Raw genomic sequence first — 111,184 nt, forward strand, 5'->3', positions numbered from 1 at the left:
TTCAGCCCGAGAACCCGGGCGGAACGCCTGCGGACCATCAGGGTCTGGCCGTCAATGCCGTGGCTGCGGTAGGAACGGCTGCGCCGCCTGCGGATCGTCTGATCCTAGCGCCGCGCCCGGTGTCTCTGACCGATGAAGACACGCCGGTTGAACCGCTGAAACCCACTCCGGCCGTGCACGTGGTTCAGGAAGAGATTTCCAATCAGGAAGCCGCTGAACTTCGTCAGGGCACGGTAGATGCGCTGGTTTCGGAACTGGCAGGGGAAACGGCTCGGATTGACGAACCGACGGAAGAGGGTGTGCAACTGGCCGCCCTGTCCTTGCCCGAGGAAGAGCCTGCAATCGATCCCGCCGATCTGGCGGCGCAACAGCCCGATCCGGAATTGGCGGCATTGCCGGGGGTCCGTAGGTCCTTGCGACCGGTAACCCGCCCAGCCCGCGCAACGCCCAGCCGCATCACGCCGAATAGCAGCACTGAAGACGCAATCAATGCTGCCGTCAAAGCCGCGGTTGGGGTCGATATTGACCCTGATACGCTGTCCAAGGGCACGCGCATGGCGCAGCTTGGGGCTTATGAAAGCTCGGATGTGGCGCGCGCGGAATGGGATCGACTGAATAGCCGGTTTGGCGATTATATGGATGGAAAACAGCGCGTTATCCAGAAAACCTCACGCGGGGGGCGGACCTTCTACCGCCTGCGCGTGCTGGGGTTTGATGACCTGAGCGACTCGCGTCAGTTCTGTGCCGCGCTCGAGGCACGTGGCGCGGATTGTATTCCGGTGGCCGCTCGGTGAGCTTTGGTGCGGCCATCACCGACGCCGAAGGCCTGCGCCTGACGCCTCAGGAAAAGAAACTGTTCCGCGAGATGAACCCGTTTGGGTTCATTTTGTTTGCCCGCAACATCGATACCGCCGATCAGGTTCGCGCCCTGTGCGATGATTTCCGCGAGGCCGTGGGCCGCAATTGCCCCATCACCATCGATCAAGAGGGCGGCCGGGTGCAGCGCCTGCGCGCGCCTCTGGCCCGCGAATGGCTGCCGCCACTGGATCACGCCGCGCGGGCTGGGGATCAGGCCGAACGGGCGATGTACCTGCGCTATCGTCTGATCGCTGATGAATTGTTCGGACTGGGTATCGACAGCAATTGCGCGCCGATGGTCGATCTGGCGCGTGAGGACACGCACAAGTTTCTGAAAAACCGCTGCTATGGTTCTGATCCCAAACAAGTTTCGCGGCTGGGAAGGGCCGTTGCCAAGGGCCATCTGGATGGTGGTGTTCTACCAGTAATCAAACACATGCCGGGTCACGGCCTGTCCACGCTGGACAGCCACCACGATCTACCGCATGTGGACCTGACGCAGAACGCGCTGGAACAGACCGATTTCGCGCCGTTCCGCGATCTGAACGACTTGCCGATGGGGATGACCGCGCATCTGGTCTATGACCGGATTGACCCGCAGCCAGCGACAATCTCACCGACCATGATCGGACTGATCCGCAACAAGATCGGATTTGACGGGCTGATCATGACCGACGACATCTCGATGAAGGCCCTCAGCGGCGCGCCCGAAGACATCGCCGGTCAGGCGCTGGACGCCGGGTGTGATGTGGTTCTGCACTGCAATGGCACGTTCGACGCCCGCGCCAAGGTGCTGGATGCCGCGGGGGAAATGACCGAAAAAGCCGGGAAGCGCGCAGAAAAGGCGCTGGCGATGCGTCAAAAGCCTGCGGAACTTGACATCCAGGCCGCCGAGGCGGAACTATCTGCCCTAATGGGCAGGCAGGTATATGAACGATAATCTTTTCAGCGAAGACCCGGTCTCGGTCGCCGATCGGCTGGCCGCTGAAGCCCTGATCGTTGACGTCGACGGGTTTGAGGGCCCGCTGGACGTGTTGTTGACCCTGTCGCGAACGCAAAAGGTCGACCTGCGAAAAATCTCGGTTTTGGCACTGGCGCAGCAGTACCTAGCTTTTGTCGAAAAGGCGCGGGCACTGCGGATCGAACTGGCCGCCGACTATCTGGTTATGGCCGCGTGGCTCGCCTTCTTGAAGTCTCGACTACTGTTGCCGCCAGACCCGGATGACGAAGGTCCATCGGGTGAGGAACTGGCGGCGCACCTGGCGTTCCAGCTGGAACGTCTGCAGGCCATGCGCGACTCTGCCGCCCGCCTGATGGCGCGCGACCAGTTGGGCCGCGATTTCTTCAAACGCGGGCAGGGCGAGGATATCACCCGTATCCGGACTGTGACCTACTCCGCCACGCTGCTGGACCTGATGCAGGGCTATGCCCGTATCCGCACGCGCGACGAATTCCGCCCCTTTGTCATGGACCGCGACGCCGTGTTCACGATGGAGCAGGCGTTGGAGCGGATGCGGCCGCTGATCGGCTTCGCGGGCACCTGGACCGATATGGAGACCTATCTGCCCGACGGTTGGGATGCCGACCCGGTACGCCGACGCTCTGCCACGGCAGCGACCTTTGCGGCCTCGCTTGAGCTGGTGAAAGAAGGACATATGGAGATCAAGCAAAGCGAAACCTTTGCCCCGATCCATCTGCGTAAGAGGACTGACACTCGTGACTGACGAACCGCAAGACGAAGGCACCGGCACCCTGTTCGAAGCGCCGCCCTTGGCGGAACAGGAACGCATGGTCGAAGCTGTGTTGTTCGCCAGCGCCGAACCGGTGACGATTGGCGATCTTGAGGCGCGGATGCCCCATGGCAGCGATGCAGCGCAAGCGGTTGAAATACTTCAGAAACGCTATGAAGGCCGTGGCGTTCGCGTGGTCCGCGTGGGCGAGGCATGGGCCATTCGAACCGCCCCCGATCTAGGCTTTCTGATGCAGAAAGAAACGGTGGAAACCCGCAAGCTGAGCCGCGCGGCCATCGAAACGCTGGCTATCGTGGCTTATCACCAGCCCTGCACACGGGCTGAGATCGAGGAAATCCGTGGGGTCTCGGTCTCACGCGGCACCATCGACCAGTTGCTGGAGATGGAGTGGATCAGGCTAGGCCGCCGCCGCATGACGCCGGGTCGCCCGGTGACCTTTGTGGTGACGCCGCAATTCCTCGATCATTTCGGGCTCGAGAACGCACGTGACCTGCCGGGGCTCAAGGAACTGCGCGCAGCCGGGTTGCTTGAGAATAGGCCGCCACCGGGTACGATCCCGCTGGGTGAGGGGCGCGAGGACGTAGAAGACGAAGACCAGACCGAACTGTTCGAGGAAGAGTGATCAGAAGGCCCTTTTGTTGTCACATCAGAACCCTATGTTGGACGGCAGAGAACGGAGTTGAGCAATGAACGCCAATCGGATCATCGACATGATCGTACGTCAGGTCATGCGCCGTCTTGTCAACAAAGGCGTGGACAAGGGCTTTGACATGGCCAGCCGCATGGGGGGGCAATCGGATCAGCAGTCTGGCGGGGCTAACCGTCCGCAAAACAATGGCCCGCGCCCGTCTCAGAACCTGAGACAGGTACAGCAGGTGACCCGCCAAATGCGTCGGTTCATGAAATTCTAGCCAACAGCCTTGAAATGCTTGGACAGTTTCAAACCCTGTCCTTGATAGTTTGACGCAATGCCCGCGCCGTAAAGTTGCGTGGGCATTTCGGCCATCTTTTCATAGACCAACCGCCCGACGACCTGGCCGTGTTCCAGCACAAAGGGTGCTTCGTGACAGCGGACTTCCAGCACACCGCGCGATCCCGCGCCACCGGCTTCGGCGTGGCCGAAGCCAGGATCGAAGAAACCGGCGTAATGCACCCGGAACTCACCGACCATTGCCAGATAGGGAGCCATTTCCGCGGCGTACATCGGGGGGATATGGACCGCCTCGCGGCTGACCAGGATATAGAATGCACCGGGATCCAGGATGATGCGGCCATCGCGGGTGCGCACCTCTTCCCAGTATTCCTGCGGATCGTATTCGCCAATCCGGTCCAGATCGATCACGCCGGTATGCGGCTTGGCGCGGTACCCAACCAGATCGGTTTCGGGAAGTTGTAGATCGACCGAAAAGCCCAGCCCGTCCTGAATCACCGCTGGGCCATCGACCAGCGGCGAGTCGTTGTGCAGCGCCGTCAGTTCCGCGTCGCTGAGCACCGCCTGACCCTGGCGGAATCGAATCTGGTTCAGCCGCATTCCCGGACGCACCAGAACCGAGAAGGAGCGGGGGCAAATCTCAGCGTATAGCGGCCCGGTATAGCCAGCCGGAACCCGGTCGAACTCGGTACCGCCGTCGGTGATGGTGCGGGTCAGCAGGTCCAACCGCCCGGTCGAGCTTTTGGCGTTGGCAACAGCAGTCACTGTCTCGGGCAGGGCCAGCGATTCCATCAGAGGCACCAGATAGACGCAACCCTTTTCCAGAACCGCACCGTCGGATATGTCGATGCGGTGCATCTCGAACTCGGCCAGACGGTCGGCAACGGACCGTCCTTCGCCCGCCAGAAACGATGCGCGCACGCGGTAAGCCACTGTTCCCAGGCGCAAATCAAGGCTGGCTGGTTGAACCTGAGCGGGAATGACCTCGGGGCTGGCGGTGATTTCACCACGCGCAATCATGCCTTCGATCTGTTGGTTTGGGCATACACCTGTCATTTCGATCCCCCCTGATGCCAGAGCGGGATCTGGCCTGTCTGCCATAAACGTCGGTGTGATTTGGTCGGGCTAGCAGGACTCGAACCTGCGACCTTCCGTCCCCCAGACGGACGCGCTACCAGGCTGCGCCATAGCCCGACGTTGAGGTGTTCATAAAGACTTTCCCGGCAGGGGCAAGAGGAAATCATCGCCTTTTTTTCTTATCCCGCCGATCGATTTTCAATGCGGTTCAGAACGGCGCGCAGGTCCTTTGCCACCGGTGCGATCTGTTTCAGCAACTGATCGTCAAAGTCAGTGCGATTCCACGCCTGCGTTGCGATTCCACCCAGCAGGGGGCTTTCATCCAGGTATTCCGGAGCGGCCTGTTCCGGGACTGAAGGTTTGGCCTGAGGGGCCTCTGCCGCTTGCTGGGGCGTGGGTTCGGGTGCGGAATCGCCCAAGTCCAGATTGATCTGTTCGCTGGCCTGCGCAGGATTTGAGGCGAAGGGTACGACAACACTGTCGTTTTTCGGGGTCTCCGGTTCGGCGACCTCGTCCAGACCCTGCGACAGCGCCGCGACATGGGCCACGCCCTGTTCGCGCAGGATGCGTTGAACACCCTTGATGGTGACACCGTCCTCGTGCAGCAGCTTCTTGATGCCGCCCAGAAGGCGCATGTCATTGGGTCGGTAATACCGACGACCCCCGGCGCGTTTTACCGGTTTAACTTGATTGAAACGGCTTTCCCAGAATCGCAGAACATGAGCCTGAACGCCCAGCCAATCCGCAACTTCACTGATTGTGCGAAACGCGTCGGGGGACTTGCTCATGACCTTGCCGCCCTGATCTTACTTGCGGTTCCCTGCCGCGACGCGATCCTTCATCAGGTGCGACGGGCGGAAAGTCAGAACCCGGCGGGGTTGAATCGGGACCTCTTCACCGGTTTTGGGGTTGCGGCCGATCCGGGCGGTCTTGTCCCGAACGCTGAAGGTTCCGAAAGACGAGATCTTCACCTGTTCGCCGCGCACCAGCGCATCGGACATGTGGTTCAGAACGCTTTCAACCAGCTGTGCACTTTCGTTGCGTGACAGACCAACCTCGCGAAAGACGGCCTCGCTCAGATCCATTCGGGTCAGTGTTTTATCGCCCATACCATTTCCCCTGTTGATACCAAAGAATATGGTGGAGGCAATTTCACTGTCAATATCAATGAATTGCAAGCCTGTGTGTAAGCCGTTTTGCGCCGGTTACCAGCGCAGGACAACCGCACCCCAGGCCAGACCACCGCCGATGGCTTCGGTCACGATCAGATCGCCTTGCTTGATCTGCCCGCGCTGTTTGCCCACGGACAGCGCCAGCGGAATCGACGCGGCAGAAGTGTTGCCGTGGTCCTGTACGGTGACGACCACGTTCTCCATCGGCAGGCCCATTTTCTTGGCTGTGCCCTGAATGATACGGATATTGGCCTGATGCGGCACGATCCAGTCGACATCCGCGCTGCCGAGGCCTGCGGTTCCTAGGGCGGTTTCCGCAGTTTTCGTCAATTTTTCAACGGCATGGCGGAAGACCTGATTGCCCTGCATTCGCAAATGACCGGTCGATTGGGTCGACACGCCGCCATCCACATAAAGCAGGTCCTTGTACCGCCCATCCGAGTTTAGGTCGGTGGCCAGAATACCGCGGTCATCGGATGTGCCTTCACCCTCTTGCAGTTCAAGAACCAGCGCACCGGCACCGTCACCGAACAGAACGCAGGTCGATCTGTCGGTCCAGTCCATGATTCGCGAGAAGGTCTCGGCGCCGATCACCAGAACCCGTTTGGCCTGACCGGACAGGATCAGGGCATTGGCGTTGCTGAGCGCAAAGACGAACCCGGCGCAGACGGCCTGAACGTCAAAGGCAAAGCCCTTGGTCATGCCCAACCGCGCCTGAACCATGGTGGCAGCAGACGGGAAGGTCAGATCGGCAGTCGAGGTCGCCACGATAATCGCGTCGATATCGTCCGCCGTCAGGCCCGCATCAGCGAGCGCGGCCTCGCCCGCATTGGTGGCCAGATCCGAAGTGGTTTCATCCTCGGCAGCAAAATGGCGGCGTTCGATACCCGAGCGGGTCTTAATCCACTCATCCGAAGTATCGAGCGTCTTTTCAAATTCGGAATTCGGAACGACGCGCTCTGGCAAATAATGTCCGACACCTACGACAACTGAACGGCCTGCCATGTTGGGGTACTGCCTTTTTTGTTATTCGCCGGCCTTTGGCGGCGTGTGGACGGCATCTTGTGCAAGCTCGGCTGTTGATGCAACCCGTGCCGCCAATTTTTCAGCGAAACCAGATTGGGCCAGAGTAAAGGCCAGCTTGACTGCCGCTGAGACTCCGGTGGCGTCTGCGCCACCGTGCGATTTGACCACGGTTCCGTTGAGGCCAAGGAAAACTCCGCCATTTACACGGCGCGGGTCGATACGTTTCTTCAGGCGGTTCAGCGAGGTGATTGCCAGAACCGAGGCCAGCCGCGACAGGGGCGAATACTTGAACGCCTGGCGCAGCAGATCGCCAATCAGGCTCGCCGTGCCTTCGCCCGTCTTGATCGCGACGTTGCCAGTAAACCCATCGGTGACAATGACATCTGCCTTGTCGCCGGGAATATCACTGCCTTCTACAAAGCCCACAAAATCGAAATTCGCCTGATCCGCGAAATCAGCGATCATCGCGTGGGCCTCTTTCAACTCGGCGCGACCTTTGTGCTCTTCGGTACCTACATTAAGTAGGCCAATGCGCGGGCGTTCCAAGGCCATCCCGTTGCGGGCGTAAGAAGCGCCCATCAGCGCATATTGCAGCAGATCCTTGGCGTCGGCGCGCACATCCGCGCCCACATCCAGCATCACATTGAACCCCTGCGGGTTGCGCGACGGCCACAGAATCGCGATTGCCGGACGATTCACGCCCGGCAATTTGCGAAGCCGCATCATCGACAACGCCATCAGCGCACCGGTGTTGCCACAGGACACGGCGCCATGCGCCTCACCCTGACGCACCGATTCCAACGTCGACCACATCGAGGTCTGCTTGCCGCTGCGAACAACCTGACTTGGCTTGTCCTCCATCGTGACTACATCCGGGCAATCACGAAAAACGACGCGCCCCTGCAGGACACGCCGTTTGGCGACAAGTTTGCGCAGCGTTTGCTCAGGCCCGTGCAGGACGAATGCGATATCGGGGTTCTTGTCTGCCGATTTGGCAATGCCCGCAACCACAGTTGCGGGCCCCGAGTCTCCGCCCATAGCGTCAACCGAGATGGTAATCCGTCCGGCGTGCGTGGGCTGATCTGTCATGCCTTGCCTGCGCTTTTAAAGGCTTAGGCCGCGTCTTCGTCCAGATCGATTTCGTCGGCCTGTGCGACGACTTCACGATCATCATAGTGACCGCAGGACGCGCACACGTGGTGCGGGCGCTTCAGCTCACCGCAGTTGGGGCATTCGTTCGGGTTTGCAGCAACCAGAGCGTCGTGTGCGCGGCGGTTGTTGCGACGCGACTTGGAAACTTTGTTCTGTTGGACGGCCATGGTCTCAACCTTTGTCTACTGAGGGTCAGCAGATTCGCCGCCGACCGGGTTTCATTCTTCGTTTTTCTCGTGGTTTGACGCGCGTTTAGGGTACAAGCCCTACGTTGTCCAACCCAAATTCCGATGAGCGCGCGAAAATACTGCGATTCTCGACATGTTCAAGCGATTTTTCTGAGCGCCTGCTATGACAGGAAAACAGACCTGTGTCACTCGTCTTTTTTCATCGCATCGCGCAAACCTGCCAACCCGGCAAACGGCTTGACGTCTTCGTCGGTCATCGCCTGTTTTCCAGGTTCAGTAAAGTCGGCCTGACCCATTTCAGCGCCTTCTTTGCGCGGGTATTGGGGCAGGGCCAGCGACAGAGCCTCGACCATGACAAGCGCCGGGTCGATCTCGGCACCCAGCTGTTCGGTCTCGTCATCCTCGGGGATTTCGAACTCGGGCTCTTCGGGATCAACCCAATCGGCAATAAAGACGCGCGTGACGGGAATGTCGATGCGAGTGGTCACCGGTTCCAGTGTCACCACGCAGGGCTGAATCACCGTGGCACCCAGTTTTCCGTTCAACGCCCAATCGCGTTTGCCCTGTGCCCTTACGTCACCCACAAAGCTGACCTTGCGCAGGCCAAGCAGGCCCAGATCGTCCCGGATCGCCTCTATGGCCTTGCTGTCCGGGCGCAAGTCAAAGGGGGTGGCTGCGTTCTGGGGCAGGTCGGCCACCCGCAGAGATGTCTGGTTGCTCATTCGTGACCCTTTCCTGTGTTGAACCGGGGCTGCGGTTTGATGTAAGCGGATAGGGCCCGCACGGGGCCAAGGCAAGAGGGTGTAAATGTTGAAGGTTGTGAACAGGTTGAAACCGGCGTCCAGAACGCTTGTCTTTGCGGCCTGTCTGGCAGCGGCCAGTGCATGTACCCCTGTCTTCAAGAATCACGGATACATCCCACCCCCCGAAGATCTTGCCGAGATCAAAGTGGGCGTCGACACCCGCGACAGTGTGCTCGAAACTGTTGGCGCGCCAAGCTCATCCGGTGTGGTCCGCGACTCCGGGTTCTATTATGTCCGTTCGCGCATTCGCCACTACGGGCCGAAGAAGCCCGAAGTCGTCTCGCGTGAACTGGTGGCGATCAGCTTTGATGATCGGGGCGTCGTTCGGAACATCGAACGGTTCGGGCTTGAGGATGGCATCGTCGTTCCGCTGGACCGCCGCGTGACCGAATCGACGATTCAGGGGCAGGGGTTCATCCGACAGCTGTTGGGTAACATCGGCAACTTCAACCCGGCCAACATCCCGGGAGCATCCCAGCAGTAAAAGCCACATCTTGATCTGGTCACACGACAGTCACACATACTGTGGTACTGACGCAGCAAGATGTAACAGGTTAGCAACCGCGGAGGATGCGACCATGGCACTATTGCTTGGCAAAGGCCGCTATCGCGCCCGGCTGGCGCGATCGCCGCAGGATGTGGCGGCTGCGCAGCAGTTGCGCACGCTGGCTTTTGGCACGGATCAGACTGATCAGGACCATTTTGATCCGGTCTGCGCGCATATCCTGGTCGAAGACATGCGAGAAGGCGGGCAACTGGTCTGCTGCTTTCGCATGCTGACCATGGAGAATGGCACCGAGGTGACTCGCAGTTATTCGGCGCAATTCTATGATCTTTCCGCGCTGCTGGGGTTCGAGGGGCGCATGGTCGAGATGGGGCGATTCTGCATCCATCCCGGCTGGACCGACCCGGACATCCTGCGCGTCGCTTGGGGCGCGATGACGGCTTATGTCGATCAGAACAAGGTCGAGATGATGTTTGGCTGTTCGTCTTTTGCCGGAACCGAGACCGAGGATTACCTCGACGCGTTTGCAATGCTCAAACACCGGCATCTGGCACCGAAACGGTGGCTGCCACGGGTAAAGGCCCCGAATGTGTTCCGGTTCGCAGCGCGTTTGCGTCGCAAACCGGATGCGAAAAAGGCGATGCTGCGGATGCCGCCGTTGTTGCGAACCTATCTGATGATGGGCGGTTGGGTCAGCGATCATGCTGTGGTCGACCGCCATATGAATACGTTGCATGTCTTTACCGGGCTGGAAATTGGCGCGATTCCCCCGGCGCGCAAACGTCTGCTGCGGGCAGTTGCCGGGTAATCGCCGTTGACGCCTTGGCCCTGCCGGTTTAGCTGGCGGGCATGGCGAGAATTCCTTTGTTGCAGATGTCCGGCATTTCCCTGACCTTCGGGGGCGATCCGGTGTTTTCCGAGCTTGATCTGGTGGTTCAACCGGGTGACCGCGTGGCGCTGGTCGGGCGGAACGGGTCCGGTAAATCCACGCTGATGAAAGTGATGGCAGGTCTGGTTGAACCCGATCATGGCGAAATCGTGGTGCCGCCGGGAAAATCCGTTGGCTACATGGAACAAGACCCGACAATGGAAGGGTTCGCCACGTTGGGCGACTATGCCTCCAGCGGGTTGGAGCCGGGTGAGCTTTACAAGGTCGAACGTGCCGGTGAAGGGCTGAAATTTGATCCCTCGCGCGCGGTCGAAACTGCTTCGGGCGGGGAACGGCGACGGGCGGCACTGGCCAAGCTGATGGCCGAGGCACCGGACCTGATGTTGCTGGACGAACCGACCAACCATCTGGATATCGAGGCCATCGCGTGGCTTGAACGCGAATTGGGATCGACCCGCGCGGCATTCGTTCTGATCTCGCACGACCGCGCGTTTTTGCGCGCGCTGACTCGGGCAACGCTGTGGATTGACCGGGGAGCGGTGCGGCGGCAAGAGCAGGGGTTCAAGGCGTTCGAATCCTGGCGCGACAAGGTCTGGGAGGAAGAGGATCAGCAACGCCACAAGCTGAACCGCCTGATCAAGTCCGAGGCGAAATGGGCCGTCGAAGGCATCAGCGCCCGACGCAAACGCAATCAGGGCCGGGTGCGGGCGCTGCAGGCGCTTCGGGCCGAGAAGGCGGCACAGATCAAACGTCAGGGCTCGGCGGCGATGACGCTGGAGGCCGGGCCCAAATCCGGGCGAAAGGTGATTGAGGCCAAGGGCTTGGCCAAGTCTTTTGACCGGCAACAGATCGTTCGGAACTTTGATCTTCTGGTGCAGCGCGGCGACCGCGTGGCCTTTGTCGGCCCCAACGGCGTGGGCAAGACGACGCTGCTGAAGATGCTGCTGGGGCAGGAACAGCCGGATGAGGGCTCGGTGACACTGGGCACCAATCTCGAAATCGCCGTGTTCGATCAGACCCGCGCGCAGCTCGACCCCGAAATGAGCCTGTGGGACAGTCTGACAGGCGACCCCGAGATGCGCGTGTCGGGCAAAGCCGATCAGGTGATGGTCGGTGGGCAACCCAAACATGTGGTCGGTTACCTAAAGGAGTTCCTGTTCGACGAGCGGCAGGCAAGAGCGGCCGTTAAGTCCCTGTCAGGCGGTGAAAAAGCGCGGTTGCTGCTGGCCAAGCTGATGGCTAAATCCTCGAACCTTTTGGTGCTGGACGAACCGACCAACGATCTGGATGTCGAAACACTGGACCTGTTGCAGGAACTTCTGGACGACTATGACGGCACTGTCCTGCTGGTCAGCCACGACCGGGATTTTCTGGACCGCGTCGCCACCACGACCATCGCGATGGAGGGCAATGGCCGCGCCACCGTTTATGCCGGTGGCTGGACTGACTACATCGCGCAACGGGGCGATCTCCTTCCCAAGAAGGAAGAAAAAACAAAACCTTCCAAGCCGAAGGTCAAGCAGGAAAGCCAACCGAAGTCCGGCCTGTCCTTCTCGGAAAAACATCGGCTCGAGAAATTGCCCGCCGAGATCGAACGCCTTGAGGCCGAGATCGGCAAGCTGGAAGAACTCATGTCCGACCCCGAACTCTTCACCCGCGAGCCGGTCAAGTTCCAGAAGGCGACCGAAGCTCTGGTCGAGCGTCAGGAAAAACTGGCCGCCGCCGAAGAAGAATGGCTGACGTTGGAAGAAAAGGCTGAGGGCGCTTAGGGCCGGGGCATCGGTCGGGCAGGGTTGCCCACCACCGTTTCTCCGGCAACGACGTCTTTGGTCACGACACTGCCCGCGCCGATAGTCGCGTTGTCACCGATGGTGATGCCGGGCATCAGGATGGCGCCCCCGCCAACCCAGACGTTCCGGCCTATGGTCACAGGCAGACCGATTTCCAGCCCCTGCGCCCGCTCAGCCGGCTCTTTGGCGTGCTGAGCGCAATAGATCTGAACGTGCGGGCCGAACATCGTGTCATCTCCGATCCGCACCGGCGCGGTGTCCAGAACCACGCATCCGGCATTGAAATAGACCCGCGCGCCGAGATGGATGTTCATGCCATAGGCGCAGTGGAACGGGGCCTCTAGAAAACAATCACTTCCCGCATCGGCGAACAGGTCTCGCAATTCCGGTGCCATTGCACCGCGGTCATCGGGCGGGCAAGTGTTATGCGCGTGAACTGCGCGCCGAGCTTGCGCGCGCAGGGCGTCCAGTTCCGGGTCCAGGCAGCAATACCACTGCCCGGCCTGCATTTTCTCCCGCTCGGTCATGTGCCGGATCTACCGCATCCGGAGAGCGCCGTCGATACGGATGACCTCTCCGTTCAGGTATCCCATTTCGACGATGAACCCGGCCAACCGTCCGTATTCACTCGGGTCGCCCAAGCGGGCAGGGTTGGGAACGTCGGCGGCCAGTTGCTGCTGCACCTCTTCAGGCAGGCCGGCCAGCATTGGGGTCATGAAGATACCCGGCGCGATGGCCATCACCCGTATCCCGGTCGAGGCCAGATCACGCGCCATCGGCAGGGTCATCCCCACCACGCCGCCTTTTGAGGCCGCGTAGGCCGCCTGTCCCTTTTGCCCGTCGAACGCCGCGATTGAGGCGGTATTGATGATCACCCCGCGCGCGCCGTCGGGCTCGGGGTCGTTCTTGGCCATCTCGGCCGCAGCCAAGCGCGAGACGTTGAAGGTGCCGACTAGGTTGATGTCGATGGTGCGTTGGAACGCGTCCAGCGGGTGGGGGCCGTCTTTGCCCACGGTTTTTGCGCCGATGGCGATTCCGGCGCAGTTCACGGCGGCCGTAATCCGGCCCATCTTGTCCAACGCCTGCGCGATTGCGGCTGCCACCGAATCCTCGTCCGTGACATCCGTTTGGGCGAAGTGGCCGCCAATCTCATCCGCAACTATGGGGCCGCGTTCAGTGTCGCGATCCAGTATCGTGACCTGCGCGCCTTGTTCGGCAAAGTAGCGGGCGGTGGCTTCACCTAGACCCGACGCGCCACCGGTGATGATTGCGGATGAAGTAGATAGTTGCATTAAGGCTGCCTCTCATAATTTTGACACGGTTTTGCCACTTTTCATATGGCGGTGCGGATAGATGTTGTATATTGCAGCAGTAAGCACCGTCACAACTAGTGCCGTGTTTGTTTGTAATGAGTGGTGGCGAGCCCATATTAACGCATCTTTAGCGGGTCCTTACCTGCGCTTCATCTGCGGCTCCCACTTTGTAACCGAAGACCCTGACGCACTTGGGTGTTAAGGCGCAAGGAGTTAAGTGATGCGAGTTAAGCGAAAATCCAATGTTTCTGCATTGGTGGCCTCTTCGTTCATAGGAGCTTTGATGGTAACTACCGCGCAAGCGGCGCCAGAGGTCTGTGATGGAAGAACAGCGCGAATTGCAGCCAATAGCGGGGACTTTCGGACCCTTTGCGATTGCACGCATGTGACGCCAAGCTTTCTGAAACAACTGCAGAAACGGTCGGATTTCGAATCAACGCTTGCAGTAACTGGTAAACAATGTCCGGGATTGGCCACATTGTTGACAGATTTCGCCACCGGATCGATTGTCACAGCAGCCGCACGAGACGGCGAAGGAGATCAGGTAGGTACTGGGATTGGTAGCCCTGGTAACGACGGCGGTGACAACGGCGGTGGCGGAGACAACGGCGGCGGTGGAGACAATGGCGGCGGTGGAGACAACGGCGGCGGCGGAGACAATGGCGGCGGCGGAGACAATGGCGGCGGCGGAGACAATGGCGGCGGCGGAGACAACGGCGGCGGCGGAGACAATGGCGGCGGCGGAGACAACGGCGGCAACGGTGGCAATAACGGCGGTCCCGGCAACGGGAACGGAAACGGCGGCAACCCCGGTAACGGCGGCGGCAACAACGGAGGATCTGGACCTGGTTCTGGCAACGGTGGCAGCAACAACGGAAACGGGTCCGGTGGCGGTGGTAACGGCAACGGCGGTAGTAATAGAAACTGAATAGGTGGCAATCGCTCAACCTGTGGAGGTTTGAAGCCGCAATACTGAAAAAGATAACGGCCACCCGATCGGGTGGCCGTCATGTTTGAGGTTCGTGGTGTGGATCAGCCCAGTTGCACCAACGCGTGGCGCTTCTTGCCCGCGCTCAGCTTGATCGGAGACGACAATGCACCTGCGTCGATCATCATCCCGGCATCGGTCAGCGGTGCGTCATCCAGCTTGGCGCCATTCTCGGCGATCAGGCGCTTGGCCTCTTTCCCCGACTTTGCCAGCCCCGATTTCACGATGATCTGCACGATGGACATGCCGTCGCCCAACTCCGCAGGGCTGAGCGTCAGGGTGGGAAGGTCGCCCCCAACGCCGCCTTTTTCGAACACTTCGCGTGCGGTGGCTTCGGCGGTTGCCGCAGCCTGAGCACCGTGGGCCAGGGTGGTCACCTCGTTCGCAAGACGGATCTTGGCTTCGTTGATCTCGGACCCTTGCAGCGCACCCAGACGGTCGCACTCATCCACCGGCATTTCGGTGTAGAGCTTTAGGAACCGCCCGACATCCGCATCAGTGGTGTTGCGCCAGAACTGCCAGAACTCATAGGGCGAGCGCATGTCGGCATTCAGCCAGACCGCACCGTCCTGAGACTTGCCCATCTTCTTGCCGTCGCTGGTGGTTAGCAGGGGCGAGGTCAGGCCATAAATCTCGTGATCCAGCACGCGGCGGGTCAGGTCGATCCCGTTGACGATGTTGCCCCACTGGTCCGATCCGCCCATCTGCAGAACGCAGCCATAGCGGCGGTTCAGCTCAAGGAAGTCATAGGCTTGCAGGATCATGTAGTTGAACTCGAGAAAGCTCAGCGACTGTTCACGATCCAGCCGCGATTTCACGGATTCAAACGACAGCATCCGGTTGACCGAGAAGTGCCGTCCGATATCGCGCAGAAAGTCGAGGTAGTTCAACTCGTCCAGCCACTCGGCATTGTTCAGCATCAGCGCCTTGTTTTCGGCGTCACTGTCATAGTCGATATAGGCCGAGAACACCTTTTTGATGCCCGCGATGTTCTCGTCGATCTGTTCGGGGCCTAGCAAGGGGCGTTCGTCCGCGCGGAACGACGGGTCGCCCACCTTGGTGGTGCCGCCGCCCATCAGGGTAATTGGCTGGTGACCGGTTTTCTGGAACCACCGCAGCATCATGATCTGGATCAGGCTGCCCACATGCAACGACTTGGCCGTAGCATCAAAGCCGATATAGGCCGGCTTGCACCCACTGATCAGCGCTTCGTCAAGGCCCTGATAATCGGTGCAGTCGGCGAGGAAGCCGCGCTCGATCATCGTGGCGATGAAATCCGATTTGGGGTGGTAGGTCATATCGTGCCCTTTGGGTTGAAGTTGCGGGCACTGTATAGGGGGCGCGGTGGGTAAGGAAAAGGCACCTTTTCCAACATAACGCGGGCCTGTGTCAGCTTTTGGTAGGCGGCAAGCGGAAGGCATAGAGCATGGCGATCAGGTTTAACGCCGCCAACGCCAGGATCGGTGTCACCGGATCGTGCAGGTGTGCCACCGCGCCAAGGATTGCGGCAAAGACCATCCCGACCAGACCGGCACTGACATCTCCGAGGGCCACCAGATAGGGCCGTTCCTTTTCCGAGGTCATTTCGATGATGTAGAGGTAACGCCCGTAGATCACTCCGTTCCCGCCCAGCGACAGCAGCAGAATGACCAGCGCATAGATCCAGACGTTCTGCGCATAGCCCATGAAGGTGAAGGCCAGCGCCATGAGGGCCGAAGCGGCTGAAATCAGGCAGCCCAGCCACATCACCGGCTTGACTGATATCCGCCCGCTGAGCCAACCCCAGATGATCGAGCCGAGCACCATCCCCAGACTGGCCGCCATGACGAAGTAACTCAGCGCGTGTTTGGTCCCCACGTGGAAAGTCGCCGCGTGGATCGTGTAGAACGGCATCGCCAGTTCCACCGAGACAAAGATCAGCCGGGCGGTCAGGAACTTGCGATACCACGCATAGGCCATGCCGGTTTTGAACCCGGTCACCAGTTCAGCCAGCGGTTTGGGTTTTTCCGCTGGCGCAGGCGCACGGGCCTGTTCCTCTTCCAGCAGGCGGACACCGGCAAAGCTGATCCCGGCGGCGAACATCGCAATGACCCCGCACCACAGGACAACAATGTGGCGTTGCATCGGCTGGTCCGAGGCCAGAAGGTCTCGGGTGATCCAGACGACAAGGATGGCCAGAATGCCCGAGATCGTGGCCTGCGCGAACACCATTCGGTTGCGTTTCTCATTGGGGACCGAGATGCCGTAGATCTGGCTGGTGCCCAGACTGGTGATGCCCTGACACAGCCCCATGATCAAAGCGGTCGTCAGGAACAGCAGCACGATCATCACATTGGGCAGATCGGTCGCAAACAGGGCGACGATGGCCAGTATAGCGGCAGTCAGGATGTTGGGCACGTAAACCGCCAGTTTCGCGCGGGTTACCCGATTGATGAACGGAGACATAAAGATCTCGGCGATCAGTCGCGATCCGGTCACAAACGGCAGCAGCAATCCCGCAAAAAACGTCGGTGCCCCCAAGGCCAAGTATAGAAACGGCAGCACCAGGTTGGGGTTCACCAACTGCCCGCCGATCGTCGCCAGCGACCCGGACCAGAAGATCAGCTGATAATTGCGCCCTTCGGCGGGTTGCTTGGGTGTCTGTGTGTCCGTCATGGTTGTCCGTTTGGCATGCAGATGACCGCAATGGTTACTCAGCCCGGGCTTTCGTGCAACTGTTCCGACTGTGACGATGTGGTTGCGGGCGCGCACATGGTGTCAAAAATACACGCGGAAGGTGCGTTCTGTCTTGCCTTGGGCTGTGTGAAACGTGCAGGTTTGGCGCGCCGCGTCGCGCAGTCGATGCCAAGAAACATAAGAGGTGAGCGTGAACCGGGCGATCAGGAAAGGCGGGCCGATCAAGGCCTTGGGTGCGATGTCTGGCACGTCGCTGGACGGTGTGGATACAGCCGTGGTCGAAACGGACGGGCACCGGATCATCGGTTTCGGTCCCAGCGGCTATCGCGCTTATACCAACGCCGAGCGCACCGAACTGCGTGCTGCCCTTGGTCACTGGCACGGCCCTGCGGTGGACAAGGCGGCCGAACTGGTGACCTTTGCCCATGCCGAGGCACTGTCGGAGTTCGAAGACATCGACCTGATCGGGTTCCACGGCCAGACCCTTGCACATGAACCAAGTGGACGGGGCACGTTGCAGGTGGGCGACGGCAAGGGGCTGGCGCAGGCATTGGGCGTGCCGGTCGTCTGGGATTTCCGCAGCGATGATGTGGCCATGGGGGGCGAAGGCGCCCCGTTGGCGCCGTTCTTCCACTTTGCCTGCGCCAAATGGATCGGCGCGTCTGAGCCGCTGTGTTTCCTGAACCTCGGTGGCGTCGGGAACCTGACCTATGTGGACCCCAGCTTTGACGGGCCGGAAATCCCCGGCGCGCTGCTCGCCTTTGACACTGGTCCTGCAAACGCACCGGTGGACGATCTAATGCAGGCCCGGCTTGGCCTGCCGATGGACCGCGACGGCGCGGTTGCACGTGGCGGTACCGTTGAAACCGGCGCGTTGGAGCTGTTCCTGGCCGAGCCCTTCTTTGCTCGGATGCCGCCGAAATCGCTGGACCGCAACGACTTTGCTGAGATGATCGGGCTGGTACAGGAGCTGTCCGACGCCGATGCCGTTGCCACCCTGACAGGCATGTGCGCCGCCGGTGTGGTGCAGGGGATGGAGCATTGCCCGAAACCGCCCTCGCGTGTGCTGGTGACCGGAGGCGGGCGCCACAACCCAGTTCTGATGGAGATGCTGCGCGTGTCGCTCGATTGTCCGGTCGAACCGGTCGAAACAGTGGGCCTGGACGGAGATATGCTCGAGGCGCAAGCCTTTGCCTATCTGGCCGTGCGCGTAGCGCGTGGTCTGCCGACTTCGTGTCCTGGCACGACGGGCGTTAAGGCGCTGGTCGGCGGCGGGGTGCTTAGCGCTGTAGGGAGTTCAAGTAGTCTGCGGTGAATTCTGAATAACCATCAGAAGTCGACTTCAAATGCGAACGCGTCCAGTCGTGCAGGGCAGGTAACTGATGAAACGGCACGTTGGGAAAGGCATGGTGCTCGGCATGGTAGGGCATGTTCCAGGCCAGAAACCGAACGAAGCGGTTTGTGAAGGTCGTGCGAGAGTTCTCAAGCATGTTGGCGATTGGCGGGCAAAGCCCATGTTCGGCCAGAAGGTAAAGGCGCAGGAAAGGCTGACCAAGCAGGACAGGAATAATCCATAGCCAGAACAGAAGCGGCGAATACAGCAGGCTAAAACCAGCAAAGGCATACAGAACCAGCAGCAGGCGAGCTTCAACGCGCAATGCGCGGTGTTGGCGGGATGGAAGGTAGGGCGCATCGATCCTGCCCACAGCGTTTGCCACCAGAACTATTGCCATTCCTTTCCAATACGGCCAGCCGCTTAGATAGATAAGCAGCTCAGACCAAACCTCTGGTCGCGGTTTTCCCGCAAGTTCAGGGTCTTTCTCAGGATGATTGGTCCATTTGTGATGCGCCAGATGAAAGTATCGAAACCATGTGAAGGGCAGGGCAATGGGGATCGAGACCAAATGCCCGACAACATCATTCAACCATCCGCTGCGAAAAGGCGTCTTATGAGTGCATTCATGGCTGAGGGTGAAGAGGAAAACCAGCAGCACCCCTTGGGGTAGTACCAACACAGGCCAAAACGGAACCTTGAGTGCGATACACATGGACGTTCCGGCCAGCACAGCGGAGTACACGGCAAGGTGCCGAAGCCCGGCCGTGTTTGATCGGCGTTGCAGGCTTTCTTTTGCCTCAGGCGGGATCGACGATATGAGTTCGCGGTGATCCATTCTTCATTCCCGTGCAATATCAAACCCTGGCTCGGCCAGAACGAACCCGTCGAACTCGAACCCCGGTGAAACGGTGCAACTGACCAGAGTGTAATCTCCGGTGGTTTGCGCCGATTGCCAGTGGTTCTCTGGCACGATGACTTGAGGTGCGCCCTTGGTCAGGTCCGGGGTCAGCAAATGGTCGGTCGCGGGGCCGTTATCCGTGGCGCTGAGTGACAGGGTCAGCGGCGCGCCGGCGTGGTACAGCCAGATCTCGGTCGCGTCGACGCGGTGCCAGTGGCTGCGTTCACCCGCTTGCAGCAGGAAATAGATGCAGGTGCCCGTAGCGCGGCCCTCATTCTCTGCGCGCCATGTCTCGCGGAACCAACCGCCCTCGGGGTGGCGGGTCAGGTTCAGGTGGTGGATGATCTCTTGCGCGGTCATGGGGTCCTCAGTGTTGTTTGGCGCGATTATGCACGCAGGCGCGCGATCCGCTATGGTATTCGTGTGTTTCAGCAATATGTTTGCGGCATGACCCTGACGATCCCGTTTGACAACAGTTACGCCCGGCTTCCCAACAGCTTTTATGCGCGGCAGGCGCCGATACCGGTACGCGCGCCGCGACTGGTGGCGTTTAACGAGGAATTGGCTCAAATCCTGCGCATTTCACCCGGTGACGTGCAGGAGATGGCCGAGGCTTTTGCGGGTAACATGCTGCCCGAAGGGGCCGAGCCGATTGCGCAACTATATTCAGGACACCAGTTCGGCAGCTATAACCCTCAGCTTGGCGACGGGCGTGCGGTTCTGCTGGGCGAGACGGTCGGCACCGATGGTATCCGGCGGGACATACAGCTGAAGGGCTCGGGCCCGACACCGTTCAGCCGCATGGGCGATGGCCGGGCCTGGCTGGGGCCGGTGTTGCGCGAATATGTGGTGTCCGAGGCGATGCACGCGCTGGACATCCCGACCACGCGCGCGCTGGCGGCGGTAGAGACCGGTGAGATTGTCCTGCGCGAGGGCCCGATGCCGGGCGCGGTGCTGACCCGCGTGGCGCAAAGCCATCTGCGCGTGGGGACGTTTCAGGTGTTCGCCGGGCGCGGGCAGACCGACAACCTGCGCAAACTGACCGATTACGCCATTGCCCGCCACTATCCGGATGCCGATGGGCCAATGGGCCTGCTGCGCGCGGTGCGGGATGCGCAGGCGCGTTTGATTGCGCAATGGATGAGCGTGGGGTTCATCCACGGTGTGATGAATACCGACAATTACTCGATTGCCGGGGAAACCATCGACTATGGGCCGTGCGCCTTCATGGACAGCTATCATCCGAATACGGTCTACAGCTCGATCGACCGGATGGGGCGCTATGCCTATTCGAACCAGCCGGACATCGCGGTCTGGAACCTGGCGCAACTGGCAACGGCGGTGATCCAGCAGGTTGATAACCCCGAAGCTGCCGTCGAAGAGGCCACCGAGATCGTGCACGCCATGCCGGGGCTGATCCATCAGGAATGGCTGGGGCGGTTCCGGGCAAAGATTGGTCTGACCTCTGAGGAGGACGGCGACGAAGCCCTGGTTACTGACCTGCTGACGCGGATGGCGCATAACAGTGCCGATTTCACCAATACCTTCCGGGCGCTGGGCGATGACAACGCACGCAATCAGTTCCTGACACCCGAGGCCTTTGACGAATGGGCCGTCGGCTGGCAGGCGCGGCTTGCCAGGGAAGAAGACCCGCACGCAGTGATGGACACCGCCAACCCCGCCTTCATCCCGCGCAACCACCGGGTCGAGCAGATGATACAGGCGGCCGTTCAGGGCGACTATGCCCCGTTCCATCGTCTGACCAAAGTTCTGGCGCGGCCCTACACCGACCAACCCGAGGCGGTTGATCTGACCTATCCCCCGACCGAAAAGGAAGTGGTCCACGCGATGTTTTGCGGAACCTAAAGGCCGCAGTAATCAAAAGATGGGCGTGCGAAGCCTCTAAAGGGGAAAAGAAGCTGATAACATAGCCCCGCGGCTTACCCTCAAAGAAGAATGCTGCATAATGGGTGTTTCAGGGGAAAACCCAGATCTGATTTAAGGAGCACAGAATGCGCTACTCCATATTGCTGGAAGACGCAGAGGGCGTTTCGTATTTTGAAGACAGGGACGTTGACCTGGAACTGAAGACCTTCGCCCCGCCTGCCGCACCATTCTATGCGTCGGACGAGTATGATGCCTCGCGCTTTGTCTTCCTCACGTTGCCCGCCGGGTGGAAGGGAGTGCCGCATCGCTCTCCCAAGCGGCAGCTTGCGACGGTTCTGTCAGGCACGTTTCGCGTTCAGGCCGGGTCGGGGGAAGTCCGCGACTTTATCGCCGGTGATCTGTTCTGGGCGGAAGATGTAACCGGAACAGGCCATGCCTCCTCTGCCGAAGGGGGCGAGCCCGTCAATTTGATGGTTACGCAGTTTTGAGAGTAATCGGATTGCCGCGCACCGCTTTTTGCCAATCACAGGACATCCATGACCCAAACCTCAACCCTGCGCATCGCCAGCTATAACATCCAGAAATGTGTTGGCCTCGATTTCCGGCGGCAACCGCAACGCATCATGCAGGTTATCGACAGCATGAAGGCGGATATCGTGGTGCTGCAAGAGGCCGACAAACGCTTGCCGCCGCGGCCCGCCGCCTTACCGCATTTCATGCTGGATGAGGCAGGTTGGCAGATCGTCGATTTGGGCGGGGCGGGCAGTCTGGGCTGGCACGGCAACGCGGTGATCTGGCGCGGCGACGCGATCCGGGTACGGCAGACCGGTCACCATGACCTGCCGGGACTGGAGCCCCGGGGCGCGGTACGGGTGGAATTTGATACCCATATTGGGCCATTAAGGGTGATGGGAATGCATCTTGGTCTGTTGCCCGTGTCACGGCGCCAGCAGATCACGCATATTCGCCGTTTTGATGGCGATCTGGATCAGATGCCTACCGTCTGGGCCGGGGATTTCAACGAATGGTCGCGACAACCGGTGCTGGATCATCTGGCCCCCGACATGCGCTTTTTGCCGCCCGTTCCCAGTTTTCCGGCTGCGCAGCCATTGGGGGCGCTGGACCGGATCGCGCTGGGCGCGGGGCTTGAGGCTGTGGTGCATGGTGTCCACGACGTGCGACCGGCGCATATCGCCTCGGACCATCTGCCGATCTGGGCCGATCTGCGAGTGGTGCGGGAAACCGCAATTCCGCGGTAGCGCCAGCCGTCCAGACGTATTAAGACAGAAACCCGAACTACTCTGGGGATCACATATGTCCGACACGATCATCGCCCGATGCGAAGCCAAAGGCCTGCGCATGACCGGCCAGCGCCGCACGATCGCGCAGGTTTTGCAACAAAGCGAAGATCATCCGGATGTCGAGGAGCTGTATTCCCGCGCGTCTGAAGTAGATTCGGGGATTTCCATCGCCACCGTCTATCGCACTGTGAAACTGTTCGAAGAGGCCGGGATTCTGGAACGCCTGGAATTCGGTGACGGTCGCGCGCGCTATGAAGATGCCGAGCGTGACCACCACGATCACCTGATCGACATGCAATCGGGTGAGGTGATCGAATTCGTCGACCCCGAGATCGAGGCGCTGCAGGAAAAAATCGCGGCCAAGCTGGGTTATAAGCTGAAAGGGCACCGGCTGGAATTGTACGGCGTGCCGCTGGATCAGGACTGATTCATCACAAAACGCGAAGGTCAGGCCCACGGGAAATCATGTATTCCGGCCTGATAATACTTGCCAGAGCGGGTGTCTTGCGTATTGGGTGACGTAAGGGGCGGCGATTTGGGCCGCTGGAATTTACGGAAATGACCATGAATAACGTAAACGGCATTTTGCTGGTCGTCGGCGCGATGGCGGCCTTTGCACTTGAGGACATGTTCATCAAGCTGCTGTCGGTCACCGTGCCGACCGGTCAGATCATGGTCGTTCTTGGCGTGTTCTGTGGCCTTCTGTTTGCGATTTTGGCTGTGGCCACCCGCAAGCGCATCTTCGATCCTGTTGCGTGGCAACCCTTACCACTGGCCCGTGCCGCGACCGAGATGGTCGGGGCGCTGACCTTCGTGACCGCTCTGTCGCTGGTGGACCTTTCAACCGTGGCCGCCGTTTTTCAGGCGATGCCGCTGGCCGTTACCATGGGAGCGGCGCTGTTTCTGGGCGAAAAGGTCGGCTGGCGTCGTTGGAGCGCTGTCGGGCTGGGTTTCATCGGCGTTTTGATGATTATTCGGCCGGGTTTCGAAGGGTTCCAGCCCGACTCTCTGTTCGTTGTGGCAACCGTAATCGCCATCGCCGCGCGGGACCTGATCACCCGTAAGCTTGATCCGCGCGTTGCGTCTTCGGTTGTGGCCTTGCAGGCCTATTTTGCGGTGGCTGTGTCCGGTGTGGCGCTGATGGTGTTTTCGGCCCAACCCGTTACCCCGTTGCAATCGGCGCAGATCGGTCCATACCTTGGTGCGGTCGGATTTGGTGTTCTTGGCTATTATGGCATCGTCACCGCCATGCGGATCGGCGAGGCTTCGGCCTTGATGCCATTCCGCTATACCCGTCTGATCTTTTCGATCATTGCGGGGATGCTGATGTTCGGAGAACGTCCTGATTTCCTGACCTTCGCCGGGGCGACGTTGATCATGGGGTCGGGCATGTACACCTTTATCCGAGAGCGCAAGCTGGCCCGTGAACTGGCTGTCGCGGCCTGACGGATCGTCGCACGTTGGCGCAAACAGGAACCTGTTAGCCCTAAAGCTCCGACAATATACCTGTTAGCGATAACATGACCGGTTTACTTTTTACCCGGTGATGCTATGAGGCGTGCAACTGATTTCAGCCACAGGGACGGGCCTCATGAGCACCATCATCGACATTCACGCACGCGAAATTCTGGACAGCCGGGGCAACCCGACGGTCGAAGTGGACGTGATCCTGGAAGACGGCACCATGGGCCGCGCCGCTGTGCCTTCGGGCGCTTCGACCGGTGCCTATGAAGCAGTGGAAAAGCGTGATGGCGACAAAAGCCGCTACATGGGCAAGGGCGTGCTTGAAGCCGTCGCTGCCGTGAACGGTGAGATCGCCGAAGAACTGGTGGGCTTCGACGCGACCGAACAGGTTGCCATCGATCAGGCGATGATCGAACTGGACGGGACCGAGAACAAGGGCCGTCTGGGTGCAAACGCCATTCTGGGTGTCTCGCTGGCGACCGCCAAGGCGGCGGCCGATTTTACCACACAGCCCCTGTACCGCTATGTCGGCGGCACCTCAGCCCGCGTTCTGCCGGTGCCGATGATGAACATCATCAACGGAGGTGAGCATGCCGACAACCCGATCGACATTCAGGAATTCATGATCATGCCGACCTCGGCCGCGAATATCCGCGAGGCGGTGCGCATGGGGTCCGAAGTCTTCCACACGCTGAAAAAGGAGCTGTCGGCAGCGGGTCTGGCCACCGGTGTTGGGGACGAAGGTGGCTTTGCCCCGAACATCGCCTCGACCCGCGAGGCACTGGATTTCATTCTGAAATCCATTGAAAAGGCAGGCTACAAGCCGGGTGAGGAAATCCACCTCGCGCTGGATTGCGCTGCAACCGAATACTTCAAGGACGGTAAATACTTTCTGTCGGGCGAGGGCAAGACCCTGACCTCGGACGAAAACGCGGCCTATCTGGCGGCGCTGGTTAACGACTATCCGATCATCTCGATCGAAGACGGCATGTCCGAGGATGACTGGGACGGCTGGAAGGCACTGACCGACGCTCTGGGTGACCGGGTGCAGCTGGTGGGCGACGACCTGTTCGTGACCAACCCCGAACGTCTGGCCGAAGGGATCGAGCGTGGCTGTGCCAACTCGATGCTGGTCAAGGTGAACCAGATCGGTTCGCTGACCGAGACCCTGCGTGCTGTCGATATGGCGCACCGTGCGCGTTATACTAACGTCATGTCGCACCGCTCGGGCGAAACCGAGGACGCCACCATTGCCGATCTGGCCGTGGCAACCAACTGTGGTCAGATCAAGACCGGCTCGCTGGCGCGGTCGGACCGGTTGGCCAAGTACAACCAGCTGATCCGCATCGAGGAATCGCTGGGCGAGGTTGCGGAATATGCCGGAGCTTCAATCCTGAAGCGCTGATCCGGCACAATAAAGCCCTGCCTGACACCGGGCAGGGCATGTCAGGATGAGGGCCAAGCCATGGTAGAAGCGCTGATCTTTGACGTGTTCGGTACCTGCGTTGACTGGCGCAGTTCCATCGCGCGCGAAGTGGCTGCGGTTCTGCCAGATTTGGACGCCTTTGACTTCGCCGATGCGTGGCGGGCCGAGTACGAACCCTCGATGGCGGCCATCCGTGAAGGGGGCAGGGGTTATGTGCCGCTGGACGATCTGCACCGTGAGAACCTTGAGGTTGTCGCCACCCGGTTTGGTGTCACTGTCCCGAACCCTGCCGATCTGACGGCTGCATGGGAAAGGCTGGACCCGTGGTCCGACGTGGTTCCGGGATTGCAGGTGTTAAAGCACAATAGGATCATCGCGCCGTGCTCCAACGGTTCAATCGCGTTGATGACCCGGCTTGCGAAGTATGGCGGCCTTCCGTGGGACTGCATTCTCGGGGCCGAGATTGCCCGCGACTACAAACCAAAGCCAGAAGTCTATCTGGCCAGTTGTGCCGCGCTGCGTCTGAGCCCCGATCAGGTCATGATGGTTGCCGCGCATAATGATGACCTCTACGCAGCCCGGCAGGCAGGTTTGAAAACCGCTTTTGTGACCCGCCCGACCGAGCACGGACCGTTCCAATCCCATGACCTGCGGGCCGAAGGGAACTGGGACATTGTTGCCAAAGATTTCGCGAATCTGGCCGACAAGCTTGGCTAGAGCGGGTCGAGGCCGAAAAAAAACATAGACAATTTTGATTGTGTAACGCCCTAAAAAGGTAGTCACTTTTTCGGCAAGCGGGCATTTGGCCGACATAAATCAAGTTATGTGTGAACTTTTTCCTATTTGTATCAAATTGAGCTGTCGTATTCTGGCTGCATTACAGAAAGGAGCATACCATGACTGGTTCGAAATTCCTTCTCGTAGCTTCGGTGATCAGCACTGTATTCTTGGCGGCCTGTGCGGGGCCGGGCACTTACCCAATCACCGGTGATCCGGTGTCTGCGAGTGATCCGGTTCATGATATGGACAGGCCGACATATATCCTAAACGGTGAGGCCCGCTAGGACCTTGGGGGGCGACCTTGGGCCAATGCGTTTGTGATGGGGCGTGTGTCAGAGCTTTCTGCTCATCAACATGTAACGATCACGCGGTCTGAAACCAGTCCGAAAATACAGCTTCTGTGTGGCCTCGTTGGTTCTGTCGACCTCCAGATGCAGCGCAGCCAATCCTGCCCCGGCCAAGGCTTTGGGCAGGTCCAGCAGAACCTCGGTCGCAATGCCGCGGCCCCGGACGGCGGGGCGGATGTAAATCTCGTCTACAAAGCCGTCCATGCCGCCGAACTCTACTGACCAGCCGAAGGTCAGAACGATATAGCCCAGGGGCGCACGACCGGGACCAATTAGGTAGATGCAACCGTGGGGGATGCCTTCAAGCAGTGGGGCCAGTGCGTTGCGGGTCTGATCGATATCCTGCTCGATACCCGCCTCGGCGTGAAAGGCGGTGACCAGCCCCATCAGACGATCCAAGTCTTCGGGGCGGGCGAGTTTCAATGCGGCGCTCATAGGCGGGCCAGCCTTTCTGTTAGCAGGTCAAAAAATCCGTCGGCATCGATTTCACCCATGAACATGGCATTGGGCGCATGGTCCGTGACGCGCCACCAGTCGGCGACGGTCATGCCCATGGTCAGCTCCGACTGCGTTTCGATCTGGACGTTGATGTGACGGCCCGAGAACAGCTCGGGCCGGATCAGATAGGCAGTGACGCAAGGATCGTGCAGCGGCGCGCCCTCAGAGCCGTATTTCTCTATGTCGAACCGTTCGAAGAAATCCGTCATCTCGGCAACCGCATGGCCGACTTTTGAATCCAGCGCGCGGAAGGCGTCGTTGCGGTGTCTGGTAACCAATGCGTCATGAGTCACGTCCAGCGGCATCACCACAATATGAATGTCGGATTTAAAAATGATTTCAGCGGCTTCCGGGTCAACGTAAATGTTGAATTCCGCTGCCGGAGTGATGTTGCCGACCTCGAAATATGCCCCGCCCATCAGAACGATTTCCTGAACCCGGTCGATGATGTCGGGCGCTTTCTGAAAGGCAGTGGCGATATTGGTCAGCGGCCCCAACGGGCAGAGCGTCACTGTCCCCGGCTCATGCGCGCGCAGGGTGTCGATGATGAAGTCCACAGCGTGCCCCTCGGCCAAGGGCATCTGCGGGTCGGGCAGGACAGGGCCGTCCAGCCCGGTCTTGCCGTGGACATGTTCCGCCGTGACCAGAGGGCGGTTCAGCGGGCGGTCGCATCCAGCATAGACCGGGACATCCGTGCGCCCGGCCAGTTCACAGACGATGCGCGCATTCTTGGCGGTCAGCTCCAGCGGTACGTTTCCGGCAACGGCAGTAATCCCCAGAACATCAATCTCCTCCGGACTTGCCAACGCCAGTAGAATGGCAACGGCGTCGTCCTGTCCGGGGTCGGTGTCGATGATGATTTTGCGGGGTGCCATGCTCTGCCTCCGGGGTCTTGAAGCGCGGACACTCGCAAGTGTCACTGCACTTGTCCAGCGGTTTCAGGCCCCGGTCGCGGCATCCACAGGCGGGAGTTTGCCGTTGGCGCGATGTTCTTCGGTTTTCACCTCGTCCCAGAGTGCATCCATCTCGGCCAAGTCGCTCTGCGATGGATTTTTTCCGCGCGCAGCGAGCCGTGCTTCAACCTGTTCAAACCGGCGGGTGAACTTAGCGTTGGTACGGCGCAGGGCGGCCTCGGGTTCGATGCCCAGATGGCGGCCCAAGTTGACGATCACGAACAGCAGATCGCCGAATTCGTCCTCCAACGCGTCCGCATCCATGCTATTGCGGGCCTCTTCCAGTTCGGCGGCTTCTTCGGTGATCTTGGCCAGCACATGGCTGGCGTCGGGCCAGTCGAAACCCACGCGAGCGGCACGTTTTTGCAGCTTGTGGGCTCGCAGCAAGGCGGGCAGGTTGGCGGCCACACCGTCCAGCGCGCCTTTCTGTTTCTTGCCCGCACGCTCGGCGGCCTTGATGGTTTCCCAGTCCACTGTCTGCTGTTCGGCCGACTTGTCGCGAGATTCGTCGCCGAATACATGCGGGTGACGGTCGACCATCTTGTCCGACATGGTGCGCACCACGTCCTGAAAGCTGAAATGCCCGGCTTCTTCGGCCATCTGTGCATGGAAAACGGACTGGAACAGCAGGTCGCCCAACTCTCCCTTTAACTCATCATAGGCCTCGCGTTCGATGGCGTCGGCGACCTCATAGGCCTCTTCGATGGTGTAGGGGGCGATGGTGGTGAAATCCTGTTCGATATCCCACGGACAGCCGGTTTCCGGGTCGCGCAGGCGGCGCATGATTTCCAGCAAACGTTCGATACCTGCGTCGCTGTCATGGATCAGAGGATTTTCGGCCATTGCGAACCCTTTCGTTCCGGTGTCAGATGCATCCATTCCGCAGCCACGTTCAGGAGTCCACCCCCTATGCCCGTCGTCAACCGAATTGCTGACTTCGCCGCCGATATGGCCGCGTGGCGCCAACATCTGCATTCGATCCCCGAACTGGAGTTCGAATGTCATGAAACGGCAGCCTTTGTCGCGGATCGCCTGCGTGAATTTGGCGTGGATGAGGTGCACGAGGGTATTGCCAAGACCGGGGTCGTTGCGATCATCAACGGGCGGGGCCAAGGGCCTACGATTGGTCTGCGCGCTGACATGGATGCTCTGCCGATCCCCGAGGAGACGGGGGTTGAGTATGCCTCGACCAACCCGGGCAAGATGCACGCCTGCGGCCATGACGGACACACCTCGATGCTGCTGGGGGCTGCGCGCTATCTGGCGGAAACGCGGAACTTTGCGGGTCGCGTGGCGCTGATCTTTCAACCGGCCGAGGAATCTGGCGGTGGGGCCGGTGTGATGGTCGAAGAAGGGATCATGGACCGGTTCAACATCTCTCAGGTCTATGCGCTGCACAACGCGCCAAACGTCCCGGTGGGGGCTTTTCACACAACACCCGGGGCGATCATGGCAGCTGTGGACACGTTCCATGTTTATATTCAGGGCGTTGGCGGCCATGGTGCCATGCCGCATGAAGCCCGCGATCCGGTGATGGCGGCCTGCGGGATTGCACAAGCGCTGCAGACCATTGTCAGCCGCAACCACCATGCGCTGGACGATCTGGTGGTCTCGGTCACGCAAATCCACACCGGCACGGTGGACAACGTGATCCCGGATACCGCCTATATCAACGGCACGGTACGCACTTTTGATCCAGCCGTGCAAAAGATGGTGATGGAGCGGATGGAGCAGATCGTACAGGGGCAGGCGGCCTCATACGGGGTTGAGGCGCGGCTGGACTACGAAGTGCACTATCCCGCCACGATCAACAGCCCCGAAAGCACGAGTTTCGCGGCAGATGTCGCGCGGGAAATCTCGGGATCCGCTCAGGTCGTTGACGATGTCACCCGCAACATGGGGGCTGAAGATTTCGCCTATATGTTGAACGCTCGCCCGGGCGCCTATCTATTCCTGGGGCAGGGCGAGGGGGCCGGGTGGCACCATCCGAAATACAACTTCAACGACGAGATCGCGCCGGTGGGGGCATCGTTCTTTGCGCGGATCGTGGAAAAGGCGCAGCCGCTGGGCTGACGGGGGAAAGACATGGCACTGGAAGACGCAAAAAATCAGGTGGATGAGGCGTTCACCAATCCGGACCTCAAGGGGCTGTCGTTCGAGAATACCTTTGGCGGCGCCACCTCATTCCTGCGGCGGCTTTATACCAAGGACCTGAAGGGCGTGGATATTGCCGTAACCGGTGTGCCTTTCGATCAGGCCGTGACCAACCGCCCCGGCACCCGGCTTGGCCCCCGTGCGATCCGAGAGGCCAGTGCGTTGCAATCACCGGATGCGCCTTACGGCTGGCCGTTTGATGCGCTTAGCGAGTTGGCGATCGTGGATTATGGCGATGTGGCTTATGACTATGCCAATATCCCGGCCTTTCCCGACACATTGACCGACCATATCCGCACCATTCTGGCTGCCGATGTGGCCTCGGTTTCACTGGGTGGGGATCACTATATCAGCTTCCCGATCCTGAAAGCCTATGCCGAGAAATACGGGCCGATGTCCCTGCTGCAATTCGATGCCCATACCGATACCTGGGCCGATGACGATATGACCCGCGTGGACCACGGGACCATGTTCTACAAGGCGGTGAAGTCGGGGATCGTGGACCCGAAACGCTCGGTTCAGGTCGGAATCCGTACCACCAATGAGGATACACTGGGCGTCAACATCATCGACGCGCGCGAGGTATACGAAGCCGGCCCCGCCGCCGTGGCGCAAAAGATCAAAGGTATTCTGGGCGACAGTCCGGTCTATCTGAGCTTTGACATCGACGGTCTGGACCCGGCCTTTGCCCCCGGCACCGGCACACCGGTCTGGGGCGGGCTGAGCTCGATCCAGGCGCAGATCATCTTGCGCGACATCGCTGGGATTAACATCAAGGGTGGCGACGTGGTCGAGGTCTCTCCGCCCTACGACACATCCGGCGCGACAGCCATTGCTGGCGCTCATGTGGCGACGCAGATCATCTGTCTGTTGGGGTGGAATAAGTTGGTATGAAGGCCCGTAAGGCCCTTATCTGGTGTTGCATAGTCGTTTTGGGTGCACCCGCCGGATATTTCGGATACGGCTACTTTCACCGGCCTATTGACCGTGTTCAGTCTGCGTTTGATCTGTTCGAAACATATTGTGTACCTTATGCAGAAGGACGTATTCTTGCGCCAGATGAGGCACTTGTTTCGGTAAAAACTGTAGGTGGTTACGCTTGGGCGCACCCTCAGTCTTTAGTGCTGCTAAATTTTTCGGGCCGAGAATGTTCTATTTCAGATGCGTTGCGTCCCCTAGAAGTCAGATCCGCAAAATCAATGGATGAACGGGTTTCTGCATTTGTCGAGAGAGAGTTTCCAAATCTGTTCCGGGATCCTGAGGGTGTCATAAAAGACTGGCCCGCATTTTCGGTGTGGCACAGCCACCCTCGAGGAGACGAAAGACGTCGTACAGTGGTATATGCACGTTGGGATTTTGATGAGGACGCACAGATGTCGTTAAGCTTTTCTTATCCAATAAATGATGATGTTTCAGAAAATCTGAATGACCTTCTAAAGGGGTCTTAAGCAAAGCGCTTTGACTGTTCGAGGAACAAAATGACAGACTTTAACCAACCCATCAGCGGCAATGATCTGGCGCGGTTTTCCGGGCCGAATACATTCATGCGCCTGCCGCAGGCGGATACGTTGGCCGGGCTGGATGTGGCCGTTCTGGGCATTCCGATGGATATCGGCACCTCGTGGCGGTCGGGCACACGGTTCGGGCCCAAACAAATCCGCAGCGAAAGCGCGATGATCAGGCCCTATAACTTGGCCAATTCTGCGGCTCCGTTCGACAGCCTGCAAATTGCGGATATCGGCGATCTGGCGATCAACACGTTTTCGTTGGCCGATAGCCTCAAGATCATCAAGGAAAGCTATGACGCCATTCTGGCGCAAGGCGTGACGCCGGTTGCGATGGGAGGGGACCACTCGATCACCCTGCCGATCCTGCGGGCGATCGCGGCCAAACACGGTCCGGTGGCGTTGGTGCATGTGGACGCCCATGCAGACGTGAATGACGAGATGTTCGGCGAAAAGGAAACCCACGGCACAGTGTTTCGTCGCGCCTACGAGGAAGGGCTGATCGTCCCCGACAAGACCTTTCAGATCGGCATTCGCGGCTCGGGCTATGCTGCCAGCGATTTCACCGAGGCCAAGGGATGGGGCTTCCGCCAGTTCCCAGCGTGGGAGTTGTGGCAGCAAAACCTGACCGAAATTGGTTCACAAATCCGCAAAACGGTCGGGGATCACCCTACCTACATCTCCTATGATATCGACAGCCTTGACCCGTCCTTCGCGCCCGGCACTGGAACGCCCGAGATCGCAGGCCTGACGACACCGCAAGCGCTGCAACTGATCCACGCGCTAGCCGGGACGAATGTAGTGGGCTGCGATCTGGTCGAGGTCTCTCCACCCTATGACCCCACGGGCAACACAGCGCTGACGGCCGCGAATTTGTTGTTCGAGATGCTGTGCATCCTGCCCGGAGTGACGTCACGGTAGGAGGGGGCGTGGCTGTTCCTTACGAACAACTAGCTATCGTCTGGGTTGATGCCCGAGCTATAGTATTCAGAATTGCTGTTTGAAGGGCGGCGATCTCTGGTATCGCGTTTGTTTGCGAAATTCAGCCACAGCATAATGGCGGCAAACGGGATTGCTGCCCATACCAGTTCATCAAAAATCCAATTCACAACTTGCATCGGGAATAGAGACCTCGGTAAGCACATTAAGTGTTATAAGTAACTTAATTGTAGGTAGTTTTTTCCACTTGCCAAACAAACACGTGCAAACAGCATGTCAGATATCGGATGGGCGGGAATGTGAAAATAGTGATTTGGGTGATTGTAGGGGCGGTGGCCGCTCTTGGTGCTTATATTCGACTGGCCCCATCCGACCCCGGGATTTGGCATGTTGCACCCGTGGGCGAGACCGATCTCGACATGCAGGGCGGCGCTCTTCGCGTAGTTGAAACCGGGCCGGATGGCTTGGTCCGGCTGGACGCCATTGCAACGGCGACGCCACGCACCACGGTGCTGGCCGGATCGGTCGAGCAGGGGATGGTCACCTATGTCACCCGCACCAAGGTGATCGGTTTTCCTGATTACACAACCGTTCAGCAGGACGGAGATACACTTCGCATTCACGCCCGCCTGAGGTTCGGGCGGAAGGATTTTGGCGTGAACAAAGCCCGGGTCGATGGGTGGTTGAAACAGTTGTAGGACCAAGGTTGAGCTTTCGTGCCTAGCAATCGAATGGCGTGGGGTGGGGGGCAAAATGGACGAGTATGAAACCAAACTAAACCGGGCTGCCGCTGAATTGCATCGAATAGGGCTTTGGAAATCCGGCAGATTGCCCATCGAACTCCGCTTGTTTAAATTTTTGGGCGCTAAACCCAAGCCGCTACCATATGGAACTTTTCTTGCTGGCACGCTCCGGCTGGCTCTGTTGCCTTTTGTGGCCTTTGGGTTCCTTATTCTGGGCCTGAAAGTGCTTAGCCCTGATGCCAACTTCGGCAATTTAATCGTTATCGCAACATTAGGAAGTTTGACATGGGGCAGCTTCTTGACGGGAGCAGTGATCCATCAGGGTAAAAAGGTGGGGTTGAGTAAGTGGGAGGACATTTGAGCTGTCAGAGCGCTGCGTCAGAGGTTGCCTTAGACATGGGCGGTTCGGACTTTTTCGGCAGGCTTGACGACAAACACCCTTCCTGCACTTCGCGCCACATGGGCACATTCAGAGACATCTGACACTGGGCCGTGAACATGCGTCCATCGACCTGCAGGCAGATCATCTCGCCCAGTTCTATGCGCGATCCTGATTTATCGGTGCAATAACAGTCTTGAACCTTGCCCTTGGGGCCGACAACATCGGCCAGGGAAGGGGGCGCGCACAGCAAGAATACAAGCGCTAAACGTGTCATACGCGTTAGCATAGCACAGCGACGGCCCTTGACCAAAGCCCCGGATTGATAGACACCGCGCGGATGATCCCCGAAGAACGCCTTGAACAGATAACCCAGCGATTCCAGTACCTCGAAGCTGCCATGGCCGATGGCGCCTCGGGCGGAGATATTGCGGCTTTGGCCAAGGAGTATTCGGATCTTAAGCCAGTGGTTGATCAGATCATGGCGTGGCGGCAACTGGTCGCCGATCTGGCCGAGGCTGAGGTGATGCTGGCCGACCCTGACATGAAAGAACTGGCCGAGGAGGAAATCCCCGACTTGCAAGCCCGTATCCCCGAGGCCGAGCACGCCCTGCAACTGGCGCTGCTGCCCCGGGATGAGGCTGACGCCCGGCCTGCGATGTTGGAAATCCGTCCGGGCACCGGCGGGGATGAGGCGGCCCTGTTCGCGGGGGATTTGCTGCGCATGTACCAGCGTTACGCTGAAGGGCGCGGCTGGCAGTTTGAGATCATCGAGGAACAGGCCTCGGATTTGGGCGGGATCAAGGAAGTGGTAGCCCATATCAAGGGTGACAATGTCTTTGCCCGCATGAAGTACGAATCTGGCGTTCATCGCGTGCAGCGTGTGCCCGAAACCGAAAGCGGCGGGCGCATCCATACGTCTGCGGCGACCGTGGCGGTTCTGCCCGAGGCCGAGGATGTGGACATTCAGATCGACGCCAACGACATCCGCATCGACACCATGCGCAGTTCCGGCGCGGGCGGGCAGCACGTGAATACCACCGACTCGGCGGTGCGGATCACGCACCATCCGACGGGTTTGGTCGTGACCAGCTCTGAGAAATCGCAGCATCGCAACCGTGAGATCGCGATGCAGGTTCTGAAAACGCGCCTGTACGACATGGAACGCCAGCGGATCGATAGTGAACGCTCGGCGGATCGCGCCAGTCAGGTGGGGTCGGGCGATCGGTCCGAACGGATCAGGACCTATAACTTCCCGCAGGGCCGCATGACAGATCACCGCATCAACTTGACGCTGTATAAGCTGGATCAGGTGATGCAGGGCGATTTGGATGCAGTGATCGACGCGCTGACCGCCGATGACCAAGCGCGCCTGCTGGCGGAGATAGCGCTTTGATTGCGGCGTTGACAGCAGCGCAGGCGATGGTCGCCGCCACCGCGCGCCTGCGGGCCGCAGGGGTGGCCGATCCGGCGCGCGACGCGCGGGTATTGCTGGCCCATGCCGCGCGGATCGAGGCCAGCCGGGTCACGTTGATCGCGCCCGAGGAACTTTCGCCCGAAATCGCCGAACGCTATGACCAGTTGATCTCGCTCCGGGCCATTCGGGTGCCGGTTTCTCATCTGTTGGGTGAGCGCGAATTCTATGGCCGCCAGTTCCGGGTTAGCCGTGACGTGCTGGACCCGCGGCCCGAAACCGAGACCCTGATCGAAGCGGCGCTGAGCGAGCCATTTGACCATGTGCTGGACCTGGGCACGGGTTCTGGCTGTATCCTGATCACCCTGCTGGCCGAGCGCACCAGTGCCTCGGGCGTAGGCGCGGATCTGAGCGAATCCGCCTGCCTGCAGGCCAGCGCCAACGCGGTGCAACATCAGGTGCAGGAGCGTGTCGAGATTTTGCGCTCGGACTGGTTCGAGGGCATCGAAGGCGAATTCGACCTGATTGTTTCAAATCCGCCCTATATTTCGCTGTCAGAAATGAAAGAGTTGTCCCCCGAAGTGCGCGAACACGAGCCGCGCATGGCCCTGACGGATGAGGGCGACGGGCTTGGCGCGTACCGCCATATCGCGGCCTCGGCGCCGGATTTCCTGATGCCGGGTGGGCGGATTCTGGTTGAAATCGGTCCAACGCAAGGCCAAAGCGTCGCATCCCTGTTCCAGGCTGCGGGCCTGGTTGAAACGCGTGTCATTCCCGATCTCGACGGTCGCGATCGTGTCGTTCTGGCCAGAATGCCGTAGTTGCGGCGTTGGGTGAGGCTAAAAAGCGCCGATTAATGTAAAAAAGCTGCGAATTTTTGGACAAAGCTCTTGTCTGCGCGCGCTGGACATGCTTACTCAGAGTCAGTCGGAGAGGTTGACGCTGTTTCAGCGGGCCCCTGACGCCAAGCCCAAAAAAGTCGACATCGCGTGACGGCTAAAGCCATTGAGCAGTGCAGGACGCGACTTCATCGGCACCGAATGACAAGGCTGACGTAAAGTAAGATGAGATCTTCCAAATCCCGCTCGCGGGCCAAGAATAACCGCAATCGTCCTTCTGGCGGCAACGTTGTTAACCGGGTTTTTGACAGCTCGGGTCCCGAAGGCAAGGTGCGCGGTACGCCCCAGCAGATCATTGATAAGTACAACCAGTTGGCGCGCGATGCCCAGCTGTCGAACGACCGCGTGGCTGCCGAGAACTTTCAGCAGCACGCCGAGCATTACCTGCGCCTTCTGAGCGAAGCGCAGCGCGAGATCGAAGCGCGCCGCGAAGAGCAGGAGCGCCAGAATCGTGAACGCCAGGCCGAACGTGACCGTGAACGCGCCGAGCGTCAGGAACGCGAAGCCGCCCGCCAAGCCGACCCGGCCGATGCGCCGCAGCCCGACGTGATGGATTTCGGCACGCCCGAGGCCGCACCCGAAAGCGGTTTGGTCGAGACGCCGGAAAGCAAAGGGTCCGAGCCGGCTCCGGCCCCGACGCCCGAGAAAAAGGAAAAACCAGCGCGTAAACCACGGGCACGTAAGCCCAAGGCAGCGCCTGCCGAGGATGCACCCAAGACGGATGGGGATGCTCCGGAAGCAGCCGAGTAAAGACTGGTACAGAAATTGCAAAAGCCCCGGAAACTCAGGGGCTTTTTTTTGCGTTTAACCTTTTTTCACTTCGCGGGCCAACGCGCAGAACGCCTCGAGCGGGACCTGTTCGGCTCGTTCTGTGGGTTGGATGCCTGCCGCCAGCAGACGATCCTCGATATCCGGCGCAACGCCTTTCAATGAGGCGCGCAACATTTTGCGGCGCTGGTTGAAGGCGGCAGCCACGACGCGCGACAGCGTCGCGGCGTCTGCGGGATAGCGGGGTTCGGGCAGGGCGGTCAGATGGACCACTGCGCTAGACACCTTGGGCGGCGGCGTGAATGCGCCGGGCGGCAGGGACATGGCTATGCGCGCCCCGGCCCGCCATTGGGCGAGGATGGCGAGGCGGCCATAGGCCTTGCTACCGGGCTGCGCGACGATACGCTCGGCCACTTCGCGCTGGAACATCAGGGTCAGGCTTTGCCAGAAGGGCGGCCATTCGGGCGGGGTCAGCCAACGGACCAAAAGTTCGGTGCCCACGTTGTAGGGCAAGTTGGCGGCAATGCGGATCGGCGGGGTGAGATGCTCCAGCGAATTGATTTCCAGCGCGTCGCCATTGATCACCTCAAGCCGTCCGGGATAGGCGGCGGCGATGTCATTCAGGGCAGCGATGCAACGGGTGTCTTTTTCGACGGCCACCACCTTGCGCGCGCCTTCGGACAGCAGCCCGCGGGTCAGACCACCGGGGCCGGGGCCGATTTCCAGCACATCGCAGTCGGTGAGGTCTCCGGCCTGGCGCGCGATCTTGGCGGTCAGGTTCAGGTCCAGCAGGAAGTTCTGGCCCAGCGACTTGCGCGCCGAGAGCTGGTGTGTCGCGATGACCTCGCGCAGAGGGGGAAGATTGTCGATTGCGCTCATGGTCCGGTTACCGTGGCGCGGAGTGAGGGGCATGCGCCAGAGATTTGTTTGCCTCCGGCGGGGATATTTGGGGCCAGAGGAAGGATCAAGAGCTTTGTGCCATGCGTTGCGCCAGTTTTAGGGCTTCGATCAGGCTGGTGGGGGTTGCGATGCCCTTGCCCGCGATATCCAGCGCGGTGCCGTGATCGGGCGAGGTGCGGATGAAGGGCAGGCCCAGCGTCACGTTCACACCGCGGTCGAAATCCAGCGTCTTGATCGGGATCAGCGCCTGATCGTGGTACATCGCTATGGCTGCGTCATAGTGCGCGCGGGCGGCGGCGTGGAACATCGTGTCCGCGGGATGGGGCCCGGTGACTGTAAAACCGTCGGTGGGCAGATCGTCGATCAATGGGGCGATCCAGTCCAGCTCCTCCCGCCCCATCTTGCCGCCTTCGCCCGCATGAGGGTTCAGGCCCGCAATGGCGATGCGGGGATGAGCGATGCCGAACTGGCGGCGCAGGCCTTCCGCGGTTATGGAGATTGTCTCGCGCAGCAGGTCCGGCGTCAGGGCTGAGGGCACCTGCGAAAGGGGGATGTGGATGGTCGCAGGCACCACGCGCAATTGATCGGAGGCCAGCATCATCACTACCCGTTTGCGATCCGCGAGGGCGGCGAGAAATTCGGTATGGCCGGGATAGGCAAACCCGGCCCCGTCGATCAGGGCTTTCTTGTGTATGGGCGCGGTACACAGCGCTGACGCGGCACCGGATTGGACCAGCGAAACACCATGTTCGATCGCCTCAATGACATAGGGCGCATTGGCCGGGTCCGGCTGGCCCGGCACGTTGGGGGCCGGGAATTCCAAGTGCAGAACGGGTAGGGCGGTGGCGCAGGCTTCAGCGGCCTCGGACGGGTGCGAGATGCGCGCAACTGGCGTGTCGGTCGGCAGATGGACTGCGTCGCCGATATAGAAAAACGGGCAGGCGTCGCGCAGGTCCGACCACGCCTTGGCTGCGATTTCCGGTCCTATTCCGGCCGGGTCCCCACAGCTGAGCGCGATCGGAGCCGTCATTGCTCGACGATGGTTGCTTCGGCGCGGAGTTGCGCCAGCAGGCTGTTGGCAAAGGCCTCGAGCCGTTGTTGGGTAAGCGCGTTGGCAACATCCGTGCGCGTCGTCTGTTCGCCCAGATCGCGGGTGCGGGTGCACAGCATCAGGAACATCAGGGTCTGGCCGTTGTTGCGGGTCAGTGTCGTGGACACTTCGTTCAGGTCCAGCTTGGCAAGCTCCAGCGCCACGTCGCGGGGAATTTCGCCGGGGCTGGCCTGAATGCGCTGCAGCACCTCGGCTGGCTGATCCTTGGCGATACCGTAGAGGTCGTCGCAGGTGTCGATCTCTTCCCTCAGTTGGGCGGCTTTGGCCAGGGTGTCGGCGCTGCGGCCGCCGGGCATGTTGTAGATCGCATAGTCGATCTCGGAATAGCGGGTGGTGCCTGTCGCAACCTCGCGCAGGCCGCGCATCTGGAACAGGGCGATGGCGTTGGGCAGGCTCAGCGGTTGGGTGATGTCTCCGTTCTTCAGCCCAATGATCACCGGTTGCAGTGCCGGTGGTAGGCTGGAGAGGTTCAACCAGTCCAGCCGCCCGCCATTTTCGCGGGTGGCAGCCGCCGAATACTGCGTTGCTGCCGCTGAAAACGAGTCGAACCCTTCCAGCTGGGAAATTTCTTCTGCCAGCAGCTCCGCCTGGGCCACGGTCTGCTGGTTCACCGGGATGATGATTTCTGACAACAACACCTGCAGGCCGCCGCTGTCGGTTTGACCCAGCGCGCGGTTGATCTCGTCATCGGTCGGGCGTGCCTGCGACAGGAAGCGCGCGCTGACGTAGTCGCGCCACGTGATCTGGTTGGCGACGAAATCGCGAACTGTTTCGCGGCTAACACCCTGATCGGCCAGCAATTGCAGGAACTGATCGGACGACAATTGCCCGCGCGCGGCAAATTCGTCGATACCCGCCTGAATGTCTTCGGGCGCGGCCTGAATTCCCGCTTCGCGCATGACCTGCCGACGCAACCGGTCATCGATCAACGCGTCGCGCACTTCATCCTCGGATGCGCCGGGCGCACCCAGAGCGGTTAGGAACTGTTGCCGCTGTCCCAGCTCATACCAAGTAATGATATCCTGATTGACCTTGATCGCCGGCGAAAACAGGCTTTGCGCATCGGCTTGGGGCGATGTCATGGCCAGCATTGCCCCGACCAGAACGGGGGCGACCGGTTTTAGCCAACCGGAGCGAAGGAAACTGGAGAAACCTGAAATCAACTGCATCTTCTCTTGAACTGTTGGCCGCCACTTTCGACGGAGTATCCTGTCAGGGCTACGGTAAAGCCGAATTCTGTCGAAGGCTCAATACTTGATGATGAGGTAAAGCGCCTGCTGACGTTCATGTTAACCTGTACACATTCATTCTGATACGTGACCCCCAACCCATAGCGGATCGGCTCGGATTCGCTCAGGTCATAGCGTGCCAGGGCGGTTGTGTTCCAGTTCTGATCCACACGGTAACGTCCGGTCAACCAGACCTCGGAGATCTCGTCATCCACATTTTCCGCCGGATCGGGCTCTTGCCAGACATAACTGCCGGTGATCCCCACAGTCGGTTTCTGCCATGCGGCGCGGAGTTCGGCCTTGGCAAAGCTGAAGTCTCCGTTCAGCAGGCCGCGCCCGGCCAGAGACCAGCCATTTGGGGTCTGGATCTGACCAGCCAGCAGCAAATCCGAGGTTGTGCCCTGCAAACCGGAGGTCAGGTTGAAATTGGGGTCCGCTTCGGTCCGAAAGACCTGACCGACCGTGGCCAAAGCCCGCCAGTTGCCAGCAGAGTAGCGGGACCAGTTGACGCCGACAACGCCGGTCAGGCCGTCTTCACGTTGATCCGGGGCCGGAAAGCGAGACAGCGACAACAGGTTGCCCTGATCGAATTCCTGAAAGGTGCTTTCGTCGTCGGGCACATTATCGTCGGTCACATGGGTCCAGCCGACCTGGGCAATCGGTTCAAGAATCTGGGTCGCGCCCGAGGTTTCGCGCTTGCGCATCGGATAACGCAACGTCAGCGCCGCGCGGGGGGTGGCCCGGGTCACCTGATCGGGGAAATTGCTGTCGTGGCGGATGTTGAACGTATCAACCGATGTACCCACGCGCGCCTCGGCCCGCAGGCCTGATGCGAAGGTCCAGTTGCGCAGCCATACCGCATCAAATGTGGCACGGGCGATATCGCGGCCGACGATGTCAGCGTCGCTGGTGCGCTCATGCGCATGAGTGATAAAACTCAGCCGGACCTCACCGCCCAGGGACGTCGGAAAAATGCGTTTCTGATAGTAAAGGTCGAAAATCCGCGACGGGATTTCATCCTGGTTTTCGCTGTCGCGAAGCGTTTTATAGTGGATGAAACTGGTGCGGAACGCAGTGTCGCGCTTGATCCGTTCCAGGGCGACCTCGCTGCGCAGCCGGTCAAGATCGGGCAGGCCGTAATCGGCCAGATAGGCGTCGTCGGATGTTGTTCTGATGTTGAACAGGAACCGGTAGCCGTCATTTAGGTTGAACCGGCCGTTGGCGAACAGGTAACCGCGGTCCTCGTTCGGTTGCAGATCGTCGCGTGTATAGGCGCCTTCAAGCTCGATGCGACCGTTCTTGAACGCCTGCCGAAAGCGCAGCCCTAGGGTCTTGGTCTTGGACGAAACATAAGGGGTCAGTGTCAGGTCCTTGTGATCGCCCATCTTGATGAAATAGGGCACCTGAACGCCGGTTCCCAGCTGCGATGTGGTCCGGATCGAGGGCACCAGAAATCCGGTGGCGCGATCCAGGGTCGGGTCCGGCAGTCGCAGGTAAGGGAAATAAAATACCGGCACGTCCAGCACCCGAAGTTGCGCCCCCTCAAAATAGAGCTGGCGTTCCAGCTGATCATGCGTGACCTTTCGGGCGCGGATCTGCCAGATTGGCGGTTTGCCGTTGGCACAGACATGGCAGGAGGTGGCAGAGACCTTGCTGAATTGCGTGTATCTGCCCGCCGCGCGTGTGGCCTGAACCGAGGCGACCTGAACCTGCTGGTCAAACACCATCCGCGCACCGATTAGCAGGCCGTTCTGAATGCCGCCGTCCAGTTCGGCTGAATCTGCCAGGATTGTTGTCTCTCCGGCCTGATCGATGCGGATCGGACCTTCCAGTGTCAGCGCACCGGTCTCGCGGTCATATGTGATGCGATCGGCTGTGATTTTGACGTCGCCCTGAAAGGCCTCGACATTGCCTTCGGCCACCAGCACGCGCTCGGGCGTGATGAAAATCTCGTCTGCAACCAGCAGGGCGGGCTGGTCCTCCTGTTGGACATCCTGTGCCGACCCGGGGGCGGGCTGGGTCTGGGCCAGGGCACCGGCTGGCAGTGCCAGGGCAACGGCGCCTGACAGCAGAAGTTGGGATATGATCCGCATCAGCCGTCCTCCGCATGAAGCAAAAGGCCGAGCGACAGAAGAATGGCAGCAAAGGGCGGAGCCCAGGCCGCGACAATGATAGGCAATTGACCGTTTTCCCCGAGTATTTGGGCAAAGTTGCGAACGAAATAGATGGCAAAGCCCAGCAGAACGGCGGACAAAACCGCGATGCCGGTGCCGCCAAAGCGCACGTGGCGCATGGTGAAGGCCGCGCCGATCATCACCATCGCCATCAGAAAGAAAGGTCGCGCCAGCTGTACCTGCAACCAGACCTCATATTGTTTGGTGGAAAATCCCGCCTCGCGGAGGTCTCGGATCAGTTGGGGCAGATCATAGACCGAAACTGAATCCTGCTGGCCCAGCGTGTCCAGAATGCGTTGCCGTGTCAGAGTGGTCGGGATTTCGATCTGCGGATGCACCTCGGCCTCGGCCTCAGGGTTCACGTCATCGGCCAAGGACCAGATTTTGGCGTTGGACAAGATCCACGACCCGTTCGACAACTTCGCCTGATCGGCAATGATCTGCTGCGTTGGTTTGCCATCCGGTGAAAACGAGATGATTGTCACCCAGGTCAGCTCCAACGTGTCGGCATTTGTGGTGCCGCGCGCGTGAATAACCGACTGTCCATCCGCAGATCCCTGACGCAGCCACAGCCCTTCACTGGTGATCGACAGGGCAGAATCGCCGTTATTCTTATAGGTGTCTGACAGGCGTCGAAACTCCTCGGACGTGGCAGCGGTTATCGGGTTCAGCAAGGCCACCGCCAGGGTGCCGATCACCAATGCCAGCGTAACGGGGGCCAGCAGTGCCCGGATGCCCGACCGCCCGATGGCGCGGGTCACCACCAGTTCGGAACTGCGTGCCATTCCGACAAACAACGCGATGGTGGACAGGATCACCAGCAACGGAAGCATTTCGCTGATCGCGGCCGGTGTGTTCAGCAGGGTCAGGTGCAAAAGCGTGCCGAAGGACAGGTTTTCCGAGTCGAACCGGCGGGCCTGTTCGACCAGATCGATCAGAATCAGCAGGGTCAGGAAAATGCCGCCAATGACCAGAAAACTTTGAATGAACCGGCGGGCGAAGTAACGGTCGAGGATCACGAATGTGCCTCCACCCAGAAAACTTCCTTGGGGGAAAGGGCGATCTTCTGGCCAGAATCACCGTCGCCTGCGCGGATGCGCACCGGCTTATGCCTGCCCTGTCTCGCCAACTCGTTCTCCCCGATCCTGCCGGAATTTTTCGGGGACTGTAATGCAATCCGCGCGCGGGGAAAACTGCTATCTGGTCAAGCCGCCCGGCGCGGGCTAGGTCTTGGGGAACAGATTTTGAGGAGTTTGCAATGAGCAGTCTTGTACCGATCCGGTTTCAGCCCTTTGACGTGGATGTGATGGCGCAGGCCGAGGGGCGTGTGGCCGTGATTGTGCCGCCTGAGGGCAAGATGAGCCCTGCAGTGCGTCGCGCCAATCGACTGACCCGCGGCGCGGTTGTTCGGCTGATCGAAAGCGCGCGGTTCGAGAAAGTGAAATCGGGCGACGTGATCTCGCTGGCATGGCCCGGTGGCATGGCGGCCGAGGCGCTGGACATCGTGGTTTTGCCACGCCGCCCCGACGCGGCCGAGGCACGCAAGGCAGGTGCCGCGCTGGCAAAGCTGGCGGGTGGCAAAGACCTGCTGGTAATGGCGGGCAATCAGCCGCGAACCGAAGACCTGGCGACGGGTATCGCCCTGCGCAGCTATGATTTCGACGCGCATAAGACAAAGAACTCGGACGAAGCAGGAACCGTTACAATCAGCCATCAGAAGGCTGATGAGGTCGAGGCCGCCTTTGCCCCGCAATACGCCGTGGCCGATGGCGTGCGCATGACCCGCGATCTGACCAACGAACCGGCCAACGTCCTGACCACCACCGAATTCGCCGACCGTCTGGTCGAGATGAAAGAACTGGGCCTCGAGGTTGAGGTGCTCGACGAGGACAAGCTGGAAGAGCTGGGCATGCGCACGCTGCTGAGCGTCGGGCAGGGCTCAGTCAGTCCTTCGAAGGTTGTGGTGATGCAGTGGAATGGCGGCGACAAGGACGACGCGCCGCTGGCATTGGTTGGTAAGGGCGTGGTGTTCGATACCGGTGGTATCTCGCTGAAGCCTGCGGGTGGCATGGAAGACATGACCATGGACATGGGCGGTGCCGGCGTCGTCGCGGGCACCATGCGCGCGCTGGCCAAGCGCAAAGCCAAGGCCAACGTGGTGGGTCTGGTCGGTCTGGTCGAGAATATGCCTTCGGGCAACGCAACCCGTCCGGGTGACGTGGTCAAATCGATGAAAGGTGACACGGTCGAGATCATCAACACCGATGCCGAGGGCCGTTTGGTTCTGTGCGACGTGATGTGGTACGCGCAGGAGCGGTTCAGCCCGGTCGGCATGATCGACCTGGCCACGCTGACCGGTGCGATCATCATCGGTCTGGGGAATGAGAACGCGGGTGTCTTCTCGAACAATGACACGTTCTGTGACGCGTTCCTGAAATCGGCCAAGGCCGAGGACGAGGGCGCATGGCGGATGCCGCTGGGTGAGGCCTATGACAAGCAGCTGAAATCGCGCATCGCCGACATGAAGAACGTCGGCGGCCGTCCGGCGGGGTCGATCACCGCCGCGCAATTCCTGCAGCGGTTCGTGAAAGAGGAAACGCCGTGGATTCACCTCGATATCGCGGGCGTGGCCTCGGTGTCTTCGGAAACACCCTATGCACCCAAAGGGGCTACCGGCTGGGGCGTCCGCGCGCTCAGCCGCCTTGTGCAGGACAACTTCGAGTAATCCGATGGGTGCCGTCTATTTCTACCACCTGACCCGTCAGCCGCTGGAGTACACCTTGCCGGTTCTGCTGGACAAGGCGAGGCAGGCCGGGTGGAAGATCGCCGTGCGGGGCACCGATCCCGCGCGGATGGACTGGCTGGATGAGAGACTGTGGCTGGGGCCTGACGATGGGTTCCTGCCACATGGCCGCGAAGGCGGCCCCCACGATGCGGCGCAGCCCATTTTGCTGACCACCGGGCCCGAGGCCGCCAACGACCCGGCCTGCATTATGGCCGTGGACGGGGCACCGGTGAACCCCGACGAGGTGGCGGCGCTGGAACGGGTCTGCATCCTGTTCGATGGCAATGATGGCGAAGCCGTTCAGCACGCGCGCGGTCAGTGGAAGGCCCTGACCGGCGCGGGTTGCACGGCGCAATACTGGTCCGAGGAATCGGGGCGGTGGGAGAAAAAGGCCGAGGCGTAAGGCATTGGCTTCAAAGTAAATCTTGGGAGAGCGACAGATGGAAATGAAGCCTTTGGGCCGCACCGGCATCATGGTGACCGACCTGTGCCTCGGCACGATGACCTTTGGCACTCAGACATCCGAGGCGGATGGCCATACGCAGATGGATATGGCGCTGGAGGCCGGGATCAACTTTGTCGATACCGCCGAGATGTACCCGGTGAACCCGATCTCGAAAGAAACCGTGGGTCGGACCGAAGAGATATTGGGCAACTGGAATGCCGCCAACCGGTCGCGGCGGGGCGACTATGTGCTGGCGACCAAACATTCGGGCGCGGGGTTTGCCCATGCCCGCGACGGTGTGTGGATTACGGGCGAGACCATTCCCGAAGCGATCGAAGGCTCGCTGCGCCGGTTGCAGACAGATTGCATTGACCTCTACCAGTTTCACTGGCCGAACCGGGGCAGCTACATGTTCCGGCAGAACTGGAACTACTCGCCCTCGGGCCACAACACCAACGAAGTTCTGGACAACATGCAGGACTGCCTTGAGGCGTTGCAGGCACAAGTGGACAAGGGCAATATCCGCGCCTTTGGTCTTTCGAACGAAAGCGCCTGGGGCACCGCACAATGGTTGCGGATTGCCGAGCAGATGGGCGGGCCAAGGGTGGCCTCGGTGCAGAACGAATACTCGCTGCTCTGCCGTCATTTCGATACGGATATGGCTGAGCTGAGCGTGCATGAGGATGTGGGGCTGATGGCCTTTTCGCCGCTGGGGGCGGGGTTTCTGACCGGCAAGTATCAGGGTGGCGCAGTGCCTGAAGGGTCACGCATGTCGCATAACGCCGAGATGGGTGGCAGAAAATCTGACCGGGTCTTTGAAGCGGTGACGGCCTATCTTGCGATTGCCGAACGCCATGGTCTGGATCCGGTGCATATGGCGCTGGCGTGGTGTCGGACGCGGCCCTTCATGATGTCCGCCATTTTCGGAGCGACCACCGTGGCACAGTTAGAGCGTATTCTGGCCGGGAAAGACCTGCGGTTGTCGGATGAGATCGTGGCCGAGATCGGTCAGGCGCACCGCGCGCATCCGATGCCCTATTAGGGGGCTCTGCCCCCATCGCGCTGCGCGGGCCTCCCCCCGGGATATATTTCGCCAGATGAAGAGGACCCCGTCAGTGATGGGTAGGGTGCGCGCGCTCTTGTCTCAGGTCGCGGGCCGACAGACCGTGGGCGGTGCGGAAGGCGCGGGCAAAGCTGGATTGCGAGGCGAACCCTGTAGCAAGCGCCACGTCCATCAACGGCAGGTCGGTGTCGGTAACAAGACGGCGGGCCTCGGCCAGGCGCAGTTGCAAGTAGTGGTCCTGCGGAGTGGTGTTTAAGCGCAAACGGAATTGCTGCTGCAACGTGCGGGGGCTGGTGCCGAGGGTATCCGCGATATCCGCCAGCGGCAGAGGTTCATCCAGGGACGATTCCATCAGCGTGTTGGCTTTGGCGGTCAATGCCGTGTGGCGATGCGGAGCCCCTGTACGACTTTGCGGCTTGGCGGGGTCAGGTGCGCCGTCATAGAGGAAGAGGCCCGAAACGCGCGCGGCAAAGCCAGCGCCGTGGCGCGCAGCTATGATGTGCAGCATCATTTCGACCGCCGGAATTGCTCCGCCTGACGTGAGGCGGTCGCCGGACACGGTGAACCGGTCGGGGCGCACGTCCACTTCGGGAAAGCGGGTGGCGAAATTGTCGAGATCTTCCCAATGGGTCGTGGCGGCGTGGCCGTCCAGCAAACCGGCTTCGGCCAGCAACCAGGGACCGCCGTCGATACCGGCCATGGTGGCGCCAGTGCCGGCAATGCGGCGCAGGCCGGCCAGCAGGCTGGGCGTGGCGTGCCGGGCCAGTTGGAACCCCGCGATGACAATCATCAGGTCGCAGCCTTGCAAGCGTGCCAGAGGGATGCCGGGAACGTTCAGCGCACTGGTCAGCATTGCGGGCTCTGCCGTGGCGGTGACATAGTCCCAGTCGAACGCCGGACGGTCCGCCAGGCGGTTCGCAGCCCGCATCGGATCGACGGCGGATGCGAAGCTGAGCGTGTTGCATTCGTCCAGCACCAGCACCGCCGTTTTCAGGGCGCGATGTTCGGGTTGCAGTATGTTTTTTGCGGATTTCATCAAGTTCGATTCGCATTCTGGCAAGTGTTTGCACAAGGCTGCGTCAAACTCGGACCTGAACGCAAATCGGAATCCGTGGAGAAGCCTGGGGAAAACCCGGGCAAAACGGGGTATAACTTGGGGAGAACGTCATGCCTTTGGAAATGAACCGCGAAGTCTTCATCACCTGCGCTATCACAGGCTCGGGCGGAACGCAGGATCGTAGCCCGCATGTGCCGCGGTCGCCGCAGCAGATTGCGGACAGTGCAATTGCCGCCGCCAAGGCTGGCGCAGCCGTTGTGCATTGCCATGTGCGCGACCCCGAGACCGGCGCGCCCAGCCGCCGTCTGGACCTGTATCGCGAGGTGACGGACCGCATTCGCGATGCCGATGTGGACGTCGTTTTGAACCTGACCGCCGGGATGGGCGGGGATATCGTCTTTGGTGGCGTCGAAAGCCCGTTTCCGGTGAACGAGGCGGCAACCGACATGATCGGGGCCTCGGAACGTGTGGCCCATATCGCGCAGTGCTTGCCCGAGATCTGCACTCTGGACTGCGGCACCATGAATTTTGCCGAGGCCGATTATGTCATGACCAACACCCCCGGCGCGTTGCGCGCGATGGGGCAGATGATGACCGATATGGGCGTGAAACCTGAGATTGAGGCCTTTGACACCGGCCATCTGTGGTTTGCCAAGCAATTGGTGAAAGAGGGGATTCTGGAACCCAACGCTCTGGTCCAGCTTTGCATGGGGGTTCCGTGGGGCGCGCCGGACGATCTGAATACCTTCATGGCGATGGTGAATAACGTGCCGGACGACTGGACGTTCAGCGCTTTCTCGCTCGGCCGCAACCAGATGGCCTATGCCGCGGCCGCGGTTTTGGCGGGCGGCAACGTGCGCGTTGGTTTGGAAGACAACCTGTGGCTGGACAAGGGCGTGCTGGCCGAGAACTGGCAGCTGGTCGAACGTGCCAGCACCGTGGTGTCGAACATGGGTGCTCGGGTCATTGGCCCGCAAGAGGTGCGTGAAAAGCTGGGGCTGACCAAACGGGCGCCGGTGGCCGCTTAAGGGACCTTCTGTAGGGGGCTGTTGGGGGATTGGGGGCAAGCCCCACCCCCTCGGGTTATTTGCAAAGAAATGAAGACGTTGTGCCTGGGTGAGCTTTGGGAGGCGTTCAGGCTGGAGGAAATTTGATGAAAACAGCAGCTATCATTGGCGGTGGCGTGATCGGCGGCGGATGGGCCGCTCGGTTCCTGCTGAATGGGTGGAACGTCCGGGTATTAGATCCGGACCCCGAAGCCGAGCGCAAGATTGGTGAGGTTCTGGACAATGCGCGGCGGTCGCTGCCGGGGTTGAGCAATGTGCCCCTGCCGCCCGAAGGCGCGCTGACTTTCCATGAGGACATGGCCGACGCGGTGCAGGGTGCCGCGTGGATTCAGGAAAGCGTGCCAGAGCGGTTGGACCTGAAACTCAAGGTCTACAAGGGTCTGCAAGAGGCATGTGATCCAGACGCGATCATCGGATCTTCGACCAGCGGGTTCAAACCGTCCGAATTGCAGGAGGGCGCATTGCGCCCCGAACAGATCGTGGTGACGCACCCGTTCAACCCGGTCTATCTGTTGCCGCTGATCGAGCTAGTGCCGACAGACAAGAACCCGTCCGAGATGATTGAGCGCGCACAGCAGCTGTTGAAATCGGTCGGTTTCTTCCCGCTTCACGTCAAAAAGGAAATCGACGCGCATATCGCCGATCGCTTCCTTGAGGCCGTCTGGCGCGAGGCGCTGTGGCTGGTCAAGGACGGCATTGCCACCACCGAAGAAATCGACGAAGCGATCCGAATGGGTTTCGGCATCCGCTGGGCGCAAATGGGGCTGTTCGAAACCTACCGTGTGGCAGGCGGCGAGGCCGGGATGCGGCATTTCATGGCGCAGTTCGGGCCTGCGTTGAAATGGCCCTGGACTAAGCTGATGGACGTGCCCGAGTTCACTGATGAGTTGGTCGATATGATTGCCGATCAGTCGGATGCGCAGTCGGGGATGCACTCGATCCGCGAATTGGAACGTATCCGTGACAACAACCTTGTTGGCATGATGCGGGCGCTGAAGGCGCAGAACTGGGGCGCGGGTGCGGTGCTGAATCAGCACGACGCGGCGCTGAAGCCCGGTGCTCTGCCGACGATGGAGCAAGCCGATCTGAGCCAACCGATCCTGACAGTATCACGCGCGGTGCCACTGGATTGGACCGACTATAACGGCCACATGAACGAGGCGCGCTATCTTGAGGCCTTTGCCGACGCGACTGACAGGTTCATGGAGATCATCGGCTGTGACGCGGACTATATCGCCTCGGGTGGCAGCTATTTCACCGCCGAAAACCATATCCGCTATATCGATGAGGTTCATGCGGGTGCGAAGATCGAGATTCGCACGCAAATGCTGTTGGGGCAGGGTAAGAAGCTGCATGTCTTCCACAGCATGTATGAGGGCGACAAGCTGATCGCTACAGGCGAGAGCTTCCTGCTGCACGTCAGTCTCGAAACCCGCCGCCCCAGCGCGCCATCGGCCGAGATTGAGGCCGCAATGGCCCAGATCGCCGAAGCGCAGGCCGGATTGCCTTATCCGGAAGGCGCCGGAGCAGCGATCCGGAAACCGGCATGAGCGGGCGTGTTCTGATTACGGCCGGTGCTTCGGGCGTCGGCCGGGCCATGGCCGACGCCTTCGATGCGGCTGGTGCGCAGGTGTGGGTGGCCGATGTCGATACGGCTGCCTTGGATGGATGCCCGGAGCACTGGAACCGTTCCGAGGTGAACGTGGCCGACGAAACTGCCGTGGCTGCATTGTTCGCAGAGATCGAAGCCTCGTGGGGTGGGTTGGACACGCTCTGCGCAAATGCAGGTGTCGCAGGGCCGACGGCTCTGGTCGAGGACGTGGCGCTGGAGGATTGGCGGTTCTGCCTTTCGGTCAATCTGGAAGGGGCATTCCTCTGCGCGAAATACGCGGCACCGATCCTCAAACGGCAGCGTAGCGGGGCGGTGGTGATCACGTCTTCCACTGCCGGGCAGTACGGCTATCCCAACCGCGCGCCTTATGCGGCGGCGAAGTGGGGGGTGATCGGGTTCGGTAAAACGTTGGCGATGGAGCTTGGATCACACGGAGTGCGGTGCAACGTCATATGCCCCGGTGCGGTCGAAGGCCCCCGGATGGAGGGCGTTCTGGCCCGCGAAGCGGCCGCTAAGGGCATGACCCGCGATCAGGTCTATGACGGCTACGCGGCAGGAACATCGATGGGGCGGTTCGTTGAAGGTCACGACATTGCCAATATGGCCGTCTTCCTCGCCTCGGATGCGGCGCGGTTAGTGTCGGGTCAGGTGATTGCCGTGGACGGCCATACGGTGAATCCTGACCCGCAAATCTAGGTCGAATTAGCCCTGATTTGGCCCGCGAATCTGGCGGATGGTCTGACGGACCGCCTGCCAGTCCTGCGCCTGCTGCATATTCCCGGCGGCTTCGCATTCGCGCATCTTCTTGGCAGCTTCCGCCTCGGCCTGATCGCCATGGGCGGTATAGAGCGCTCGTGCGTATTGAGCAGTTTGAATTGCGTCCATTCCTATCGTCCTCCCGTCTATGATCGGAATACCCGAAGGTTCGCGCCGAATGACGATAGCACAAGAATGAGGTCTGTGCATCCTTAGTCGTCGGAGATTGCCGCGCGCAACTTCCTGAGGTGGTCGGGGAAGTCGCGCGCGGTCAGATCCGCCTCGCGCACCAGTCGGTCGAAATGGCGCGTGAATGTCTCGATCCGGTCGCGGTCGCGGAAGGCCATATAGTGGCTACCGGCGTAGAACACGCATAGAAGCGGGCCGAAAATGGTTACCGGGGCGGAATAAAGCCGTTTTGCATCAAACAGATAGATGCGCAGGCGGGGGTAGAGCTGTTCGCAGATCTCCAGCAGGTGGTCGATCTGTTCCAGCCGGATTTTGGGGCAGAGGCCCTCGTAATAGCCTGAGGCATGGGCGAAACTGTCGAGCTCATAGAGGGGCATGGCAATTTCGTAATCCGACTGGGCGCTGCGCATCCATTTCAGACGGTCGGCTGAGGCACCGATCGCCTGATCCGCCGTGCGGCCCAGATGCGGGGCGTATTCCCATTCCAGCACGGTGCGAGTCTTCAACATGTCGGGCAAAGTCGCTGGAACATAACGGATTTTATAACCTGCAGCCTCTTGGTGCCATTCGAAGATACGCTCATCGACCAGCGCGCGCGGGGCTTCGGTTACAGTCAGCGAACTGGCCAGCAGCTCGGCGGCACTTTCCGGCCGGTTTGACAGGCTCAGAAGCCAGTCCGCCGACACCCCAAGGGCTGAAGCGCAACTGCCCACCACATGCGCATTGGGCAGTCGCGCGCCCTCATCGGTCAAAAGCTGCGATACGGTCGAGCGATCCACACCGATATGTCGCGCCAACGCGCTCTGGCTGACGTGGCGCTCCTCCATGGCGCGGGCGAGTCTCAGTCGAAACTGTGCTGCGCGGTCCCGTTTGTCGATTCTATCCTGCATATGTTTGTAAATATCACAGATGATGAGTTTTGTTAATCATATTCAGAATTTTCAACGGAGCCCGGGACCCGTAATTTTAAAGACATAACAATAATATGGGTGACGGAATGGAGACACGACGAAGATCAGTCGTGAAGGCTGTGCTGTGGAATGTGATGGGCCTGATCGTGATGACGCTGGTAGGGCTGTTGGCCACCGGGTCGGCTGCGATTGGGAGCACGCTTGCGATTGTGAATACGGCCATCGGCCTGACCATGTATGTGATTTACGAGCGTATCTGGGCAGGCATCTCGTGGGGCCGCAATGTCTAGGCCCGCAGCACCCGAATGGGGCACACTGGCCCTGATCCTGGCGTGCTACGGCGCGTGGCTGGCCGTGGTGTTCTTGCTGCCGCTGTGGCTGGCAATTCCGGCGATGGCGGTCGTGGCTGCGTTGCATTCTTCGCTCACGCATGAGGCGCTGCATGGTCATCCGTTCCGCACGAAGTGGTTGAACGAAGCGCTGATGGCGCTACCGTTGACCCTGTTCATCCCGTATCAGAGGTTCCGCGACCTGCATCTGGCGCATCACCGGGATGATACGCTGACCGATCCGTATGATGATCCCGAATCCAACTATCTGGACCCGCAGGTGTGGGGCGCCTTGCCCGGTTGGCAACGCCGATTGCTGCGTGTGAACAACACTCTGCTGGGGCGGATCGTTCTGGGGCCGGCCATCGGGCAGATTGTGTTCCTGCGCAATGAGTTGCGCGGCGGTCATGATGTTGTGCGAGCCTGGGCGTTGCATCTGCCCGGAGTCGTGGCGGTCCTGTGGATAGTGGCGCAGTCCCAAATGCCGATCTGGGCCTATGTGCTGTCAGCCTATTTCGGGTTGGGACTGGTCAAAATCCGAACCTTTCTGGAACACCGCGCGCATGAAAGCTCTGGTGCCCGTACGGTGATCATCGAAGATCGCGGCCCGCTGGCTTTTCTGTTTTTGAACAACAATCTGCACGTCGTTCATCACATGAACCCCGGGGCGCCTTGGTATCGGCTACCCGCCTTGTACCGTTCGGAAAAAGACCGGTATCAGGCCCGAAATGAGGCCTATGTCTACCGCTCATACGCGCAGATTTTCCGGTCGTATTTCCTGCGGGCGAAAGACCCGGTGGCGCATCCTCTCTGGCCAAAGGGCTGATTTGGCGACACAAGGGAATCCATGAGTTTATGGATTCCCGTCACCATCGCCGCGGCCTCGTTCCAGACCGTGCGGTTCATGCTGCAAAAGTCGCTCAGCACTGTGAAGCTGACTGCGGCTGGTGCGACCTTTGCCCGGTTTGCCTATTCCATGCCACTGGCGCTGCTGGGACTGTTTGTGGCGCTGCAGGTGACCGGGTTCAGCCTGCCGCCCCTGACGACGAAATTCTGGTTGTTTGCTGTGATCGGTGGAACGGCGCAGATTCTGGCGACTATTTGCGTGGTGGCCCTGTTCAAACAACGCAACTTTGCCGTCGGAATTACCTTTAAGAAAACCGAGGTGATCCAGACCGCCATTGTCGGTTTTCTGGTGCTTGGCGATCAGGTCTCGGCCGGGGCGCTGGTGGCGATTTTTCTGGGTCTGATGGCGGTGCTGCTGCTGTCGAAATCACCCGGAGGCGACGGAGCATGGTGGCATCACCTCACCAACCGCGCCTCGCGGTTGGGGCTGGGGTCAGGGGTTCTGTTTGCGTTTTCCTCGGTCAGCTATCGCGGTGCCTCGTTGGAACTGGGCGAAATAGACGCGTGGTTCCGCGCGCTGGTCACGCTGGCCGTTGTGGTGACTTTTCAGTTCCTCAGCATGGCGATCTGGCTGCTGTGGCGCGACCGGGCCGAACTGCTTGCCGTGTGGCAGACCCGCCGGACCAGCGTGTTTGTGGGCCTGACCAGCCTGTGCGGCTCGTTCTGCTGGTTCTTTGCCTTCACGCTACAGAACGCGGCCTATGTCAAAGCTTTGGGGCAGGTCGAGCTGCTGCTCAGCCTGTTCGCCTCGCTGCTGTTTTTTCGTGAGACCATCACCCGGCGCGAGATCGCCGGGATGACGTTGCTTGGCGTGTCGATCTTGGCGCTGGTGCTGGCAATTTAGGTCGTATTTGATCTCAAGGTCGTAGAAGCACCGGTTTTCTGCGTTCGAGCCGTTGGGCGAAAGGCAGCGAAAACCGGTTCAATGCAATCAAACGCGACTAGCCAGCGCGGCGCTCGTCAAAGCTGAGGGCAATGAAGCTGGGCAGGTGATCGCCCATGCCCACAACGGCGGGGCCGCTGTCATCGCGGCGACCACGGCCTTTGGACTCTTTGTCCTTCTTGCGGTCGCCTTTCTTGCTTTCAGCTTTTTTGCCGTCCTCAGGCTTCGACTTTTTCTCAGGCTTCGGCTTTTCGGCCTTCGGCTCTTCCTTGACGGGGTTGTCGAGTCGGGGAATGTCTTTCTGGATCAGCTTCTCGATCGCATCCAAGGCCTTTTCATCGCGAGCCGAGCAGATCGTGATGGCCTTGCCCTCACGCCCGGCGCGGCCGGTGCGGCCGATGCGGTGGACGTAGTCTTCGGCATGGCCAGGGACGTCGAAGTTGAACACGTGGCTGACCGACGGAATGTCCAACCCGCGCGCAGCCACATCCGAGGCAACCAGCAGGCGCAGTGAACCATCGCGGAACCCGTCCAGCGTCTTCATCCGTTGCGACTGATCCAGATCGCCGTGAATGGCTGCAGCGTTATAGCCGTATTTCTTCAGCGATTTAGCGCAGATATCCACGTCTGTCTTGCGATTGCAGAAGATGATCGCGTTGGTGCACTTGTCGCCCTCGGCGTCGATCAGCGCGCGCAGGGTCTTGCGCTTGGCGCTGGCTTCACGGTCGCGGCGACCGCCTTTGAACAAGACCACGCCCTGTTCGATGGTCTCGGATGCGGTGGCCTGGCGGGCAACTTCGATCCGCGCCGGCGCCGACAGGAATGTATCGGTGATCCGTTCAATCTCGGAGGCCATGGTGGCCGAGAAAAACAGAGTCTGGCGGGTGAACGGCGTCAGCGAGAAGATGCGTTCGATATCAGGGATGAAGCCCATATCCAGCATCCGGTCGGCCTCATCCACCACCATGATCTGAACGCCGGTCAGCAGCAGCTTGCCGCGTTCAAAATGGTCTAGCAGACGGCCCGGAGTGGCGATCAGCACGTCAACGCCACGGTCGATCAAGGCGTCCTGTTCCTTGAAGCTGACACCGCCGATCAACAGCGCTTTGGTCAGTTTCACATTTTTGGCGTATGTGTCGAAATTCTCGGCCACCTGCGCGGCCAGTTCCCGCGTCGGGCACAGGACCAACGAGCGCGGCATCCGCGCACGTGCGCGGCCACGGGCCAGCAGCGTGATCATCGGCAGGGTGAAGCTGGCGGTTTTGCCGGTGCCGGTCTGGGCGATCCCCAGAACATCCTTGCCCTCAAGCGCAGGTGGAATCGCACCGGCCTGGATCGGGGTGGGGGTTTCGTATCCGGCTTCCTCAACAGCTTTGAGGACCTTCGGGTTCAGGTTCAGTTCGTTAAACTTTGTCATGTATGTCCGGTTCATGCGGACACTAGACCTGGCCCGCGCGTCAGAGGTTTGCCGGGCCCGGATGGCCATACGCGTCATTGCGCAATTTCGGCTTGAGGGGGGACATAACAAAATCGTTGGTCAGGGTCAAATGAAGACCCCTTTAGGGTTTTTCGCGCTCAGGTGGTGCGGGTTTTTCGCAACAATTCAGACACTTCCGGGAAAGTGTTTCCTAAGCTTTTTGTCCAGATCCAGCGGCCGATGCAGGACCATGCCGTGGTCTTCTAGCCGGGCGCGCGCCCCGGGGTCGGCACCGCTCATTTCATCGAAGAACGCGCGCAGGCCGTCGTGGCCTTCTTCCGCCTCGATCCAGCTGAGCAATTCGTTCATGTTCATGCCGCCATGCTCGCGCGGGACATTGGGCGACATGCCGGGTTGGTACGAGCCGCGTTCCAGTCTGAACCGGTAATGGGCCAGCCAATGGTCCCAATCGGGGGCGTGCCGGTGGCACAGGCCCACGTCAGGCAGTTCCGTCTTGCAAGGCAACCTCTCGCCGTACTGAAACAGGTCGTGGATGCGGAAGTTGATCCGCGGCAGTCCTTTGCGCGCGAACACTTTGCCTTGCAGATGGCTGAGGAAGCCGCCCTTCACGAACGCACCGTAATTTGGATACAGCGCCTGCACGATATCCACGCGGTCCGGGCCGGACGGGATGTAGGGCTTATACAGGTCTTCTCCACCGGCCAGGGCTTCGTCGGGGCGCACACGGACAACGGGGATGTCGTCCGGGACCTCGGCCAGCAACTGCGCAATCGGACGGCCCGGCCAGAGGAATTCGTCCAGGTCGATATGCGCCAACCAATCCTCAGCGGCTTTGCGATAGGTAAAGGTCGCGTTGGCCGTCTGGCGGATCTGATGCTTGTCCGGACGTTCGCGCTGTCGGTTGGCCCAGAAACCGTCATCGCAATTGCGGACTTCGACCTTCGGATGGCAATTCAATGCGTTGAACGCCTTGGGGTTGGGTTCGTCCAGATAAATATACATCCGGTCGACCCCAAGCTCGAGGTGATAGGCCACAAAGCGCAGGATGTCCGGGGCCGAGCCCCGAACGGTCGAAACAATACCCCAGGTCGGGTTATCTGCCAATTTCGGCCTGCGGGCAGGTCACGTCATCATTTCCTTGGTCGCCGTCAGGTTCAGCGCCGGATAGTCGCGGACGACCCGGTCGATGTCCCATTGCAGGCGCGTCAGATAAACGATGTCGCCGTCATGGTCATGGGCGATGTGCTGCTTGTTGGCGTTGACGAATTTGTCGACCTCGGCCTTGTCGCCGCTGACCCAACGGGCTGATGTGAATTGAGACGCCTCGAAACGCACGGGCAGTCCGTATTCCATCTCAATCCGGCTGGCGAGTACTTCGAATTGCAGCGCCCCGACAACGCCGACGATAAAGCCGGAACCGATCGAGGGTTTGAAGACCTTGGCCGCGCCTTCTTCTGCAAACTGCATCAGGGCTTTCTCCAGATGCTTGGCCTTCATCGGATCGCCCGCGCGAACACCTTGCAGCAGTTCCGGCGCGAAGGACGGAATGCCGGTCACGCGCAGCGCCTCGCCCTCGGTCAACGTATCGCCGATGCGCAGCTGGCCGTGGTTGGGGATGCCGATAATGTCACCGGCCCAGGCCTCTTCGGCAAGTTCGCGGTCAGAGGCCAGAAACAGCACCGGGTTCGAGATCGCCATCGGCTTTTTCGACCGCACATGGGTCAGCTTCATGCCGCGCTTGAAATGGCCCGAGGCCATGCGGACAAACGCCACCCGGTCGCGGTGCTTGGGGTCCATGTTGGCCTGCACCTTGAAGACGAACCCTGCGACCTTCTTTTCATTCGGCGCGATCTGACGGGGTTCGGCAGACTGAACCTGCGGCTGCGGACCATAGTCGCCGATGCCTTCCATCAGCTCCTTCACACCAAACGAATTGATGGCCGAGCCGAACCAGATTGGAGTCATGTGACCCTCAAGCACCGCTTGCGGGTCCAGCGCGGGCAGCAGTTCACGCGCCATCTCGACTTCTTCCAGCAGCTTTTCCAGCAGGTGCTCGGGGACGTGCTGGGCCAGTTTGGGGTCGTCCAGCCCGTTGATTTCGATGCTTTCCGCCACCTTGTTGCGGTCGGCGCGGTCCATCAGTTCAAGCCGGTCGCGCAGCATGTCATAGCAGCCGATGAAATCGCGACCCACGCCAATGGGCCACGCGGCGGGCGTGACGTCGATAGCCAGCATTTCCTGAATTTCGTCGATGATCTCGAACGTATCGCGGCTTTCGCGGTCCATCTTGTTACAGAAGGTCAGGATCGGCAGATCGCGCAGTCGGCAAACCTCGAACAGTTTCTGCGTCTGGCTTTCCACACCTTTCGCGCCGTCGATCACCATAACGGCGGCATCCACGGCGGTCAGCGTGCGATAGGTGTCTTCCGAGAAATCCGAGTGGCCGGGCGTGTCCACCAGATTGAACCGGAAATTCCCATAGTCGAACGACATCGCCGATGCGGAAACCGAAATGCCCCGATCCTTCTCCATCTGCATGAAGTCCGAGCGCGTGCGCCGCGCCTCACCCTTGGCGCGCACCTGACCGGCCATCTGAATCGCGCCGCCGTACAACAGGAACTTTTCGGTCAGCGTCGTCTTGCCCGCATCGGGGTGCGAGATGATGGCGAATGTCCGGCGCCGGGCGATCTCGGGCGGCAAGGTGGGTTGGTTCGAGGTATCAAGCATGAACGCGCGTATAGGCGGGGAATCCTGCCGAAGCAAGACAAAGGGGGTGGTTCGAATCGTATAGCTGTGGCAATAGGAACATATAGTGAACAAATGATGGAGTGGATCAATGAATTTGAAAGAAATTGCAGACGAACTCGTGGCCGGGTGCCGTGAGGATCGAGCCAAGGAAAACCTTGCAAAGCTGTATGCGCCGGACGCCGTCTCGGTTGAGGCGCAGGACTTTATGGATATGGGCCGCGAAACACACGGCGTTGACGCCATTCGCGGCAAACATGAATGGTGGGAAAGCGCGCATGAGGTTTCGGGTTCTTCGGTCAGCGACCCGTTCCCACATGGGGATGACCGCTTTGCAGTGATCTTCGAAGTGCAGGGCAAGGTGATAGAAACGGGCGAGGCGTTCGATATGCGCGAAATTGGCGTCTACCACGTGGCGAACGGCAAGATCGTTCGGGAAGAGTTCTTCTACTGATCAACGAACCGTTTCTGGTTTTCCCTGTCTGGCCGGTGTTAGACATGCGGGCAATAACTGACAGGGAGGATCTTATGGATCTGGGAATACGGGGAAAACGCGCTTTGGTCTGCGCCAGCAGTAAAGGTCTGGGACTGGGTTGCGCCGAGGCTTTGGCGCAGGCGGGGGTCGATCTGGTGATGAACGCCCGCGGTGCCGAAGCGTTGGAGACCGAAGCCGTCCGCTTGCGGTCCGAACATGGTGTGGATGTGCAGACGGTGGCCTGCGATGTGACCTCGGCCGAGGGGCAGGCACAGGTGATCGACGCGGCGCAGGGGGTTGATATCCTTGTGACAAACGCGGGCGGCCCGCCTCCGGGAATGTGGTCGGACTGGGAGCGTGATGATTTCATCAAGGCACTGGACGCCAACATGCTGACGCCGATCGCCTTCATGAAGGCATTGCTTCCGGGGATGGTGGACAAGGGCTGGGGACGGGTGGTGAACATCACCTCGCAATCCGTACGCGCGCCGATTGCGGTGCTGGGCTTGTCGAACGCAGCGCGCACCGGGTTGACCGGCTATGTGGCCGGGACATCGCGACAGGTTGCTGCGCATGGCGTGACGATCAACAACCTTCTGCCGGGTATTCACGCCACCGACCGCGCAGATTCGCTGGATGGTGGTGTCGCGGCGCAGCAGGGCATTTCGATTGACGAAGCGCGCGCAAACCGCGCGGCAACAATCCCGGCGCGACGGTACGGATCGCGGCAGGAATTCGGCGCGACCTGTGCCTTCCTGTGCTCGCAACACGCCGGTTTCATCGTGGGTCAAAACATCCTTCTGGACGGTGGGGCGACCAATTTGACGATGTAACCATGGCAGAAAATTTTTCTCTGAAAGACCAACTGTTTAATGTCGAAAAGACCCGCTATCTGGCGGGGCTTTTTGCCGGGGCGGACCCGTCCTTTGATGCAGAGATGTTCGAGGGGCAGGTCATGTCCCGCCTGCTGGACCTTGAGCTGAAGGAACGCATGGCCTGGATCGCAGAATGCCTGCAGCAGGCCGTGCCCGGTGATTTACCCGAGATCGCACCCGTTCTGCTGCGCGCCTTGCCGCCGCCGCTGGACCCGACCAAGACGGATGATGATTTCGGCGACTTCATCTTTGCGCCCTTGGGGGATTGGGTGGTCAATGTCGGGTTGAATCATCCTGATCTGGCGCTGGATGTGTTGGAAGAATTGACCCAGCGGTTTTCGATGGAATGGGCCATTCGTCCGTTCTTCAACCAACACCCGGATCAGGTGCTTGCGCGGATGGCGCTCTGGTGCGGGCACAGCAGCTATCATGTTCGCCGGCTGGTTAGCGAAGGCACACGGCCACGACTGCCATGGGGGCAGGCGGTTGGGATCAATATGACCGACCCGTTACCATTACTGGACCGCTTGCATGGCGACACCACACGCTATGTCACGCGGTCGGTGGCGAACCATCTGAACGACATTACCAAGAAGGACCCCGAACTGGTTTTGGATCGGCTGCAGGTCTGGGCCTCGGCCAGGCAGCAGGAACAGGACGAGTTGCGCTGGATGACCTCTCACACCCTGCGGGGGCTGGTGAAATCTGGGCATCCGGGGGCCATGAAGATGCTGGGATATGATCCGGATGCCAAGGTCACTGCGGATGTGCAGGTGAACGGTGACGCCCGGATTGGTGAAGCGCTGGATTTCGAAGTGACCTTGGACGGGGTCGGGGATCAGCCGGTTCTGGTGGACTATACCATTCACTTTCAAAGGCCTGGCGGAAAAACTTCGGCTAAGGTTCATAAATTGAAACAGGCCGCACTTCGGGATGGCACGCTGAAGCTGAGCAAGAAGCACAAGCTCAAGGGCAATGCGACCACGTTCAAGCTGGTCCCCGGCGCGCATCGGCTTGAGATTCAGGTGAACGGGCAGGTGCGCGCGGGCGTCGATTTCGACCTGCTGGGATAGGCCAACGGTCTCACGCTTTCGTCAGATTTGCTGGGCCCGGATTGCACCGGGGCTTGCGCTGCATTAGCTGCGGTGCAGCCAGTGAGGAAGGGGATAGCTGCGATGAAGCATGAATCGGTGCAGAATTACTACGGCGAGGTCCTGCAAAGCAGTTCGGATTTGCAGACCAATGCGTGCTGCACGCCAGACGACATGCCGGATCACCTCAAGCGCATCCTGTCCAAAGTGCATGACGACGTGCTGACTCGTTACTACGGCTGCGGCCTGATCGCGCCGCTGGACCTGGAGGGGATGAGCATCCTCGATCTGGGCTGTGGTGCGGGCCGTGACGTTTATGCCCTGTCTGCGATGGTGGGCGAAAAGGGCCGGGTGGTTGGTGTCGATATGACGCCCGAGCAGCTGGACGTCGCCCGCGCGCATCAGGACTATCACGCGCAAGCGTTCGGTCATGCGGCCAGCAACGTGGAATTCCACCACGGCTATATCGAAAAGCTGGATGAACTGGACTTGGAGCCCGGGTCCTTTGACATCATCGTTTCGAACTGCGTGATCAATCTGGCCACCGACAAAGAGGCTGTTCTGCGCGGTGCGTATCGCCTGTTGAAAGAGGGCGGTGAGATGTATTTCTCGGACGTTTATGCCGACCGCCGTATCCCTCAAGCGATGGCCGAGGATGAGGTTTTGTACGGCGAATGCCTGTCCGGCGCGCTCTACTGGAACGACTTCCTGACGCTGTCGCGCAAGGCGGGCTTTGGCGATCCGCGCCGGGTGACGCACCGCCCGCTGACCATCGAAAATCCGGAACTGGAAGAGCGTGTCGCGCCGCTGAAATTCCTTTCGGCCACGTATCGGCTGTTCAAACTGTCCGAGCTGGAACCGGCTTGCGAGGATTACGGTCAGGCGGTGATCTACAAAGGCACCATTCCGAACGCACCGCATCTGTTCGAACTGGACGATCACCACGCGATTGAGGCGGGCAAGGTCTTTCCGGTCTGTGGTAACACCTGGATGATGCTGAAAGACACGCGATTTGCCCGGCATTTTGACTTCATCGGCGATTTTTCGACCCACTATGGCATCTTCGAAGGCTGCGGCGGTGAAAGCCCGTTCGAAGCGAGCGGTGAGGCACCCCAAGGCGGGTGCTGCTGATCCCTTGCACCTGACGAGCGGGGTTGTTATCCCCGCCTAAAGCCCGATGAATTTCATCGGGAAAAGGCAATGGGGTCCATCGGTGACAGTTGACGCAACTCCTCCTCGTCTGGAAATCCGCAATCTGATTGCCCGGTACGAGGGGCGGGTCGTTGTGGACGACGTCTCTCTGACCGTTGAGGCAGGGAAGGTGACCTGTCTGCTGGGGCCGTCGGGCTGCGGTAAGTCGACCACTCTGCGCATGATTGCCGGGGTCGAGATGCAGGAATCGGGCGAGATCTATGTCGACGGCAAGCTGATCTGCGATACCGTTTTCCGCGTTCCGCCCGAACGGCGCGAGATCGGCCTGATGTTTCAGGATTTCGCTCTGTTTCCGCATCTGAACGTGGCCGACAACGTGGCCTTTGGCCTGAAGGGCCACAAAGAGGAAAAGCGCGCGCGGGTCGAAGAACTGCTGCGCAAGGTCGATCTGATCCATTTCATCGACAAGTTCCCGCACCACCTGTCGGGAGGTGAGCAGCAAAGGGTAGCTCTGGCGCGCGCGCTGGCGCCGCGGCCGCGTATCATGCTTATGGATGAGCCGTTCTCGGGCCTCGACAACCGTCTGCGTGACGGTATTCGCGATGAAACGCTGGCGATCCTCAAGGAGGAAGACGCCGCCGTCGTGCTGGTGACGCACGAGCCCGAAGAGGCGATGCGCATGGCGGATGAGATCGCCCTGATGCGGCGCGGCAAGATCGTGCAGCAAGGTGCGCCATACAACGTCTATACTCGCCCGGTCGATAAGGCCGCGGTGGCGTTTTTTAGCGATGTCAATGTGTTGCGCGGCAGAGTTGAGGGTGCTCTGACGAAAACTCCGTTTGGCCAGTTCCTGGCGCCGGGCGTTCCGGATGGCACGGATGTCGAGATTGTCTTTCGGCCTCAGCACGTCCGGTTGGATTTCGACCGCAACGGCAAGGGGCCATTGCCCACGGTAACCGATGGCGTCGCCGCCCGCGGCGTGGTTGAAAGGGCCCGGTTTCTGGGCAATGAGAGCCTGGTGGAGTTTCGGATGGACCATGATGGTTCGGTCCTGAAGGCCACCGTGCCAAATGTCTTTGTGCCCAATCCGGGGCGGGTCATGTGGCTGACCGTGCGCCGGGATCGGTGCTTCGTTTTCCCAGATTAGGGTCTGAAATCACAGTTTAGGCCAAAGTGGTGCGCGAAAGCCGCAGATTGCGGGTTCGCTTTGCTTGCCGCCGCGCGGGGGCGGGTCTATCAAGGTCAAAACGCTGCGGTGGATGGGGCATATGCGTATTCTTTTGACCAATGACGACGGCATCAACGCGCCGGGTTTGATCGCCTTGGAAGCGATCGCGACCGATCTGGCCGGACCGGATGGAGAGGTCTGGGTCGTCGCCCCGGCCTTCGAACAATCGGGCGTTGGCCATTGCATCAGCTATACCCACCCGATGATGGTCGCCAAACTGGGCGATCGTCGCTTTGCCGCCGAGGGGTCGCCCGCCGATTGCGTGTTGGCCGGGCTGCATGACGTGATGAAGGATGCACGGCCCGATCTGGTGTTGTCGGGGGTGAACCGGGGCAACAACTCGGCCGAGAATACACTCTATTCCGGCACGGTTGGTGGCGCGATGGAGGCCGCATTGCAGGGCATCCCGGCGATTGCCTTGTCGCAGTATTTCGGCCCGCGCAATCTGGGGCTGGACGATCCGTTCGAGGCCGCGACCCGGTTTGGCGCTGATCTGGTGCGGAAAATCCTGGATGCGACACCGTCAGAACAGGGCGACTACCGCTTGTTCTACAACGTGAATTTCCCGCCGGTGCCTGCGGATGAGGTGCTGGGCACGCGGGTGGCTCCGCAAGGTTATCGCCGCGATACCCGTTTCTCGGTTGAACCGCACAGCTCGCCCTCGGGGCGGCGGTTCCTGTGGATCAAGGGTGGCTATCAGCACAACCCGACCGCGCCGGGAACGGATGCGGCAGTCAATCTGGCGGGCTATATCTCGGTCACGCCGATGCGGGCCGATCTGACGGCGCATGACGCGCTTGAGGCACTGAAGACAATCGAATGACCGGACCAGATCCCGAAACAAAAATGCAGTTCCTGTTTGCCCTGCGGTCGCGGGGCGTGACGGATGCCCGCGTGCTGGCCGCGATGGAGCAGGTTGATCGCGGTCAGTTCGTCAAAGGCCTGTTTGCCGAGCGCGCCTACGAGGATACGCCGCTGCCGATTGCCTGCGGGCAGACGATCAGCCAGCCCTCGGTGGTGGGGTTGATGACACAGGCGCTTGAGGTCCGCCCGCGGGATACGGTGCTGGAGGTCGGAACCGGTTCGGGTTACCAGGCGGCGATCCTGTCCAAGCTGGCACGTCGGGTCTATACGGTTGAGCGCCACAAGCGTCTGGTGCGCGAAACCGGGCAGTTGTTTCGTGACTTGGGGCTGACCAATGTCACCGCGATGCTGTCGGATGGGTCCTTCGGTTTGTCCGAACAGGCGCCGTTTGATCGAATCATTGTGACAGCTGCGGCGGAAGACCCGCCTGGGCCGCTCTTGGCGCAGCTCAAAATCGGCGGTATCATGGTGTTGCCGGTGGGACAGTCGGATGCGGTTCAGACCCTGATCCGGGTCCGTCGCACCGAAACCGGTCTGGACTATGACGAATTGTTGCCCGTTCGTTTCGTGCCCCTGTTAGAGGGGCTTGGCAGGGACGGGGCGTAACTAGATATTCTGCAATATGCGCCGGAACCCCGGGTAACAGGGGCAGGCGATGAGGACAGTAAGATGAGAGCAGTTTCCAAATCAGCGATGTTGCGCTGCGCGACAGGAGTGGCGGCCGTGGCGTTCCTTGCCGGATGCGAGGGCCCGTTCGACTATGATCTGCGGGGCAATGTGGGCGGCTTTTCGACCGCAGAGGCCGCGCAATCTGCCACCACCAACCGTCCGACCCCGGACGCGCGCGGAGTTATAACCTACCCGAACTATCAGGTCGCCGTTGCGCGCCGTGGGGACACGGTCAACGATGTGGCCGCCCGTATCGGCCTGCCTGCGGGTGAGGTGGCTAGGTTCAACGGGTTGCAGCCCGATGACCAACTGCGAGATGGCGAAGTGATTGCGCTGCCGCGCACGGTCAGCGCGGCCAGCACGGTGGATATTGCCACGATCGCCGGAACAGCGATTGACGAGGCTCCGGCGGATGGCTCGGTCCGGACATCGACACTCGAGCCCGCACAACCCGCTGCGGCTCCAGCGCCGACACCGCCTGTTGCCTCGGGGCCAGAGCCGGTGCGCCACAAGGTCAAACGGGGTGAGACAGCCTATACCATCGCGCGGCTCTATGATGTTCCGGTCGATGCCTTGGCGGAATGGAACGGGTTGGGGTCGGACTTTACGGTGCGGGAAGATCAGTTCCTGCTGATTCCGATCAAGAACCAGCCTGCGCCGCAACAGGCCGCTGTGCCGGCCACAAATGTGACACAGCCGGGGCAGGGGTCGCCCACACCGACGCCACCAAGCGCGACGCAACCTCTGCCGGACGAGCAAATCGCCGCTTCCGTACCTGCGCCTGACGTGACCGCGGAGGCGCCGACCAGCCAAAGCAACTCGGCTCTTGGACTGCCTGTCACCGGGACGATCATCCGGACCTATAACAAGGGCAAGAACGAGGGGATCGATATCGCCGGTGCATCCGGGGCTGCCGTAAAAGCGGCTGAGGCTGGAACCGTGGCGGCCATCACTGCGGATGCCGATCAGGTGCCGATCATCGTGATCAAACACAACAGCGACCTTCTGACCGTCTATGCGAATGTCGACAAAGTCACCGTTAAGAAGGGTTCGCGCGTTCGCCGCGGGCAGCAGATTGCGTCCTTGCGGGGCGGGGACAACTCTTACGTCCATTTCGAGGTGCGCAAAGGGTTTGAGTCGGTTGATCCTGAGCCTTACCTGAAGTGACGGAAATGGCCCGTTCCGGGCCATGCCTCCGGCGGGGATATTTTGGGCCAGATGTCGAGTGGATCAGGCGTGTGGGTCGAAGTCGCTCAGGCGTTTGCCGGGTTCATCGGCGAAAATCTCGGGCAGGGGTGCGACAGCTTCGATCAGGTCGATACGGAACACGCGAAACCCTTCGCGTAGCTCGCACCACGCGGTCAGTGTCCAGACGCGGCCCCAATACTCCATGTGCAGGGGGCGAATGGTCCGTTCGGTCAGAACGCCGTCGATACGGCGATAGGTCAGGTGCAGTTTCTGGCGGGATTTGATGGCAGCCCGGATCGGGGCCATATACGCCAGACCTCGCGCGGCGTCGGCAAAGGGATAGACAGCGAACTTCCACGTGTCTGCCTCGGCCACAACCTGAGTGGGCAGTACGGCGTCGATCTTGTCGGCCAGTGACTCAGCCGCAGATTTCAGGTCCGGGTCGGCGGCCTCGGCCACAATGGCCATGCCGAGATTCAGAGCTTCCAGTTCCGCGGGTGTCAGGTTCAGCGGGGGTAGGGTGATCTGCTCGCGCACCATATAGCCGACACCGCGTTCGCCCTCGACCGGGACGCCGGACGCGACCAGCGTATCCATGTCGCGATAGATCGTGCGGACCGACACTTCGAGCCGATCCGCGATGTCCTGCGCGCGGTGCAGTTTACCGTCGCGCAGGATCTGGATGATATCGAACAGGCGATCCGTGCGGCGCATGTCACGCCGTCCAAACCGCGTTTAGGCGGTCATGTTCCATAGCACGTTTTCATGGCGCATCTGAATGCTTTCGGGGTTGATGGCGGCCATCAAACCCGCGCAGAAGTCTTGCTGCGGGAATTGTGCGGCTGCATCTTTAGCCGCTTTCATATCGGTCCAGACGACATAATCCGTCCAGCGGCCATCCTCACCCTGACTTAGCTGCCGGTGGGCAAAGCCTGGTGCCGAGCGGACAAAGGCCTCAGAAGCCTGGCTGAGTTTCACGAACTCTTCCGCCGAGGTGCCGTTGGCGAGGGTAAAGGTGACGATTTCTGCAACATGGGTCATGTGAATCTCCATTGACCAGGTTTCGATGCCCACTACCTAGCCACATACAACTGACATAAACCTGTCAGTTGAGGAAGGCCAGCCCGTAAAAAACGTGCGATCCGTTCACAATTCGGCGCGGAATTGATTTGCGTCACTTTTTCGCGCGGGCTTGTGGGCGTAGACACGGGGCCAGACAACATTCCCGGCGCGTGGCGCCGACGTACAAGGAGAAGAGACATGCTCAACAATATTGGCCTTCCCGGTCTTCTGCTGATCGCCGTTGTGGTGCTGGTGCTGTTTGGTCGCGGCAAAATCAGTTCGTTAATGGGCGAAGTGGGCAAGGGCATCACCTCGTTCAAGCGCGGCGTCAAGGAAGGCGCGGACGAGCTGGAGCAGGACGCAGCCGAAGTGGCCAAGGACGTCACTCCTGAGACCGACAAAGACAAGGCCTAAGTCCAGATGTTTGATCTGGGCTGGACCGAGCTTCTGGTCATCGGCGTTGTTGCCCTGATCGTTGTGGGGCCAAAGGACCTGCCGGTGTTGTTCCGCAATGTCGGCCGCTTTGTCGGCAAGGCCCGTGGCATGGCGCGCGAATTTTCCAGCGCCATGAACGAGGCGGCCGATCAGGCGGGCGTGAATGAGATCAAGAAAGGTCTCAACGCGGCCACCAACCCGGTAGGTACCGCCATGGATGGCGTGAAAGAGGCCGCACAGGATCTGGCGAAAAGCATCGACCCGACCAAGTTCGACCCCGACAGCGAAACCGGCAAGCTGGCCGCTGAACGGGCCGAGCAGGCCAAGAAGATTCAGGCCTCGACCGCGCGGGCCGCTGCTGAACGCAAGGCCAAGGAAGCTGCTGACGCGCTGGCCAAGGCTGAAGAGGCCGAAGCCGCGCTGAAAACCGAAAGCAAGACATGACCAAAACCGACGAGATCGAGGACAGCTCGGCCCCATTGATCGAGCATCTGGCGGAACTGCGCACGCGGTTGATTCACTGCGTCGTGGCGTTCTTGGTCGGGATGATCATCTGCTTCACGGTGGCCACGCCCCTCTTTAATTTCCTGACCAACCCCCTGTGCAATGTTCTGGCCGAACGGGGACAGGATTGCGGGTTGATCTTCATCTCCCCGCAAGAGGGCTTCTTTGTTGCCATCAAAGTCTCGCTGCTGGGTGGCTTCATTCTGGCCTTTCCCTATATCGGGATGCAGATGTGGCGGTTCGTGGCTCCGGGTTTGTACAAGTCGGAAAAGAATGCGTTCCTGCCATTCATGCTGGCCTCGCCCTTCATGTTCCTGCTGGGCGCAAGCTTTGCGTTCTATGTGGTCACGCCGCTGGCCTATGACTTCTTCCTTGGTTTCCAGCAATTCGGGGCCGAAGGCGAAGCCGTGACCGAGGGTGCAACCGCAGCACCGCTGAGCGTGGTGTTCCAGGGTTCGGCGCAAGAATATCTGAACCTGACGATCAAGTTCATCGTGGCCTTTGGCCTGTGCTTCCAGCTGCCGGTTCTGCTGACCCTGATGGGCAAGGCCGGACTGGTCACCTCCGAAGGGCTCGGCTCGGTGCGTAAATACGCGGTGGTCGCCATTCTGGTGCTGGCCGCGCTGGTGACCCCGCCGGACGTGATCACGCAGATCATCCTATTTGTGGTGGTCTATGGGCTTTACGAGGTGTCGATTTTCCTCGTCGCACGGGTCGAGAAAAAGCGCGAGGAACAACTGCGCGCCGACGGTTACTATGATGACGAAGAAGAGGCCGACGAAGAGATCGTGCTGGAAGAAGACGGCAAGTAAGCTGGCCGGACTCTAAAGGATCAGGCGCGCCCCACACGGCGCGCCTTTTTCGTTTGCGGCTCTTGTTGCGGGGGGCGGAACATGGTTTGAACCCCGCAAGACACGACCGGAGGCCAAAATGGACGACCAAGCCCTGAACCGCATCGCTGACGCGCTGGAGCGTATGGCGCCAGCCCCTCTGGCCGCCCCCGATTTTGCGGCAGCGCCGGCCTTTGTCTGGCATGTGGAGCCGGATCGGCTGGAACCGGTCATTCAGGTTAATCGTGTTGATCTGGAGCTTTTGGTCGGCATCAACCGATCTCGCGATACGTTGCTGGATAATACGCGTCGGTTCGCCGCTGGCTTCAAGGCCAACAATGCGTTGCTTTGGGGTGCGCGGGGGATGGGCAAGTCCAGCCTCGTCAAAGCCGTCCATGGGACGTTGCAGGCGGAGTTCCCCGACCTTAAACTGGTCGAACTTCAGCGCGAGGATATGGGCTCGGTTGCGCGCCTGCTGAACCACCTGCGCGCTGCGCCGCACCGGTTTATTCTGTTCTGTGATGACCTGTCCTTCAGCCACGATGACCAGCACTACAAATCGCTCAAGGCCGTGCTGGACGGTGGCATCGAAGGCCGCCCCGAAAACGTCGTCTTCTACGCCACCTCGAACCGCCGCCACCTGATGCCGCGGGACATGATCGAGAATGAACGTTCCAGCGCCATCAACCCGTCCGAAGCGGTCGAGGAAAAGGTCTCGCTGTCCGACCGGTTCGGCCTGTGGTTGGGCTTCCATCCCTGCGATCAGGATGAATACCTTGCGATGATCGACCGCTATTGCGCGGCTTACGGAGTGTCAGTGGACGCAGAAACCCTGCGTGCCGAAGCCATCGAATGGCAGGCCACACGCGGCGCACGCTCGGGCCGCGTGGCGTGGCAGTTCTTCGTCGATCTCGCCGGGCGCAACGGCGTGCATATCGCGTAACCCGCCCGCTTCATCTGGCCAAAAATACCTCCGCCGGAGGCATGGCCCAACGGGCCGTTCCTTACAGCTTCGCCAGAATACGCGCGGCCTCATCGGCCGTGCTGGTCAGTGCATCGCGATCCTCACCGGGGTGGAAACGCGCGCGCACGGCCGTTGGCATCGGCTTGGGTTCGACAATCGTCACGCGCGGACCGGTGCGTCCGGTTTCCAGCGCCCAGCTGCGGGCCAGCGCCATCTGCGCGGCCTTGGTCGCACCATAGATGCCATAGAACTTCTCACCCGCTTTTGGATCGTCGAAGAACACCGCGTGACCCGCCTCACCCAACAGGGGGGCGATGTAGGGGATCAGAACCGACGTGGCCGTAGCGTTGGTGTTGACGGCTTTGGTCCATTCCTTCGGGTCGATGAAATGCGTGGGCGTCAGGGCGGATGTGTGAACGGCGGTATGCAGCCACAGGTCCACCTTGCCCCAACGGTCATGTATGCCCCGGCACAGGGTCGCCATGGCATTCGGGTCGGCGATGTCCATGGGGGCAAGCGTCGCTGCGCCGCCTTTGGCGCGGATGCGATCATCCAGCTCTTCCAGCCCGCCGGTGGTTCGGGCAACGGCGACGATGTGATATTCGGGTGCCAGCGCCTCGGCCAGGGCAGCGCCCAGCCCGCGAGAGGCCCCGGTGACGAGGGCAATTTTACTCTGATCGGTCATGAGAGCGGTTTGAACCCCTGCGCGCAGGGCGTCAAGCCGGTTTAGCTGCCGGGTATGGCGATCCGCTTGGTCTGGCCGCTTTGTCGCAGCATCACGCCCTCGTCATCAATGGCGACCACGGTGCCCGTTGAAACCCGGCTGCCGGGCTTGACCTCTTTCACGCGTCCCGAAGACATGCGCACCAGAGCGCGCATATCCGATTTCGGCCCAAAGACCCCCAGAACGGACACAGAGCTTTTGTTCAGCGCGCCCTTTTGCGTGGCCGCACTTTTGACAGTTGCGTTTGACATGAGTTCCGGCCCGACCGTGATGGCCCAGCCCCTTGTTACAAGTGGTTGGTTGCCGCTGGCCTAGCAAACCGGAACCGCGACTAAAACCCTGGCCGAAGGGCGAGAAAACGGCTGGTTTCACAACCCCGCCGAAGCCCTTGCGATTGCAATTTCTTCATCGAAGGGTTGTGCGCGAAAACCCACTCATGAGCCGGTATGCCGGATAGAAAAAGACCCGCATCGCACCAGCGAAGCGGGCCGAAAGCTGTATTGATTCGGTTCTGACCCTATCCCGAAGCCAGTTTCGCCGCGTTCCACGACCCGCCGGGCACCTGCATATCCTCGCGTTTTTTGCTGACGCGACTGCTGTTCTCCAGGCTGTCCAGATAGTCGTCGCTGACGCTGCCGGTGATGTAGTTGCCATCAAAGCAGGAACAGTCGAAGGCTTCGATCTCAGGGTTGCCTTCTTTGGCGGACCAGATCAGGTCGTCGAGGTTCTGGTAGAACAGCGCGTCGGCGCCCAGTTCCTCCCGGATCTCTTCGATCTCTTTGCCATTGGCTATCAGCTCATGCTTGGTGGGCATGTCGATGCCGTAGACATTGGGGAATTTCACCGGCGGTGAGGCGCTGGCGATGAAGACTTTCTTGGCGCCAGCTTCGCGGCACATCTGCACGATCTTCTTGATCGTATTGCCGCGCACGATCGAGTCGTCGATCAGCAGCACGTTATGATCCTTGAACTCCAACGGCACCGCGTTCAGCTTGCGCCGCACCGATTTCTGACGCTCTTCCTGACCGGGCATGATGAAGGTTCGGCCGACATAGCGGTTCTTGACCAGACCCTCGCGGTAGGGGATGCCGGTCGCCTTGGCGACCTCAAGCGCCACAGGGCGGGCGCTGTCCGGCACGGGGATGATGCGGTCGATATCAAGACCGGCGGCCTCGATTTGGCGGGCCAGCGTTTGCCCCATGCGCATCTGGGTTTTGTAGACCGAAACACCGTCCAGCAGTGAGTCAGGCCGTGCAAGGTAGACATATTCAAAGATACACGGCGTCAGCTGACCTTCGACCGCCTGGAACGTGTGCATGTTTCCGTCCAGATCGATCAGGATCGCCTCACCGGGTTTGACGTCGCGCAGCTTGTCAAAGCCGTTGATGCCAAAGGCCACATCTTCCGAGGCAAAGGCATAGTCATCCCCTTCACCATCCACATCGCGCTTGGCGACGGAAAGCGGGCGGATGCCATAGGGGTCGCGGAAGGCCAGCATACCGACACCGGCAACCAGGCAGATCACCGAATAGGCGCCCTGAACCCGTTCCATCGTCATCTTCACGCCGGCAAAGAGGTTGCGGATGGGCTCGGCGTTGCCGTTCACCTTGATCGCGTCGGCGACCTTGTCTGCCAGCACGTTCAGCAGAATCTCTGAATCCGAGGTGGTGCGCAGATGGCGGCTGTACTTGGCGGTCACCTTCTCGCGCTGTTCGGCGGTGTTGGTGATGTTGCCGTTGTGGACCAGATAGATGCCATAAGGCGCGTTCACGAAGAACGGTTGCGCCTCGGCCGCGCTAAGCGAACCGGCGGTGGGATAGCGCACATGGCCCATCCCGATCTTGCCCAGTAGGGTCTCGGCGTCTTGCGCGTTGAACACGTCCTTGACCAGACCGTTGGCTTTCTTCTCACGGAAGAATTCGCCGTTATAGGTGACGATGCCCGAGGCGTCCTGGCCCCGGTGCTGCAGCATCAGCAGCCCGTCATAGATTTCCGCAAAGACATCATGCGTCCTGCTTGCGATCCCCAAAATCCCACACATCTACGGGCTCCAACTTCTACGACGTTTTGACTGGCGATGATGATCTGAACATCTGCATGGGTGTACCTGTACGCCTTGCCGCCATCCCGGCTGCTGGTGCAGACGCGCCATCGTCACGAGGGCGAGCGCGAAAGATAACAGGGTCAGCAAGATCGGCAGCTCCGATTCCATGTCAGTTCGGCCTCCACATAATGCCTAACGGAGCCTGTGTCATCAAAGGATCACAATTGTTGTTTCCTGCAGGTGTATTTTGCCAGACACGGCATCATAAGGTGACATGGGCGCAGGCTTGTGCTGTCATGACGAAAGTCATGAGTAATTTCATAAAATCCGGTTCGATTGGGGCAATGCCATGTGGCAACACAAGCAAGGAATAAAAAAGGAAGAGCCTGTAAAGCGCCGGTGCCATCGATGCCGCGGTATGGGACGCGCGCCTTGTCCAATTTGCAATGGAGCGGGAGAGGTCCTCAAAAGCCGCGATATACTCGGCAAACCTATTATGGGTCGCTGCGAAGGGTGTTTTGGCCTGAAAACGATCAGATGCACGGTCTGCGCGGGTGAGGGTTTTGTCAGTTAAAACCTGACGTGCAGAAGCTGAAAAAAAACGCCCGGACAAAGCCGGGCGTTATTTTTATTCGGTGGTGGCCGGTTCAGTGGTGGCCGGGGCCGCTGGTTCTTCTGTAGTCACGGGGCTGCCGTTGCAGCTTGCCACCAGCTCTTCATATTGCTGGGTAACCCAGCCCAGAGCCTGTTCGGGGTTCTGCTCTTCGATCCGGTCGCTGAACTGTTCGAACACTTTGGCCGAGCGGCTTTCGTCGACGATCGTATAAGACTGGCCGGTCATTACGGTGTCGTAGACAAAGAATGCGATGGCGACCAGCAGGATGCCACGGGCGATGCCGAAGAAGAACCCAAGCGCTTGGTCCAGCCCGCCAATGGCCGAACGCTGAACGATCGACGAAAACAGCGGCGTAAAGATGCTGACGACGATCAGCGCGATGGCGAAGACGGCGGCAAAGCCGGTGATGACCGACAATTCGCAGCTGTCGCGCAGGAAATCTCCGACCACCGGAATCTCTTTCACCAGCGGTACGGCCTTGGGTGCAAAAATGAAGGCCAGAATTGCGGCTGCGACCCAGCCCGCGATGGCCAAAACCTCACGTAAAAATCCGCGCGAATAGGCCAGCAGGCCCGACACGACGATGATCAGGGCAACCACCCCGTCGATTATTGTAAAACCTTCCATGGCCCTCGCCTGTATTTTTTCTGCCCCTCAAGGCGTTATCTTAACCTGCTCCGAAGGTTTCGCCAACAAACCCCACCAAATCAGAGGGTCGGGTGAGTGTCAGACCTGCCACAGTGCCGGTTTTGCCGCCCGCCGGAGCGATGGCCGATGTGAAACCAAGTTTTTGGGCTTCTTTCAACCTGTTTTCGGTCTGCGGGGCAGGTCTAAGTGCCCCGGATAAAGAGATTTCTCCAAAAACAACCGTATCTACGGGCAGGGCTGTGTCTTCTCGGGCACTCAATAGGGCGGCGGCTACTGCGAGGTCGGCTGCGGGTTCACTGACCTTCATCCCTCCAGCCACGTTCAGATAGACATCGAGCCCCGCAAACGGGACACCGCAGCGGGCCTCGAGTACGGCGAGGATCATTGCCAGCCGCCCGCTGTCCCATCCGACCACCGTGCGGCGAGGCTGTGAATGGGGGGACGGGGCCACAAGTGCCTGTAGTTCCACCAGAACTGGGCGGGTGCCCTCGATTCCGGCGAAAACGGCAGAACCGGGGCTGGGCGTGCCGCGTTCCGACAGAAATAGGGCCGAGGGGTTGGTGACCTGCGCCAGCCCCTTGCCCGTCATTTCGAACACGCCGATTTCATCTGCGGGGCCAAAGCGGTTCTTGACGGCGCGCAGGATGCGGAACTGATGACCGCGCTCGCCTTCGAAATAGAGTACGGTGTCGACCATGTGTTCGACCACGCGGGGGCCTGCGATCTGGCCTTCCTTGGTGACATGGCCAACCATGATGATTGATACGCCGTGTCGTTTCGCAAACGTGGTCAATTCATGCGCTGCAGCCCGGACTTGTGAAACAGAGCCGGGGGCGCTGTCCACATTGTCGGCCCACATGGTTTGAATCGAGTCGATGATGGCGAGGCCCGGTTTTTCCGCCTCGAGTGTCGTCAGGATGTTGCGCAGGTTGGTCTCAGCCGCCAGTTGGACCGGGGCGTCTTCGAGGCCCAGACGGCGCGCGCGCATTCGGACCTGCGCGCTGGCTTCCTCGCCTGAGACATAGATGGTTTTTACACCCGCGCGGGAAAATCGGGCTGCCGCCTGTAGTAGTAATGTGGATTTGCCGATACCGGGGTCTCCGCCCACCAACAAGGCCGAGGCCGGGACAAGGCCGCCGCCCAGTACGCGGTCCAGTTCCTCTACCCCGCAGAGAGTTCGGGGCGGGGGCGTTTCCTCGGTGGACAGGTCGCTGAGAGTAATGGACTGGCCGCGTTTTCCACCAAGGGATTTCTTGGCGGGTCCGGCGGATAGGGGGACGTCCTGCGAAATGGTGTTCCATTCACCGCATCCGTCGCAACGCCCGGACCAGCGCGAGTGTGAGGCGCCGCAGGCCGAGCAGGAAAAAGTCGTCTTTGCCATGCCGCCTTGGTGCCCGAGGACGGGCGGTTCTTCAAGCCCTTGCAGGGCATTCATCTCCGCCGGTGGGGTGCCGCGCCCTCAGGCCCAAGGGGCCATCGTCCGTGGCGTGCGCTGGCGCGCCTATTCCGCGGCGCGAGGGGGGGGCATTGCAATTACACTGGACGCTTTGGACGTCTTGTCCTTGGGAGCTGCCTGCAACTGCGCCGACAATTCCGGCAGCAGTTCGAACAATTCATCCCGCAGGCGAGCCAACTGCGACTTGGCAATGGATTCCTCCATCTCGACGTCGTGGGTCCATTGGCGCAGCTCGTTCTGGATCATCTGCGCCTCTTCGATCCGTTTCTGGAACTGTTCGATTTCTTCCTGGCGCTGTTGCAGGAACGTCCGCGCACGATTGACCCGGGCGTCGCCATAGGTTTCGGCCAGTTCGTGGCTGATCTGGCTCATCTGAGCCGCAAGCTCCAGTATCTCGGGCTCAAGCGATTGCAGGTCGGGGTGATGGCGCAGAAAGGCCATCCGCTCTTTGACCGCGTCAAACTCGGACGACATCATGAACAGGCCTTCGCGATCTGCGGCATGGGCCATTTGGTAGGCCGCAGAGATATCGTGCATGTTCAACGCGAACTTACGATGGTTGTTTTCCAGCGCCATCATCCGCGCGTTGGCGGGCAGATAGAACGCCAGCATCAGAATCAGTACGGTCAGGCCAATCTGAACATACATCCCGGCATCGGTGACCGTACCGTCACCAAACCCGGCCTGCATCGAAAGCCAGGGCAAAACACCCAGGGCGGACAGAAGTGTGGCTGAGACGGATAGTAGTGCTGCAGTGCATATGAGGAAAAAAATCAGTCTTAAAAAGGCATTCTGAAATTGCAATGTCATAGTATGGAGGGCGGTCATGATCGACGAACTCCTTCTGGAACCGGTTAACACCAAGCCCAAGCGGAGACACCTAAAACACGCAGAATGATCCGCTGCGGGCCCGTAAACTACAAATTTTCACTGCTCGAAATATAATGATGATACTCAGATGAACATTTTCAATCAATTAGCTCTGAGAATTTCGTGAATTGCGTGTCATTTCGGTAATCTGGCCCAATGCGATCGAGGCCAGAATGCACGCCGTGAACAGGTAAAGACCCCATGCGGTCTCGATGGTCGCGTAGGAAATTCCCTTGGCCAAAGTGATGTAGAGCGCGATCAGGAAGATGTCGGCCATGGCCAGTTTGCCGAGAATATTCAGCGCAGGTTGGACGCGGGCATCCAGCAGGTCCCATTGGATCAGGGCGGTGCCGATGGTTTTGATATAGGGCGCGAAGAGGGCGAAGATGGTGACAATCAGCGCCAGGAAGACGTCGGATTTCCAGAGCGATTGGAGTCCGGTGATGACGCTGATTTCAGAGAGGCCAAAGATCGGAAGCAGGCCCGCGCGCATCAGCGGGGCGAACCACGCGATGGGGTAGAGGATCAGGAGCGAGAGGGTGGCGAGGCGGAGTGGCATGTATTCATATTTGGGGGAGGACAATCGCCAATCCAACAAGAAAACATGCAAAATCCAAGTTTCGTGGTCGGCCTTTCCATTCGCGCAAGTGCTTTCGCCGCGCAAAAAATCCCAAAACGAAAGCAGTCACGCCAATAGAATTGTTCAGAAAGGGGCTGTTGGCTTTTTCGGCGAAGGACAACACAAAATATGCAGCCAGCCCAATAGCGGTCACCAAGATCAGAGATTTGTATTCTCTCGGTGTCTCTGAAGTTGTCGGATAAGAGTTCTGAGCGCAGCGACCGAACTGATTTTCGCGAAAGTTGGCCTCTGCCTCTGAGTATTTTGTCTTCGGCTTTTTAGGAATCGCGAAACCAGTGAATAGCCCTGAGGTTACAAAGGCGAAGGCTACCAAATAGCTGACGCCTACGAGCCGTATGTAATCCGACAATTCAAAAAGTGTCATCGAGCCGGTCACCGCACCGCCTCAATCGGCCCGTCAGCGCTACCACTGATGAACTGCTCGACATAGGGATCGCCCGACGCATCCATCTGGCTGACCGGACCGGTCCACTGGATGACACCTCCGTGCAGCATGGCGACGTTGTCGGCAATCGCGCGGACGGAACTCATGTCGTGGGTGATGGTCATCGCGGTGGCACCCATCTCGGTCACGATCTCGCGGATCAGGTCGTTGATGACGCCGGACATGATCGGATCGAGGCCGGTGGTGGGTTCATCGAAAAAGATGATCTCGGGCTCGGCGGCGATGGCACGGGCGAGGCCAACGCGTTTCTGCATCCCGCCCGACAGTTCGGACGGGAACCGGTCGGCCACGTCGGATTTCAGACCTACCCGGCGCAGTTTCTCGATGGCGATTTCACGGGCATATTCTCGCGGACGTTTCAGAGGGCCACGCAGCAGGCGGAAGGCGACGTTTTGCCAGACGGGCAGAGAGTCAAACAGGGCCGCACCCTGAAACAGCATCCCGAACCGGGCCAGAAAGGCATCGCGGTCGCCTTTGGTTGCATCCTTGCCGTCCACATAAATCATGCCGCTGTCGTGTTTGATCAGGCCCAGAACGCATTTCAGCGCCACCGACTTGCCGGTGCCCGACCCGCCAATGATGACCATCGACGTGCCCTTGGGAATCTCAAGGCTCATGCCCTTCAAAACCTGATTATCACCAAAGGTTTTATGTACGTTCTCCATCCGGATCATAGCGAGAAGAACACCCCTGTCAGAATGAAGTTGGCGGCCAGAATCATGATTGCGGCGGACTCGACCGAGGATTTGGTGGCCCGGCCCACACCCTGCGCGCCCCGGCCCGAGTTCATGCCGTAAAAACAGCCCATCAGGGCGGCAATCAGGCCGAAGGTTGCGCCTTTGGCCAGCGATGACAGGATGTCGTGCGCCTCAAGGAAGTTGACCGTGTTCTGCAAATAGGTTGCAGCGTTGAACCCCAGGTTTTGGGTGGCCACAACATAGCCGCCCGCGATGCCAATGATGTCGCCGATACCCACCAGCAGAGGAACGGTGATCAGCGCCGCCAGAACGCGCGGGGCGGTCAGGTATTTCATCGGATGCGTTGACAGCGTGACCAGCGCGTCGATCTGCTCGGTCACTTTCATGGTGGCGATCTCGGCGGCGATGGACGAGGTCACGCGGGCCGCAATCATCAGGCCGACCAGAACGGGGCCAAGTTCGCGCACCATGCCGATGGCGACGATCTGCGGCACCACGGCCTCGGCATTGAAGCGGGCGCCACCGGCGTAGATCTGCAGGGCCAGTGCGCCGCCGGTGAAGATGGCGGTCATGCCGACAACCGGCAGCGACAGCCAGCCGATGTTCATCAGTGCAACCAGGAATTCGCGCGGGTAGTAAGGCGGGCGGAAGATGTGCGAGATCGCATCCACCGAAAACAGCGCGACTTTGCCGAACGTGGCAAACAGCGCAAGGACCGTCCGGCCCAGACCGCCCAGCAGATTCAATGGGTTCATTCCACGTAGCCCCGGGAATAGCGCGCGCCAAGCGAGGTAAGGATTTCGTACCCGATGGTGCCTGCGGCCTCGGCCAGGTCATCGACGGTTTGGTGGCCATTCAGAATGCGCAGGCGTTCCGGGTCTTCGGGCAGGTCGGTGACGTCGACGGTGATCAGGTCCATCGAGATACGGCCGACCACGGGGCAGGGCTTGCCACCGGCAAAAGTATCGATGCCTCCACCGATGGCGCGATGCAGACCGTCGGCATAGCCTGCGGCCACGGTCGCGATCCGCGACGGACGCCGGGCGACCCAGCTGTTGCCGTAGCCAACGGATTCCCCAACTTCGACGGCACGCACCTGAACGACGGGCAGATCGGCCGTCACAACGGGTTTGGCGTCGGCAAAGGGCATGCCGCCGTAAAGGCCAACACCGGGGCGGCAGAAGTCGAAATGAAATTCGGAGCCCAACAGCGTGCCACCAGTGGCCGCCAACGAACGGGGCGCTGTGATGCCATCCGTCATCTCGCGGAATGTCTTTAGCTGCTGAAGGTTCATCGGGTGGTCGGGCTCGTCCGAGCAGGCGAGGTGCGACATGACCACCGCAGGGTTCAGCGGCTCGGCCTTGGGTCGCAGCGCGGCCCAGTCGACAGGTTCCAGGCCAAGACGGTTCATGCCGCTGTCCAACTGAATGCCAAAGGGGTGATCCGGCAGCGCCTGCTGGTGACGCAGGAATTGTTCAGGTGAATTGATCAGCGGCGTCAGGTTATGATCGCGTAGCAGATCGGTGTCGCCTTCCATATGGCCCGAGAACACGCCGATCATCGGACCGGGGCCAATGGCCTTGCGCACGGCGACGCCTTCCTCGGCAACGGCGACAAAAAACTTGCGAACGCCTTCCTCGGCCAGGGCTGCGGATACCGGCCCGGCCCCCAGACCATAGGCGTCGGCCTTCACCACGGCGCCGGTCTCGACATCCGTTTTTGCGTTGAGCGCCCGCCAGTTGCTGGCCAGCGCCTGAAGATTGATCGTCAAACGTGCGGTACTCATGGTGCTGTTCATGACATTGGAGCGCCGTAGGTCAAGGGGGAATACGGCAATTCTTGTATCTATCGTGGCGATACTGCGCAGCTTCTGGCCTGTATGCCAAAGACTTGGCAGAAATAGGCTTTGGTCGGGTGGTGCCAGCGTCTCGCCATTGTGTTCGTCCTGTGATCAACTGAAGTTGCTGAGATTGGATCGTTGATCCTGCAAAAAAAGGAGCCGAAAGTGGTGAACCTGAGCGCCGATTATAAAACACGTGCTGCCGAATTGCCCGGATTGTTCTGGGATGTCTTTTCTGCCTCGGAAAGCGAGGAAGAAGGACGCGTGGTCAGTGCCTTGGCAGCTGACCTTTTGAAATCGACCCCTGAGGATGATCTGCTGGGTGTTTTGGCGATGGACCGCGACGCGCTGGCCGGGTGCATCCTGTTTTCTCGGCTTCACTACGATCAGGACCCGCGTCAGGTGTTCCTGATGTCTCCGGTGGCGGTGCGAACGGACCGGCAGAGATCAGGCATCGGTCAAAAGCTGATCGGGTTCGGGCTGGAACAATTGCGCCTGCACGGTGTGGATTTTGTCACGACCTACGGCGACCCGGCCTATTACAGCAAAACCGGGTTTCAGCCGATCACTGAAGCAATCGCCCAGCCGCCCATGCCTTTGAGTATGCCACATGGATGGCTGGGGCAATCTTTGAGCGGTGATGAAACGCCAATTGAAGGCCCGTCGCGCTGTGTCAGCGCGTTCAACAGGCCTGAGTTGTGGTAGATCAGTAGCCCTCGATCTGGCCGTCCTGCTGCCAGGGTTTGACCAGATTGCCAAAACGGGTGAACTGCGCCTCGAAGGATAGCTCGACCGTACCGATGGGGCCGTGACGCTGCTTGCCGACGATAACCTCGGCCTTGGCGTGCAGGCGTTCCATCGCCTGCTTCCACTCTTCCATCTTTTCCAGCTCGTGATCGCCAGGCTTTTCGCGTTCTTTGTAGTACTCTTCACGGAACACGAACATCACTACGTCCGCGTCCTGTTCGATCGAGCCCGATTCCCGCAGGTCAGACAGCTGCGGGCGTTTATCGTCGCGGCTTTCGACCTGACGGCTGAGCTGGGACAGCGCGATGACCGGGATGTTCAACTCCTTGGCGATGGCTTTCATGCCCATCGAGATCTCAGCGATCTCGTTGACCCGGTTGTCGGCCATCCCGCGACACAGCTGAAGATAGTCGATGACCAGAAGGTCCAGACCATGTGTCCGCTTCAATCGGCGTGCACGCGCGGCCAGCTGTGAAATCGGCAGGGCAGGCGTGTCATCGATGAACAGGGGGCAGGCTTCCAGTTCTTTAGCGGCATCCACGAACCGGCGAAACTCGGCCTCGGTCATGTCACCCTGACGGATCTTGTGCGACGAAATTTCAGAGGCTTCGGCCAGAACACGGCCCGCCAACTGCTCGGCGCTCATTTCAAGCGAGAAGAAACCCACGACGCCGCCATCAATCGCGCCCTCAGACCCGTCCGGCTTAGTGCCACGCTTGTAAGCCTTGGCCACGTTGAACGCCACGTTGGTCGCCAGCGAGGTTTTCCCCATCGACGGACGTCCGGCCAGGATGATCAGGTCCGACGGGTGCAGGCCGCCAAGCTGTTTGTCCAAGTCGGCCAGACCGGTGGAAATACCTGCCATGCCGCCACCGCGTTGGTACGCTTCGTTGGTGACGTTGACGGCTTCTGTGACCGCCTTGAGGAAGGATTGAAATCCCTGTTCGGTCTGGCCCTGCTCGGATAACTGATAAAGCTGTTGCTCGGCCTCGACGATTTGTTCTTTCGGCTCGCTGGACACATCGACCCGCGCCGCCTTGTCCGAGATATCCCGGCCCAGACGGATCAGTTCGCGCCGGATGGCGAGGTCATAGATCATCTGGGCGTAGTCATGCACCGCAAAGGCGCTGATCGAGGCGCCCGCCAGTTTGACCAGATAGGCGGGGCCACCCAGTTCCTTCAGGCCCTCATCTTCGGCCATGAAGGACTTCAGCGTCACGGGCGAAGCCAGCGCATTCTTGGCGATGCGATTGGCCGCGACCTCATAGATACGGGCATGAACCGGGTCATAGAAATGTTCAGACCCGATGATCGAGGCGACCCGGTCATAGAGGTCGTTATTCGTCAGGATCGCACCCAGAAGCTGCTGCTCGGCCTCGATGGAGTGCGGCATGGTTTCGGCATTCTGAATCTGTGCCGCTGCCTGCTCGATGCTGCTGATCTCGTTCATTACTGCTCTCTATGCCTGTTAGGCACTGTCCATACCCGAGCCCCCTGAGTCGGGGCAAATTGTATGTTTCTGGGGATAGACTGTGCATATCTCCGGACCCCATCATGTTGAAGCATGAAGGGGCAGTCCGTCAACATATTGTGTGGTTTTCACCGTCCTGTCGGATGGCGTTCCAATTCGCTCATCAGGTGCCGTAACGTCAGCTTTTGTTGGCTTCCTGCCAGCCACGCGGATCGTTCAGAAAGGCCTCGACACCATCAAGTGTCTCTTGGTCAAAGGCTTTCTGCGCTTTGGCCTCGGCCAGAACGTCCCACCAGGTGCACAGGTGATGCAGTTGCACGCCGTGATCGCCGAGGGTTTTCTCGGTCTCGGGGAAAATGCCGTAGTAGAAGATGACCGCCGTATGCCCACAGGTCGCGCCGGTTTCGCGGATCGCATCCACAAAGGACAGTTTCGAGCCGCCATCGGTGGTCAGGTCCTCGATCAGCAGCACACGCTCGCCTTCGGACATGGCGCCTTCGATACGGGCGTTGCGGCCATAGCCCTTGGGCTTTTTGCGCACATAGGTCATCGGCAGCGCCATACGCTCGGCGACCATCGCGGCAAACGGGATGCCCGCCGTCTCACCCCCCGCGATGTTGTCGAACGCCTCGAACCCCGCGTCGCGCATCACGGTGACGGTCAGGAAGTCCATCAGGGTCGAGCGGATACGCGGATATGAGATCAGCTTGCGGCAGTCGATATAGGTCGGGCTGGGCAGGCCTGAGGCCAGCGTGAACGGCTCACGCGAATTGAAGTGCACGGCCTTGATCTCCAGCAGCATCCGCGCGGTAAGGCGGGCGATTTCGGTGCTATCGGGGAAAGAGCTGGGGATCATGGTGCAACCTCGGGACAAAATGACGTTGCGGGCTGATAGCCTGACCCTCGGCCCAGAGTCGAGAGGCTTGCGCACAAAAGAAAAGCGGACCCCGTCAAGAGGTCCGCTTTGGCCCTTGCGGGCGCGTGGCAGCCAAGGTGGGCTTAGCTGCTCATGTCATAGGCGCGCTCGCCGTGTACCGACAGATCGAGCCCGTTTGTTTCGGTTTCGGCGTCTACGCGAAGCGGCGTAATGAGCGCAACCACCTTGATCAACACAAATGTGACAACTGACGTAAAGACACCCACGATCAGCAACCCGCCCAGCTGTGCGGTCCAGGCACCCAGACCAAAGACGGCAATCATGATGGTGCCAAAGATACCTCCGACGCCGTGCACGGCGAAGACGTCCAGCGTGTCGTCGATGTTCAGCATGTTGCGGATGACGTTGACGGCCTCTTGGCACAGCACGCCTGCCACCGCACCGATAATCAGCGCCTGAACCGGATCAACATAGCCCGAGGCCGGGGTGATCGAGGCCAAACCCGCAATGGTACCGGTGACCAGACCCACCATCGAGGCTTTGCCGTACTTGATCCGCTCCCACAGCGCCCAGGTCAGCGAGGCGGTCGCGGCTGAAATATGCGTAACGGTCATCGCCATCGCGGCGCCTCCATCGGCCGCCAGTTGCGAGCCGCCGTTGAAGCCGAACCAGCCGACCCACAGCATTGCGGCGCCGATCATGACAAAGCCGGGGTTGTGCGGAGGGGTGGTGCGGTTGCGGCGCGGCCCAAGGATCACGGCAATTATCAGCGCCGCCAGACCGGCGGTTTCGTGCACCACGATGCCACCTGCGAAATCACGGACGCCGACCTCACCCAGAATGCCACCGTCGGTCAGGATACCGCCGCCCCAGATCCAGTGAACGACCGGCGCATAGCACAGCAGCATCCACAACGCCGAGAAGGTGAGCACAAATCCAAAGCCCACGCGTTCCACATAAGCACCGACGATCAGGGCAGGGGTGATGATGGCAAAGGTCATCTGGAAGGCAAAGAACAGAACCTCGGGCAGGGTGCCCGACAGGCTGTCGGCATCGACACCGTTCAGGAAGGCTTTGCCCAGACCGCCCCATAGACCCGACGTTCCGTCACCGAACGCGATGGAATAGCCTGCAACCAGCCAAAGGATGCTCATCAGACAGGCGATGCTGAAGCAGTGCATGAAGACGCTCAGCACGTTGCGGGCGCGCACGAGGCCCCCGTAAAACAGGGCCAGTCCCGGCAATGTCATGAACAGGACCAGGGCGGTTGCCACTATGATCCAGGCGGTATCGGCTCCATTCATCGGCCGGTCTCCTCTTCAGCTTGCGTGGCGCGCCTTGAAGCGGAGAGGGGGCGGGGAAAAAAGAGGCAGACGCCAATTTTTGCGCCTACTTTGGGGGCTTTTTGTTAAATGGTGATTAAATGTACGCCGAATGGCGCGAACAGCCTTATTTTTGGGCGATAGTAAAAAGTCCCTGTGACAGCAGATCCAGCGCGTGATCCCGCGCCGAATGGCGGACGTTGTCGCGGCCAAGCGCTCCAAAATCGACCGTTTCGGTGCGGGTCGGTGCGCCTTCTGCGGCCAGCCCAAAACAGACCCGGCCCTCGGGCTTGAACTCGGACCCGCCGGGGCCCGCGATACCGGTGACCGAAACGGTGAGCTGCGCGTCAGAATTCCTCAGCGCCCCTTCAGCCATTTCGCCCGCGACCTGTTCTGAAACCGCGCCATGTGCGGCAAGCGTCTCGGCTCGCACACCCAGCATTTGCTGCTTGGCGGTGTTGGTGTAAGTGACAAAGCCGCGCTCGACCACGGCGGAACTGCCGGGGATATCGGTCAGTGCCGCAGCGACCATACCGCCGGTGCAGCTTTCGGCGGTTGCAATCATAACGCCTTGCGCCTTGGCGCGGTCGAGAAGCACGGTAACGGTCATAGTCCAAGAACTCCGTGCGAGATGCCGGCAAGGATCAGCACGCCGGTTCCGGCGAACATGCCCGCGATCACGTCGTCCAGCATCACGCCCATCGCGTCATTGCGCCGGTCAGCCCAGCCAACAGGGCCAGGTTTGGTGATATCGAACAAGCGGAACAGCAGGAACCCGGCGATCCAGCCGGGCCAGAGCGCCGTGATATCGATCCCATACGCCCAGGCCGGATAGGAAATCGCCCACAAGGCAGTAAATTGTCCGGCGACCTCGTCAATGACGATCTCGGACGGGTCGTGATCGTCCTGTCCTTCGGTCATTACACGAGTGGCCCAGAGGCCGCCAAAGAACACGGCAAGTGTTGCGATCACCAGCAGCGGGAAGCCACCAATAGTATGCAAGACCCATGCCAAGGGCAGTGCGGCCAGCGATCCCCAAGTCCCCGGCGCAGGGCGCAGGTAACCGACGCCACACACGGTTCCGATCAGGCGCGCGGCATTCATGATTTCACCAGACAGGCAGTGGCAAGCGAGGCGATCCCCTCACTACGCCCAGTGAACCCCAACCGTTCCGATGTGGTCGCCTTGACCGAGACCTGATCGGCGCGCAGCTCCATGATCCGGGCCATTTCCTCTCGCATGGCAGGCGCGTGAGGCCCGATCTTCGGGTATTCGCAGACCAACGTGCAGTCGACATTAGAGATGGCGTATCCCTTCTTCCCGGCCAGTTCGACCGCGTGACGCAGGAAGATCTCGCTGGCGGCGCCCTTCCATTGTGGGTCCGAGGGCGGGAAGTGCTGACCGATGTCCCCTTGCGCCAATGCGCCATAGATCGCGTCGGTCACGGCATGCATCCCCACGTCGGCATCCGAATGACCTTGCAGGCCGCGATCATGCGGCACCTTCACGCCGCAAAGGATCACGTGATCCCCGTTGCCAAACCGATGCACGTCGTACCCGTTGCCCAGCCTTACTTCCATATTCGTTCCCAATATGCGTTCCGCCCGGGCAAAATCCTCGGGCCGTGTGATTTTGATATTGTCTGCATCGCCCGGCACGATGGCCACGTCCAGCCCCGCTGCGCGGGCGACTTCGACGTCATCTGCAGCCCCTCCGGGATGGGCTGCATGGGCCGCGACGATAGCGTTATAGTGAAAACCCTGCGGCGTCTGCGCGGCAAACAGGCCCGAGCGGTCCTGCGTTCCGGTCACGATGGCTCCGTCCCCGGTCCACAGCGCATCGGTCACCGCCAATCCGGGCGCAGCTGCTGGGTGGGATTTCAGCGCGTCCAGTACGTATTGAATGGTGTCCAGCCCGACACAGGGTCGGGCGACGTCATGTACAAGGACAAGATCAACCGCAAAATCTGCCAAAGCAGCAAGGCCATTGCGGACCGAGCCTGCCCGGTCGCTGCCGCCACGGGTAAGAATCAGATCGGTGTTTTCGAATTCAACCCACGCGGGGCCATCATCTTCGGACAAGACCAGCACGATGTGGTCCACCTGTCCCCGAAAACGATCAATGGTCCAGTCTGCAACGCGCCGTCCGGCCAGAGGGCGCCATTGTTTGGGAATCCCCCCTCCGGCGCGCAGCCCGCGTCCTGCGGCGACGATGATTGCGGCGGTGGTCATGAGGGCATCTTCTCCGGTGATTTGAGGGCAATGTTTAGGGTGCGGTGAATGCAGAGGCAATCACCCGCGTTAACCTGCCTAAAAATTAGGCATGTGATGATTTTGCGGGCTTGATGGTCGCCGATTTGTTGTTCATATGCGTTGAATTCGATATCAAAGCCGCAACTGCCCAAGGATTAAGCACGTTGACCGTTCAACTCGCCGACAAAGACCTGAACCCGCCGGTGCTGCTGGCTCCGATGGCCGGAATCACTGATCGACCGTTCCGTGATCTGGTGATGCGCTTTGGCGCGGGCATGGTCGTCAGCGAAATGGTCGCCAGCCAGGAGATGGTGCAGGCCAAGCCCGGTGTCCGCGAGCGGGCCGAGCTGTCGGCGGATGTGGAAAACACCGCCGTGCAACTGGCCGGGCGCGAGGCACACTGGATGGCCGAGGCCGCGCGGCAGGTGGCGGATCGCGGCGCGCGGGTGATCGACATCAACATGGGTTGCCCGGCCAAGAAAGTGACCAATGGCTATTCCGGATCGGCCTTGCTGAAAACGCCGGATCACGCGCTGACCTTGATCGAGGCGGTGGTCGAGGCTGTTGATGTGCCGATCACCCTGAAAACCCGTTTGGGCTGGGATGACACCTTGTTGAACGCCCCGGATGTGGCGCGACGGGCGCAAGAGGCTGGCATCCGTATGGTCACGATCCATGGTCGCACACGCTGTCAGTTCTACAAGGGGCAGGCCGACTGGCGGGCTATCCGCGCAGTGAAAGAGGCGGTCTCGATCCCCGTCATCGCCAATGGGGATATTGTGGACACCGGCTCTGCTCGCAGGGCGCTGGAGCAGTCGGGCGCCGACGGGGTCATGGTCGGGCGCGGGGCGCAGGGCAAGCCTTGGCTGCTGGCGCAGATTTGCCATGACCTTTATGGCGCCGAGGCCCCAGATATTCCTGCGGGCGACGATTTGATTGAGATGGTCCGCGCGCACTATCAGGCGATGCTGGAATTCTACGGCACCGATCTCGGCCTGCGGGTGGCACGCAAGCATTTGGGCTGGTACATGGATGAGGCCGGAACGCCTGCTGCTTTGCGCCGCGCGGTTCTGACCTCGCGTGATACCGAGGAGGTGCTGCGTCTGCTGAGCGATGCGTTAAGCACCGATGCGGAGGTGGCAGCATGATCTCGGATCAAAGCATCTGGACCTCACTGCCGGTTCCCGCCTTCATCATTGACGCTGATGACCGGATTGCCGATGTAAACTCGGCCGGTGAGGGGTTTCTGAACGCCTCGCGCAAATCGGTGATCGGGCATCCGGTCTGGGATCAGATCGCCGTGGACGCGCCGTTGGAAGAGGCTTTCCTGCGCGCACGGGCGCAGGGTACGCCGCTGTTCGTCAACGATGTGGACGCCGGGTCAGGTAACCGCGCACCGCTGCAATGTGCGCTGCAGATCGCACCGCTGGTCGGGCATCCGGGCTCGATGATCATGATCATCTCGCCACGCGAACTGGCGGGGCGGATGACGCGGGGCAACACGGTGAAATCCGCCGCGCAATCGGCGATTGGCATGGCCGAGATGCTGGCGCATGAGATCAAGAACCCGTTGGCCGGTATCACAGGGGCGGCGCAATTGCTGAGCATGAACATCCCTCAGCAAGACCTTGAACTGACTGATCTTATCGTCGCTGAAAGTCGTCGCATCGTAAAGCTGCTGGAGCAGGTCGAGCAGTTTGGTAATCTCTCGCAGCCCGATTTCAGGCCGGTCAACATTCACGACGTTCTGGACCGTGCGCGCCGTTCGGCACTGCTGGGCTTTGGCGCGCATATGACAATCATCGAGGATTACGACCCCTCGCTGCCGCTGGCCTATGGCGATCCGGATCAGTTCCTGCAAGTGGTACTGAACCTGCTCAAGAATGCCTCGGAAGCGGCTGATCCGAAAGGCGGAACCATTCGTCTGCGGACCTATTTCGAACATTCCTTCCGCCTGCGCCGCAGTGATGGTTCCGGCCATTCGCTGCCGCTGCAGATTGAGATCATCGACGATGGTCCGGGACTGCCCGAGAAAATCCGCAGCGATATTTTCGACCCGTTCGTGTCGGGCAAGGAAAACGGCACCGGCCTTGGGCTGGCGCTGGTTAGCAAAATCATCTCGGACCATGACGGCTGGATTTCCGCCGACTCGGTGCCGGGCCGCACGGTATTCCGCATCTCACTGAGGCGGGCGCCGAAAGACGCAACATAAACAGCCGGTAAGAGCAGAGATATAAGGAGAGCACCCGATGGATGGCACAGTACTGGTCGCAGATGACGACCGCACGATTCGCACCGTTCTGACTCAGGCCCTGACGCGGGCGGGGTGCAAGGTTCACGCCACATCCTCGCTGACCACGCTGATGCGCTGGGTCGGCGAAGGCAAGGGCGACGTGGTGATCTCGGACGTGGTCATGCCGGATGGCAACGGGTTGGAGATGCTGCCGAAGATTGCGCAGGATCGCCCCGGTTTGCCGGTCATCGTGATCTCGGCCCAGAACACGATCATGACGGCGATTCAGGCGGCTGAGGCGGATGCCTATGATTATCTGCCTAAACCCTTCGATCTGCCGGATTTGATGAAACGCACCGCGCGGGCGCTGGAGCAGAAACAGCGCGCGCCTGCCGAAGTGATCGAAACCAGCGACGATCGCCCGGAGGAGCTGCCTCTGGTCGGGCGAACCTCGGTGATGCAAGCTCTTTACCGGCTGGTTGCTCGGGTGATGAATACCGATCTTTCGGTGATGATTTCCGGTGAAAGTGGCACTGGTAAGTCCCTGATCGCGCGCGCTATTCACGATTTCTCGGACCGTCGCACTTTGCCGTTTGTGACGGCGACTGCAGCGGACCTGCGGGATCTGGAAGGTCCGGCGCGGGTGATGGCGCGGGTACGCGGTGGAACGCTGCTGATTGATGAGATCGCCGATATCGAGGACGAGTTGCAGGCCCGCATCGTGCGCATGATGGACACGCCGGGTGACCACGTGCCGCGCTTTATGGCCACCAGCCAGTCGGACCTGACCGAAGCGATGGAGAGCGGGCGGGTGCGTCAGGATCTCTATTATCGCCTGTGCGGCGCTACCGTGCATGTGCCGGCCCTGCGGGAACGGGTGGACGATATCACCTTGCTGGCGGATCATTTTCTGGCTCGGGAAGAACGCGAGCATGGCGCCAAACGCTGGCTCAGCCCCGATGCTGTGGAACTGGTGCGGCGCTATTCCTGGCCGGGCAACGTGCGGCAGTTGGAGAACGCCATCCGCCGTTTGAGCCTGACCAGCCGCGCCGATGAAATCTCGAAGGCCGAGGTCGAGATGGTGCTGGGTAGCCAGCCCGAGGCCGAACCGGTTCTGGGCGACGGTGAGCGCGAGAAATTGTCGGCCTCAGTGGCGCGCCATCTGCGTCGGTATTTTGACCTGCACGGCAATTTGTTGCCGCCTCCGGGCCTGTATCAACGCATTCTGCGCGAGGTCGAGGCGCCTTTGATCGAGTTGGCGCTGGACGCAACCGGCGGAAATCAGGCGAAATGTGCGGATTTGCTGGGGATCAACCGAAATACGCTGCGGAAAAAAATTACAGATCTCGATATTCAGGTGACACGCCGACGCAAACTGATGTAATATCGCCACACAAATTGTGGCATCCGGGTTCGCGCCCGGCAAGGACCACGACATATGGCGGTACGTCGCACAAGCGACACATCAGGATGAGGGCAGACGGTGGCAACCCGGGCACAGAGCGGGCCGATTCCAGCGATCAATCGGTGGCGAAAATCCCGAAAACTGCGCAATTTCGGCACCTTGGGGCTGGTTCTTCTAGGGCCTGCCTTGGCGCTTGCTACCTATCTTGTCATAGGTCCATTTGATCTGGGAACGACGGCCCCCACGCTGCGCCTAATCCTTCTTGCAGACCTTGTTTATGTGCTGGTTGTCGCCGCTCTGGTTCTGGGGCAGGTCGGCAGTCTGATCGCCGCCCGCCGGGCGAAATCGGCGGGTTCCCGTCTGCACCTTCGTCTGATCGGCGCTTTCACGCTGTTGGCCCTGGTGCCGACCGTGACTGTTGCGATCTTTGCGGGCTTGACGGTGAATATCGGGCTTGAGGGGTGGTTCTCGGATCGCGTGCGGCAGGTTGTTGGGTCATCCCTGACTGCGGCCGAGGCTTACGAGCTGGAACACCGCCAGGGCCTGACGCAGGACGCCGTTGTGTTGGCGCGGTTCTTGGATAATGCCCGTGTACGAGACTTTTATATATCTGACGCGGAACTGCGCGAGGTTTTGGCGCAGGGGCAGGCGCAAATCCAACGCGGCCTGCGCGAAGCCTATGTAATTGATGGCAGCGGAGAAATCCGGTCGCGCGGGGATCGGTCCTATCTGTTCGACTACGAAGCGCCCACACCCGAGCAGATGGTCGAAGCTACGGACAACGGTTTTGTGATCATAGCCGACTGGCAAAACAACGAGTTCCGCGCGTTGGTCCCGCTGCAGGCCTATCTGGACCGCTATCTCTATGTCAGTCGCGAGGTGGATGGGCAGTTGCTGACGCTGCTGGATGATACCAAGGAAACAGCGCAATTCTATCAACAGTTGGAAAGCGATCGGGGCCGGGTGCTGTTCGAATTCGGTCTGTTGTATCTGAGCTTTGCGGTGATCCTCATTCTGGCAGCGGTGTCGTTGGGTATGTGGTTCGCCGAGCGCCTGTCGCGCCCGGTTGGGCGGCTGACCACGGCAGCACAGCGCGTTGGTGCTGGTGACCTGAGTGTGCAGGTGATCGAAGAGGCCAATGACGACGAGATCGCCATGTTAGGCCGGTATTTCAACCAGATGACGCGGCAACTTAAAGGACAACGCGATACTCTGCTGGAAAACACCCGCCAGATCGAGCGCCGTCGGAGACTGTTCGATTCGGTTCTCAGCTCGGTAACCTCGGGCGTGGTTGGTGTTGACCCGGATGGCTGTGTGACGTTTGTGAACCGCTCGGCCGAGCGTCTGCTGGACTGGGCGCATGTGGACGATAAGTTGTCGATCGGTATCGCGGTGCCCGAGTTCCTGCCTCTGTTCGAAAGCCTCAAGGAAAGCGGGCAGGAGGCGGTGCAGGGTGAGATCAAGGTCACCCGCAAGGGGCAGCTGGAAAACCTGCTGGTGCGCATGGCCACGCGGCGCGGCGAAGATGGAGGGCTGGAAGGGTACGTGGTTGCCTTTGACGACGTGACCGATCTGGTCAGCGCACAGCGGATGGCAGCGTGGGGCGACGTGGCGCGGCGTATTGCGCATGAGATCAAGAACCCGCTGACCCCCATCCAATTGAGCGCCGAGCGGATCAAACGCAAATTCTCACGCAAGCTGAATGAAGAGGATTGCGACAGCCTCGAATCCATGACCGACGTGATCGTGCGTCAGACCAATGACCTGCGGCGGATCGTGGATGAGTTTTCGAAATTCGCGCGGATGCCAGAGCCGGACCGGCGTGAGGAAGACGTGGTCGGACTGGTGCGCGAGGCCGTGCTGTTACAGCAGGCCGGACAGCCGGATGTTCAGATCGATGCCTCTCTGCCGGATCATCCGGTCCTGGCGGATCTGGACGCGACGATGCTGAATCAGGCGCTGACCAATCTTATCAAGAACGCAGGTGAGGCCATTGAAACCCTGAAGAAAAAAGGTCCACTAGACAATCTGAAGCCACAGATCAAAGTGGATGTGACCAGCGACGATGCGGGGACGGTCATTGCCATTGCGGATAACGGCATCGGCCTGCCCGAAGATCGGGCACGCCTGTTCGAGCCGTACGTTACCACACGGGACGAGGGCACAGGTCTGGGCCTGCCCATCGTCAAGAAGATCATCGAAGAACATGGCGGAGCGCTCACACTTGAAGACGCGCCCGTCTTTGACGGACAGGACCATTTCGGTGCGATGGCCGTAATCCGTTTACCGGGGGGCAATTTCTCTCCGACCGCAGCGCCACATAAGCAGGCAATTCATACAAGCAAACTGAAAGCAGGCCAAAGATGAGCGACATTCTGATCGTAGATGACGAACGCGATATTCGCGAACTGGTGTCCGACATTCTGGAGGACGAAGGCTATTCAACCCGGTTGGCCGGCAACTCGGACGAGTGCATGGCCGAGATCAATTCCGAACCGCCGGGGCTGTTGATTCTGGATATCTGGCTGAAGGACAGCCGGATGGACGGTATTGATATCCTCAAGGCGGTGAAACGCGATAACCCGGACGTGCCGGTGGTGATCATTTCCGGCCACGGCAATATTGAAATCGCGGTGGCGGCAATCAAACAAGGTGCTTACGACTTTATCGAAAAGCCCTTTAACATCGACCAGCTGATGGTGGTGATCCGCCGCGCGATGGAGACTTCTCGCCTACGTCGCGAGAATGCCACGCTGAAACGCAAAGAGGTCACCAGTTCCGACATGATCGGCAAATCCGCTACTTTCCGCGCGATGCAGAGCCAGTTGGACAAAGTGACCAAATCCAATGGCCGCGTGATGCTGAGCGGCCCGGCCGGGTCAGGCAAGGAAATTGCCGCGCGCTATATCCACGCCCATTCCAACCGCGCCAACGCGCCCTTTGTGACCGTAAACTGCGCCGGGATTGAGCCTGAGCGCGTTGAAGAGGTGCTGTTCGGACGTGAAACCTCGGAACGCGGTATCGAATCCGGCTTACTGGAAGAGGCGCATGGCGGCGTGGTTTATTTCGACGAGGTTGCGGATATGCCCTTGGGCACGCAGTCCAAGATCCTGCGCGTACTGGTCGATCAGCAATTCCAGCGCGTCGGCGGTTCGGACAAGGTGCGGGTTGATCTGCGGGTGATCTCGTCAACCAACCGCGATCTGGAACATGAAATCGCCGCTGACCGTTTCCGCGAGGAACTGTATCACCGCCTGAACGTGGTGCCGATCGCGGTGCCGTCGTTGGAAGAGCGGCGCGAGGATATTCCGGTTCTGGCGCAGCATTTTATCGAAATGTGCAACGAATCTCAGGGTCTGGCCTTGCGCGAAATCTCAGAAGAGGCCGTTGCGTTGCTGCAAACCATGACCTGGCCGGGCAACGTGCGTCAGCTCAAGAACCTGATCGAGCGTGTGCTGATCCTAGGTGATGGTGCCGGGCCGATCGAGGCCAAGGAACTGCCGAGCGAAGAGGAAAAAGCCGACGATTCGGGCCGCGTCGTACTGTCCGGTGCCCTTGCAACTTTGCCGCTGCGCGAAGCACGCGAGGCGTTCGAACGGGAATACCTGCTGACCCAGATCAATCGCTTTGGCGGCAATATCAGCCGCACCGCCAGCTTTGTCGGGATGGAGCGCAGCGCGCTGCACCGCAAGCTCAAGTCGCTGGGTGTGGTAACCTCGAACAAATCCGGCGCACGCGTGGCGCAGGTGGACGAACCGGAACCGGCGGAATAATCCGCCGGGCCTTTATCCGGCCTGACCAGGCGTGATGATCTGGAACGACCCGTTGTCGAATTTCACGTAGCAGGACTCGGTGCTCAGCGGCGGCAATGTCGTTGTGGGTGCAGCCTGTACCCTCGATTTTACGTTCTGTTTGCAGGGCGGCAGGCTGACCGGGCGAAATCCCTTTTTGGCCATGCATTGCGCCTCGACCCGATTGCGCAGCCCCTGATTGACGTCGACGGTATAAACCCGCCCTGGTTGCCACCAGCCGGACGAGCGGTGGCACCGCCCCCGGCTGTCGCAATAGGTGCGGCCAGGCCAGTAGGTGGGTGGGCTTTGTCGCACCTGATTGGCCACCGGCACCTCCTCAAGCGCCTGCACCTGACATTGCGTCGTTTCGGACTGCATGCGGGATACGTTTTCACCCTCGCGGTAATACAGCGGAAGCGGGCTGCTGCATGCAGACAGCGCGATCATCGGAATAAGCAATCGAAGTATTGATTTCATGGGCTTATCTTGCCTTAGCTTTGCGGGTATGACAATTCAATTGACCGCTTTGGGGGCATCTGTCATTCAAAGATTTCAGGCAGAAGGGCCAAAAACATGAAGGTCATAATTTGCGGTGCCGGTCAGGTTGGCTGGCAGATTGCACGGCACCTGTCGGGCGAGCTCAACGACGTAACGGTGGTGGACAACAACTCCGACCTGGTGCGCCGCGCGACCGAGACCCTGGATGTGCAGGGGATCGCCGGATTTGCCAGCTATCCGGACGTGCTGGACCGGGCAGGGGCTCGGGATGCCGACATGATCATTGCCGCAACCCATTCGGACGAGGTGAACATGGTCACCTGTCAGATGGCGCACTCGGTGTTCTCGATCCAGCGCAAGATTGCGCGCTTGCGGTCGAAATCCTACCTCGAGGCGATCCACTCGGACCTGTATCGCCGTGACCACCTACCCATCGACGTGGTGATCAGCCCCGAACGCGAGGTGGCCGCCGCCGCCATGCGCCGCCTGTCTGCGCCGTCGGCCTTTGACACCGAGATGTTCATGGACGGCAAGGCGCAGTTGCTGGGCATCCGCATTGACGAAGACTGCCCCATCATAAACACGCCACTGCGCCAGTTGACGGATCTGTTTTCAACGCTCAGCTCGATTGTCGTGGGCGTCCGGCGTGACGGCAGCCTGTTTGCCCCGGAATCCGAGGATCAGCTGTTCGTCGGCGATGAATGCTATGTCTTTACCAATGTCAAAGACGTGGACCGCACGATGGAGGTCTTCGGCAAGACGCAAAAGAAGCAGGATCGCGTGGTGATCGTGGGGGGCGGCAATGTCGGGCTGGAAGTTGCGCGAACCCTGGAAGAACGCGAAAGCCGGGTGCGTGCCAAGGTCATCGAGCGCGACCGCCAAAGTGCCGAACTGGCCGCAGAAGCATTGGAGCGCACCATTGTTCTGAACGGGGATGGTCTGGACGCGGCCTTGCTGCGCGAGGCCGGGATTGAGCGCGCGGACGCGATGTTGGCGGTCACCGATGACGACCGCGCCAACATGCTGGCCGCTGTGCGCGCCAAGGCCGAAGGCTGCGCGCTGGCGATCGCGCTGATCAACGATCCCAGCATGGTGGCACTGATGGGGCCGCTTGGGATCGACGCCTATATCAACCCGCGTGCCACCACAGTCAGCTCGATCCTGCGGCACATCCGCCACGGACGGGTGCGACAGGTCTATTCCATTGGCGATGCCGAGGCCGAGGTGATCGAGGCCGAGGTGCTATCGACCTCGCCCATGGCTGGGCAGAAACTGCGTGACATCGACTTCCCCGAGGGCGTTCTGGTGGGCGCGGTACGCAAGGGCGATGAGTTGCTGCGCCCCACCGGCAGTTTGCGGATCGAGGAAAAGGACGTGTTGGCGATTTTCGCCATGGCCAAGGATGTCCCCGAGGTCGAACGGCTGATGCAGGTTTCGATCGATTTCTTCTGATGATGCGCGTGGGGACACAACGGTTCGGGCTGGTGCGGCGCTTGCCGTTGTTTCTGCTGATCTGGGGCGTCGTGTCCTTGTCCATGTGGATACCCGCGATCTATGCGCTGGCGCTGAACAACCACGAAACCTCGCGGTCGTTCTTCTATTCGGGACTCCTAGGTCTGTTCGTGGTGGCGACGATTGCGATGGCGTCGTCCAGCCGGGTACCACGCCGGGGAACGCTGGGGCAACTGGCGGTGCTGTTGGGCTGCTTCACTGTCCTGCCACTGTTCCTTGCCATCCCGCTGCATGACGCCTTGGGGAATACGACTTTCCTGAACGCCTATTTCGATATGGTTAGTGCGCTGACGACCACGGGCGCCGATATTTTCCCCGATCCCGACCGCCTGACCGCTCCGTTACATCTGTGGCGCGCGTTGGTGGGCTGGATGGGTGGTCTGCTGATGTGGATTTCGGCGGCGGCGATCCTGGCCCCGCTGTCTTTGGGAGGGTTCGAAGTGACTGCGCGGGGGCAACCGGGCCGTCCGGTCTCGGGTGTGGCGCAAAGCGAAAAGGTCGATCCCCGAGGGCGTCTGATCCGGGTGACGCTGACTCTGACACCGGTCTATGCAGGGCTGACAGCCGTGATTTGGCTGCTGCTGCTGATCGCAGGCGAAGATGGGCTGACCGCCATCTGCCACGCCATGTCCACGATGGCCACGTCCGGTATTTCGCCGGTGGGCGGGCTGGAGGGCGCGCAGGCTGGTGTCACCGGCGAGGCGATCCTGTTCCTGTTCTTGTTCTTCGCGTTGTCGCGGCTGACTTTTTCCACCGATACCGCGACAACGGGGTATTCGCGGCTGGACAGGGACCCTGAATTTCGGATCGGCCTTTTGATCGTGATTGCCGTTGCCACGCTGCTGTTCTTCCGCGTGTGGGCCGGGGTCAACGAAATCGGCGGTACGCTGAACCCGACCGATGCCGTTAAGGTGTTTTGGGGTATGGTGTTTACGGCGTTGTCCTTCCTGACCACCGCCGGGTTCGAAAGCGCCAACTGGAATGACGCACAGCAGCTATCGGGGCTGGGTACGCCAGGTCTGATCCTGATTGGACTGGCCCTGATCGGCGGCGGTGTCGCGACCACCGCGGGCGGGGTCAAATTGCTGCGGGTGTTCGCGCTGTACCTGAACGGCGCGCGCGAGATTGACCGCCTGATCTATCCCTCATCGGTCAGTGGCGAGGGCGGCGGCAACCGGCGCATCCAAAGCGACGGTGCGTTCATCGCGTGGATATTTCTGATGATGTTCGCGCTGACGGCAGCGCTGTTCAACCTTTTGCTTGGGTTGATGGGGGCAGGGTTCGAGCAGGCCATGGTGCTGACCGTCGCGTCGTTGAGCACCACGGGACCGTTGATCGAACTGGCGACAGATATCCCGATCCGGGTCGTGGACCTGTCTGCCGGGGCCAAGCTGACCATGTGCGCGGCGATGGTGATCGGGCGGCTGGAAACGCTGGCGATCATTGCGTTGATTACGCCAAGCCTCTGGCGGGACTAAGATTAAACAGTTGCGCAATGCCTGATTTTTGATCTGGAAACTCTGTTAACTCCACTCCATACTCAGCCAGAGGGAGCGCGTTGGTCCGCAGCGCGTAGCAAGAACAACGGCGAGATAATAAAATATGGCTTCGGACAGACAGAATCTTCAGGACGCGTTCCTGAACAATGTACGGAAAGCAAAGGTACCGGTCACAATTTTCCTGATCAACGGTGTGAAATTGCAGGGCGTGATCACTTGGTTCGATAATTTCTGCGTGTTGCTGCGCCGCGACGGACAGTCGCAGCTGGTGTACAAGCACGCGATTTCGACAATCATGCCATCGCAGCCGATCAGCCTGTATGAGGGCGAAGACGCCTCTTGATGGAACATGACAGGACGCGCACCCGGGCCTGGGTGCTGCATCCGGAAATCAAATCAGATGAACAGCGCCGCGTCCCCGAACCGGCGCTGGAAGAGGCGGTGGCCCTGGCCGCCGCGTTGCCCGATCTGGATGTGATCGGGTCCGAGATCGTGCGCCTGCAACGTGCCCAGCCGGGGTTGTTGTTCGGCAGTGGCAAGATTGAGGAACTGGCCGAACGTCTGCACGACAACGAGATTGAACTGGTGCTGATCGATGGCCCGGTATCGCCCGTTCAGCAGCGCAATCTTGAAAAGGCATGGAAGGTCAAAATCCTTGACCGGACAGGGCTGATTTTGGAGATTTTCAGCGACCGCGCCCGCACCCGAGAGGGTGTGTTGCAGGTCGAGATGGCTGCGCTTAGCTATCAACGCACGCGACTTGTGCGGGCGTGGACCCACTTGGAACGGCAACGTGGTGGATTGGGATTTGTCGGTGGTCCCGGTGAAACTCAGATCGAGGCTGACCGCCGCGCCATTGACGAACAACTGGTGCGTCTGCGTCGCCAGTTGCAGAAGGTAGTCAAAACTCGCACGCTGCACCGTGCGGCGCGGGCCAAGGTGCCGTATCCGATTGTTGCGTTGGTGGGCTATACCAACGCGGGTAAGTCCACGCTGTTCAACCGCCTGACCGGGGCCGAGGTGATGGCCAAGGACATGCTGTTCGCCACGCTTGACCCGACCATGCGTCGGGTCGAACTGCCCGATGGCCCCGAGGTGATCCTGTCGGATACGGTGGGGTTCATCTCGAACCTGCCGACGGAGCTGGTCGCGGCCTTCCGGGCAACGCTGGAAGAAGTTCTGGGCGCCGATATCGTCGTCCATGTCCGGGATATCAGCCACGAAGAGACCGACGCGCAGGCGCAAGATGTCGAGGCGATCCTGACCTCACTGGGTGTCGATGGCGAACGGCCCCGGCTTGAGGTTTGGAACAAGATAGACCTGATGAACGAGGATGAACGCGAAGCCGCGTTCAAACGCGCGGATCGGGATCCTTCGATTTTTGCCATCTCGGCGGTGACCGGCGAGGGTGTTGACCCTCTGCTGGCCGAAATTGCCACCAAGCTACAGGGCGCACGCCACGAAGAGACGCTGACACTGGACTTTGCCGAGGGCAACAAGCGCGCATGGCTGTTCCGGCAGGATGTTGTGCGGTCCGAAAAGCAGACAGAAGACGGGTTTGAGATCACCGTGCTTTGGACCGATAAACAGGCGGCGCAGTTCGCGGCGCTTTAGAGGTCAGGCGCCGTCGATCTGGCGTTGCATATCCTCGACATCGAACCATCCCTGCGAGGACAGCACCTTGTGGTCCTCGCTCAGGTCCCATTCTTCCCATCCTCGAGTCAGGACATAGTTGCCTGTCTTGGCGTGATGGCCTTCGAACGTCCAGACAAAGATTGCGTGATGACCAGCCCACCGCATCATATCGCAGCGGAGTTCAAGATCGGGGAAATCGGATTGAAACCCGCGCGCCATCTCGGCGATTGCCGCCCGACCTTGCAACGTCTCGGATCGATTCATAACCATCTGCCCGTCGGGCGCAAAGAAATCGGCCACGGCATTTGGGTCGCCCGAGCTCCAGGCGATAGCGTAGTCGCGTGCGAGATTGTTCAGCCTATCCCGTATACTTGCCATTTGTGCCCCCTGGTCCCAACCCTTTGGTGCCCAGATCGTAGGCGAAAAGGCGGGTCGGCGTCCACGGCACCCGAAAAAAGGGGCAAGGTCCTGCCGAAACAGGCGAAATCAGCGTGGGATCAGGTTTGTCACACCAACGGCGGCGGCACGCGCCAGATCGAGGTCCAGCGACATAGGGATGTACTCTCCGCGCCGCCACAACTGCGCCTGATCGTCGTAGTATCGTGATAGGAAATGGCCCGACTGACCGGTGGCGGTGATAAAGACCGAGCTGTCCGGATCGGCAAAGTCATAAACCCCGCGGTAGCCCGCACCGTGGACGTTCAGGAACGGGTTCTTGCCCTCACCCGATGTACGCCCGCGCAGCAGGGTGTTGTCGCCGCCGCTGGTGGATTGGCGGATGTTCACAAAGAACCGCAGCACCGGTACCGTGCCCAGAACCGGGTGGTCATGGGTTGCCTGATGCGCATCGCCCCAGCGCAGGGATTCCAGCGCGCTGCCGTAGTTCTCGGAAATCCAGATCAGTGCGTCGTCCAGCGCCAGCCGGGCCATGTCTGTGCAGGTTTCAGTTGGAGCACTCTGGCGCACGTCACACCAGACCGACGCGCCATCGATATCGCGGTAAACACGTTCGATGAACAGCGGCTCGACATGTTTATACTCAGCAGCCAGCGGGCCCAATTCATCCGAGATCAGCCGGATCTGCAACGCCCGCAGCCACGCGGCATAGATCAGCGGCTCTGGCAGGTGTTCGTTCATCTCGCCATTCCAATCGGCCAGCAACGACAGGGCGATCTGGCGCTGGCGTTCGGGCGTACCCTCGGGGGCGGAGGCTCCGGTAAACCAAAGGTCGGCCCCAATCAGTGGCAGCAGTGAGCGGGCGGTGAAGCTGACGGTATCCAGCTGCGCCTCGATAAAGCTGTCGCGCGTGTGGACCTCGCGCGATTGCATCAGGCGTTCCCAGCGGTGCACGCGCTGGGTGTCGCCCCATTCATAGGACACATGTTCAGGGAACGGGCGGTCGATGATCTTGTTGTTGGTATTACCCAGAATGCCCCCCACAGGGGCCACGAATTCCGGGTTGTCAGCATAGGGCAGCCGACCCTGCCACAGGTTCTCGGCCAGCCAGCCCGGCGTCGGGATGCGGCCCCGGCTTTGGTTGCGCAGGTCGCGTTTCGGCATCGCTCCGATCAGCTTGAGGCCGATCGTGTCCTTGTCCACAAGTGACAGGTTTTGCGACGGTGCGATAAACAGCTCAGCCGCGTCGATGCCCTGCCGGACAGTGTCGGCATTCATCAGCGCCATCGACGCCGTCATCGACGTATCGCGCGGGCTGAGCGCCGTCCACGACAGTGACGCGACATGGCCCGGTGGTGTGATCGTCTCAAGATTATAGTGGCTGCCTGGCAGGACCGGGCCGTTTTCCGTCCAGCGCAGGGTCAGGGTGATCGGGACTTCATCCTTGATCTCGATGATCGAGGGGCGGGAGCGGAATGTCTTGTAGCCGTCCGGCGTCAGGTATTCCTCGGGGTTTTCGGGGTTCAGCTGCTCGATATGCACATCCTGATCGTCCAGATACGAGGAGGTCAGACCCCAGCCCAGCCGGTCACTGCGCCCGGCCATGATGGCGGGAATGCCGGGGACGGTCGCGCCGATCACGCCGCCCTTGGCCAGTTCCAGCCGGGCCAGATACCAGATGCCCGGCGCGGTGAGGCCCAGGTGGGGATCGTTGGCCAGCAAGGTACCACCGCTGGCCGAACGCGAAGGTGCCGCGGTCCAGGCGTTTGACGCCCCGGCCAGCCCGCGCTTTGGAAACGGCGACAGCGGGCTGTCGGGCATCGGTGTGCCGCGGGCATAGCGGGGCAGGCCAGGAAATAGCGCGGCATATTCGGGCAGGGCTGCGATACCGGCGCCCGGTACGTCCGGAAGGATATCGGCCAGCCGCGCAGGTTCGTTCAGCATCAGCGACGTTCGGGCGCGCAGAACTTCGTCCTCAAGATGGCCGGACAGTTGCAGGCTCATCAGTTTGATCACGGCGATGCTGTCGCCGGGTTGCCACGGGGACACGGGCGCGTTGAACAGAAACATCTCGGGCGCGCCGCGGCCGAGGGCGGCCTCGTTTATCTCATCCAGCCGGGCGTTCACCCCGGCGGCATAGGCCCGCAGCGCGGCCTTGGTGTAATCGTCCTGTACCTCGACCGAGCGGTGGGCCAGCCCGTACAGGTCCAGGCGGCGCAGCAGCTTGTCGATATGCAGCGTGCGAGTGCCGAAAACTTCGGAAAGGCGGCCCTGCGCCGTGCGGCGCATCACCGTCATCTGCCACAGGCGGTCCTGCGCATGGGCATAGCCGAGACCAAAGAATACATCCGGGTCGTTCTCGGCCACAATATGGGGGACGTTGGCCGTGTCACGGATGATCTCGACCGGGGCGGTTGGCCCATTGACTTCGACCGTCTGATCGTAGTCCGGCAGGGATTGACTGGCCAGGAAATACACCAGTGCCACGGCGGCAAGGGCCAGTAGGATCAGACCTGTTGTCAGACGCAACAGCCAGCGAAAAACGAAACCCATTTGTGGTCTTTAATCCCGATCCATTTTCGATTTCGGCAAGATTAGTTGATGGCCGGGCTGACCGAAAGAGGAACAGCCCGGGAATATCCCTGTTTCCAGAACTATAAATGAAAAACCCCGCCACAGTGGGGCTGTTGGCGGGGACCGTTCGAGGGGCGCGTGGTAGCCCGGAGTTACGGAATGATCCGTGTGTATTTTGTGCCTTCGACCGTTGCGCCGAATTTCAGACCGGCCTGACCAAAGACCGCTGCCAGAACCGGCGAACGCAGTGTCGTTGTGTCTGTGGATAGGGAGTTTCCAGTTGCATCAACCACATAGCCAATATCGGCACCGGCGGTCCAACCGCTGGAGCGGCGGAAGTTGTTCAACGCGTCCTGCGTCATGAAGAACAGGACATGTGCATATTGTTGGGCACCGATTTGCAGGCCGGCGGTTCCGGAAATAGCGGAATAGTAATCAACCGTTGCGCCCTGAATGCGCAGCGCGCCCTGGCCGTAGGCGCCACCAAAGAAGATCAACCCGGCGTCGGTGATCAGGGGCATAACCAACATACCGTTGGCCTTGTTGGCGATCTCGACCGTGTTGGGATAGCGCGAATACATTTCGGTCAGCGTGGCATCGACGCGGGCGTCGATGGTGGCGGCGTTGGAATTGCCGACGCCGTTACCGCAAGCTGCGGTCACCGTCAAACCGGCCATGCCAAAGGCAAAGCCACGACGGCTTAGTCGGGGTGCGTTGGAACTGCTCATGTTTTTTCTCTGTACTAATGCCTGATATGTCGGGTGATCCCGATCTTATGTGCGAGAATACGCCGATTGCGGCCTCGTGTCACGGGAAAGCTGAGTGACCGCAGATCACAATCGGCGAAAAATTGCGACTATTGGGGGCTTTAGCCCTGAAGGATACGGGCGACCTCTGGCGCGAAGTAGGTCAGGATGCCGTCGCAGCCCGCGCGCTTGAACGCCAACAGGCTTTCCAGCATCACTTTTTCGCCGTCGATCCAACCGTTCTGAGCGGCGGCCTGGATCATCGCGTACTCGCCCGACACCTGATAGGCATAGGTCGGTGCGCCAAACGCGTCTTTCACGCGGCGGCAGATATCCAGATAAGGCATCCCCGGTTTGATCATCACCATGTCGGCGCCCTCGGTCAGGTCGCGTTCGATCAGGCGCAGGGCTTCGTTCGAATTGGCCGGGTCCATCTGATAGGTCTTCTTGTCCCCGGTTAGCGCGCCCGAGGCCCCCACCGCATCGCGGAACGGCCCGTAAAAGGCGCTGGCGTATTTCGCGGCATAGCTGAGGATCATCACGTTCTGATGCCCGGCCGATTCCAGCGCCCGGCGCATCTCACCGATCCGGCCATCCATCATGTCGGACGGACCGATGATGTCTGCCCCAGCCTCGGCTTGCGCGAGGGTCATCTTGACCAGCGCCTCGACCGTCTGGTCATTCACAATTTCGCCATCGACAACGTAACCGTCATGCCCGTTGATGTTGTAGGGGTCGAGTGCAACGTCGGTCATCACCGCGATATCGGGGGCCGCCGCCTTGATCGCGCGGATGGCGCGGTTGGACAGGTTGTCGGGATTCCAGGCCTCGGCGCAATCCTCAGTCTTCAGGCTGGGATCGGTGTAGGGAAAGATGCAGATGGCCGGAATTCCCAAGGCCTGAGCCTCGATCGCAGCTTTGGTGATCAGATCGACCGAGCGGCGCACGACGCCGGGCATCGAGGGCACGGGCTCCTCCACTCCTTCACCGTCGCGCACGAATACTGGCCAGATCAGGTCATCCGTGGTCAGCGTGTTTTCCCGGACAAGTCCGCGCACGGCCTGCGATTTTCGCGCCCGGCGGAACCGGGTCAGGGGATAGGGGGCGATGGTCGGTTTCATGTCGCGCTCTCCTTGAATATTCCCGCATTGGGTGGCATGAATTCCGTGTGGTCTCAAGGGTAAGGATGGACGCGCCGGTGCGAAAAAGCCCCTCAGGACTGGGAACAAAGGGCTGACGCTTGGACTTATACTCTACGCTTTTCGAAATCATCGACATGCGCAGCTTTTCGAATCTGTGGTATTGGATCGCTCTGGCCGTGCTTTGGTCGACGGTGAGCCACTGGGCGATGGGTGTCCCGTTCGATCTGCTGGTACGCGCCCGCCGGGTGGGTGGACAGTCCGAGCAGGACTTGCTGGATATCGTCCGGATCAACGGCAACCGTATTCTGTTCATCGTCGACAAGTCCGGATTGATCATTCTGGGGCTGAGCTGCTTCTTTTTCACCGGTCTGGCGATGCTTGGCTTTTATTATGGTGTCGAGTTTGCCCAGGCCGTATTTTTGCTGCTGTTTCCGATGTGTCTGGTGACGCTGATCAACATCAAGGCCGCACATAAATTGCGGCGCGGTGATGGATCGCTGGAGTTTGTCGGCAAGGTACTGACACGTTGCCGGATCTATACTCAGATCATCGGTATGATTTCGATATTGATCACGTCGCTTTGGGGTATGTATCAGAACTTCTCGATTGGGGTTCTGGGATAGAAAATTCGGAAAGGCTAGGCGATGACGGCTCCGAACCACGTAACTGTTGGCGGCGCCCCCGAGGGGTTTGACGCGCAGCTTGTCCTGAACGAGATTGCGCGTTCCGGCGGGCCGGTTTGCCACGTCGCCCGCGACGACAAGCGGATGGAGGCGATGCGCGCCGCGCTGGCCTTCTTTGCGCCGGATATGCCGGTCTTTGTTTTTCCGGGCTGGGATTGTCTGCCTTATGACCGGGTTTCGCCCAACGCGGATATCGCGGCGGCGCGGGTTGCGACCTTGGCGGCGCTGGTTCATCAGATGCCCGAGCGGTTCGTGCTGCTGACGACGCTGAACGCGGCGACCCAGCGGGTGCCGGCCCGTGACGTTCTGCGAGAGGCCGCGTTCACCGCGCGCGTCGATCACCGCGTTGATGAAACCGCGCTGCGGAACTTTCTGGTGCGGATGGGGTTCACGCAAAGCCCGACGGTGATGGAGCCCGGGGACTATGCCATTCGGGGCGGCATCATCGACATCTTCCCGCCCGGCGAATCCGGCCCCGTGCGTCTGGACCTGTTCGGCGACGTTCTGGACGGCGCGCGCCGCTTTGACCCCGTATCACAACGCACGACCGAGAAACTGGAGGTGGTAGAGCTGGCCCCGGTCTCCGAGGTTATTCTGGACGACGCCGCCATTACCCGTTTCCGCCAGAACTATCGCATTGAATTCGGCGCGGCAGGCACCGACGATCCGCTGTACGAGGCCGTCAGCGCGGGCCGCAAACATCAGGGGATCGAGCACTGGCTGCCATTCTTTCATGAGAAACTGGAAACCCTGTTCGACTATCTGCCGGATGCGACGATCACGGTGGACGATCAGGTCACACCCGCGCGGCTGGCGCGCTGGGATACGATTGCCGATCAGTATGAAACCCGGCGGCTGGCGCTGGAAAACCGTTCGCGTATGGACACGGTCTATAAACCAACGCCGCCCGGTTTGCTGTATCTGGACGATGCTGCGTGGGACCAGGCGGTGGGTGACCGGCGTGTGTTGCAGTTCAGCCCTCTACCACAGGCCAGTGGTCCCGGAGTGATCGATGCGGGCGGTCGGATCGGGCGCAACTTTGCGCCTGAGCGGCAGCAGGAAAGCATCAGTCTGTTTGGCGCGCTGGCCGGGCATATCACCGACAAGATGTCCAAGGGGCCGGTGCTGATTGCCTCCTATTCCGAAGGTGCGCGGGAACGCCTGACCGGGTTGATCGAAGACGAAGGTCTGGCCGAGGCCATCCCAGCCACTGACGGTACACGCGTTGGCAAGCGTGGGTTGCATCTGGCTGTCTGGGCGCTGGAACACGGGTTTGAAACGCCCGGCCTGACCGTGATTGCCGAACAGGACGTGTTGGGCGACCGCCTGATCCGCCAGCCCAAGAAACGCCGCAAGGCCGAGAATTTCCTGACCGAGACGCAATCCCTGTCTCCCGGTGATCTGGTGGTGCATGTGGACCACGGCATCGGGCGTTACATGGGGATGGAGGTCGTCACCGCCGCCGGTGCCGCCCATGAATGTCTGCTGCTGGAGTACGCCGAGCAGGCAAAGCTCTATCTGCCGGTCGAGAACATCGAGCTGCTGTCGAAATACGGTCACGACGAAGGGCTGCTGGACCGTCTGGGCGGCGGTGCATGGCAGGCCAAGAAGGCCAAGCTGAAAGAACGCATCCGCGAGATGGCGGATAAGCTGATCCGCATCGCGGCCGAACGCGCCTTGCGCAAAGCTCCGGTCATGGACCCGCCGCCCCACGCGTGGGAGGAGTTCAGCGCGCGCTTTCCGTATCAGGAAACAGACGATCAGTTGCGGGCCATTTCGGAGGTCATGGAGGACATGCACTCTGGCGCACCGATGGATCGTCTGATCTGCGGCGATGTGGGTTTTGGCAAGACCGAAGTGGCGATGCGCGCGGCCTTTGTCGCGGCCATGTCCGGTGTGCAGGTCGCTGTCGTTGCGCCGACCACGCTGTTGGCCCGGCAGCACGCGGCGTCGTTCAAGGACCGCTTCCGGGGCTTCCCGCTGGAGGTTCGGCAGCTGTCGCGCTTTGTTTCCGCCAAAGAGGCGCAGCAAACCCGCGACGGGCTGGCGCGCGGCACGGTGGATATCGTGATCGGCACTCACGCTCTGCTGGCCAAAGGGATACGGTTCAACAATCTGGGCCTGCTGATCATCGACGAGGAGCAGCATTTCGGCGTTGGCCACAAAGAACGCCTGAAGCAACTGCGCTCGGATATCCATGTCCTGACCCTCACGGCGACGCCGATCCCGCGGACGCTGCAACTGTCGCTGACTGGTGTGCGCGACCTGTCGATCATCGGCACGCCGCCCATCGACCGACTGGCCATCCGCACCTATGTCAGCGAGTTCGACACGGTCACGATCCGCGAGGCGCTGCTGCGTGAACATTACCGCGGCGGGCAGAGTTTCTATGTGGTCCCGCGCATCTCGGACCTGCCCGAGATCGAGGAGTTTCTGAAGGAACAACTGCCGGAATTGACCTATGTGGTGGCGCACGGGCAGATGGCAGCGGGCGAACTCGACGACCGAATGAACGCCTTCTACGACGGCAAATACGACGTGCTGCTGGCCACGACGATTGTGGAAAGCGGACTGGACATTCCCACCGCGAACACGATGGTCGTGCACCGGGCGGACATGTTCGGCCTTGCGCAGCTCTATCAAATTCGCGGTCGGGTGGGGCGGTCGAAAACCCGCGCTTACGCCTACCTGACCACCAAGCCGCGCCAGAAACTGACCGCCACGGCCGAAAAACGCCTGCGCGTTCTGGGCTCGTTGGACACGCTGGGGGCCGGGTTCACACTGGCCTCGCAGGATTTGGACATCCGTGGTGCCGGTAATCTTCTGGGCGAGGAACAGTCGGGCCAGATGCGCGACGTGGGCTATGAGCTTTACCAGTCGATGCTGGAAGAGGCGATTGCCAAGATCAAGGCCGGTGAGATGGAGGGTCTGTCGGACGCAGATGATCAATGGGCGCCGCAGATCAATCTGGGCGTACCGGTTCTGATCCCGGAGGACTACGTGCCCGATCTGGATGTGCGTCTGGGCCTTTACCGCCGCTTGTCTTCGCTTTCGACCAAGGTCGAGCTTGAGGGCTTTGCCGCCGAACTGATCGACCGTTTCGGCTCCCTGCCGAAAGAGGTGAACACGCTGATGCTGGTCGTCCGCATCAAGGCCATGTGCAAACGTGCCGGCATTGCCAAGCTGGACGGCGGGCCGAAAGGCGCGACGATCCAGTTCCACAATGACAAGTTTGCCTCGCCTCAGGGACTGGTCGAATTCATTCAGAACCAGCGCGGGCTGGCCAAGGTCAAGGACAACAAGATAGTTGTGCGCCGCGATTGGAAGAAGGACAGCGACAAGATCAAAGGGGCCTTTGCCATCGCACGTGATCTGGCGGAAAAGGTCGTGGCCGAGAAGAAAAAGGCCAAGGCCTAATCTCCGCTGACGAAGGTACACAGCTGCCATTCGCCCGCGTCCGATTTCACGAACGCGGCGCGGTGGCCTGTCATGGGCCACAGGTAATCGCTGTGCATGTAACCTTGCGTTCCGTCGGTTAGCAGCACCTGTTGATATTCAGCGCCGTCCTGAAAATCGCGGATGATCGCTATCTCGTGGCTGATAAGACCCAGGGACGGCGCGTTGCGATCGGCCGACTGGCGCAAGGTCACATCCGATCCGGTGACATAGTAAGCCATGAATGGGTCCAGCGTGACGGGCAGGGTGATCTGCCACTGGTGCGGCATCCAGAATTCGCCCTCATCATCGAAATAACCGGGTTGGGAGAGGGTGCTTTCTAGATCGGACCAATACGTCTCACGCAGGGTGTCCGCGTCTTTGCGGTACTCCTCTGACAGGGTTTCCGGGTCGAGGATTAGATTGGCGCGCAACTCGTCCGGGCCGCCGTTTCCGCCGTGGCTCAGGTAGATGTCCGGGCAGGCCATGGCGACCACCGCCTCAGTATCGCGCGCGGCCACTTTGGCCAAAAGCGCATCGCGAAACGCCATCAGCGAGGGGTCCTGCGCGGCCTGATCGACCGGAGGAAAGGACTGCCGATCCGCAAGTGCGGGCCCGCAGAGCAGGGCGGCCAACAACAGGGCGTATCTCATTCGGCAGCCCTCATCGCTGCTTGGGCGCAAAAACACGAAGCCCCCACGGCGCGATCAGCCCGGGCCAGCGCCAGATCGAGCCGTTGTTTGATCTGTACGATCTCAACGGTTTCACCACGCGCTTTCAGGCAGTCATGCAGACCCTTGAGGCTCCAGACATTGTCCGGATGGATCGAGGCGCGGCTGAGCGTGCCGCCCAGTCCCAGATCCTCGCGATAGACTGCCTCGGCCTCTTCCGTGTGCCCCTGTTCGAACAGCAATGCCCCCAGCGCGTGGCGGGTGGGCTGCATCCAGCCCCACGGCTCGTCATAGGGCAGCGTGTCATCCAGCTCGACCGAGCGGCGCAGATGGGCATAGGCGATCTCATAGTTGCCTTTGCGGTATTCGATTTCACCACGCAGCATTTCCCGGGCAACTTCCAGCAAATCGACAACCCGGTTGTTGTGCAGCAGACGGGTCTCGGGGACGCAGGCCTTGGCGGAGAGGAACAGTTGCTCCTCGGCCTCGGCCTCGGCCACCTGATCCGTGGCGGCATGGGCGATGGCACGGGCATAATGGGTTGTCGCGGTCAGCGTGCGATAGAGGTCAGGGTCTGAGGGCAGCTCCAACGCCTTGGCCTCTTCCCACCGGCCAAAGCGGACCAGGATATGCGGACCCATCGACATGTAGCTTTCGAAGTAATCCGCCATCGGAGGGCTTTCGATGCGCAGCATGTCTTCGGGCGTGGTATCCCACATGCCCTGATTTGCGCGCAGGGCTGGTTCCATCTGGCCCAGAAACAGCGCGCCGTAGATGACAAAGTGATAATCGTGCTGGCGGTAGCCGGTATAGATGTTGAACGCGCCTTCACGCTCATAGTATTTCAGATCGGCCTCGATGGCCTTTTCGTTCCAGTAGACGACGTTGTGGTAGTGCCCGCACAGCACGTCGATATGGGTGGGCATATGAACCAGATGGCCTGCGTCAGGCACCAGCGTGCGCAACACATCGCCGGCCTTGAGCGCCTTTTCGGGGGTCGGCGACATCTCCATCAGATGCACATAGAGGTGCAGCAGACCCGGATGAGACATGGCAGCAGGCTCGCCGGCCATCGCGTCTTCCAGCGCCTTCTGCGCCTCAAGTGTGGCGGCGCCTTCGGCGGGTTGACCGGTGCTCAGGTCCCACATCTGCCAAGGGGTCAGGTTCAGCAACGCCTCGACATAGATGGTGCGCAGGTCCAGGTGATCGGGCTGTTCGGCAAAGGCCGCGCGCATGGCATCGGCGAAATCGTGATCCCAGCGGTGCATGTCCTCAATCGGGTCTCGTTGCGGATATCGGGCGGGCAGTGCGCGGATCAGGGCCTGTTCGACTGGCGTGCAGTTGTCCAGCAAAGCCATCGCCTGTTGCGCGGCATCATAGGCCTGCGCCAGAGCCTTTTGCTGCCCGCGTGCGTCACGCAAATCCCACGGCAGGTTGTAGTTCGGACCGGCCGCATAGGCGATCCCCCAATAAGCCATGGCGCAGGTCGGGTCATGTTCCACTGCGCGCTGGAAGCAGACAACGGCTTCTTCGTGGTTATAGCCGTAGGTCCAAACCAAACCCCGGTTGAACCAGAGCTGCGCCTCGGGCGAGGATGTGCTGACCGGACAGGAATAAGAACCCAGATCGTAATCGTAACGCATTGAAAACCTCCCCACGGATCAAGGGAAGGTTAGCGGAATTCGCATTGTCTGCACAGGTCAAGCGGGCAGTCTGTCTTCGATCCGGCCCATATGTAGCATCAGGCCAAAGCCGGTCACGCTCATGACCAGAATACCGGTGGTCAGCGGCGTCAGCGAGCCATCGAACAACAACCCGATGGGGGCCGCGATGGCTGCGGCCAGAACGGTCGAGACCGCACCGATCACCGAGGCTGCCATGCCGGCGATATGGCCCATCGGCTCCATCGCGATCGCGTTCAGGTTGCCCATCGTCATGCCCGCCATGAAAAAGATTGAGGTCTGCCAGAACACGAACACCGCAAAGGACAGGTTCGGCGACAGGGGCATCGCGTTCAGGCTGATGACGCCCATGGTGATGACGATCTGCACGCCCAATGCCCAGGTCACCAGCCGCCGCATTCCCACTCGGATCACCAGCGCCGCGTTCAGCAGGCTGGCGGACCCTGACATCAGGGCCACGAAACCGAACCAGAAGGGAAAGCTGTCGGCGCTGTCGTGGATCACGTCATAGACAGGTTGCACCATGGTCAGCGTGGTGAACAGCATGCCCAGACAGAGGGTCTGCACGAAAATCGAAACCCGCACGGTGGGATGCGCAAACATCTCGCGCGCCGAAGAGGCCATCAGGGGCAGGCGCAATGGTCTGCGGTTCTCGCGCTTCAGCGATTCCGGCAGGCGCAGACCCATCCAGACCACGGTGATCAACGAGAACAGCATGAACGACACAAAGATGCCGCGCCATCCTGTCAGGGCGATCATCCCGGCCCCCAGTATAGGGGCCACCGCAGGCACCAGTGTAAAGATCATCATGGCGATGGAAACGATCCGCGCCATTTCCCGGCCCGAATACAGGTCCCGGATGATCGCCATGGCCACAACGCGCGG

The 111,184-nt window shown here is 60.4% G+C and carries 116 protein-coding genes and 1 tRNA gene (2 of these 117 running past the window's edge); 60 read left to right on the plus strand and 57 right to left on the minus strand.

Translation table 11 applies throughout. The features are described from left to right. From ACR0KW_RS10435 to ACR0KW_RS10455, 5 genes are all read left to right on the plus strand, one after another. On the plus strand, positions 1-794 hold the 3' portion of the coding sequence (locus ACR0KW_RS10435; RefSeq protein WP_480804916.1) for an SPOR domain-containing protein. It extends 319 nt beyond the left edge of the window; only the last 794 of its 1,113 coding nucleotides appear in the window; the start codon falls outside the window, past its left edge; the stop codon is at positions 792-794. Next, positions 791-1,798 carry a beta-N-acetylhexosaminidase gene (nagZ, locus tag ACR0KW_RS10440; protein WP_480804917.1) on the plus strand — a complete coding sequence of 336 codons (1,008 nt, stop codon included), beginning with the start codon at positions 791-793 and terminating at the stop codon, positions 1,796-1,798. Before ACR0KW_RS10435 ends, nagZ begins: the two co-directional genes overlap by 4 nt. Then, positions 1,788-2,582: a segregation and condensation protein A gene (locus ACR0KW_RS10445; protein ID WP_170325216.1), complete on the plus strand. Its 795-nt coding sequence runs from the start codon at positions 1,788-1,790 to the stop codon at positions 2,580-2,582. Before nagZ ends, ACR0KW_RS10445 begins: the two co-directional genes overlap by 11 nt. Further along, a complete protein-coding gene (gene scpB, locus ACR0KW_RS10450) occupies positions 2,575-3,231 on the plus strand; it encodes an SMC-Scp complex subunit ScpB (protein ID WP_480804918.1) in 657 nt (218 codons plus the stop codon). The genes ACR0KW_RS10445 and scpB overlap by 8 nt, the downstream gene beginning before the upstream one ends. Before the next feature lie 64 nt (positions 3,232-3,295). Continuing rightward, positions 3,296-3,520, plus strand: coding sequence for a hypothetical protein (locus ACR0KW_RS10455; RefSeq protein ID WP_480804919.1), 225 nt, complete (start codon positions 3,296-3,298; stop codon positions 3,518-3,520). On the opposite strand, the gene ACR0KW_RS10460 is transcribed toward ACR0KW_RS10455, so the two are convergent. The 8 genes from ACR0KW_RS10460 to ACR0KW_RS10495 form a co-directional block, all read right to left on the minus strand. After that, complete coding sequence (locus ACR0KW_RS10460; RefSeq protein ID WP_480804920.1) at positions 3,517-4,596, minus strand: 2'-deoxycytidine 5'-triphosphate deaminase; 1,080 nt, start codon at positions 4,594-4,596, stop codon at positions 3,517-3,519. The two genes, ACR0KW_RS10455 and ACR0KW_RS10460, sit on opposite strands and share 4 nt — an antisense overlap. A gap of 61 nt (positions 4,597-4,657) precedes the next feature. Beyond that, positions 4,658-4,734: transfer RNA gene (locus ACR0KW_RS10465), tRNA-Pro, on the minus strand. A 62-nt stretch (positions 4,735-4,796) separates the two neighbouring features. Next, complete coding sequence (locus ACR0KW_RS10470) at positions 4,797-5,405, minus strand: MerR family transcriptional regulator (RefSeq protein WP_480804921.1); 609 nt, start codon at positions 5,403-5,405, stop codon at positions 4,797-4,799. An 18-nt stretch (positions 5,406-5,423) separates the two neighbouring features. Continuing rightward, positions 5,424-5,726 carry an integration host factor subunit alpha gene (gene ihfA / locus ACR0KW_RS10475; RefSeq protein ID WP_008755922.1) on the minus strand — a complete coding sequence of 101 codons (303 nt, stop codon included), beginning with the start codon at positions 5,724-5,726 and terminating at the stop codon, positions 5,424-5,426. A gap of 96 nt (positions 5,727-5,822) precedes the next feature. Continuing rightward, on the minus strand, positions 5,823-6,794 hold the full coding sequence (locus tag ACR0KW_RS10480) for a beta-ketoacyl-ACP synthase III (RefSeq protein WP_480804922.1): 972 nt from the start codon (positions 6,792-6,794) through the stop codon (positions 5,823-5,825). Positions 6,795-6,815: 21 nt separating this feature from the next. Further along, positions 6,816-7,904, minus strand: a complete 1,089-nt coding sequence (plsX, locus tag ACR0KW_RS10485; RefSeq protein ID WP_480804923.1) for a phosphate acyltransferase PlsX — start codon at positions 7,902-7,904, stop codon at positions 6,816-6,818. A gap of 23 nt (positions 7,905-7,927) precedes the next feature. Next, positions 7,928-8,134, minus strand: a complete 207-nt coding sequence (gene rpmF / locus ACR0KW_RS10490; protein ID WP_008756996.1) for a 50S ribosomal protein L32 — start codon at positions 8,132-8,134, stop codon at positions 7,928-7,930. A 206-nt stretch (positions 8,135-8,340) separates the two neighbouring features. Beyond that, on the minus strand, positions 8,341-8,877 hold the full coding sequence (locus tag ACR0KW_RS10495; protein ID WP_480804924.1) for a YceD family protein: 537 nt from the start codon (positions 8,875-8,877) through the stop codon (positions 8,341-8,343). A gap of 85 nt (positions 8,878-8,962) precedes the next feature. Between ACR0KW_RS10495 and ACR0KW_RS10500 the strand changes: the two genes are divergently transcribed. From ACR0KW_RS10500 to ACR0KW_RS10510, 3 genes are all read left to right on the plus strand, one after another. Then, positions 8,963-9,442: an outer membrane protein assembly factor BamE gene (locus ACR0KW_RS10500; RefSeq protein WP_480804925.1), complete on the plus strand. Its 480-nt coding sequence runs from the start codon at positions 8,963-8,965 to the stop codon at positions 9,440-9,442. Between the two features lie 94 nt (positions 9,443-9,536). Then, positions 9,537-10,271 carry a GNAT family N-acetyltransferase gene (locus ACR0KW_RS10505; RefSeq protein WP_480804926.1) on the plus strand — a complete coding sequence of 245 codons (735 nt, stop codon included), beginning with the start codon at positions 9,537-9,539 and terminating at the stop codon, positions 10,269-10,271. A 41-nt stretch (positions 10,272-10,312) separates the two neighbouring features. Further along, positions 10,313-12,121, plus strand: a complete 1,809-nt coding sequence (locus ACR0KW_RS10510) for an ABC-F family ATP-binding cassette domain-containing protein (protein ID WP_480804927.1) — start codon at positions 10,313-10,315, stop codon at positions 12,119-12,121. Here ACR0KW_RS10510 and ACR0KW_RS10515 read toward each other — a convergent pair. Both ACR0KW_RS10515 and ACR0KW_RS10520 read right to left on the minus strand, forming a co-directional pair. Next, positions 12,118-12,669 (minus strand): sugar O-acetyltransferase, encoded by a 552-nt coding sequence (locus tag ACR0KW_RS10515; RefSeq protein WP_480804928.1) that lies wholly within the window; start codon positions 12,667-12,669, stop codon positions 12,118-12,120. The genes ACR0KW_RS10510 and ACR0KW_RS10515 overlap by 4 nt on opposite strands. Positions 12,670-12,678: 9 nt before the next feature. Continuing rightward, a complete protein-coding gene (locus ACR0KW_RS10520; protein WP_480804929.1) occupies positions 12,679-13,434 on the minus strand; it encodes a 3-hydroxyacyl-CoA dehydrogenase in 756 nt (251 codons plus the stop codon). 499 nt (positions 13,435-13,933) lie between these two features. Here ACR0KW_RS10520 and ACR0KW_RS10525 point away from each other — a divergent pair, with 499 nt between their 5' ends. Next, positions 13,934-14,383 (plus strand): hypothetical protein, encoded by a 450-nt coding sequence (locus ACR0KW_RS10525; RefSeq protein ID WP_480804930.1) that lies wholly within the window; start codon positions 13,934-13,936, stop codon positions 14,381-14,383. Between the two features lie 104 nt (positions 14,384-14,487). Here the strand turns inward: ACR0KW_RS10525 and tyrS are convergent, their stop codons facing one another. Both tyrS and ACR0KW_RS10535 read right to left on the minus strand, forming a co-directional pair. Further along, on the minus strand, positions 14,488-15,741 hold the full coding sequence (tyrS, locus tag ACR0KW_RS10530; protein ID WP_480804931.1) for a tyrosine--tRNA ligase: 1,254 nt from the start codon (positions 15,739-15,741) through the stop codon (positions 14,488-14,490). Between the two features lie 91 nt (positions 15,742-15,832). After that, complete coding sequence (locus tag ACR0KW_RS10535; RefSeq protein ID WP_480804932.1) at positions 15,833-17,098, minus strand: MFS transporter; 1,266 nt, start codon at positions 17,096-17,098, stop codon at positions 15,833-15,835. A gap of 211 nt (positions 17,099-17,309) precedes the next feature. On the opposite strand from ACR0KW_RS10535, the gene ACR0KW_RS10540 reads away from it, so the two are divergent. Next, entirely contained in the window at positions 17,310-18,434 is a 1,125-nt protein-coding gene (locus tag ACR0KW_RS10540; protein WP_480804933.1) for an anhydro-N-acetylmuramic acid kinase, read from the plus strand. On the opposite strand, the gene ACR0KW_RS10545 is transcribed toward ACR0KW_RS10540, so the two are convergent. Continuing rightward, a complete protein-coding gene (locus tag ACR0KW_RS10545; RefSeq protein WP_480804934.1) occupies positions 18,400-19,290 on the minus strand; it encodes a fatty acid desaturase in 891 nt (296 codons plus the stop codon). The genes ACR0KW_RS10540 and ACR0KW_RS10545 overlap by 35 nt on opposite strands. 3 nt (positions 19,291-19,293) lie before the next feature. Continuing rightward, complete coding sequence (locus tag ACR0KW_RS10550) at positions 19,294-19,713, minus strand: cupin domain-containing protein (RefSeq protein ID WP_480804935.1); 420 nt, start codon at positions 19,711-19,713, stop codon at positions 19,294-19,296. An 87-nt stretch (positions 19,714-19,800) separates the two neighbouring features. On the opposite strand from ACR0KW_RS10550, the gene ACR0KW_RS10555 reads away from it, so the two are divergent. The 8 genes from ACR0KW_RS10555 (at position 19,801) to ACR0KW_RS10590 (ending at position 26,495) form a co-directional block, all read left to right on the plus strand. Continuing rightward, entirely contained in the window at positions 19,801-21,219 is a 1,419-nt protein-coding gene (locus tag ACR0KW_RS10555; RefSeq protein WP_480805064.1) for a protein adenylyltransferase SelO, read from the plus strand. A 146-nt stretch (positions 21,220-21,365) separates the two neighbouring features. Continuing rightward, entirely contained in the window at positions 21,366-21,728 is a 363-nt protein-coding gene (locus tag ACR0KW_RS10560; RefSeq protein WP_480804936.1) for a cupin domain-containing protein, read from the plus strand. Positions 21,729-21,776: 48 nt separating this feature from the next. Beyond that, positions 21,777-22,499 carry an endonuclease/exonuclease/phosphatase family protein gene (locus tag ACR0KW_RS10565; protein WP_480804937.1) on the plus strand — a complete coding sequence of 241 codons (723 nt, stop codon included), beginning with the start codon at positions 21,777-21,779 and terminating at the stop codon, positions 22,497-22,499. A 55-nt stretch (positions 22,500-22,554) separates the two neighbouring features. Beyond that, on the plus strand, positions 22,555-22,968 hold the full coding sequence (locus ACR0KW_RS10570; protein ID WP_170325197.1) for a Fur family transcriptional regulator: 414 nt from the start codon (positions 22,555-22,557) through the stop codon (positions 22,966-22,968). A gap of 137 nt (positions 22,969-23,105) precedes the next feature. After that, complete coding sequence (locus ACR0KW_RS10575) at positions 23,106-23,987, plus strand: DMT family transporter (protein ID WP_480804938.1); 882 nt, start codon at positions 23,106-23,108, stop codon at positions 23,985-23,987. 145 nt (positions 23,988-24,132) lie between these two features. Continuing rightward, positions 24,133-25,410: a phosphopyruvate hydratase gene (gene eno / locus ACR0KW_RS10580; protein ID WP_480804939.1), complete on the plus strand. Its 1,278-nt coding sequence runs from the start codon at positions 24,133-24,135 to the stop codon at positions 25,408-25,410. Positions 25,411-25,470: 60 nt separating this feature from the next. Then, a complete protein-coding gene (locus ACR0KW_RS10585; protein ID WP_480804940.1) occupies positions 25,471-26,148 on the plus strand; it encodes a haloacid dehalogenase type II in 678 nt (225 codons plus the stop codon). A gap of 179 nt (positions 26,149-26,327) precedes the next feature. Then, a complete protein-coding gene (locus ACR0KW_RS10590) occupies positions 26,328-26,495 on the plus strand; it encodes a hypothetical protein (RefSeq protein WP_480804941.1) in 168 nt (55 codons plus the stop codon). 48 nt (positions 26,496-26,543) lie between these two features. On the opposite strand, the gene ACR0KW_RS10595 is transcribed toward ACR0KW_RS10590, so the two are convergent. The 3 genes from ACR0KW_RS10595 to mazG all read right to left on the minus strand — a co-directional run bounded on the left by ACR0KW_RS10595 (position 26,544) and on the right by mazG (position 28,852). Then, the gene (locus tag ACR0KW_RS10595; protein WP_480804942.1) at positions 26,544-26,993 is read right to left on the minus strand and encodes a GNAT family N-acetyltransferase; all 450 of its coding nucleotides are present in this window, start codon (positions 26,991-26,993) and stop codon (positions 26,544-26,546) included. After that, positions 26,990-27,931, minus strand: a complete 942-nt coding sequence (locus tag ACR0KW_RS10600) for a nucleoside hydrolase (protein WP_480804943.1) — start codon at positions 27,929-27,931, stop codon at positions 26,990-26,992. Before ACR0KW_RS10600 ends, ACR0KW_RS10595 begins: the two co-directional genes overlap by 4 nt. Positions 27,932-27,994: 63 nt before the next feature. Then, entirely contained in the window at positions 27,995-28,852 is an 858-nt protein-coding gene (gene mazG / locus ACR0KW_RS10605; RefSeq protein ID WP_480805065.1) for a nucleoside triphosphate pyrophosphohydrolase, read from the minus strand. Between the two features lie 66 nt (positions 28,853-28,918). On the opposite strand from mazG, the gene ACR0KW_RS10610 reads away from it, so the two are divergent. The 6 genes from ACR0KW_RS10610 (at position 28,919) to ACR0KW_RS10635 (ending at position 33,711) form a co-directional block, all read left to right on the plus strand. After that, positions 28,919-30,082 carry a M20 aminoacylase family protein gene (locus tag ACR0KW_RS10610; protein WP_480804944.1) on the plus strand — a complete coding sequence of 388 codons (1,164 nt, stop codon included), beginning with the start codon at positions 28,919-28,921 and terminating at the stop codon, positions 30,080-30,082. Positions 30,083-30,094: 12 nt separating this feature from the next. Further along, complete coding sequence (gene speB / locus ACR0KW_RS10615) at positions 30,095-31,057, plus strand: agmatinase (RefSeq protein ID WP_480804945.1); 963 nt, start codon at positions 30,095-30,097, stop codon at positions 31,055-31,057. Further along, entirely contained in the window at positions 31,054-31,611 is a 558-nt protein-coding gene (locus ACR0KW_RS10620; RefSeq protein WP_480804946.1) for a hypothetical protein, read from the plus strand. Before speB (ACR0KW_RS10615) ends, ACR0KW_RS10620 begins: the two co-directional genes overlap by 4 nt. A gap of 30 nt (positions 31,612-31,641) precedes the next feature. After that, complete coding sequence (speB, locus tag ACR0KW_RS10625; protein ID WP_480804947.1) at positions 31,642-32,589, plus strand: agmatinase; 948 nt, start codon at positions 31,642-31,644, stop codon at positions 32,587-32,589. A gap of 305 nt (positions 32,590-32,894) precedes the next feature. After that, complete coding sequence (locus ACR0KW_RS10630) at positions 32,895-33,305, plus strand: DUF1499 domain-containing protein (protein WP_480804948.1); 411 nt, start codon at positions 32,895-32,897, stop codon at positions 33,303-33,305. A gap of 55 nt (positions 33,306-33,360) precedes the next feature. Next, complete coding sequence (locus ACR0KW_RS10635; RefSeq protein ID WP_480804949.1) at positions 33,361-33,711, plus strand: DUF6404 family protein; 351 nt, start codon at positions 33,361-33,363, stop codon at positions 33,709-33,711. Positions 33,712-33,715: 4 nt separating this feature from the next. On the opposite strand, the gene ACR0KW_RS10640 is transcribed toward ACR0KW_RS10635, so the two are convergent. After that, the gene (locus ACR0KW_RS10640) at positions 33,716-34,006 is read right to left on the minus strand and encodes a hypothetical protein (protein ID WP_480804950.1); all 291 of its coding nucleotides are present in this window, start codon (positions 34,004-34,006) and stop codon (positions 33,716-33,718) included. 63 nt (positions 34,007-34,069) lie between these two features. Here ACR0KW_RS10640 and prfA point away from each other — a divergent pair, with 63 nt between their 5' ends. The 3 genes from prfA (at position 34,070) to ACR0KW_RS10655 (ending at position 36,792) form a co-directional block, all read left to right on the plus strand. Next, positions 34,070-35,125, plus strand: a complete 1,056-nt coding sequence (gene prfA / locus ACR0KW_RS10645; RefSeq protein ID WP_480805066.1) for a peptide chain release factor 1 — start codon at positions 34,070-34,072, stop codon at positions 35,123-35,125. Next, positions 35,122-35,964 (plus strand): peptide chain release factor N(5)-glutamine methyltransferase, encoded by an 843-nt coding sequence (gene prmC / locus ACR0KW_RS10650; RefSeq protein WP_480804951.1) that lies wholly within the window; start codon positions 35,122-35,124, stop codon positions 35,962-35,964. The genes prfA and prmC overlap by 4 nt, the downstream gene beginning before the upstream one ends. 243 nt (positions 35,965-36,207) lie before the next feature. After that, positions 36,208-36,792, plus strand: coding sequence for a DUF4167 domain-containing protein (locus ACR0KW_RS10655; protein WP_480804952.1), 585 nt, complete (start codon positions 36,208-36,210; stop codon positions 36,790-36,792). Between the two features lie 54 nt (positions 36,793-36,846). Here the strand turns inward: ACR0KW_RS10655 and rsmA are convergent, their stop codons facing one another. From rsmA to lptG, 5 genes are all read right to left on the minus strand, one after another. Then, positions 36,847-37,689 (minus strand): 16S rRNA (adenine(1518)-N(6)/adenine(1519)-N(6))-dimethyltransferase RsmA, encoded by an 843-nt coding sequence (rsmA, locus tag ACR0KW_RS10660; protein ID WP_480804953.1) that lies wholly within the window; start codon positions 37,687-37,689, stop codon positions 36,847-36,849. An 85-nt stretch (positions 37,690-37,774) separates the two neighbouring features. Beyond that, positions 37,775-38,740, minus strand: coding sequence for a 4-hydroxythreonine-4-phosphate dehydrogenase PdxA (gene pdxA, locus ACR0KW_RS10665; protein ID WP_480804954.1), 966 nt, complete (start codon positions 38,738-38,740; stop codon positions 37,775-37,777). Next, positions 38,737-39,990 (minus strand): peptidylprolyl isomerase, encoded by a 1,254-nt coding sequence (locus tag ACR0KW_RS10670; protein ID WP_480804955.1) that lies wholly within the window; start codon positions 39,988-39,990, stop codon positions 38,737-38,739. Before ACR0KW_RS10670 ends, pdxA begins: the two co-directional genes overlap by 4 nt. Continuing rightward, entirely contained in the window at positions 39,981-42,143 is a 2,163-nt protein-coding gene (locus ACR0KW_RS10675) for an LPS-assembly protein LptD (RefSeq protein WP_480804956.1), read from the minus strand. The genes ACR0KW_RS10670 and ACR0KW_RS10675 overlap by 10 nt, the downstream gene beginning before the upstream one ends. Further along, positions 42,143-43,243: an LPS export ABC transporter permease LptG gene (gene lptG / locus ACR0KW_RS10680; protein WP_480804957.1), complete on the minus strand. Its 1,101-nt coding sequence runs from the start codon at positions 43,241-43,243 to the stop codon at positions 42,143-42,145. Before lptG ends, ACR0KW_RS10675 begins: the two co-directional genes overlap by 1 nt. A 239-nt stretch (positions 43,244-43,482) precedes the next feature. On the opposite strand from lptG, the gene ACR0KW_RS10685 reads away from it, so the two are divergent. The 3 genes from ACR0KW_RS10685 to ACR0KW_RS10695 are packed head-to-tail and all read left to right on the plus strand — an operon-like array spanning position 43,483 to position 46,496. Then, positions 43,483-44,949, plus strand: a complete 1,467-nt coding sequence (locus tag ACR0KW_RS10685) for a leucyl aminopeptidase (protein WP_480804958.1) — start codon at positions 43,483-43,485, stop codon at positions 44,947-44,949. A gap of 4 nt (positions 44,950-44,953) precedes the next feature. Beyond that, positions 44,954-45,412 (plus strand): DNA polymerase III subunit chi, encoded by a 459-nt coding sequence (locus ACR0KW_RS10690; protein WP_480804959.1) that lies wholly within the window; start codon positions 44,954-44,956, stop codon positions 45,410-45,412. A 37-nt stretch (positions 45,413-45,449) separates the two neighbouring features. Next, positions 45,450-46,496 carry an aldo/keto reductase gene (locus tag ACR0KW_RS10695; RefSeq protein WP_480804960.1) on the plus strand — a complete coding sequence of 349 codons (1,047 nt, stop codon included), beginning with the start codon at positions 45,450-45,452 and terminating at the stop codon, positions 46,494-46,496. 70 nt (positions 46,497-46,566) lie between these two features. Here ACR0KW_RS10695 and ACR0KW_RS10700 read toward each other — a convergent pair whose 3' ends face one another. After that, a complete protein-coding gene (locus ACR0KW_RS10700) occupies positions 46,567-47,553 on the minus strand; it encodes a GlxA family transcriptional regulator (RefSeq protein ID WP_480804961.1) in 987 nt (328 codons plus the stop codon). Between the two features lie 131 nt (positions 47,554-47,684). Here ACR0KW_RS10700 and bcoG point away from each other — a divergent pair, with 131 nt between their 5' ends. From bcoG to ACR0KW_RS10715, 3 genes are all read left to right on the plus strand, one after another. Then, positions 47,685-48,602 (plus strand): 3-dehydrocarnitine:acetyl-CoA trimethylamine transferase BcoG, encoded by a 918-nt coding sequence (gene bcoG, locus ACR0KW_RS10705; RefSeq protein WP_480804962.1) that lies wholly within the window; start codon positions 47,685-47,687, stop codon positions 48,600-48,602. Positions 48,603-48,724: 122 nt separating this feature from the next. Then, positions 48,725-50,191 carry a carnitine 3-dehydrogenase gene (locus ACR0KW_RS10710; RefSeq protein ID WP_480804963.1) on the plus strand — a complete coding sequence of 489 codons (1,467 nt, stop codon included), beginning with the start codon at positions 48,725-48,727 and terminating at the stop codon, positions 50,189-50,191. Beyond that, positions 50,188-50,949, plus strand: a complete 762-nt coding sequence (locus ACR0KW_RS10715) for an SDR family oxidoreductase (RefSeq protein WP_480804964.1) — start codon at positions 50,188-50,190, stop codon at positions 50,947-50,949. Before ACR0KW_RS10710 ends, ACR0KW_RS10715 begins: the two co-directional genes overlap by 4 nt. A 6-nt stretch (positions 50,950-50,955) precedes the next feature. Here the strand turns inward: ACR0KW_RS10715 and ACR0KW_RS10720 are convergent, their stop codons facing one another. Both ACR0KW_RS10720 and ACR0KW_RS10725 read right to left on the minus strand, forming a co-directional pair. Further along, the gene (locus ACR0KW_RS10720; protein WP_170325170.1) at positions 50,956-51,138 is read right to left on the minus strand and encodes a hypothetical protein; all 183 of its coding nucleotides are present in this window, start codon (positions 51,136-51,138) and stop codon (positions 50,956-50,958) included. Between the two features lie 83 nt (positions 51,139-51,221). Further along, positions 51,222-52,088: a helix-turn-helix domain-containing protein gene (locus tag ACR0KW_RS10725; protein WP_480804965.1), complete on the minus strand. Its 867-nt coding sequence runs from the start codon at positions 52,086-52,088 to the stop codon at positions 51,222-51,224. Positions 52,089-52,195: 107 nt separating this feature from the next. Here ACR0KW_RS10725 and ACR0KW_RS10730 point away from each other — a divergent pair, with 107 nt between their 5' ends. The 3 genes from ACR0KW_RS10730 to ACR0KW_RS10740 are packed head-to-tail and all read left to right on the plus strand — an operon-like array spanning position 52,196 to position 54,188. Further along, positions 52,196-52,399 carry a DUF2061 domain-containing protein gene (locus ACR0KW_RS10730; RefSeq protein WP_480804966.1) on the plus strand — a complete coding sequence of 68 codons (204 nt, stop codon included), beginning with the start codon at positions 52,196-52,198 and terminating at the stop codon, positions 52,397-52,399. Beyond that, positions 52,392-53,264 carry a fatty acid desaturase gene (locus ACR0KW_RS10735; RefSeq protein WP_480804967.1) on the plus strand — a complete coding sequence of 291 codons (873 nt, stop codon included), beginning with the start codon at positions 52,392-52,394 and terminating at the stop codon, positions 53,262-53,264. The genes ACR0KW_RS10730 and ACR0KW_RS10735 overlap by 8 nt, the downstream gene beginning before the upstream one ends. A gap of 21 nt (positions 53,265-53,285) precedes the next feature. Beyond that, positions 53,286-54,188: an EamA family transporter gene (locus ACR0KW_RS10740; protein WP_480804968.1), complete on the plus strand. Its 903-nt coding sequence runs from the start codon at positions 53,286-53,288 to the stop codon at positions 54,186-54,188. A 97-nt stretch (positions 54,189-54,285) separates the two neighbouring features. Here the strand turns inward: ACR0KW_RS10740 and ACR0KW_RS10745 are convergent, their stop codons facing one another. From ACR0KW_RS10745 to ACR0KW_RS10755, 3 genes are all read right to left on the minus strand, one after another. Next, positions 54,286-55,644, minus strand: a complete 1,359-nt coding sequence (locus ACR0KW_RS10745) for a DEAD/DEAH box helicase (RefSeq protein WP_480804969.1) — start codon at positions 55,642-55,644, stop codon at positions 54,286-54,288. A gap of 186 nt (positions 55,645-55,830) precedes the next feature. After that, the gene (locus ACR0KW_RS10750; protein WP_480804970.1) at positions 55,831-56,769 is read right to left on the minus strand and encodes a glycosyltransferase family 2 protein; all 939 of its coding nucleotides are present in this window, start codon (positions 56,767-56,769) and stop codon (positions 55,831-55,833) included. Between the two features lie 18 nt (positions 56,770-56,787). Beyond that, the gene (locus tag ACR0KW_RS10755) at positions 56,788-58,392 is read right to left on the minus strand and encodes a peptide chain release factor 3 (RefSeq protein ID WP_480804971.1); all 1,605 of its coding nucleotides are present in this window, start codon (positions 58,390-58,392) and stop codon (positions 56,788-56,790) included. A gap of 109 nt (positions 58,393-58,501) precedes the next feature. On the opposite strand from ACR0KW_RS10755, the gene ACR0KW_RS10760 reads away from it, so the two are divergent. The 8 genes from ACR0KW_RS10760 (at position 58,502) to ACR0KW_RS10795 (ending at position 65,931) form a co-directional block, all read left to right on the plus strand. Continuing rightward, positions 58,502-58,864, plus strand: coding sequence for a nuclear transport factor 2 family protein (locus tag ACR0KW_RS10760; RefSeq protein ID WP_480804972.1), 363 nt, complete (start codon positions 58,502-58,504; stop codon positions 58,862-58,864). 74 nt (positions 58,865-58,938) lie between these two features. After that, positions 58,939-59,718, plus strand: a complete 780-nt coding sequence (locus ACR0KW_RS10765) for an SDR family oxidoreductase (RefSeq protein WP_480804973.1) — start codon at positions 58,939-58,941, stop codon at positions 59,716-59,718. Positions 59,719-59,720: 2 nt separating this feature from the next. Beyond that, complete coding sequence (locus tag ACR0KW_RS10770) at positions 59,721-60,833, plus strand: hypothetical protein (RefSeq protein WP_480804974.1); 1,113 nt, start codon at positions 59,721-59,723, stop codon at positions 60,831-60,833. Between the two features lie 102 nt (positions 60,834-60,935). After that, entirely contained in the window at positions 60,936-61,982 is a 1,047-nt protein-coding gene (locus ACR0KW_RS10775; RefSeq protein WP_480804975.1) for a methyltransferase domain-containing protein, read from the plus strand. A 46-nt stretch (positions 61,983-62,028) separates the two neighbouring features. Beyond that, a complete protein-coding gene (locus ACR0KW_RS10780; protein WP_170325158.1) occupies positions 62,029-63,150 on the plus strand; it encodes an ABC transporter ATP-binding protein in 1,122 nt (373 codons plus the stop codon). 121 nt (positions 63,151-63,271) lie between these two features. Beyond that, the gene (gene surE, locus ACR0KW_RS10785; protein WP_480804976.1) at positions 63,272-64,054 is read left to right on the plus strand and encodes a 5'/3'-nucleotidase SurE; all 783 of its coding nucleotides are present in this window, start codon (positions 63,272-63,274) and stop codon (positions 64,052-64,054) included. Beyond that, positions 64,051-64,701 (plus strand): protein-L-isoaspartate(D-aspartate) O-methyltransferase, encoded by a 651-nt coding sequence (locus ACR0KW_RS10790; RefSeq protein ID WP_170325156.1) that lies wholly within the window; start codon positions 64,051-64,053, stop codon positions 64,699-64,701. Before surE ends, ACR0KW_RS10790 begins: the two co-directional genes overlap by 4 nt. 63 nt (positions 64,702-64,764) lie before the next feature. Further along, on the plus strand, positions 64,765-65,931 hold the full coding sequence (locus tag ACR0KW_RS10795; protein ID WP_480804977.1) for a peptidoglycan DD-metalloendopeptidase family protein: 1,167 nt from the start codon (positions 64,765-64,767) through the stop codon (positions 65,929-65,931). A gap of 63 nt (positions 65,932-65,994) precedes the next feature. On the opposite strand, the gene ACR0KW_RS10800 is transcribed toward ACR0KW_RS10795, so the two are convergent. Together ACR0KW_RS10800 and ACR0KW_RS10805 are read right to left on the minus strand one after the other, a co-directional pair. Beyond that, positions 65,995-66,666, minus strand: coding sequence for a helix-turn-helix transcriptional regulator (locus ACR0KW_RS10800; RefSeq protein ID WP_480804978.1), 672 nt, complete (start codon positions 66,664-66,666; stop codon positions 65,995-65,997). Positions 66,667-66,687: 21 nt separating this feature from the next. Then, positions 66,688-66,993 carry a hypothetical protein gene (locus ACR0KW_RS10805; RefSeq protein WP_480804979.1) on the minus strand — a complete coding sequence of 102 codons (306 nt, stop codon included), beginning with the start codon at positions 66,991-66,993 and terminating at the stop codon, positions 66,688-66,690. Positions 66,994-67,212: 219 nt separating this feature from the next. Here ACR0KW_RS10805 and ACR0KW_RS10810 point away from each other — a divergent pair, with 219 nt between their 5' ends. The 4 genes from ACR0KW_RS10810 to ACR0KW_RS10825 all read left to right on the plus strand — a co-directional run bounded on the left by ACR0KW_RS10810 (position 67,213) and on the right by ACR0KW_RS10825 (position 69,726). Further along, complete coding sequence (locus ACR0KW_RS10810) at positions 67,213-67,428, plus strand: twin-arginine translocase TatA/TatE family subunit (RefSeq protein WP_170325152.1); 216 nt, start codon at positions 67,213-67,215, stop codon at positions 67,426-67,428. Between the two features lie 6 nt (positions 67,429-67,434). After that, positions 67,435-67,893 (plus strand): Sec-independent protein translocase protein TatB, encoded by a 459-nt coding sequence (gene tatB / locus ACR0KW_RS10815; protein ID WP_480589369.1) that lies wholly within the window; start codon positions 67,435-67,437, stop codon positions 67,891-67,893. Then, on the plus strand, positions 67,890-68,765 hold the full coding sequence (tatC, locus tag ACR0KW_RS10820) for a twin-arginine translocase subunit TatC (protein WP_480804980.1): 876 nt from the start codon (positions 67,890-67,892) through the stop codon (positions 68,763-68,765). Before tatB ends, tatC begins: the two co-directional genes overlap by 4 nt. A 118-nt stretch (positions 68,766-68,883) precedes the next feature. Continuing rightward, complete coding sequence (locus tag ACR0KW_RS10825; protein WP_480804981.1) at positions 68,884-69,726, plus strand: ATP-binding protein; 843 nt, start codon at positions 68,884-68,886, stop codon at positions 69,724-69,726. Positions 69,727-69,787: 61 nt separating this feature from the next. Here the strand turns inward: ACR0KW_RS10825 and ACR0KW_RS10830 are convergent, their stop codons facing one another. The 12 genes from ACR0KW_RS10830 to alr form a co-directional block, all read right to left on the minus strand. Further along, on the minus strand, positions 69,788-70,432 hold the full coding sequence (locus ACR0KW_RS10830) for an SDR family NAD(P)-dependent oxidoreductase (RefSeq protein WP_480804982.1): 645 nt from the start codon (positions 70,430-70,432) through the stop codon (positions 69,788-69,790). Between the two features lie 41 nt (positions 70,433-70,473). Then, positions 70,474-70,722, minus strand: coding sequence for a hypothetical protein (locus tag ACR0KW_RS10835; protein ID WP_480804983.1), 249 nt, complete (start codon positions 70,720-70,722; stop codon positions 70,474-70,476). Between the two features lie 266 nt (positions 70,723-70,988). Next, positions 70,989-72,512, minus strand: coding sequence for an amidophosphoribosyltransferase (purF, locus tag ACR0KW_RS10840; RefSeq protein ID WP_480804984.1), 1,524 nt, complete (start codon positions 72,510-72,512; stop codon positions 70,989-70,991). 265 nt (positions 72,513-72,777) lie between these two features. Beyond that, positions 72,778-73,128, minus strand: a complete 351-nt coding sequence (locus ACR0KW_RS10845; protein WP_480804985.1) for a hypothetical protein — start codon at positions 73,126-73,128, stop codon at positions 72,778-72,780. 15 nt (positions 73,129-73,143) lie between these two features. Further along, the gene (locus tag ACR0KW_RS10850; RefSeq protein ID WP_254435848.1) at positions 73,144-73,758 is read right to left on the minus strand and encodes a CvpA family protein; all 615 of its coding nucleotides are present in this window, start codon (positions 73,756-73,758) and stop codon (positions 73,144-73,146) included. Positions 73,759-73,798: 40 nt separating this feature from the next. After that, positions 73,799-75,160 (minus strand): DNA repair protein RadA, encoded by a 1,362-nt coding sequence (gene radA / locus ACR0KW_RS10855; protein WP_480804986.1) that lies wholly within the window; start codon positions 75,158-75,160, stop codon positions 73,799-73,801. A 120-nt stretch (positions 75,161-75,280) separates the two neighbouring features. Continuing rightward, positions 75,281-76,063, minus strand: a complete 783-nt coding sequence (locus ACR0KW_RS10860) for a DNA repair protein (RefSeq protein ID WP_480804987.1) — start codon at positions 76,061-76,063, stop codon at positions 75,281-75,283. Between the two features lie 148 nt (positions 76,064-76,211). Further along, a complete protein-coding gene (locus ACR0KW_RS10865) occupies positions 76,212-76,664 on the minus strand; it encodes a paraquat-inducible protein A (protein WP_480805067.1) in 453 nt (150 codons plus the stop codon). A gap of 4 nt (positions 76,665-76,668) precedes the next feature. Further along, positions 76,669-77,109 carry a hypothetical protein gene (locus tag ACR0KW_RS10870; RefSeq protein ID WP_480804988.1) on the minus strand — a complete coding sequence of 147 codons (441 nt, stop codon included), beginning with the start codon at positions 77,107-77,109 and terminating at the stop codon, positions 76,669-76,671. A gap of 8 nt (positions 77,110-77,117) precedes the next feature. Beyond that, positions 77,118-77,864, minus strand: a complete 747-nt coding sequence (locus ACR0KW_RS10875; protein ID WP_480804989.1) for an ABC transporter ATP-binding protein — start codon at positions 77,862-77,864, stop codon at positions 77,118-77,120. Then, positions 77,861-78,643, minus strand: coding sequence for an MlaE family ABC transporter permease (locus ACR0KW_RS10880; RefSeq protein WP_480804990.1), 783 nt, complete (start codon positions 78,641-78,643; stop codon positions 77,861-77,863). The genes ACR0KW_RS10875 and ACR0KW_RS10880 overlap by 4 nt, the downstream gene beginning before the upstream one ends. Further along, positions 78,640-79,674 carry an alanine racemase gene (alr, locus tag ACR0KW_RS10885; protein WP_480804991.1) on the minus strand — a complete coding sequence of 345 codons (1,035 nt, stop codon included), beginning with the start codon at positions 79,672-79,674 and terminating at the stop codon, positions 78,640-78,642. Before alr ends, ACR0KW_RS10880 begins: the two co-directional genes overlap by 4 nt. A gap of 219 nt (positions 79,675-79,893) precedes the next feature. Here alr and ACR0KW_RS10890 point away from each other — a divergent pair, with 219 nt between their 5' ends. Next, positions 79,894-80,433: a GNAT family N-acetyltransferase gene (locus ACR0KW_RS10890; RefSeq protein WP_480804992.1), complete on the plus strand. Its 540-nt coding sequence runs from the start codon at positions 79,894-79,896 to the stop codon at positions 80,431-80,433. A 1-nt stretch (position 80,434) separates the two neighbouring features. Here the strand turns inward: ACR0KW_RS10890 and ACR0KW_RS10895 are convergent, their stop codons facing one another. The 6 genes from ACR0KW_RS10895 to ACR0KW_RS10920 all read right to left on the minus strand — a co-directional run bounded on the left by ACR0KW_RS10895 (position 80,435) and on the right by ACR0KW_RS10920 (position 86,376). Further along, positions 80,435-81,925, minus strand: a complete 1,491-nt coding sequence (locus ACR0KW_RS10895; RefSeq protein WP_170325139.1) for a replicative DNA helicase — start codon at positions 81,923-81,925, stop codon at positions 80,435-80,437. A gap of 199 nt (positions 81,926-82,124) precedes the next feature. Next, positions 82,125-82,802, minus strand: a complete 678-nt coding sequence (locus ACR0KW_RS10900; protein WP_480804993.1) for an orotate phosphoribosyltransferase — start codon at positions 82,800-82,802, stop codon at positions 82,125-82,127. Positions 82,803-82,945: 143 nt separating this feature from the next. Beyond that, positions 82,946-84,127 carry an ammonium transporter gene (locus ACR0KW_RS10905; protein ID WP_480804994.1) on the minus strand — a complete coding sequence of 394 codons (1,182 nt, stop codon included), beginning with the start codon at positions 84,125-84,127 and terminating at the stop codon, positions 82,946-82,948. 145 nt (positions 84,128-84,272) lie between these two features. Then, positions 84,273-84,755, minus strand: a complete 483-nt coding sequence (locus ACR0KW_RS10910) for a CinA family protein (protein ID WP_480804995.1) — start codon at positions 84,753-84,755, stop codon at positions 84,273-84,275. Beyond that, positions 84,752-85,249, minus strand: a complete 498-nt coding sequence (locus ACR0KW_RS10915; protein ID WP_170325135.1) for a phosphatidylglycerophosphatase A family protein — start codon at positions 85,247-85,249, stop codon at positions 84,752-84,754. The genes ACR0KW_RS10910 and ACR0KW_RS10915 overlap by 4 nt, the downstream gene beginning before the upstream one ends. Then, a complete protein-coding gene (locus ACR0KW_RS10920; protein ID WP_480804996.1) occupies positions 85,246-86,376 on the minus strand; it encodes a bifunctional 2-C-methyl-D-erythritol 4-phosphate cytidylyltransferase/2-C-methyl-D-erythritol 2,4-cyclodiphosphate synthase in 1,131 nt (376 codons plus the stop codon). Before ACR0KW_RS10920 ends, ACR0KW_RS10915 begins: the two co-directional genes overlap by 4 nt. A gap of 239 nt (positions 86,377-86,615) precedes the next feature. Here ACR0KW_RS10920 and dusB point away from each other — a divergent pair, with 239 nt between their 5' ends. The 5 genes from dusB to ntrX all read left to right on the plus strand — a co-directional run bounded on the left by dusB (position 86,616) and on the right by ntrX (position 93,808). Then, a complete protein-coding gene (gene dusB / locus ACR0KW_RS10925; RefSeq protein WP_480805068.1) occupies positions 86,616-87,545 on the plus strand; it encodes a tRNA dihydrouridine synthase DusB in 930 nt (309 codons plus the stop codon). Further along, a complete protein-coding gene (locus ACR0KW_RS10930) occupies positions 87,542-88,609 on the plus strand; it encodes a two-component system sensor histidine kinase NtrB (protein ID WP_480804997.1) in 1,068 nt (355 codons plus the stop codon). Before dusB ends, ACR0KW_RS10930 begins: the two co-directional genes overlap by 4 nt. A 37-nt stretch (positions 88,610-88,646) precedes the next feature. Beyond that, positions 88,647-90,014: a response regulator gene (locus ACR0KW_RS10935; protein ID WP_480804998.1), complete on the plus strand. Its 1,368-nt coding sequence runs from the start codon at positions 88,647-88,649 to the stop codon at positions 90,012-90,014. Positions 90,015-90,113: 99 nt separating this feature from the next. Continuing rightward, the gene (locus ACR0KW_RS10940) at positions 90,114-92,402 is read left to right on the plus strand and encodes a sensor histidine kinase NtrY-like (RefSeq protein WP_480804999.1); all 2,289 of its coding nucleotides are present in this window, start codon (positions 90,114-90,116) and stop codon (positions 92,400-92,402) included. Further along, the gene (ntrX, locus tag ACR0KW_RS10945) at positions 92,399-93,808 is read left to right on the plus strand and encodes a nitrogen assimilation response regulator NtrX (protein WP_480805000.1); all 1,410 of its coding nucleotides are present in this window, start codon (positions 92,399-92,401) and stop codon (positions 93,806-93,808) included. The genes ACR0KW_RS10940 and ntrX overlap by 4 nt, the downstream gene beginning before the upstream one ends. A 12-nt stretch (positions 93,809-93,820) precedes the next feature. Here the strand turns inward: ntrX and ACR0KW_RS10950 are convergent, their stop codons facing one another. Next, positions 93,821-94,303: a hypothetical protein gene (locus ACR0KW_RS10950; protein ID WP_480805001.1), complete on the minus strand. Its 483-nt coding sequence runs from the start codon at positions 94,301-94,303 to the stop codon at positions 93,821-93,823. A gap of 96 nt (positions 94,304-94,399) precedes the next feature. On the opposite strand from ACR0KW_RS10950, the gene trkA reads away from it, so the two are divergent. The 4 genes from trkA (at position 94,400) to hflX (ending at position 98,949) form a co-directional block, all read left to right on the plus strand. Next, positions 94,400-95,776 (plus strand): Trk system potassium transporter TrkA, encoded by a 1,377-nt coding sequence (gene trkA / locus ACR0KW_RS10955; protein ID WP_480805002.1) that lies wholly within the window; start codon positions 94,400-94,402, stop codon positions 95,774-95,776. Positions 95,777-95,778: 2 nt separating this feature from the next. After that, complete coding sequence (locus ACR0KW_RS10960) at positions 95,779-97,314, plus strand: TrkH family potassium uptake protein (RefSeq protein WP_480805069.1); 1,536 nt, start codon at positions 95,779-95,781, stop codon at positions 97,312-97,314. 124 nt (positions 97,315-97,438) lie between these two features. Then, on the plus strand, positions 97,439-97,678 hold the full coding sequence (gene hfq / locus ACR0KW_RS10965; RefSeq protein ID WP_010440340.1) for an RNA chaperone Hfq: 240 nt from the start codon (positions 97,439-97,441) through the stop codon (positions 97,676-97,678). Next, complete coding sequence (hflX, locus tag ACR0KW_RS10970; RefSeq protein ID WP_480805003.1) at positions 97,678-98,949, plus strand: GTPase HflX; 1,272 nt, start codon at positions 97,678-97,680, stop codon at positions 98,947-98,949. The genes hfq and hflX overlap by 1 nt, the downstream gene beginning before the upstream one ends. A 3-nt stretch (positions 98,950-98,952) precedes the next feature. On the opposite strand, the gene ACR0KW_RS10975 is transcribed toward hflX, so the two are convergent. The 4 genes from ACR0KW_RS10975 to hemB all read right to left on the minus strand — a co-directional run bounded on the left by ACR0KW_RS10975 (position 98,953) and on the right by hemB (position 103,807). Next, the gene (locus tag ACR0KW_RS10975) at positions 98,953-99,348 is read right to left on the minus strand and encodes an SgcJ/EcaC family oxidoreductase (protein ID WP_480805004.1); all 396 of its coding nucleotides are present in this window, start codon (positions 99,346-99,348) and stop codon (positions 98,953-98,955) included. 108 nt (positions 99,349-99,456) lie between these two features. Continuing rightward, positions 99,457-101,919 (minus strand): penicillin acylase family protein, encoded by a 2,463-nt coding sequence (locus ACR0KW_RS10980; protein WP_480805005.1) that lies wholly within the window; start codon positions 101,917-101,919, stop codon positions 99,457-99,459. A gap of 173 nt (positions 101,920-102,092) precedes the next feature. Beyond that, entirely contained in the window at positions 102,093-102,668 is a 576-nt protein-coding gene (locus ACR0KW_RS10985) for a lipid-binding SYLF domain-containing protein (RefSeq protein ID WP_480805006.1), read from the minus strand. A 140-nt stretch (positions 102,669-102,808) separates the two neighbouring features. Beyond that, a complete protein-coding gene (hemB, locus tag ACR0KW_RS10990; RefSeq protein WP_480805007.1) occupies positions 102,809-103,807 on the minus strand; it encodes a porphobilinogen synthase in 999 nt (332 codons plus the stop codon). A gap of 119 nt (positions 103,808-103,926) precedes the next feature. On the opposite strand from hemB, the gene ACR0KW_RS10995 reads away from it, so the two are divergent. Together ACR0KW_RS10995 and mfd are read left to right on the plus strand one after the other, a co-directional pair. Beyond that, on the plus strand, positions 103,927-104,451 hold the full coding sequence (locus ACR0KW_RS10995; protein WP_480805008.1) for a component of SufBCD complex: 525 nt from the start codon (positions 103,927-103,929) through the stop codon (positions 104,449-104,451). A gap of 21 nt (positions 104,452-104,472) precedes the next feature. Beyond that, the gene (mfd, locus tag ACR0KW_RS11000) at positions 104,473-107,928 is read left to right on the plus strand and encodes a transcription-repair coupling factor (RefSeq protein ID WP_480805009.1); all 3,456 of its coding nucleotides are present in this window, start codon (positions 104,473-104,475) and stop codon (positions 107,926-107,928) included. Here the strand turns inward: mfd and ACR0KW_RS11005 are convergent. The 3 genes in view from ACR0KW_RS11005 to ACR0KW_RS11015 are tightly spaced (at most 57 nt apart) and all read right to left on the minus strand, a layout consistent with a single transcriptional unit that may run on beyond the window. Next, complete coding sequence (locus tag ACR0KW_RS11005; RefSeq protein WP_480805010.1) at positions 107,925-108,599, minus strand: SH3 domain-containing protein; 675 nt, start codon at positions 108,597-108,599, stop codon at positions 107,925-107,927. The two genes, mfd and ACR0KW_RS11005, sit on opposite strands and share 4 nt — an antisense overlap. After that, the gene (locus ACR0KW_RS11010) at positions 108,596-110,260 is read right to left on the minus strand and encodes a tetratricopeptide repeat protein (protein ID WP_480805011.1); all 1,665 of its coding nucleotides are present in this window, start codon (positions 110,258-110,260) and stop codon (positions 108,596-108,598) included. Before ACR0KW_RS11010 ends, ACR0KW_RS11005 begins: the two co-directional genes overlap by 4 nt. A 57-nt stretch (positions 110,261-110,317) precedes the next feature. Continuing rightward, a protein-coding gene (locus ACR0KW_RS11015; RefSeq protein WP_480805012.1) for a multidrug effflux MFS transporter crosses the window boundary here: on the minus strand, positions 110,318-111,184 show its 3' portion. It continues 342 nt past the right edge of the window; the window shows 867 of its 1,209 coding nt (coding positions 343-1,209); the start codon falls outside the window, past its right edge; it ends in the stop codon at positions 110,318-110,320.

This window comes from Ruegeria sp. CG11, from assembly GCF_056537245.1.

Coding starts and splice junctions, on each gene's coding strand:
- ACR0KW_RS10445 (WP_170325216.1), top strand. CDS start 1,788: ATGAACGATAATCTTTTCAGCGAAGACCCGGTCTCGGTCGCCGATCGG.
- ACR0KW_RS10455 (WP_480804919.1), top strand. CDS start 3,296: ATGAACGCCAATCGGATCATCGACATGATCGTACGTCAGGTCATGCGC.
- ACR0KW_RS10460 (WP_480804920.1), bottom strand. CDS start 4,596: ATGACAGGTGTATGCCCAAACCAACAGATCGAAGGCATGATTGCGCGT.
- ACR0KW_RS10470 (WP_480804921.1), bottom strand. CDS start 5,405: ATGAGCAAGTCCCCCGACGCGTTTCGCACAATCAGTGAAGTTGCGGAT.
- ihfA (WP_008755922.1), bottom strand. CDS start 5,726: ATGGGCGATAAAACACTGACCCGAATGGATCTGAGCGAGGCCGTCTTT.
- ACR0KW_RS10480 (WP_480804922.1), bottom strand. CDS start 6,794: ATGGCAGGCCGTTCAGTTGTCGTAGGTGTCGGACATTATTTGCCAGAG.
- plsX (WP_480804923.1), bottom strand. CDS start 7,904: ATGACAGATCAGCCCACGCACGCCGGACGGATTACCATCTCGGTTGAC.
- rpmF (WP_008756996.1), bottom strand. CDS start 8,134: ATGGCCGTCCAACAGAACAAAGTTTCCAAGTCGCGTCGCAACAACCGC.
- ACR0KW_RS10495 (WP_480804924.1), bottom strand. CDS start 8,877: ATGAGCAACCAGACATCTCTGCGGGTGGCCGACCTGCCCCAGAACGCA.
- ACR0KW_RS10500 (WP_480804925.1), top strand. CDS start 8,963: ATGTTGAAGGTTGTGAACAGGTTGAAACCGGCGTCCAGAACGCTTGTC.
- ACR0KW_RS10505 (WP_480804926.1), top strand. CDS start 9,537: ATGGCACTATTGCTTGGCAAAGGCCGCTATCGCGCCCGGCTGGCGCGA.
- ACR0KW_RS10510 (WP_480804927.1), top strand. CDS start 10,313: ATGGCGAGAATTCCTTTGTTGCAGATGTCCGGCATTTCCCTGACCTTC.
- ACR0KW_RS10515 (WP_480804928.1), bottom strand. CDS start 12,669: ATGACCGAGCGGGAGAAAATGCAGGCCGGGCAGTGGTATTGCTGCCTG.
- ACR0KW_RS10520 (WP_480804929.1), bottom strand. CDS start 13,434: ATGCAACTATCTACTTCATCCGCAATCATCACCGGTGGCGCGTCGGGT.
- tyrS (WP_480804931.1), bottom strand. CDS start 15,741: ATGACCTACCACCCCAAATCGGATTTCATCGCCACGATGATCGAGCGC.
- ACR0KW_RS10535 (WP_480804932.1), bottom strand. CDS start 17,098: ATGACGGACACACAGACACCCAAGCAACCCGCCGAAGGGCGCAATTAT.
- ACR0KW_RS10545 (WP_480804934.1), bottom strand. CDS start 19,290: ATGGATCACCGCGAACTCATATCGTCGATCCCGCCTGAGGCAAAAGAA.
- ACR0KW_RS10550 (WP_480804935.1), bottom strand. CDS start 19,713: ATGACCGCGCAAGAGATCATCCACCACCTGAACCTGACCCGCCACCCC.
- ACR0KW_RS10555 (WP_480805064.1), top strand. CDS start 19,801: ATGACCCTGACGATCCCGTTTGACAACAGTTACGCCCGGCTTCCCAAC.
- ACR0KW_RS10560 (WP_480804936.1), top strand. CDS start 21,366: ATGCGCTACTCCATATTGCTGGAAGACGCAGAGGGCGTTTCGTATTTT.
- ACR0KW_RS10565 (WP_480804937.1), top strand. CDS start 21,777: ATGACCCAAACCTCAACCCTGCGCATCGCCAGCTATAACATCCAGAAA.
- ACR0KW_RS10570 (WP_170325197.1), top strand. CDS start 22,555: ATGTCCGACACGATCATCGCCCGATGCGAAGCCAAAGGCCTGCGCATG.
- ACR0KW_RS10575 (WP_480804938.1), top strand. CDS start 23,106: ATGAATAACGTAAACGGCATTTTGCTGGTCGTCGGCGCGATGGCGGCC.
- eno (WP_480804939.1), top strand. CDS start 24,133: ATGAGCACCATCATCGACATTCACGCACGCGAAATTCTGGACAGCCGG.
- ACR0KW_RS10585 (WP_480804940.1), top strand. CDS start 25,471: ATGGTAGAAGCGCTGATCTTTGACGTGTTCGGTACCTGCGTTGACTGG.
- ACR0KW_RS10590 (WP_480804941.1), top strand. CDS start 26,328: ATGACTGGTTCGAAATTCCTTCTCGTAGCTTCGGTGATCAGCACTGTA.
- ACR0KW_RS10595 (WP_480804942.1), bottom strand. CDS start 26,993: ATGAGCGCCGCATTGAAACTCGCCCGCCCCGAAGACTTGGATCGTCTG.
- ACR0KW_RS10600 (WP_480804943.1), bottom strand. CDS start 27,931: ATGGCACCCCGCAAAATCATCATCGACACCGACCCCGGACAGGACGAC.
- mazG (WP_480805065.1), bottom strand. CDS start 28,852: ATGGCCGAAAATCCTCTGATCCATGACAGCGACGCAGGTATCGAACGT.
- ACR0KW_RS10610 (WP_480804944.1), top strand. CDS start 28,919: ATGCCCGTCGTCAACCGAATTGCTGACTTCGCCGCCGATATGGCCGCG.
- speB (WP_480804945.1), top strand. CDS start 30,095: ATGGCACTGGAAGACGCAAAAAATCAGGTGGATGAGGCGTTCACCAAT.
- ACR0KW_RS10620 (WP_480804946.1), top strand. CDS start 31,054: ATGAAGGCCCGTAAGGCCCTTATCTGGTGTTGCATAGTCGTTTTGGGT.
- speB (WP_480804947.1), top strand. CDS start 31,642: ATGACAGACTTTAACCAACCCATCAGCGGCAATGATCTGGCGCGGTTT.
- ACR0KW_RS10630 (WP_480804948.1), top strand. CDS start 32,895: ATGGGCGGGAATGTGAAAATAGTGATTTGGGTGATTGTAGGGGCGGTG.
- ACR0KW_RS10635 (WP_480804949.1), top strand. CDS start 33,361: ATGGACGAGTATGAAACCAAACTAAACCGGGCTGCCGCTGAATTGCAT.
- ACR0KW_RS10640 (WP_480804950.1), bottom strand. CDS start 34,006: ATGACACGTTTAGCGCTTGTATTCTTGCTGTGCGCGCCCCCTTCCCTG.
- prfA (WP_480805066.1), top strand. CDS start 34,070: ATGATCCCCGAAGAACGCCTTGAACAGATAACCCAGCGATTCCAGTAC.
- ACR0KW_RS10655 (WP_480804952.1), top strand. CDS start 36,208: ATGAGATCTTCCAAATCCCGCTCGCGGGCCAAGAATAACCGCAATCGT.
- rsmA (WP_480804953.1), bottom strand. CDS start 37,689: ATGAGCGCAATCGACAATCTTCCCCCTCTGCGCGAGGTCATCGCGACA.
- pdxA (WP_480804954.1), bottom strand. CDS start 38,740: ATGACGGCTCCGATCGCGCTCAGCTGTGGGGACCCGGCCGGAATAGGA.
- ACR0KW_RS10670 (WP_480804955.1), bottom strand. CDS start 39,990: ATGCAGTTGATTTCAGGTTTCTCCAGTTTCCTTCGCTCCGGTTGGCTA.
- ACR0KW_RS10675 (WP_480804956.1), bottom strand. CDS start 42,143: ATGCGGATCATATCCCAACTTCTGCTGTCAGGCGCCGTTGCCCTGGCA.
- ACR0KW_RS10685 (WP_480804958.1), top strand. CDS start 43,483: ATGAGCAGTCTTGTACCGATCCGGTTTCAGCCCTTTGACGTGGATGTG.
- ACR0KW_RS10690 (WP_480804959.1), top strand. CDS start 44,954: ATGGGTGCCGTCTATTTCTACCACCTGACCCGTCAGCCGCTGGAGTAC.
- ACR0KW_RS10695 (WP_480804960.1), top strand. CDS start 45,450: ATGGAAATGAAGCCTTTGGGCCGCACCGGCATCATGGTGACCGACCTG.
- ACR0KW_RS10700 (WP_480804961.1), bottom strand. CDS start 47,553: ATGAAATCCGCAAAAAACATACTGCAACCCGAACATCGCGCCCTGAAA.
- bcoG (WP_480804962.1), top strand. CDS start 47,685: ATGCCTTTGGAAATGAACCGCGAAGTCTTCATCACCTGCGCTATCACA.
- ACR0KW_RS10715 (WP_480804964.1), top strand. CDS start 50,188: ATGAGCGGGCGTGTTCTGATTACGGCCGGTGCTTCGGGCGTCGGCCGG.
- ACR0KW_RS10720 (WP_170325170.1), bottom strand. CDS start 51,138: ATGGACGCAATTCAAACTGCTCAATACGCACGAGCGCTCTATACCGCC.
- ACR0KW_RS10725 (WP_480804965.1), bottom strand. CDS start 52,088: ATGCAGGATAGAATCGACAAACGGGACCGCGCAGCACAGTTTCGACTG.
- ACR0KW_RS10730 (WP_480804966.1), top strand. CDS start 52,196: ATGGAGACACGACGAAGATCAGTCGTGAAGGCTGTGCTGTGGAATGTG.
- ACR0KW_RS10735 (WP_480804967.1), top strand. CDS start 52,392: ATGTCTAGGCCCGCAGCACCCGAATGGGGCACACTGGCCCTGATCCTG.
- ACR0KW_RS10740 (WP_480804968.1), top strand. CDS start 53,286: ATGAGTTTATGGATTCCCGTCACCATCGCCGCGGCCTCGTTCCAGACC.
- ACR0KW_RS10745 (WP_480804969.1), bottom strand. CDS start 55,644: ATGACAAAGTTTAACGAACTGAACCTGAACCCGAAGGTCCTCAAAGCT.
- ACR0KW_RS10755 (WP_480804971.1), bottom strand. CDS start 58,392: ATGCTTGATACCTCGAACCAACCCACCTTGCCGCCCGAGATCGCCCGG.
- ACR0KW_RS10760 (WP_480804972.1), top strand. CDS start 58,502: ATGAATTTGAAAGAAATTGCAGACGAACTCGTGGCCGGGTGCCGTGAG.
- ACR0KW_RS10765 (WP_480804973.1), top strand. CDS start 58,939: ATGGATCTGGGAATACGGGGAAAACGCGCTTTGGTCTGCGCCAGCAGT.
- ACR0KW_RS10770 (WP_480804974.1), top strand. CDS start 59,721: ATGGCAGAAAATTTTTCTCTGAAAGACCAACTGTTTAATGTCGAAAAG.
- ACR0KW_RS10775 (WP_480804975.1), top strand. CDS start 60,936: ATGAAGCATGAATCGGTGCAGAATTACTACGGCGAGGTCCTGCAAAGC.
- ACR0KW_RS10780 (WP_170325158.1), top strand. CDS start 62,029: ATGAATTTCATCGGGAAAAGGCAATGGGGTCCATCGGTGACAGTTGAC.
- surE (WP_480804976.1), top strand. CDS start 63,272: ATGCGTATTCTTTTGACCAATGACGACGGCATCAACGCGCCGGGTTTG.
- ACR0KW_RS10790 (WP_170325156.1), top strand. CDS start 64,051: ATGACCGGACCAGATCCCGAAACAAAAATGCAGTTCCTGTTTGCCCTG.
- ACR0KW_RS10795 (WP_480804977.1), top strand. CDS start 64,765: ATGAGAGCAGTTTCCAAATCAGCGATGTTGCGCTGCGCGACAGGAGTG.
- ACR0KW_RS10800 (WP_480804978.1), bottom strand. CDS start 66,666: ATGCGCCGCACGGATCGCCTGTTCGATATCATCCAGATCCTGCGCGAC.
- ACR0KW_RS10805 (WP_480804979.1), bottom strand. CDS start 66,993: ATGACCCATGTTGCAGAAATCGTCACCTTTACCCTCGCCAACGGCACC.
- ACR0KW_RS10810 (WP_170325152.1), top strand. CDS start 67,213: ATGCTCAACAATATTGGCCTTCCCGGTCTTCTGCTGATCGCCGTTGTG.
- tatB (WP_480589369.1), top strand. CDS start 67,435: ATGTTTGATCTGGGCTGGACCGAGCTTCTGGTCATCGGCGTTGTTGCC.
- tatC (WP_480804980.1), top strand. CDS start 67,890: ATGACCAAAACCGACGAGATCGAGGACAGCTCGGCCCCATTGATCGAG.
- ACR0KW_RS10825 (WP_480804981.1), top strand. CDS start 68,884: ATGGACGACCAAGCCCTGAACCGCATCGCTGACGCGCTGGAGCGTATG.
- ACR0KW_RS10830 (WP_480804982.1), bottom strand. CDS start 70,432: ATGACCGATCAGAGTAAAATTGCCCTCGTCACCGGGGCCTCTCGCGGG.
- ACR0KW_RS10835 (WP_480804983.1), bottom strand. CDS start 70,722: ATGTCAAACGCAACTGTCAAAAGTGCGGCCACGCAAAAGGGCGCGCTG.
- purF (WP_480804984.1), bottom strand. CDS start 72,512: ATGTGTGGGATTTTGGGGATCGCAAGCAGGACGCATGATGTCTTTGCG.
- ACR0KW_RS10850 (WP_254435848.1), bottom strand. CDS start 73,758: ATGGAAGGTTTTACAATAATCGACGGGGTGGTTGCCCTGATCATCGTC.
- radA (WP_480804986.1), bottom strand. CDS start 75,160: ATGGCAAAGACGACTTTTTCCTGCTCGGCCTGCGGCGCCTCACACTCG.
- ACR0KW_RS10860 (WP_480804987.1), bottom strand. CDS start 76,063: ATGACCGCCCTCCATACTATGACATTGCAATTTCAGAATGCCTTTTTA.
- ACR0KW_RS10865 (WP_480805067.1), bottom strand. CDS start 76,664: ATGCCACTCCGCCTCGCCACCCTCTCGCTCCTGATCCTCTACCCCATC.
- ACR0KW_RS10870 (WP_480804988.1), bottom strand. CDS start 77,109: ATGACACTTTTTGAATTGTCGGATTACATACGGCTCGTAGGCGTCAGC.
- ACR0KW_RS10875 (WP_480804989.1), bottom strand. CDS start 77,864: ATGATCCGGATGGAGAACGTACATAAAACCTTTGGTGATAATCAGGTT.
- ACR0KW_RS10880 (WP_480804990.1), bottom strand. CDS start 78,643: ATGAACCCATTGAATCTGCTGGGCGGTCTGGGCCGGACGGTCCTTGCG.
- alr (WP_480804991.1), bottom strand. CDS start 79,674: ATGAGTACCGCACGTTTGACGATCAATCTTCAGGCGCTGGCCAGCAAC.
- ACR0KW_RS10895 (WP_170325139.1), bottom strand. CDS start 81,925: ATGAACGAGATCAGCAGCATCGAGCAGGCAGCGGCACAGATTCAGAAT.
- ACR0KW_RS10900 (WP_480804993.1), bottom strand. CDS start 82,802: ATGATCCCCAGCTCTTTCCCCGATAGCACCGAAATCGCCCGCCTTACC.
- ACR0KW_RS10905 (WP_480804994.1), bottom strand. CDS start 84,127: ATGAATGGAGCCGATACCGCCTGGATCATAGTGGCAACCGCCCTGGTC.
- ACR0KW_RS10910 (WP_480804995.1), bottom strand. CDS start 84,755: ATGACCGTTACCGTGCTTCTCGACCGCGCCAAGGCGCAAGGCGTTATG.
- ACR0KW_RS10915 (WP_170325135.1), bottom strand. CDS start 85,249: ATGAATGCCGCGCGCCTGATCGGAACCGTGTGTGGCGTCGGTTACCTG.
- ACR0KW_RS10920 (WP_480804996.1), bottom strand. CDS start 86,376: ATGACCACCGCCGCAATCATCGTCGCCGCAGGACGCGGGCTGCGCGCC.
- dusB (WP_480805068.1), top strand. CDS start 86,616: ATGGCCGGAATCACTGATCGACCGTTCCGTGATCTGGTGATGCGCTTT.
- ACR0KW_RS10930 (WP_480804997.1), top strand. CDS start 87,542: ATGATCTCGGATCAAAGCATCTGGACCTCACTGCCGGTTCCCGCCTTC.
- ACR0KW_RS10935 (WP_480804998.1), top strand. CDS start 88,647: ATGGATGGCACAGTACTGGTCGCAGATGACGACCGCACGATTCGCACC.
- ntrX (WP_480805000.1), top strand. CDS start 92,399: ATGAGCGACATTCTGATCGTAGATGACGAACGCGATATTCGCGAACTG.
- ACR0KW_RS10950 (WP_480805001.1), bottom strand. CDS start 94,303: ATGAAATCAATACTTCGATTGCTTATTCCGATGATCGCGCTGTCTGCA.
- trkA (WP_480805002.1), top strand. CDS start 94,400: ATGAAGGTCATAATTTGCGGTGCCGGTCAGGTTGGCTGGCAGATTGCA.
- ACR0KW_RS10960 (WP_480805069.1), top strand. CDS start 95,779: ATGCGCGTGGGGACACAACGGTTCGGGCTGGTGCGGCGCTTGCCGTTG.
- hfq (WP_010440340.1), top strand. CDS start 97,439: ATGGCTTCGGACAGACAGAATCTTCAGGACGCGTTCCTGAACAATGTA.
- hflX (WP_480805003.1), top strand. CDS start 97,678: ATGGAACATGACAGGACGCGCACCCGGGCCTGGGTGCTGCATCCGGAA.
- ACR0KW_RS10975 (WP_480805004.1), bottom strand. CDS start 99,348: ATGGCAAGTATACGGGATAGGCTGAACAATCTCGCACGCGACTACGCT.
- ACR0KW_RS10980 (WP_480805005.1), bottom strand. CDS start 101,919: ATGGGTTTCGTTTTTCGCTGGCTGTTGCGTCTGACAACAGGTCTGATC.
- ACR0KW_RS10985 (WP_480805006.1), bottom strand. CDS start 102,668: ATGAGCAGTTCCAACGCACCCCGACTAAGCCGTCGTGGCTTTGCCTTT.
- hemB (WP_480805007.1), bottom strand. CDS start 103,807: ATGAAACCGACCATCGCCCCCTATCCCCTGACCCGGTTCCGCCGGGCG.
- mfd (WP_480805009.1), top strand. CDS start 104,473: ATGACGGCTCCGAACCACGTAACTGTTGGCGGCGCCCCCGAGGGGTTT.
- ACR0KW_RS11005 (WP_480805010.1), bottom strand. CDS start 108,599: ATGAGATACGCCCTGTTGTTGGCCGCCCTGCTCTGCGGGCCCGCACTT.
- ACR0KW_RS11010 (WP_480805011.1), bottom strand. CDS start 110,260: ATGCGTTACGATTACGATCTGGGTTCTTATTCCTGTCCGGTCAGCACA.